Here is a 95,009-nt window from a genome sequence, read left to right as displayed (position 1 = left end):
ATAATTACATTGTATTTTTTCTTTTGATTTAATGCGTTAAATATATGTCCTTAAAGTAAAAACATTGATGTTAATGGATTTTTAGTAATTTACTCTTGATAAGATGTAACACCTTCAAATGAAGATATTAAAACCACTGCGAGACTTAGAGATTGTGGTCAACTATTAGGTATTGATTTATTAGACCATGTCATTATTGGCGACCATGAATATTTAAGCATGGTAGAAGCGGGTTACTTTGATTAAATAACAATGATTAAAATATAATATTACTAACGATGTTTGATTAAGTTGTCATCTTATACTTAACGAGCATATTATATTTGAGGCATCAAATTAGGAGATTAGAGGATGGAAAGTATACTTTTAGTAGCGCTGTTATTACCTGTGATTTATTTAATGCAAATGATTAAAATGAAAACTAATATGAGAATGAAACATATTTACTATACTGTATTGATTTCAACGATAGGTGTTACTATTTCCTCAGCAGTACTAAGTTTTTTAAAGGATTATAATCATTCGCTTTTTAATGTGGTTTTTAGTGCGATTATCCTTGGGGTTATTTGGGCGCTGTTATTGTGTGGGTGTTATTATTGTTATCAAGTACTTGCGAAAAAATAATCATTTGAATTCTTAAAAAGCGCTTAATGGACTTCAATGTCTATAAGCGCTAAAATTTTAATTTATAAAACTGAAAAATTGATTATAATTTTCCATTAACCAAAGAATGCCTTGGTATCCTAGATAAATACATAATATAATTATGCCAACATAGATTAAAAATCTTAAAATAGATAAACCTACTCTAAATAATAAGATAACTAAGAGTGCAAGCAGGATTATAGATAAAATACTCATTGTCTATTCACTCCTTTTAATATAGTTTAATATTAATGCATGAAACATACATCGGTCTATAGTTAAGATATAAATACACCTATAGTCTGATGATAAAATTTATTAAACATACTATAATTTTGATGAATAAAATAGGAGGATGGTTCATGCGTTTCATATTTAGTATTATAAAGAATATTATAGCTATTATTGCAATTATAGTAATTGTATTTTTCGCACTCAAATATGCGCCCTTTTTGAAAGACCAAGATTGGAACCCAATTCATAATGATGAATCATCCTTAAATAATAGCGCAAATAAAGGTCATCTAACAGGTGGACAAAGATATTCAGTAGAAGATAACGATATTTTGAATAATGTTCCACTTAGTCAAACAAAAAATATGTTTAATTGGATTGATAAGCGGGAGTTTATGTCAGTAACTGGTATCGAAAGAATGGGGTATAATGACACTTATTTAGCTGGTCAACGTGGAGATGAATTTATTATTTATAAATTTGGTTCTGAATCCATGAGAGTTTATAAAACTGAAATAGAGATGAATCAAGACCTTAATCAATTGGGCGAACATATAGAATTGAAGCCAGCTTCAAATTATGAGTAAGGGGTTTGAATTCTTTTAATAAATAAGTTAGCCTTATATAAGTAATATGAAAAGGTTGGTGTTTATAATGAGTGAAAAATCTAATGAAAAAAAAGCAGACGAACAAGCAAAAGCACAAAATTTATTTGCGCGTTGGCGTAAAGAAGAAACGCTTTATAAAGAAGATGAAAAAGAATCTAGTAAGTCTAATGACTCTAAAACATCATCAGATGAAGAGCAGAAATAGGATTCGTTTAATGCGAGTACAGTAAGTTAATTAAATATTTATGAAAGCTGTGGTTTATGCAGCTTCTAGGTAATTTTTTAGTTTGAAAAATAAATATGATTAATAACCAGGACGAGCTTCAAATCAATATGGATATGATTGATTTTAACTCGTTCTTTTTTATGAGATGGGATATTTATCAAATTGAGTAAAGGATTGGCCTAAAATGGAATTTTCTATGACTATTTCAAAAATGAAATGGTGCATTTAAATTAATACTAAATAATACACTATTCTCTATATTTATTGCTATAATACAAGTTATCACAATGTTTGAATATAAAATGTAGTAAACTTATCTTCATAATTAAAATTCACAAATGAATTTTGTTTCATATTCTTTATGTTCGTGCTTTATTTCGTTTATGTAGTAATATAAAATGATAGGAAGAAGATAAAATAGTTGGTTAATAGAGGTGTTTAGGTTGTCAAAGTTTTTTAGAAACAACAAATTGATTGTTATATTATGTGCAATCATTGTTTTTATCGCCTTGATTGGTGTGTCATTGCGATCCCAATCCCAATCACATGTTGAACAGTATGTTGGGGATACAGTAGCTTTTGGCCAAAAAGCTGTGAGTTATCCAGTCCAATTTATTACTGGATCTATCAATAATATTTTTACCAGTGGTGATTCAAAAAAACAATCAAGTGAGTTGAAACAGTTAGAGGCGGAAAATCAAAGGTTAAAGTCAGAGAATAAAAAGTACAAAAAAGAATTAGATATTGAAGACATATCTAAATTCGATCCAATTTCAAGCACAGTTCTGTCTAGAAACCCCGATCAGTGGATGAATACATTAGTGATTAATCAAGGTTCAAAAGATGGAATCAAAAATAATATGGCAGTAATGACTTCTGATGGTTTAGTTGGTCGAATCTCTAAAGTGAATCAATTTTCTTCACAAGTAGATTTAATATCAACAAACACAAGGGCAAATCGTTTATCTGTCAATATTCAACATGATGATATAAACGTGTTTGGCCTCATAGACCATTATGATGCAAAAAAGGAAGAACTAGTAATATCTGATATTAATAATAAAGACAGTGTTAAAAAAGGAGATAAGGTAGTTACAAGTGGATTAGCTGATCAGCTTCCAACTGGGTTATACATAGGTGAAGTAGCAAAAGTTGAAAATGATGAGTATGGTTTAGCTAAAGAAGTTAGAGTGAAAACTGGTACAGACTTAGCTGATTTAAGTCATGTTTATGTTGCTAAAAGAGACCCTAATACAGTACCTGATACTGAAAGTGGTGATAATTAATGCGAGCTTTTTACTACTTTCTAATAGGTGTCATTCTTTTTTATATTGATACCGCAATTGCACTTGTCATACCTATGCAAATTTCTGGGAAAGAGATTATTTTTGTACCTCATTTAACGATTATGTACATCTTAATCATTAGTGTCTATAGAGGTTTTGGTGTAGCTCTGATTTTATCTACAGTATTAGGATTAATTACCGATTTATATTATGGTAGCTTTTACGGATTATATTTATTTGGCTATATTTTATTAGTCGTAATCATGGATTTTTTCTTCAAGGTATTTTATCGAGATCATACGATGTTATTTACTATCGTCTTGTTAAGTACACTCGTGTTAGAAATTTATGTAGCAGTTATATATAGTGTTTTAGGATTAGTTCAATTTAATCTGTTTGAGTTTGTGATTTTTAGAATGATACCGACATATATTCTAAATTTAATTTTATTAATTGTTTTGTATCCGCTAATAACTAAATTTCTCAAGAAAATCCAATTGAAGATTGACAGTGAAAGATCATAATGCTAAAATGCAGTAGTTGAGTAGTTTCTAGCTACATACAACCGCTCGGATTCAGGTTTAAGTACAAAGATGTCACCTGAGTTTGGCGTGACTTAAATTATAGGAGGTGCAAAGTATGTTTGCTATTATTGAAACAGGTGGAAAACAAGTAAAAGTTGAAGAAGGACAAGAAATTTTCGTTGAAAAATTAGACGTAAATGAAGGTGATTCTTTCACTTTTGATAAAGTACTATTTGTAGGTGGAGATTCAGTTAAAGTTGGAGCACCAACAGTTGAAGGTGCAACAGTTACTGCTACTGTAAACAAACAAGGTCGCGGTAAAAAAATTACTGTTTTCACTTATAGACGTCGTAAAGACTCTAAACGTAAAAAAGGTCACCGTCAACCATACACTAAATTAACAATCGACAAAATCAACGCGTAATTATGATTAATGTAGATGTTACATTAAATGATTCGGGTCAAGTAACTGACGTTATCATGGATGGTCATGCTGATCATGGCGACTACGGTTACGATATTGTTTGTGCAGGAGCATCTGCAGTTATTTTCGGAAGTGTTAATGCTATAATGGGATTAACATCTGAGAAACCCGACATTGACTATAGTGATGACGGTGGATACTTCCATGTTAGAAGTGTTGATACGAATAACGAAAAAGCGCAATTAATTCTTCAAGCAATGTTAGTCTCTTTGCAGACCATTGAAGAAGAATACAAAGAAAATATTAGATTAAATTATAAGTGAGGTGCAACCAAATGTTAAAATTAAACTTACAGTTCTTCGCATCTAAAAAAGGGGTAAGTTCTACAAAAAACGGACGTGACTCTGAATCAAAACGTTTAGGTGCTAAACGTGCGGATGGTCAATTCGTTACTGGCGGTTCTATTTTATTCCGTCAACGTGGTACTAAAATTTATCCTGGTGAAAATGTTGGTCGTGGTGGCGACGATACATTATTCGCTAAAATCGACGGCGTTGTAAAATTTGAACGTAAAGGTCGAGACAAAAAACAAGTATCTGTATACGCAGCTGCTGAGTAATTTTTGTTCATGTTAACACCAGAAGTGATGACTTCTGGTGTTTATTTTTTGTCTTTATTTTCTAGTTATCTAGAAAATGCTATAATATACAAGATATGTAAATTAAGTTTTATAAAAAAGAGGTGAAATCATGTTTGTTGATCAAGTTAAAATATCACTCAAAGCTGGTGATGGCGGTAATGGCATAACTGCATATAGAAGAGAGAAATATGTACCATTTGGCGGTCCAGCAGGTGGTGACGGTGGTAACGGAGCTTCAATTGTGTTCGAAGTAGATGAAGGTCTAAGAACGTTATTAGATTTCAGATACCAAACACATTTCAAAGCTAAAAGAGGTGAAGGTGGTCAAAGTAGTAATATGCACGGTAAAAATGCTGAGCATTTAGTATTAAAAGTACCGCCAGGCACAATCATTAAAAGTGTAGAGACTGAAGAAGTCCTAGCTGATTTAGTAGAGAATGGACAGCGTGCTACAGTTGCACGAGGTGGTCGTGGAGGACGCGGGAATTCCCGCTTTGCTTCTCCGCGAAATCCTGCACCAGATTTTAGTGAAAACGGTGAACCAGGTGAAGAAATTGAGGTTACTTTGGAACTGAAACTACTTGCAGATGTTGGTTTAGTCGGTTTCCCTAGTGTTGGAAAATCTACATTATTATCAACAGTTTCTAAAGCAAAACCAAAGATTGGAGCTTATCACTTCACAACAATTAAACCTAATCTAGGCGTTGTTTCTACCAAAGATCATCGTAGTTTTGTGATGGCAGATTTGCCTGGACTTATACAAGGTGCTTCTGAAGGTATCGGATTGGGTCACCAATTTTTAAGACACGTTGAGAGAACCAAAGTAATCGTGCATATGATTGATATGAGTGGTTCGGAAGGTCGCGATCCTTACGAAGATTATCAGGTTATAAATGAAGAATTAAAAGCTTATGAACATAGATTAGAAGACCGACCACAAATTGTAGTTGCTAATAAAATGGATATCCCTGAAGCAGAGGATAATTTGACCATTTTTAAAGAACAATTAAATGACAAAAGTGTACGCATTATTCCCTTGTCTACAGTAATGCACGACAATATTGATGAATTATTATATGCTATTGCTGATACATTAGAAGAGGTCAAAGATGTAGATTTTAATAAAGAAGAAGAAGATTTAGGTGTTAATAGAGTAGTGTATAAACATACACCTAGTCAGGATGCATTTACGATTACTAGAGACGATGATGCTGCTTACGTAGTGAGTGGTAAAGCTATAGAAAGAATGTTCAAGATGACTGACTTTAATAGTGATCCAGCGGTTAGACGTTTTGCACGTCAAATGCGTTCAATGGGTATTGATGATGCATTACGTGAACGTGGTTGCGAAAATGGAGATATTGTAAGAATACTTGGTGGAGAATTTGAATTTGTTGAATAGGAGTGTTTGATATGGACAAAAATGATAATAAAAAGTTTTATTTAATTCGTGAAGATGTGTTACCTGAATCAGTGGTTAAAACTTTACAAATCAAAGAAGTTTTGAAAAATAACCCATCATTGTCCATATTTGAAGCAGTGAAACAATTTGATTTATCCCGAAGTGCGTTTTACAAATATCGTGATACGATATTTCCAGTTGACGAAAAATTAGAAGAAACAAGAGAGTTTACATTGATTTTGTATGTGAATGACATCATAGGTATGTTAGCTGAGGTTTTAAATACACTTTCTAAATTAGATTTGTCAGTGTTGACGATTCATCAAAGTATACCGATGGACGGTAGAGCTACCATTACATTATCATTAGATGGCAAAGGCACAGATTTAGAAATAGATGAAGTCATAAACGCATTAAAAAAGATTGAACATATTTCTAATGTGGAACTCATTAGTATGACTATATAAGGAAGTGTGACTGTGTACGCATATATTAAAGGAACTTTAACCGTTTTAAATCCCACGCATGTAGTTTTAGAGGCTTCAGGCGTAGGTTATGAGATTCAAACTCCAAACTCATATCGATTTCAAAAATATAAAGATCAAGAGATTTTGATTCATACTTCACTGATTGTAAGAGAAGATGCACAGCTGCTTTATGGCTTTATTAATCAAGAGGAAAAAGACATGTTTTTAAGTTTAATTAAAGTGACAGGCATCGGTCCAAAATCAGCTTTGGCAATTTTAGCTAGCAGTTCACCAAACGAAGTGAAAATTGCAATTGAAAATGAAAATGATGCTTATTTAACAAAATTTCCTGGCATAGGTAAAAAAACAGCGCGTCAAATTGTTTTAGACCTCAAAGGTAAAGTACAAGTAACAGAGGAAGATAGCAGTCAATTGTTTAATGTGGACCAAAATAGTCCGCAAAATTCTGCAATTGTAAAAGAAGCGTTGCTAGCTTTAGAAGCACTGGGTTATTCTAAGAGAGAGTTGAATAAAGTTGAAAAAACTTTAGCTAAGGAATCTTTTGAATCCATAGATGATGCAGTGAAGCGTGGATTACAGTTGCTTATAGCTTAATTTTGCTGAAATTTTATGAAGGGGGAAATATAAATGGATGATAGAATGGTAGATCAGTCTATGCATGAGGATGAATCATCATTTGAATTATCTTTAAGACCAGAAAGATTACGCCAATATATAGGACAATCAACGATTAAATCAAATTTAGAAGTTTTTATAAAAGCAGCTAAAATTAGGAAAGAACCGTTAGATCATGTACTTTTATTTGGCCCCCCTGGATTAGGTAAAACGACTTTATCCAATATCATCGCTAATGAAATGGAAGTTAATATTAGAACCATTTCTGGACCGTCTATTGAACGGCCGGGTGACTTGGCTGCTATTTTGTCTAGTTTACAACCTGGTGATGTATTATTTATTGATGAAATTCACAGATTGAGTAGTGTCGTAGAAGAAGTTTTATATCCAGCAATGGAAGATTTCTTTCTTGATATTGTGATTGGTAAGGGAGAAGAAGCGCGAAGTATACGTATTGACTTGCCTCCTTTTACATTAATAGGTGCTACAACCAGAGCCGGGAGTTTAACTGCGCCTTTACGTGATAGATTTGGCGTTCATCTGAGATTAGAATATTATAAAGAACATGAATTGAAAGAAATTATAATCCGTACCGCAGAAGTATTGGGTACGACTATAGATGATGAAAGTGCCATAGAACTGGCAAAAAGAAGCAGAGGTACACCGAGAGTGGCGAATAGGCTGTTAAAACGAGTTAGAGATTTTCAACAAGTTAAAGAAGATGAATTAATAAGTATTGAAACTACAAAGCAATCTTTAGCATTATTGCAAGTGGATGATGAAGGGTTAGATTATATCGATCATAAGATGATGAACTGCATCTTAGAACAATATAAAGGTGGCCCTGTAGGTTTAGATACAATCGCTGTTTCAATTGGTGAAGAACGTGTCACAATTGAAGATGTTTATGAGCCATTTTTAATACAAAAAGGATTTATTGAACGTACACCAAGAGGACGTAAAGCGACAGCGTATGCTTTTGAACATTTTAGTAAGAATGGAAAGAAGGAATAGTTTTGGATATTGAAGCATTTGATTATCATTTGCCAGAATCATTAATCGCTCAAACGCCTCTGAAAAATAGAGATGAGAGTAGATTGCTTGTGCTTGGTAGAAAAACTGGAAATATCGAACATAAACACTTTAAAAATATTATTGATTATATTGAATCAGGAGATACATTAGTACTTAATGACACCAGAGTGATGCCTGCACGTTTATTTGGTTTAAAAGAAGAGACAGGTGCAAAAGTAGAAATGTTGATGCTAACACAACTTGAAGATAATGACTGGGAAGTCTTATTGAAGCCGGCAAAAAGAATTAAAGTAGGCGACAAATTATCTTTTGGTGAAGGCAAAATAGTTGCCGAATGCCTTGAAACTTTAGATCAGGGCGGAAGAATCATGCGTTTAAATTATGAAGGTATACTACAAGAACGTTTGGATGAATTGGGTGAAATGCCACTGCCTCCATATATTAAAGAACGCTTAGATGATCCAGATCGTTATCAAACTGTTTATGCAAAAGCATCAGGATCAGCTGCAGCTCCTACAGCAGGACTTCATTTTACTGATGAACTACTTGAACAATTAAAAGCTAAAGGTGTTAATATTGCATTTATTACTTTACATGTCGGGTTAGGTACATTTAGACCTGTGAGTGTTGAAAATATAGATGATCATGAAATGCACAGTGAATATTATCAAATGAATCAAGAAACAGCAGATTTACTAAATGCTACAAAAGCAAATGGGCATCGTATCTTTTCAGTTGGCACAACTTCTACTAGAACATTGGAAACCATTATGCAAACACATAGCAATTTTGTAGCAGAAAGTGGATGGACTGATATTTTTATCTATCCTGGTTTTAATTTTAAAGCAATAGATGGTTTAATAACAAACTTTCACTTGCCGAAATCAACGCTAGTGATGTTAGTTTCGGCATTTAGTTCAAGAGATTATATTTTGAACGCTTATCAACAGGCTGTCAAATTAGAATATAGATTTTTTAGTTTCGGCGATGCAATGTTAATTTTTTAGGAATGAAACGAAAGGAGTTTTTGTATGCCTGCTGTAACATATGAACATATAAAAACATGTAAACAATCTGGAGCAAGATTAGGAATCGTGCATACACCACATGGATCGTTTGAAACACCAATGTTTATGCCTGTTGGTACTAAAGCCACAGTTAAAACGATGAGTCCTGAAGAATTGCATCAGATGGAAGCAAAAATAATATTAGGAAATACATATCATTTGTGGTTGCAACCAGGAAATGATATTATCAAAAAGAGTGGGGGATTACATCAGTTCATGAACTGGAATGGTCCAATACTGACAGATTCAGGTGGTTTTCAAGTGTTTAGTTTAAGTAATTTACGAAAAATCACTGAAGAAGGTGTTGAATTCCGTCATCATACTAATGGTTCTAAATTATTCTTGAGTCCTGAAAAATCAATGCAGATTCAAAATGATCTTGGCTCAGATATTATGATGGCATTTGATGAATGTCCACCTATGCCAGCTGAATATCAATATGTAAAAGATTCAATCGAAAGAACAAGTAGATGGGCTGCTAGATGTTTACAAGCACATCAAAGACCTGAAGATCAAGCTTTATTTGGCATTATCCAAGGCGGAGAATACAAAGATTTACGTCAACAAAGCGCTGAAGAATTAGTAGCGTTGGACTTTCCTGGTTATGCTATCGGAGGTTTATCTGTTGGAGAACCAAAACCAGTAATGTATGATATGGTTTCGCATACACAACAATTTATGCCTAAAGATAAGCCACGTTATTTAATGGGTGTGGGTTCACCAGATGCGTTAATAGAATGTAGCATTAGAGGTATGGATATGTTTGATTGTGTATTACCTACACGTATTGCACGTAATGGTACATGTATGACTTCACATGGCCGTGTTACTATAAAAAATGCTAAATATGCTGAAGATTTAGGTCCACTTGATGATAATTGTGACTGCTATACTTGTAAAAATTATAGTAGAGCATACATAAGACATTTAATAAAAGCAGAAGAAACTTTTGGTATCCGTCTTACTACTTATCATAATTTACATTTCTTGCTGAAATTAATGGAAAACATCCGACAAGCTATTCGCGATGATCGTTTACTTGATTTTAAAGAAGAATTCTTTGAACAGTATGGACTAAATGTAGAAAACCCAAAAAACTTTTAAAAGGGAGAAATAACTATATGCAATTTACTTCATTGATATTACCGATATTATTATTAGTATTAATGTGGTTCTTCTTAATTAGACCACAACAAAAAAAGGCTAAAGAGCATCGTGAAATGATTAGCCAAATTTCATCAGGTCAACATGTTACTACTATAGGTGGAATCAAAGGTACTGTACGTAGCGTTGACGAAACTACAGTTGTATTAACTTTAAATGGCAATGGTACAGAAATCACTTTAGAAAAACCAGCTATTAAACAAGTTGATCCTTCATAAATGAACTTATTATTACGAACTGATATATACTATCAGTTCGTTTTTTGTTTAACAAAACCTAAAGATATTGGACTTTAAAGACATAGTTGGTGTTATAATGAAAGATAGACAAAATCAAATTTTTAAATAGCTTAAATAATCATTACAATTGGTAACACTTACATTTAAAAAGAAGTTACAAATAAGTTAAGTTTGTTTTTACACTTTATGTAATGTGTTAAAATATGTAAGGTTATTGAGGAAATTTAATCGTTTAGTATATGAGAGCGAATGCGATTGAATTATGAATTTATAACATAAGCTTACAATGAGGTGTTCAAGTGAAGAAAAGTAGTAGAATAGTTGCATTTATATTGCTTGTAGTTCTATTGTTAGGTGGAATAGGACTTACATATAAAAATGTAGTTAAAAATGTCAGCCTCGGATTAGACTTACAAGGTGGCTTTGAAGTCTTATACCAAGTTGACCCTTTACAAAAAGGTGATAAAATTGATGATAAAGCTGTAAAAGCCACAGCAAAAACACTTGAAAACCGTGTGAACGTTTTAGGGGTTTCTGAACCTAAGATTCAAGTGGAAGATAAAAATAGAATCCGTGTACAATTAGCGGGTATAAAAAATCAATCTCAAGCTAGAGAAATTTTATCTTCACAAGCTAATTTAACGATTCGTGATGCTGATGATAATATCAAATTAACGGGTAAAGATATTCAACAAGGTTCAGCGAAACAAGAATTTAAACAGAATACGAATCAACCCGCAGTTACATTTAAATTAAAAGATAGTGATAAATTTAAAAAAGTAACTGAAGAAATTTCTAAAAAAGATGAAAATGTCATGGTTGTATGGCTAGATCACGAAAAAGGTGATACTTACCATAAAGAAATGAATAAAAAAGATCCGAAATATGTGTCTGCTGCTTCAGTTGACAAACCTATCAATTCAGATAGTGTAGAAATTTCTGGTGGATTTAAAGGCGAAAAAGGTATTGAAGAAGCAAAACAAATTGCAGATTTATTAAATTCTGGTTCATTACCTGTAGACCTTAATGAAATTTATTCTAATTCTGTAGGTGCACAATTTGGACAAGATGCTTTAGATAAAACAATATTTGCTGCAGCAATTGGCATAGCGGTTATTTATTTATTTATGTTAGGTTTCTATCGTTTGCCAGGGCTAGTAGCTGTTATTGCACTTACTGTTTATATTTATTTGACATTAGTTGCATTTAACTTCATTTCTGGTGTATTAACATTACCAGGCCTTGCAGCTTTAGTACTGGGTGTCGGTATGGCAGTCGATGCGAATATTATCATGTATGAACGGATTAAAGATGAACTAAAAATTGGACGAACGCTCAAACAAGCCTATAAAAAAGCGAATAAAAGTTCATTCTTAACCATAGTCGATGCGCAGCTTACAACAGTGATTGCTGCTGCTGTATTGTTCTTCTTTGGTGAAAGTTCTGTAAAAGGTTTCGCTACAATGTTGCTACTTGGTATTTTAATGATTTTTGTAACAGCAGTATTTTTATCAAGATGGTTACTTTCACTGCTTGTTTCTTCAGATTTCTTCAAGAAATCATCTTGGTTATTTGGTGTCAACAAGCATCATATTGCAGATATAAATGAAGGTAAGGAAGTTCATGATTTAAAAACACCATATGAGCGTTGGGATTTCATGAAGTTAGCCAAACCATTACTGTCACTAAGTGTATTAATTTTAATCGTCGGTGCAGTTATACTGTTTGTTTTCAAACTTAACTTAGGTATTGATTTTACAAGTGGTACAAGAGTTGATTTTGAATCGAAAGATAAAATATCTGAAGCGAAAGTGACAAAAACACTTGAGGATCAAAATTTTAAACCTACCCAAGTTTCCTTAGGTGAAAACGGCAAAAACGCAACAGTACAATTCAAAAATGACTTATCTAAAGATGAAGTGTCAAAAATTAAGGACACGATTGATAAATCATTCGGTAATGATCCAACTGTTAATACCGTTTCACCAGTTATAGGTCAAGAATTAGCAAAAAATGCAATGATGGCACTATTATATGCAGCTATCGGCATCATTATTTATATCACATTCAGATTCGAATGGCGTATGGGACTGTCCTCAGTGTTAGCACTATTACACGATGCATTTATGATTGTGGCTATATTCAGTCTGTTTAGATTGGAAGTCGACATTACATTTATTGCAGCTGTGCTAACTATTATTGGTTACTCAATTAATGATACGATTGTAACGTTTGACAGGGTACGTGAGAACTTGCATAAAGTTAAAGTGATTACGAAACCTAAACAAATCGATGATATTGTAAATAGATCAATTCGTCAGACAATGACGCGTTCTATCAATACAGTATTGACAGTTATCATAGTTGTAGTTGCACTATTAGCATTCGGTGCACCAAGTATTTTCAATTTCTCATTAGCATTGTTAATTGGTTTAATATCTGGCGTATTCTCATCAGTATTTATAGCTGTTCCTTTATGGGGAATAATGAAAAAACGTCAGCTTAAAAAGTCAGATGACAATAAACTTATTGTATATAAAGAGAAAAAATCAAATGATGAAAAAATATTAGTATAATTAATATCGAAACATGTACTAATATAAAATAGGGTGACGCAAAAGCTCACACTATAAATGAAAGGCAAATCCATGTTCCCATGGATTTGCCTTTTTTATCGTTAATATTTACGATTTTGATCGTGTATGCTTGCCTGGGGATATGGCTCGAGCCTGTAGTCTCTCGCTCATATCATTTCCCCGGGCGTCCGCACGATACAAAATCGTTCGAAATACTTCTCAAGATAAAAAATCATTTTAAAAATTTATTAATTCTAATAAATTAATGATGTTTTATTTTAAAAAAGTTAATAACATGAGTTAGTTTGAAATTATAAGTAATAAAGAATTGGTTCTTTTTATATGAGAATAACTTGCGATTTTGATCGTGTATGCTTGCCTGGGGATATGGCTCGAGCCTGTAGTCTCTCGCTCATATCATTTCCCCGGGCGTCTGCACGATACAAAATCGTTTAAAGTTTTAACTATAATTGAGATAAAGGTTACCACTTTTTATTTTTCAAATTCTTTTGTATAATTGCTTGTGGAAATGAGGGAGAATAGTATGATTAAATCAAAATATAATTGGGATGTTAAATTACCTGAAGTTGAAATAGCAGAAAATATTGCAACAGATTTAAAGCTAACTCCTATTGTAAAAAAAGTTTTGGAAAGTAAAGGTATAACAGATGAAACTGATATTCGAAATCTTTTAGAAGGGGTTCAAATTACACATGACCCTTGGAAGATGAGTGATATGGATAAAGCTATTGAGCGTATCAATGTAGCGATAGATCAAAACCAAAAGATTTTAGTATATGGAGACTATGATGCGGATGGTGTCACTTCAACGACTATATTAGTGTCTACATTGAAAGAACTTGGTGCTCATGTAGGTTGGTATATACCGAACCGCTTTTCTGAAGGTTACGGGCCAAATGAATTGGCTTTTAAAAATGCTTATGATGAAGGGATATCATTAATTATAACAGTGGATAATGGTATTCAAGGGCATGATGAAATACAAATGGTTCAAGACCTAGGTGTTGACGTTATTGTCACAGATCACCATGAAATTGGTAAAACCATGCCTAATGCATATGCGATTGTCCATCCAATGCATCCTGAGTTTGAATATCCATTTAAATATCTGTGTGGTGCAGGTGTTGCTTATAAGTTGGCTCAATGTTTATTGGATGAACCACCAGTTCATTTTCTTGGTTTGGTTGCTATTGGAACAATTGCTGATTTAGTATCCTTAACGGATGAGAATAGAACGCTGGTGCAAAATGGTTTAGCGTCATTAAATAAATATTGTCCGCCATCAATAAAAGCTATTTTAAACCAAGCTGGCTATAATGACGAAATAAATGAAGAAACTGTCGGATTTATTATAGGACCACGATTAAATGCTGTAGGACGTTTAGAGGATGCTGCACTCGCTGCAGAGTTATTAATGACTGAAACAGAAGATGAAGCGATGTTTTTAGCTGAACAAGTTGAATTTTTTAATCAAGAACGTAAAGATATTGTTTCTCAAATAACTGAAGAAGCACTTGTGATGGCAGAGGAACAAGTACAACAAGGTTCGAAATTCTTACTGTTAGCTCAAACAGATTGGCATGAAGGCGTACTTGGTATTGTAGCATCGAGAATTGTTGAAACTTACAGTCTTCCAACATTAATTTTAAATATTGATGAAGCCCAAAACCACGCAAAAGGTTCAGCTCGAAGCATTGATCAAGTATCAATGTTTGAAATTTTAAGTGATTATTCACAGTTAATCACGAAATTTGGTGGCCACCATATGGCAGCTGGGGTTACAATGCCTATAGAAAATATTCAACCGTTGCAGAATAGTTTAAATGAATGGATGGCACAATTAGCAGAAACAACTTCACTTGAACCACGTAAAAAAGTGGATGTAACTATTTCAGAAAGTGATATTACTATACAAAATATTAAAGATATTCAAAGATTGCGACCATTTGGTACTGATTTCACTAGCCCGTGCTTCGAATTACAAGACGTCCTTGTTCAACAAGTAAAGGGTATTGGTCAAGAAAAAAAGCACTTAAAACTCGTTATTGGAGAAAGTCAATTACAAGCGATCTTTTGGCAAAGCGGTCACTTAGTAAAAGAATTGGGTGTGCAACAACCTATCAACGTAATTGGAACATTACAAATTAATGAATGGAATGGATTCCAATCACCTCAATTTATGATTGAAGATTTAGCAAGTCATAATTTACAGATTTTAGATTATAGAAGCAAAAACAAAGTAAATGAATTAAATTCAGATGCTGAGAATGTTGCTTACCTGATTCATCAAAGAAGTGAAAAGTTAGGTGAAAATTATCACTATTATGGTGATGAAATTATTAATAAGTATGATAAATATGTCTTTAGAGATTTGCCAACATCCATTAATGATTTAAAAATAACATTAAAAACAGTTGATATATCTCAAATTTATCTCGTGTTAAATCATGAGAGATCGATATACTTTGAAGGTATGCCTAAAATGGAAACATTTAAACAATGTTTTAAAGCACTAGCAGCTAAAAAAGAAACAAATTTAGCTAATGAAGGTGTACAACTAAGTGAATTTTTAAACATTCAACCACATATACTTAAATTTATCTTGAAAGTTTTCATGGATTTAGAGTTTATTCAAGTTGAAAATGGTATAATTAAATTAAATAGTGTTTCAACAAAACGTGATATTGCTTCAAGTAAATATTATCAAAGTCGTATCGACAGAATTGAAGTTGAAAAGTTATTGCTTTATGAGGATTTTAATCGTTTGAAGCAATGGATAAAGGATGAATTGGTAGAATAATAGGAGGAAGTTTGTATGGATTTAAAACAATATGTATCTGAAGTATCAGACTGGCCACAGCCAGGTGTTAACTTCAAAGATATCACAACAATAATGGACAATGGCGAAGCTTATGGTTATGCCACGGATCAAATAGTTAAATATGCAAAACTGCGAGACGTTGATGTAGTTGTAGGGCCGGAAGCTAGAGGTTTCATCATTGGTTGTCCTGTTGCATATTCAATGGGTATTGGCTTTGCGCCAGTGAGAAAAGAAGGCAAACTTCCTAGAGAAGTTATTCGTTATGAGTATAATTTGGAGTATGGTACAAACGTATTAACCATGCACAAAGATGCAATTAAACCAGGTCAACGTGTGTTAATTACAGATGATTTATTAGCTACTGGCGGCACAATTGAAGCAGCTATTAAGTTAGTTGAACAATTAGGTGGTATTGTTGTAGGTATTGCATTTATTATAGAATTAAAATATTTAAAAGGTATTGAAAAAATTAAAGATTATGACGTAATGAGTTTAATTTCATACGATGAATAATCACATTTATAATTAAAGAAATTTTATAGAGACTGGGACATAAATCCCCATTCTTAAAATAAGAGGGCAAATCCATTGTTAAGGATTTGCCCTCTTTATATTTAAAATATTACGATTTTGACCGTGCATGCTTGCCTGGGGATATGGCTCGAGCCTGTAGTCTCTCGCTCATATCATTTCCCCAGGCGTCCGCACGTTGCAAAATCGTTTGGAATATTTGTTAAGATACAAAAGCAAAGGCTCATTTTAAACAATTCATTAATTCTAATAAATTAATGATGTTTTTATTTTAAAAAGTTAATAACATGAATTAGCCTGAAATCATAAGTAATAAAGAATTGGGCCTTTTGATATGAGAATAATATGTGATTTTGACCGTGTATGCTTGCTTAGGGATATGGCTCGAGCCTGTAGTCTCTCGCTCATATCATTTCCCCGGGCGTCCGCACGTTGCAAAATCAGTACAATTTGCATTTTTTATTAAAAAAAGGCTCTTTCGTATAATTTAATAAACACTTCTAAACCATATTAACGAGGTGCCTTATGCGTAAAGATTATAAGATGACTCTAATTATACGAATGTGATGATTGTTTAAAATGTCTACTTAAAAAATTGATGTAGAACTAGTTTTTGGATTCACGAAGGCTATTTTGGGTTTCACTCGAATGTCAGTTTGAGGGATAGACAAAGTCAAAAGAAAATTAGGATTTGTCCTAATGGTATTGAATGTAAGGAAAATAGAGGCTCAAAGAGCTACACTATTTGATAAAAATAAAGAAAACAACAATTTCTACATTATTTAAATAGAAATTATCGTTTTCTGTTTAGTCAGAGACATTTATGTCCCGTACTATTTTTTTATTTATAGAATAGTCTTATGATTCGTTAACTTAAATTATCTTTTGTTTGAATTAAAAAATTAAAATTCAGCTACATTTTGCCAATTGTCTTATGTACGCATTTATTTATTTAATAACATGTAGTATTATATAACTATTATACATAATTTGACCTAATAGCGTAAAAATACGTTACAATCGATATAAAATAATACTGGGTATCTAATCGTGATTAATATTTAGTATAGGGGTGTCTTAAGTGAACAATGAATATCCATACAGTGTGGACGAAGTATTATCCAAAGCAAAATCATATTTGTCAAAAGAAGATTATGAATATGTATTGAAAAGTTACCATCTAGCTTATGAGGCACATGAGGGTCAATTTCGTAAAAATGGATTGCCATATATTATGCATCCCATACAAGTAGCTGGGATTTTAACTGAAATGCATTTAGATGGTCCAACCATTGTTGCAGGCTTTTTACATGACGTGATCGAGGACACACCTTATACGTTTGATGATGTAAAAGGCATGTTTAATGAAGAAATTGCCATAATCGTAGAAGGCGTGACGAAACTAAAAAAAGTGAAATATCGTTCTAAAGAAGAGCAGCAAGCAGAAAACCATCGCAAGTTATTTATTGCTATCGCAAAAGATGTGCGTGTTATTCTAGTTAAATTAGCGGATCGATTACATAATATGAGAACACTGAAAGCAATGCCAAGAGAGAAACAAATAAGAATATCAAAAGAAACTTTAGAAATCTATGCACCATTGGCACATAGATTAGGGATTAATACGATTAAATGGGAATTAGAAGATACAGCACTTAGATATATTGATAGTGTACAATATTTCAGAATTGTTAATCTTATGAAGAAAAAACGTAGTGAGCGAGAAGAATATATACAAAATGCTATTAATCGCATAGATTCAGACATGGAAAAAATGAATATAATTGGTGATATTAATGGTAGGCCTAAACATATATATAGCATTTATAGAAAAATGGTTAAACAAAAGAAACAATTCGACCAAATATTTGATTTGTTAGCCATACGAATTATCGTTAATTCAATAAATGATTGCTATGCAGTACTAGGTCTTGTGCATACACTATGGAAACCCATGCCAGGTAGATTTAAAGATTATATCGCTATGCCAAAGCAAAATATGTATCAATCATTACATACAACGGTCGTCGGACCGAATGGCGATCCTTTAGAGATTCAGATAAGAACTTATGAAATGCATGAAATTGCAGAACACGGGGTCGCAGCGCATTGGGCATATAAAGAAGGCAAAAAAGTTACTGAAAAAACACAAAATTTCAATAAAAAATTAAATTGGATTAAAGAACTCGCTGAAACGGATAGCACTACCACCGATGCAGAAGAGTTTATGGAAACATTAAAATTTGATTTACAAAGTGATAAAGTCTATGCTTTTACGCCAGAAAGTGATGTGATTGAATTACCTTATGGTGCTGTTCCAATTGACTTTGCATATGCTGTACACAGCGAAGTAGGAAACAAAATGATTGGTGCTAAGGTTAACGGAAAAATTGAGCCGATAGATTACGTGCTCAATACTGGTGATATCGTTGAAATCAGAACAAGTAAGCACTCTTATGGTCCAAGTCGCGATTGGTTAAAAATTGTTAAATCTTCTAGTGCTAAAAGTAAAATACGTAGTTTCTTTAAAAAACAAGATCGCTCTTCTAATATTGAAAAAGGTAAGTTTATGGTCGAAGCAGAAATAAAAGACCAAGGGTTCCGTGTAGATGCAGTTTTAACGGATGATAATATTGAAGTTGTAAAAGATAAATATAATTTTTCTAATGAAGAAGATTTATTTGCCGCAGTAGGATTTGGTGGCGTTACTGCGTTACAAATTGTTAATAAATTAACAGAAAAGCAACGCATTCAAGACAAACAAAAAGCATTAAATTCAGTACAAGAAGTACAAAAATCTGTGCCAATTAAGGATGACATCACTACAGATAGTGGCGTATACGTTGAGGGAATTGAAAATGTACTCATTAAATTGTCAAAATGTTGTAATCCAATACCCGGTGATGATATTGTTGGATATATCACTAAAGGGCATGGTATTAAGGTGCATCGCACGGATTGTCCTAATATCAAAAATGAAAAAGACAGATTAATTAGTGTTGAATGGGTACGCTCTAAAGATGCGACACAACGTTATCAAGTTGACTTAGAAGTTACTGCTTATGACCGAAATGGTTTATTAAATGAAGTTTTACAAGCCGTTAATTCCACTAAAAGTAACTTAGTTAAAGTTTCTGGTCGTTCAGATATTGATAAAAATGCAATCATTAATATTGGTGTTATGGTGAAAAATGTAAATGAAGTCTATCAAGTTGTTGATAAGATTAAACAACTTGGCGATGTTTACACAGTAACAAGAGTTTGGAATTAGAGGTGAAATATACATGAGGATTATTGTTCAAAGAGTGAAAGAAGCATCCGTTTCTAATGGTTCAATAGATAATAAAATAAATAAAGGCTTTTGTTTGCTAGTTGGAGTAGGCAAATCATCTACTGAAGCTGATATTGATACATTAGTAAGAAAAATTGTGAATGCCCGATTGTTTGAAGATGAGAATGGCAAACTTAATTTGAATTTACAGCAAGTACGAGGAGAGATTCTTTCTATCTCACAATTCACATTATATGCAGATGTAAGAAAAGGTAATAGACCTGGTTTTACCAATTCAATGCCGCCTGAAAAAGCAAATGAACTTTATGAAAAATTTAATGAGGCATTACGGACTTATAACATAAATGTATTAACAGGAGAATTTGGCACAGATATGCTTGTTAATATTGCCAACGATGGCCCAGTGACAATTATTTATGAAAGTCAGGATGGCAAAATCGTATGAAAACAATCAATACTTGGCTAGATAAACATAATTTTAAAAATTTCCCAACACTTATTGTTACGTTAGCATTTGTCATATTTATTTTTATGCTCATCGCTTTTCTAAATCACAATGATGAAGATGCGAGTATGATATATATAACGGAAGATACTGATTTGAGAACAGGTCCTAATGCTGTATATCCTACTATTAAACCGGCTAATCAAGGTCAAAGTTATAACAAAATTGGTAAATCTGGCAAATGGATTGAAGTTGAATCAAGTAATCATAAAGATAAAGGTTGGGTGGCTGGTTGGCATACAAACCTAGATATTCAAGCAGATGCTAATGCAAACGATAAACCACTTAAAGATAAAACAATTGTACTTGATCCTGGTCACGGGGGAAGTGACCAGGGTGCCTCAAGTAATACAAAAAAGAAGAGTACTGAAAAAGTTTATACACTGAAAACAGCGAAAGAATTGAAAAGTCTTCTTGAAAAAGAAGGCGCGACTGTAAATATGACGAGAAGTTCAGATAGTTATGTTAGTTTGGATGATCGTAATATTAAAGGTGATGCTTTTATCAGCATACATAATGATTCGCTAAAATCTTCTAAAGCTAATGGAACTACAGTTTATTGGCTTCAAGATAATCAAAAAGCACTTGCAGAAACATTAAATCTTTACATACAAAAGAAAGCGCTACTGACAAATAAAGGCGCTCGACAAGAAAACTTCCAAGTATTGAGACAGACAAATGTCCCCGCTGTTTTATTAGAGTTAGGTTATATTAGTAACCCAACTGATGAAAATATGATAACGAATCAATTACATCGCCACATTGTTGAACAAGCAGTTGTCGATGGTTTACGTGCATATTTTTCAGAATAAAAAGGTTGCATATTAATCAATAACTCGTTATTATTAGATATGAATTCTATATTAAAACCGTTATTATTCTTGACTATGCTAAATGAAACGTCAACATTTTAAATGTGTAGAGACATAATTCGAGGCTGGAAAATTATGCTTAGTAGTTTAGTTATTAAAACGCAAGAAGAGGTGCTTTATGTAATTAAAGCCGTGTGACGAACGTTATCCGTATGAAGTGGGTTGTTATAGTTTATTGATAAACTATATCTAACCAAATAGGGTGGCAACACGGATATTCGTCCCTTGTATAACTGTATAGTTATGCAAGGGGCTTTTTATTGTATAAAAGGAGAGGTTTTATGATAAATATTCCTAGAGGAACACAAGACATTTTACCAAGCGAAACAAAAAAATGGCGATATATAGAAGCAAAATTAGATGAATTGATGGAAATATATAATTACGAAGAAATTCGTACGCCTATTTTTGAAAGCACTGAATTATTTGCACGTGGCGTTGGCGATTCTACGGATGTCGTTCAAAAAGAAATGTATACATTCAAAGATAAAGGCGATCGCAGTATCACTTTGAGACCTGAAGGTACTGCTGCAGTAGTACGTTCATATATAGAAAATAAAATGCAAGGATTACCTAACCAACCGATTAAATTGTACTACAATGGTCCAATGTTCCGTTATGAACGAAAACAGAAAGGACGTTATCGTCAATTTACACAATTTGGTGTAGAAGCCATAGGTGCAGAAAACCCTAGTATTGATGCTGAAATTTTAGCAATGGTCATGCATATTTATCAGTCATTTGGTCTTAAACATTTAAAATTGGTTATTAATAGTATTGGCGATATTGATTCGCGCAAAGAATACAATGAAGCCTTGGTTAAACATTTTGAACCAGTAATTGGTGATTTTTGTAAGGATTGCCAAGCACGTTTGCATACCAATCCAATGAGAATTTTGGATTGTAAAGTTGATAAAGATAAAGAAGCAGTAAAAACAGCACCGCGTATTACAGAATATTTAAATGATGATTCAAAAGCCTATTTTGAGGAAGTAAAGCAGCATTTAAATGATTTAGACATCAAATATGAGGAAGATCCTAACTTAGTAAGAGGTTTAGATTATTATACACACACGGCATTTGAACTGATGATTGATAATCCAAGTTATGAAGGTGCGATTACGACGTTATGTGGTGGTGGCCGTTATAATGGTCTACTTGAATTGCTAGATGGTCCAAGTCAAACAGGTATTGGTTTTGCACTTAGCATTGAAAGATTGCTAATGGCATTAGAAGAAGAAGGCATTGATTTAGATGTTGACCATGATTTCGACTTATTTATCGTTACTATGGGTAAAGAAGCAGACCGTTATGCAGTGAAATTATTGAATGATTTACGTAAAAATGGTGTTAAAGCGGATAAAGATTATATGGAACGTAAAGTTAAAGGACAAATGAAACAAGCCGATAGACTGAATGCCAAACATACGGTTGTTATTGGTGATCAAGAATTAGAAGAAAAAAATATTAATGTAAAAAATATGGAAACCGGAACATCAGAACGTATTGATTTAAATGAACTTGTTAACTATTTTAGAAATTAAGGAGAAGATATCATGAGTAAACGTACAACATATTGTGGTTTAGTGACTGAATCATTATTAGAACAAGAAGTTATATTAAAAGGTTGGGTGCATAATCGTAGAGATTTAGGTGGACTTATCTTTGTAGATTTACGTGACCGTGAAGGTTATGTGCAAATTGTATTTAATCCAGATTTTTCAGAAGAAGCTTTGCGAATAGCTGAAACAATTAGATCTGAGTACATTGTTGAAGTAAAAGGTATTGTAAAAAAACGCGACCCTCAAACAGTAAATCCAAAAATTGCTACAGGTCAAGTTGAAGTACAAGTTTCAGAGATTGAAATTATTAATAAAGCCGAAACACCACCATTTGCATTAAATGAAGATAATCAAAATGTGGATGAAAACATAAGACTAAAATATAGATATTTAGATTTAAGACGTCAAGAATTAGCACAAACTTTTAAGATGAGACATCAAACAACACGTTCAATTAGACAATATTTAGATGGTGAAGGTTTTTATGACATAGAAACACCTGTGCTAACTAAATCAACTCCAGAAGGTGCGCGCGATTATTTAGTACCATCTCGTGTTCATGAAGGTGAATTTTACGCATTGCCACAATCACCACAAATATTTAAACAATTGTTAATGATTAGTGGCTTTGATAAATATTATCAAATTGTTAAATGTTTCCGTGATGAAGATTTACGTGCAGACCGACAACCAGAATTTACGCAAGTTGATATCGAAATGAGTTTTGTTGATCAAGAAGATGTCATGGATATGGGCGAAGAAATGTTACAAAAAGTTGTAAAAGATGTGAAAGAAGTGGAAGTACCACGTCCATTCCCAAGAATGACTTATAATGAAGCAATGGCACGTTTTGGTTCTGATAAACCAGATACACGTTTTGGTATGGAATTAATTAACGTTTCAGAACTTGGCGAAATCATGGATTTTAAAGTCTTCAAAGATACAGTAAATAATGATGGACAAGTGAAAGCAATTGTAGCTGAAGGTGCATCTGATAATTACACTAGAAAAGATATTGATGCTTTAACTGAATTTGTTAATATATACGGTGCGAAAGGTTTGGCGTGGGTAAAAGTAGTTGAAGAAGGTTTAAATGGCCCTATAGCTAAATTCTTTGAAGCAGACCATGTTGAAAAATTAAAATCGCTGACTGGTGCAAAAGCTGGTGACTTAGTCTTATTTGTAGCTGATAAACCTAATGTTGTTGCTCAAAGTTTAGGTGCACTAAGATTAAAATTGGCTAAAGAATTAGATTTAATTGATGAAAGTAAATTAAACTTCTTATGGGTAACGGACTGGCCATTGCTTGAATATGATGAAGAGTTAAAACGTTATACTGCTGCCCATCATCCATTCACAGCACCAAAACAAGAAGATATTAAAAAATTAGATTCTGAGCCTGAAAATGCTCAAGCTAATGCATACGATATTGTGTTAAATGGTTATGAACTCGGTGGCGGTTCTATTAGAATTCATAACGAAGATTTACAATCAAAAATGTTTGAAGTATTAGGATTTACAGAAGAGCAAGCTCGGGAACAGTTTGGTTTCTTATTAGATGCATTTAAATATGGTGCACCGCCACATGGTGGAATTGCTTTAGGTCTAGACCGCTTAGTGATGTTATTAACTGGTCGTACAAATTTACGTGACACGATTGCATTCCCTAAAACTGCATCTGCAACTTGTTTATTAACAAATGCGCCTAGCGAAGTATCAGAAAATCAATTAGAAGAACTATCATTAAGAATTAGACATTAATTTTTACCAAGTCATTATTCTTGCTAAATTCCAATAATATGTTATTATACTTGCATAAGGTAGTCATCTGTCGTGTTCGTAAGTTTGCTTCATATTTGGGCCTAACACTCTTTGATCCGGGAGCCCAATAGGTTTTCTTGCAGCGCACACGCCTCTCAAGGAGGACTTGCAAAACAAGAAACAGGGCACCCACCTGTTAATAGCAGGCCGAATGATCAAGCATTTTATAACTACGGCACGCACGGACTCTATCGGTACGCAAGACTTCGGTCTTGCGTATTTTTTATATCGTTATAAATTAACAGAAAATAATATTTTACAAATAATCAGCAATCAAAAATGTTATGATAATAGTATTCGCTAAATAAGGAGTTTAAAAATGAAACATCAATTTTCGAGAAATGAATTGGCATACGGCCAAGAAGGTTTAGATTTATTAAAACAAAAAACCGTTGTTGTTTTAGGAGTAGGAGGCGTTGGCTCATTTGCAGCTGAAGCATTAGCTCGTACTAATATAGGCCATATAATATTAATAGATAAAGATGATGTTGATATAACGAACGTTAATCGTCAGCTACATGCACTAACATCTACAATTGGTCAAAGTAAAGTAACATTAATGGAAGAGCGTATTAAATTAATCAATCCTGAGTGTAAAGTCACATCACTTCATATGTTTTATACAGAAGAAACATATGAAGCCTTGTTTAATAACTATGATATAGATTATTTTTTAGATGCGAGCGATACACTTATTTACAAAGTTCATCTTATGAAAGAATGTCTTGAAAGAGGTATTTCTGTTATTTCAAGTATGGGTGCCGCAAATAAAACAGATCCTACACGTTTCCAAATTGCAGATATTTCTAAAACTTATATGGATCCAATGGCTAAATTGATACGTCGTAAATTGAAAAAGTTAGGTATATACAAAGGAATTCCTGTAGTATTCTCGGATGAAAGTCCAATCGTCATAAGAGAAGATGTCAAAGAAACAGTTGGCGATGCAAATGCGCCAACTAGAAAAGGCCAAATGCCACCATCCTCAAATGCCTTTGTACCCAGTGTTGTAGGACTCATATGTGCAAGCTATGTAGTGAATGATATTTTAAAAGATATACCGGTAACAAGAATCAAAGATAAATAAAGGAATTAAACAACCGCGTTTCACACAAACAGTCTTTTGTAATGTGTCAACGCGGTTATTTGATATGGTTGTAAATTAATTTTTATTTTGCTGCGCCTTATTGATGTTGTCAAAAATAGATTTAAGCTGTTGTTCAGTTTTTGATGTTGTTTTTGGCGTATAGTAAATTTTGTTTTTTAATTTGTCTGGCAAATATTGTTGTGGTATAAAACCATTGTCATAATTATGAGGATATTTATAGCCTATTGCTCTACCCAATTCTTTGGCGCCTGAGTAATGCCCATCTTTTAAATGATCGGGAATTTGTCCTACATGACCTTTTCGAATATCTGACAGTGCTGCATCGATTGCAGTGATTCCAGAATTAGATTTAGGTGACAGACATAATTCAATTACCGCTTGGCTCAAAGGAATTCTTGCTTCTGGAAAACCGAGTCTTTCAGCAGATTCAATCGCTGCTAAAGTACGTTGACCAGCACCTGGTGAAGCTAAACCTATGTCTTCATAACTAATAACTAATAATCTTCTGACAATAGTAGGTAAGTCTCCAGCTTCTATCAATCGTGCTAAATAATGCAATGCTGCATTAACATCACTTCCTCGAATTGATTTCTGAAATGCACTCATCACGTCATAGTGCATGTCACCATCCTTATCACTGACAAAAGCACCTTTTTGTAAGCAATCTTTAGCATCTTCCAATGTAATATGTCTTTGGTTATCAATCACTTCAGAACTGAGTACGGCTAATTCTAAAGCATTCAGCGCACTTCTGACATCTCCTTGGCTTTGCGTTGTGAAATAATTCATCGCTTCTTCATCAATAACTGGATTGTATGAAGCTAGACCTCGTGTTTCATCGGTTAGAGCTCTCTCTAAAGAAACTTTTATGTCGTTTTCATCTAATGGATATAACTCAAAGATTTGTGCTCTTGACCGAATTGCAGGATTAATCGCATGATATGGGTTTGAAGTTGTGGCACCAATTAATACAATTTTTCCATTTTCAAGATGAGGCAATAAAAAATCTTGCTTCGCTTTATCTAAACGATGAATCTCATCTAGTAATAGAATGACTTGTCCAGACATTTTTGCTTCTTCGACAATGAGTTGCATATCTTTTTTAGTATTAGTTACAGCATTTAGTTGGCGGAATTTAAACTGAGTACTGCCTGAAATAGCTTTAGCAATACTCGTTTTACCAATTCCAGGAGGACCATAAAAAATCATGGACGATAATCGTTTGGTATTGACCATTCTGCGTATAATACCTTTGTCACCAACTAAATGATCCTGTGAAATGATCTCATCAATATTATTTGGTCGCATTCTTGAAGCGAGTGGTTCGTTCGTCACAATCTTTCACACCTTTCTAATATTATCTTAACGTAAAAAATGATAGAATGTTAATATATAGTATTCGAATTAAGTGAGGTTATATAATGAAAATATCAACAAAAGGTAGATATGGCTTAACACTAATGATATCTTTAGCCAAAAAGCAAGGGCAAGGATGTGTTTCGTTAAAATCTATAGCTGAAGAAAATAATTTAAGTGATCTTTATCTAGAACAACTAGTAGGTCCATTAAGAAATGCTGGTTTAATTCGAAGTGTTCGTGGTGCAAAAGGTGGTTATCAATTGAGAGTCTCAGCTGAAGAAATTACGGCTGGTGACATTATTCGTTTGTTAGAGGGACCAATTACATTCGTAGAAAGTATTGATTCTGAACCTCCTGCACAGAAACAGCTTTGGATTAGAATGAGAGACGCAGTAAGAGAAGTATTAGATAATACAACATTGAAATACTTAGCAGATTATAATGAAACTAATAATTTAGATGGATATATGTTCTATATTTAAGATGTGAATAAGGTTGTAAATTAAAACAGTTCTTTGACTTTAACTGAAAATATGTAAAAAATTTGTTTTAGATGTTTATGACTTGAGTAATGTGGTATTTAATTAATATATTGCTAAGGAGGTATTATTTATGGCAGATGAAAATAAATTTGAACAAGCAAAAGGTAACGTTAAAGAAACAGTTGGTAACGTAGCCGACAATAAAGAATTAGAAAAAGAAGGCAAAGAAGATAAAACTTCTGGTAAAGCCAAAGAAGTAGTAGAAAATGCAAAAGATAAAGCAAATGAAGTTATCGATAAATTTAAAAAATAATAATCGTTAACTAATACTAAAAAGGTGGTTTTATTATGGCTGATTTCTTAAATAAAGCAAAAGAAACTGCAAAAAACGTTTCTGACAAATTAAAAGATACTGATAACGAAAAAGCAAAACAAGCATCTGAACAAATCGATAATTTCACTGGTGGCAGTGACGATAAAAAAGACGATAAAAAAGATGATAAAAAATAAAATCGTCTTAAAAGTTTAAGCTTTTTCGCTTAAATATAAAAAGCCTAGTTTCTAACATAGAAACTAGGCTTTTTAATATTTAAGTTAATGTTGTAATCATGTTTTTAAGTTTACGATATGATTCAAGTTGTGCTTCTTGATCATAAATGTAGCTAATAGCCATCAGTTCATCTATTTCACCGTATTCATCTATAAATGATTGTAATTTTTGTTTGACGGTTTCTTCGGAGCCAATAAGTGAACTTTGCATCCGCTGTTTTGCTATTTCATACTCAGTAGGCGTGAGTAGTCCTTTTAAATCGTCAGTAGGTGGTTGTACAGGTTGCATTCTTCCTCGAGTAATACTTACCATAACCTGAGCCTGTGTCGTTGCCAGATATTCTGCTTGAGCATCTGTATCAGCAACGATTGCATTTAAACAAACAATCACATATGGTTTGCTCAATACATCTGAAGGTTCAAATAGTTCTTTATAAATTTCAATTGCTTCTTTCATTTGTTGTGGTGCAAAGTGCCCTGCAAAGACATAGGGTAATCCTTTGCGTGCAGCTAAGTGTGCTGAATCAGTTGAAGAACCCAATATATAAAGAGGAACGTTTTTACCAACTGCAGGATATGCACGGACATAAGTTTGTTGATTACCCGGTCCGAAATATGTCGCAAGTTGTTCTACTTCTTCAGGAAATTCATAAACGCCATTGTGCTGATCTCTACGTAAGGCACTCGCTGTCATCATATCAGTACCTGGCGCACGACCTAAACCTAAATCAACGCGATTGGGAAATACAGTTTCCATTGTCCCAAATTGTTCTGCAACAATGAGTGGAGCGTGGTTAGGTAACATGATACCACCAGAACCTACTTTTATTTTAGCAGTATGTTCTAATGTATGTTGTATTAATAACGCAGTGGCCGAACTGACAAGGTTAGGTGCGTTATGATGTTCTGCAATCCAATATCTCTCATAATCCAGTTCTTCTAAATTTTGTGCTAATTTAACCATATCGCTTATTGCATCTTGATCGGTTTGACCTTCTCTAATAGGAACGAGATTAAGCGCAGATAATTTTAAATCGTTCATTACACGATATCCTCCTTAAATATATTAATATATTGCAGTATAACAGTCTAAATAAAACTTGCGTAAGAAATTGCTCACTGTTATACTGTATGAAATTAAAAAGTTAGGTGGCCTTATTAAGACAATGGATAAATCTCATAAGAACAATCAAAATAGTTTATTTAATCAAAAAAGTAATGCATGGGATACGATTATGTCTTAATAAAAAATCATCAGTAATATACCTAACATAAATAATGTTCGGATTGTTAAGGCATGTCATATCTCTTAAGAAAGAGGGAATTGGTATGTCTTTTTATTATGTTCAAAAACCATTTGAACAATTTGGTAAAAATTTAATTAACTCTGTAGAAATTCAAATTGATAAAGGCGAACATGTTGCAATGATTGGTAACAATGGCGTAGGGAAAACAACATTGTTAGAAGCAATAAAGATGAAATATCAAGATGAAGCTTATTTAATGCATCAAAATATGTCTGTTTATGAATACTTAACAGGATTAGACTATGTAATGGCTATAAATCCTGAGTTGCTGAAGCTAAAACAGAAGCTTAAAAGTAATTATAAGTATATTGCTGATTATATTGCTTTAAATGGCTATGAATTTGAACAGAATATTATTACTCAAGGAAACCAATTGAATTTAACTGAAAGAGATTTGGAAAAGCAAATTCAATATTTAAGTGGCGGCCAACAAACGAGGCTAGCGTTATTAAAAGCATTTATGTCAAACAAACCATTGATTTTACTTGATGAACCTACAAATCATTTAGATTTAGAAATGTTAGAACAACTGATTAAAAAAATACAAAAATCAAAATATACAATTGTCTTTGTATCACACCAGCGTGATTTTATCGATCAGACTGCGACGCATGTCATTGAAGTAACGTCTGAAAAAACGACTAAATATAATGGTAATTATTCCAAGTACCGTGCAATTAAAGATTTAACGTTACAAACACAACAAAATATGTACGAAAAGCAACAAAAAGAAATAGCAGAACTTAATCGCACGATACAACGAATACAAACATGGCATCATTCAGCACAACAAAAAGCAAGTGTCCGCAGCCCTCTTGAGCAAAAGAAACTCAGTAAGTTAGCTCAAAGAGCAAAGACGAAAGAAAAGCAAATGACTCAAAAATTAAATGAGAAGACGATAAATCAGCCAGATAACGAACAAAAACAATATCATTTTAATCATCAAGATCGTTTGCGTAAACGCTTTTTAATTCATTTTGAAGACTTCAATGTTGCTATAAATGAACGTCATATATTTGAACATGCTCATTTTGAAATGAAACAAAAAGAAAATATTTTAATTACAGGACGAAATGGGAGTGGTAAATCACTTTTAATTGCAATGATCAGACAAAAGATATTTCCAAATCATGGAAGTATAAAAATCACCCCTTCATTAAAAATTGGATATTTTGATCAGACAAACAAAAATTTAAATGAAGCAGCATCTCCACTGTCGATGCTATTAACTACAAATAAAATATTACGAAGCGAAGCACAAACTATTTTAGCTTCATTTGGTTTTAATGCAGAAAAAATTAATGCGCCAATTGGACAATTATCTATGGGCGAGAAAAGTAGATTTCAATTTGTATTACTATATTTCTCTGGTGCCAATTTATTAATTTTAGATGAGCCAACTAATTACTTTGATATTTCAACACAGGACTTAATTTTAAATATGATAAAAAGTTTTAATGGTCAAGTATTAGTTGTGACACATGATGCGTATTTTCAATCTAGATTTAAAGCAACACACTGGGAAATCAAAGATAATAAATTATGCAACTTAACGTTAAATAATACGACAAAATCAAATGTAGACGAAACATTAGCATTGTTAGATGAATATGAAATGATAGATGAAAATGGACATTTTGAAACAGACAACTAGAAAAATTAAATAGATGGTGCTATCATTGGAACATTGATAAATTTGTAAGGAGTGTCAAACATGGAAGTATATGCAGATTACGCTGCTACAACGCCAGTTAAACAGCAAGTAATAGATAAAATGATGGAAGTCTATACAACGCATTACGGTAATCCGTCCTCTATACATAGTATAGGTAGAGATGCACGTAAATATTTAGATGAGTCTCGTCGTTTCGTAGCAAAGCAACTCAATGCTAAGCCGAGTGAAGTAATCTTTACAAGTGGAGCAACAGAATCTAATAACACAGCGATTAAAGGTATTGCGTATGCAAATCAAGATAAAGGCAAGCATATTATTACAACTAAAATAGAACATCATTCAGTACTCCATGTTTTTGAACAATTAGAAAGAGAAGGTTTTGATGTAACATACCTTGATGTAGATGTGGAAGGCTTGATATCGTTAGAACAATTAAAAAGTGCATTAACTGATGAGACGATACTCGTTTCAATCATGTTTGTTAATAATGAAATTGGTACAGTACAACCAATGTATGATATTGATGAAATTGTAAGTCATTCAAATGCCGTATTTCATGTAGATGCGGTACAAGCAATTGGCCACTTAGACATCGATTTTCATGAATTTGACATCGATGCAATGAGTATTACAGCACATAAATTTGGCGGACCAAAGGGTATCGGAGTTTTACTAATAAAAACAGGTACAACCATTAAGTTTCCACAATTAGGTGGAGAACAAGAAGTGAAAAGAAGAGCAGGTACAGAAAATGTTCCCCAAATTGTGGGGTTGTCTGAAGCTTTAAAACTAGCGAATCAGTATAGAGATGAAAACAATGTTCATTTGATGAATTTGAAAAATCAATTTCTTGTTTCATTACAAGAACGATCGGTTCCTTTTGAATTAAACGGCTCAATGACAGATACTACAGGTCACATCGTTAATTTGTATTTTCCATTTATTGATGTAGAAACCATGTTAACATTGTTAGATTTAGCTAATATATATGTAGCTTCTGGTTCAGCATGTACTGCAGGTTCTACATCGCCTTCACATGTTTTATTGGCAATGTATGGTGATGATACAAGAGCAAATCATTCTGTACGTTTTAGCTTTAATGAACAAACGACCGAACAAGAAATAAAATATTTAGTTACTGAAATTCACAAAATTTATCATAAATTCAAGGAGGAAGTTTAGTTGTCAAATAAAGATACACGTGTTGTTGTTGGCATGTCAGGTGGCGTAGATAGTTCAGTTACAGCACATTTATTAAAAGAACAAGGTTATGATGTCATTGGTATTTTCATGAAAAATTGGGATGACACGGATGAAAACGGTGTGTGTACAGCTACGGAAGATTATAACGATGTCATAGCTGTATGTAATCAAATTGGTATACCATATTATGCGGTTAATTTTGAAAAAGAATATTGGGATAAAGTGTTTACTTATTTCTTAGATGAATATAAAAAAGGACGTACACCAAATCCCGATGTGATGTGTAATAAGGAAATTAAATTTAAAGCATTTTTAGAACATGCGCTTAAGTTAGGTGCAGATTATGTAGCTACAGGTCATTATGCACGTATACGTCGCCATGAAGATGGACATGTTGAAATGTTGCGCGGTGTTGATAATAATAAGGATCAAACATATTTCCTAAATCAATTATCACAATCTCAATTATCAAAAGTAATGTTCCCGATAGGTGATATTGATAAAAAAGAAGTTCGTAGAATTGCTGAAGCACAAGATTTAGCAACGGCTAAGAAAAAAGATTCTACTGGTATTTGTTTTATTGGTGAACGTAATTTCAAAACATTTTTATCTCAATATTTACCAGCACAGTCCGGTGAAATGCAAACATTAGCTGGTAAAAAGATAGGCACACACGCAGGATTAATGTACTATACTATAGGACAACGTCATGGTCTAGGCATCGGTGGAGATGGTGATCCTTGGTTTGTTGTTGGCAAAAACTTAAATGAAAATGTCTTATATGTAGAACAAGGTTTTCATCATGAAGCCCTTTATAGTGATTATTTGATTGCTTCAGATATTTCATTTGTTAATCCTGTTGATTTAGAAAATGGCTTTGAATGTACAGCAAAATTTAGATATCGTCAAAAAGATACAAAAGTTTTTGTTCAAAGAGAAAATGATGATGCGATTCGCGTAACATTTGATGAACCTGTTCGCGCAATTACTCCAGGTCAATCAGTTGTTTTATATGATGGTGATGTATGTCTAGGTGGCGCTACTATAGATGATGTATACAAAACATCAGGTCAATTAAGTTATGTTGTTTAAACAAATAAATTAATTGTCTTGGTAAATAGTAAAATAACAATGATTTATGGTTAATTGAATATAAAGTTTTATAGATGAACATGTTTTGAGGAGTAAGCGTACAATATCAAATTTAAATTTTTGATTTGTCACTTACTCCTTTTTACTGTTTTTTTATTCTTAAATGTTATAATAAGATGTTGAGAGAGAGGGATAGCATGAATCAAGAACAAATTTATACGTTGATAAAACAAGGTAATTTTGAGCAAGCATTAGCGGCACTATTTGAAAATATAGAAGCGAATCCGAATGAAGTTGAAAACTATATCAATGCAGGTATTTTAATAGCTGAAGCGGGTGAAATAGATAAAGCAGAAAAATTTTTCCAAAAAGCACTAACCATTGATCCGGAAAATGGTGCTGTTTATTACAATTTAGCTAATGTCTATTACAATGAAGGGCGTTATAAAGAAGCGGTTAAATTATATCAACAAGCTTTGCAATATAAAGTAGACGAAATAGATACAAATTACATGATTGGTATGTCTTTTAACCAGTTAGAAGCTTTTACAGAAGCACTTCCTTTTTTAATGACTGCCGCTGAAAAAGATAATCGCAATGATGTAGAAGTACAATTTCAATATGGATTAGTATTGTGCCACTTAGAAATGTATGAACAAGCCATTTCACAATTAAAGTATGTACTCACATTAGATGAAGCCCATACGGATGCTTTATATAACTTAGGTTTAGCAACCTATATGTTAACTGAAGATACTGTAAGTGCCATCGGATATTTTGAACGTGCAGTTTCTATCAACCCAGAACATTTGATGAGTCAACATGCCATCAAAACGTTTAAATCAATCGCAGAGGAGGAGTAATTAAATGGATAACCCTACATTATTTAATAATTCAATGATTAAAGGTACTGTAGATGCTATCTTGTTTCAAAACAAAGACAATTTTTATACTGTTTTAAAAGTAGATACGATAGAATCTAATGAAGAATTTGATTCTATGCCTACAGTTGTAGGGTTTTTTCCAGAAATTGCTGAAGGCGATGTTTATACTTTTAAAGGACAAGTCGTTTCACATCCTAAATATGGTAAACAGTTAAAAGCTGAAACGTTTGAAAAAGAGTTGCCTCAAACAAAAGAAGCTATAATTAGCTATTTATCTAGTGATTTATTTAAAGGCATAGGTAAAAAAACAGCCCAAAATATTGTAAACACACTTGGAGAAAATGCAATTTCAGATATTTTAAATGACTCATCTATTTTAGAAAAGGTACCTAGTTTGCCAAAGAAAAAGCAAAAACAAATCGCTGAACAAATTGCGAGTAATCAAGAAACAGAGCAAATCATTATTCGATTACATGATTTAGGGTTTGGGCCTAAACTGGCAATGGCAATCTATCAAGTTTATTTAGGCGATACACTCAATATTGTAGAAAACAAACCCTATCAATTGGTATACGACGTGAAAGGTATCGGATTTAACAAAGCAGATACTTTAGCACGGAATGTGGGTATTCAATATAACGATGATGAGCGTTTGAAAGCTGGCTTATTATATGTATTAGAAGAAGAATGCATTAAGCAAGGACACACATATTTGCCGACACAAACTGTATTAGAAATGACACAAGCAATGTTGTCTCAATCACCTAACGAAGTGATTGAACATCAACAGTTAGAAAATATGATTCAAGTCCTTGTTGAAGATACCAAATTAGTAAAACAAGAAAGTGAAATAGCAATTCCTAGTTTATATTATTCGGAGCTTAAAAGTGTTCAAAACTTATATCGTAATTACACATATACGAATAAATTAAAAGAAATAGAACAATCTGAATTACAATTAGAAATTGGTGAAATAGAACAACGTAATCAGGTTACATATGCAAATTCTCAAAGAGATGCGTTACAAACTGCAATCAATACTAAAATTATGTTGTTAACTGGCGGTCCAGGAACAGGAAAGACGACTGTGATTAAAGATATTGTTGAATTATATGCAGAAATACATGGTTTATCTTTAGATTATGATGATTATCAAAATGATGACTATCCCGTTGTATTAGCAGCCCCGACAGGAAGAGCTTCAAAACGGTTGGCTGAATCTACAGGCTTGGAAGCTATGACGATACATCGGTTAATAGGTTGGAATCAAGACACACAACCAGAGGATATTCTAGACAATGAGATTTCAGCGAAATTAATTATTATAGATGAAATGTCAATGGTCGACACTTGGTTATTTCATCAATTCCTTAGTGCTGTTCCTATAGATGCTCAAGTCATATTAGTAGGTGATGAAGACCAATTGCCTTCTGTAGGACCAGGTCAAGTTTTTAAAGATCTCATTGATTCTAAAGTAATTCCCAGAGTGAATCTAACTGAAGTTTACCGACAACAAGATGGATCTAGTATCATAGAATTAGCACACAGAATGAAATTGGGTGAACCTATTGATATTACACAAAGATTTCACGATCGTAATTTTATCAACTGTTCAACAGATCAAATACCTTCAGTAGTTGAAAAGGTGGTTTCAAGCGCTGTAAATAAAGGGTATGATATGAGTGATATACAAGTATTAGCTCCGATGTATAAAGGTTCAGCGGGTATAAAAAAATTAAATGCTGTATTGCAAACAATTTTAAACCCTAAAGAGAAAGAAACGCGTGAAGTTGAATTCGGTGATATTGTCTTTAGAAAAGGTGATAAAGTACTACAACTTGTAAATCGACCAAGTGATAATATATTTAATGGTGATATTGGAGTGGTTGTAGGTATATTTTGGGCAAAAGAAAATGCCTTAAATAAAGATGTGATTGTAGTTGATTTTGACGGAAATGAAATTACTTTTGTAAGGCAAGATTTATTGGAATTAACACATGCATATTGTACGTCTATTCACAAATCACAAGGTTCCGAATTTCCAATCGTTATTATGCCTATGGTTAAGCAATATTTTAGAATGCTGCAAAAACCGATATTATATACCGGACTAACAAGAGCTAAGCAATCATTGGTATTTCTGGGTGATCCACAAGCTTTCGAGATCGGTTTAAATACACATGGTCAAGTGAGAATGACACAGCTTTGTACGTTCTTAAAAACGTATTTTAATAATGATGATGGTAATGATGAAGATGTGGTTGATGATACATTTGATTCAACGACTGTTTTAACAGAAGAAAATATATATAAAATTAATCCTATGATTAATATGGGAGATATTTCGCCATATGATTTTGTTGAACATTGACAACGTAGGTTAAAGTAAATACAATATAATTGATTGTGCATAAAGATGAGTAAACTATGGTAGTCGACAAGAGATGTACTGGTTGGTGAAAAGTACAGATAGCATAGTTGAAAGCTACTTTATGTTAAATAATAAATATACTTATTTAAAGTGATAAGCGAAATTAGTAATCATTATTAATGCTTATAACTAGGGTGGTACCGCGAAACGTTCGTCCCTTTTGATAGGATGGACGTTTTTTATTTTCTTTTTTATCAAATAACTGATATAACTTGAGTTGAGATGGAGGAATTTTAAGTATGAAAAACTTAAAAGCAAGTGAAATTAGACAGAATTTTATTGATTACTTTGTTGAACAAGGACATATGGTTGAACCTTCTGCACCATTAGTACCTATAGATGATGATTCTTTACTATGGATTAACTCTGGTGTTGCGACATTAAAAAAATATTTTGATGGCCGAGAAACACCTAAAAAGCCTCGTATTGTTAATTCTCAAAAAGCTATAAGAACCAATGACATTGAGAATGTTGGCTTTACAGCGAGACATCATACCTTTTTTGAAATGTTAGGTAATTTTTCAATTGGTGATTATTTTAAAAAAGAGGCTATTGAATTTGCTTGGACATTTTTAACGAATGAAAAATGGATGGCTATGGATCCAAAACGATTGTATGTAACGATACATCCTGAGGACAGAGAAGCCTATAAAATATGGAATGAAGACATAGGTTTAGAAGAGAGTAGAATTATTCGTATAGAAGGAAATTTCTGGGATATCGGAGAAGGACCTTCAGGCCCAAATACTGAGATATTCTATGATCGCGGTGATCAATTTGGACAAGATGATCCTGCAGAAGAAATGTATCCAGGCGGTGAGAATGAAAGATTTTTAGAGGTTTGGAATTTAGTCTTTAGTGAATTTAATCATAATAAAGATCATACGTACACACCATTACCAAATAAAAATATTGATACTGGTATGGGGCTTGAAAGAATGGCATCTATAGCGCAAAATGTTCGTACAAATTACGAAACTGATTTGTTTATGCCAATCATTAATGAAGTAGAAAAAGTTTCAGGCAAAAAGTATCTTGAAAAAGATACTTATGATGTAGCATTTAAAGTAATTTCTGATCATATACGCACAATTTCATTTGCAATCGCTGATGGCGCATTACCAGCAAATGAAGGACGAGGTTATGTGTTGCGTAGACTTTTACGTCGTGCTGTAAGGTTTAGTCAATCTTTAGATATTAATGAACCATTTATGTATAAATTGGTTGATATCGTTGCAGATATAATGGAACCTTATTATCCGAACGTTAAAGAAAAATCTGATTTCATCAAACGCGTGATTAAATCAGAAGAAGAACGTTTCCACGAAACACTAGAAGAAGGTTTAGCGATATTAAATAATTTAATTGCAAAAGCGAAATCAACGACAAATGAAATCAGTGGTGAAGATGCATTCAAATTATATGACACATATGGTTTTCCAGTTGAACTTACTGAAGAAATTGCAACACAAGAAAACCTTTCTGTTGATATGAATACTTTTGAAGATGAAATGCAAAAACAACGTGATAGAGCTAGACAAGCCCGTCAAAATTCTCAATCTATGCAAGTACAAAGTGACATATTGAAAAAAATAACAACAGAGAGTCAATTTGTAGGTTATGATGTCATGGATCAAAAAACGTTTATTACCGATATCATTCATAATGGAGATTTCGTAAACGAAGCTGAAGCTGGAGAAATTATTTACTTTATTTTAAAAGAAACACCATTTTATGCAGTGAGTGGTGGACAAGTAGCAGATGAAGGTACAATAAGTAATGAACAGTTCGAGATTAAAGTTACTGAAGTAACCAAAGCACCAAATGGACAAAATTTACACAAAGGTGAAATTCAATTTGGAACTGTTAAAAAGAATGGTGAAGTGCTAGCTAGTGTAAACCATGTTGAACGAAGAGACATTAAAAAGAATCACAGCGCCACACATTTATTACATGCAGCATTAAAAGAAGTACTTGGAGATCATGTTAATCAAGCAGGTTCACTCGTTGAGGCGGAGAGACTAAGATTTGATTTCACGCACTTCGGGCCTTTAACTCAAGATGAAATAGATCACGTTGAGCGAAGAGTAAACGAGGAAATTTGGAATAGTATAGATGTGAATATACAAGAAATGCCTATTGCTGAAGCTAAAAAATTAGGGGCGATGGCATTATTTGGTGAAAAATATGGCGATGTCGTTCGAGTTGTCAATATGGCACCTTTCTCCATTGAATTATGTGGAGGTATCCATGTTAATAATACTTCTGAAATAGGCTTGTTTAAAATAGTGAGTGAATCAGGTACAGGTGCTGGTGTGAGACGTATAGAAGCATTTACTGGAAAATCGGCATTTTTATATTTAGAAACAATACAAGAACAATTTAATGCGGTAAAAGCACAAGTTAAAGTTAAATCAGATGATCAAGTTTTAGACAAGGTTATCCAAATGCAAGCGGATGAAAAAGAATTATCTAAGCAACTTGAACAAAGAAATAAAGAAATTACCACATTGCAAATGGGTGATATTACAAATCAGGTAGAAGAAATTAATGGATTTAAAGTACTTGCAACTGAAGTTGAAGTCGCAAATGCAAAAGCGATTCGTGAGACAATGGATGACTTTAAATCTAAGTTGCAAGATGCTATTATAATTTTAATCAGTAACATAGATGGCAAAGTGTCCTTAGTAGCTACAGTACCAAAAGAATTAACAGACAGTGTAAAAGCAGGTGACATTATTAAAAACATGGCACCAATTGTAGGTGGTAAAGGTGGCGGCCGCCCAGACATGGCTCAAGGTGGGGGCACTCAACCTGAAAACATAACAGAATCATTACGTTTCATTAAAGATTACATTAAATCTCTATAAGTTCTACGTTTTGTAATGTAGAATTAACAATAAGTACTTTTTAGTCGATACGAAGGAGTGTTACAAAATGGAAAACTTTGATAAAACAATGAAATTTAATTATGATGAAATTCCAAAAGAAGATGTCAAAACAGTACTTCAAAATGTCTATAACACACTGAATGAACGTGGCTATAATCCTGTAAATCAAATTGTCGGTTATTTATTATCAGGTGATCCTGCGTATATTCCACGTAATAATGAAGCTAGAAACCAAATTCGTCGTATTGATCGCGACGATATCATGGAAGAATTAGTTTCAAATTATTTACAAGAGAACTCAAAGTAATTAATGCTAAAACATAAAATTTTAGGTTTAGATGTAGGAAGTAAAACTGTTGGCATTGCTATAAGTGATCTCATGGGTTGGACAGCCCAGGGATTAGATACACTCCATATAAACGAAGATAAGAATGAACTAGGTATAGACAGACTAGTAACGATCATAGAGAAAGAAAAAGTTGGTACGGTTGTCATAGGTTTGCCAAAGAATATGAATAATTCTATTGGATTTCGTGGCGAAGCTTCGTTACAATACAAGGAGCAACTTCAGGAAGCATTGCCATCTGTAGAGATAATCATGTGGGATGAGCGTTTAAGTACCATGGCTGCAGAACGTTCTTTACTTGAAGCAGATGTTTCTAGACAAAAACGAAAAAAAGTAATAGATAAAATGGCTGCAGTATTTATATTACAAGGCTATTTAGATTCTATACAATAAAAAGGAGCGTTTTATAATGACTGAACACAACCATGAATCTGAATTAGAAATTAACAACCAAGAGGAATTATTAACTTTATATGATGAAGATGGAAACGAAGTGCTTTATCGAAAAGTATTAGAATTTTTCCATCCTGAATTCAAAAAAGAATATGTGATTCTTGCTGAAGAAGGTGCAGAATCAGATGATGACGATTTAATCGAATTAGTACCAATGATTAATGAACCCGACGAAGATGGTGAAGGCGGAAAATTCTTACCAGTTGAAACTGATGAAGAATGGGATATGATTGAAGAAGTCGTTAACACTGAAATGGACGACCATGATCATAACCATGAATAATATTTGGACTACGCTAAAAATATGCATTAATATTTAAAGTGTGAATCTGAATTACAAATCGATTCACTATTGTTTACATTTTGTCTTAAGTGACACTGTTTTTTTACCAATAATTTTACAAAAGCTAATGTGTAAAAAATCTGGTCATCAAGTATAAATAGCATGTTATTAAGCTGAATTTAAAAATTTCAGCTCATACTGTCGACAAGTTTCTGACTTGTTGACAGTTTTTTTGTATTCATTATGTCGAGTACTAACTCATCTTGAAGTCTGAGACTAGTGTTATTTTACTCCAAGAGCCATCTGTATTAGTTTCTTATACACATTTAATATGTGAAATTGATGTAATATTCATTATAGCTATATAAACAAGTTAGTTATCACAATTTACACTTATAATATAAATGGCTTTGTGGTAAAATATATAAAGTTAAAATTAAATTTATGAGATAATTTCAAGGAAATATATAGAAGTTCGTAATATAAGAACATATAGCTGTTGTTATTAATTGAAATACAATCAGTCATTATCATTGGCTGATTTATTTTATTTGTCAAAAACACTTTGAAATATTTACATTGAAGGAAGTTTTGAAATGGATAATAATCAATCATATTTATTAGAATTGCACAAAGAGAATGATATTGCTATTGAACAACTTAGACCATATGCTGTGGAACATCATGTTCCAATTGTGGATAGGCTAACTTTAGATATGATTAAACAACTGATCAGAATACATAAACCCAAGCGTATTTTGGAAATAGGCACAGCAATTGGTTATAGTAGTATGCAATTTGCTTCTGTTTCTGAGGAAATAAAAGTGGTTACCATTGAGCGTGATGTCGATATGCAATTAAAAGCTAAAGAAAATTTTGCGAAATTTGGATATGAAACTCAAATAGAGTTAATTGAAAAAGATGCCTTAGAAGCTTTTGAAAACATCCAACATGAATCATTTGATATGATATTCATTGATGCTGCGAAAGCACAATCAAAAAAGTTTTTTACTTTGTATGCCCCTTTATTAAATGAAGGTGGGATAATAGTTACAGATAATGTTTTGTATCATGGTTTTGTTTCTGATATTGCTGTAGTGAGAAGTAGAAATGTTAGACAAATGGTAAAAAAAGTACAAGAATATAATGAATGGCTGATAGCTCAACCTCATTTCACAACTAATTTCCTTAATATGGATGATGGTCTAGCTATTTCGATTAAAGGAGAATCAAAATGACAGAATTATTAGTAACGCCAAAATCTGTTAAACATATTGAGACATTAATTGAAAAAGGTGCAGATGCATTTGTAATTGGCGAGCAAAAATTCGGCTTAAGATTAGCAGGAGAATTCAAAAGAGAAGCATTGATAGAAGCAGTAGAATTAATACATAATCATGGTAAAAAAGTCTATGTAGCAGTAAATGGTATATTTCACAATTATCATTTAAATGCACTAAAATCATATATAGATTTTTTACACGAAGTAAAAGTTGACCGCATTATATTTGGTGATCCAGCGGTAGTTATGTATGTAAATGAACAAGAAAACCCAATTCCATTAAATTGGGATGCAGAAGCGTTAGTCACAAATTATTTCCAGTGCAACTATTGGGGAAAAAAAGGGGCACAACGCGCGCAACTAGCTAGAGAATTAAGTTTAGATGAAATATTAAATATAAAGCAACATTCAGATGTAGAGATTGAAGTACAAGTACATGGTATGACTTGCATGTTTCAATCAAAACGCATGTTATTAGGCAACTATTTTACTTTCCAAGAAAGACAAATGAAAATTCATCGAAACAAAGTAGCTAATGAGTTGTTATTATATGATGAAGAACGTGATAATAAATATCCTGTTTTTGAGGATTACAATGGAACACATATTATGTCGCCCAATGATATATGTTTGATTGAAGAGTTAGATCAACTTTTAGCAGCCAATATTGATGCATTCAAGATTGACGGTGTATTACAAACCGAAGAATATATCAATGTTTGTACAGAACAATATAGAGAAGCAATTGATTTATTCAATGAAGATCCAGAAGCTTATGATGATGAAAAATTTATGCTTGTAGATCCAATCGAAGCTATTCAGCCTGAGCATCGTCCTTTTGATGAAGGATTCTTGTATAAGCAAACAGTATATTAAGGGAGGTTTAAATAATGAAATTATTAGAAAAAGTTGAAGATAATACTAATAATAAGATTAAAAAACCTGAACTACTTGCCCCAGCAGGTAATTTAGAAAAACTCAAAATCGCAGTACATTATGGTGCAGATGCTGTATTTCTAGGTGGACAAGCGTATGGTTTAAGGTCCAATGCGGATAATTTTACGATGGAAGAAATCAAAGAGGGTGTGACATTCGCACAACAATATGGGGCGAAAATTTACGTTACGACTAATATTATTGCACATGATGAAAATATTGCGGGTTTGGATGAATATTTAAAAAATTTAGAGTCAGCCGGTGCCACTGGTATTATTGTTGCGGATCCACTTATCATTGAAACATGTAAGCGCGTAGCACCAAATTTAGAAATTCATTTATCAACACAACAATCACTTTCAAATTATAAAGCTGTAGAATTTTGGAAAAATGAAGGGTTAGATCGTGTAGTATTAGCACGTGAAACAGGTGCTATGGAAATGAAGGAAATGAAAGATAAAGTAGATATTGAAATTGAATCATTTATTCATGGCGCAATGTGTATTGCGTATTCTGGTAGATGTACATTAAGTAATCACATGACAGCTCGAGATTCTAATAGAGGTGGTTGTTGTCAAAGTTGTAGATGGGATTATGACCTATTGGAAATTGATAAAGATGGTGATTTAGATTTATATTATGATGAAAATGCAGCGACACCTTTCGCAATGAGTCCAAAAGATTTGAAACTTATTGAGTCAATCCCTAAAATGATGGATATTGGTGTGGATTCACTTAAAGTAGAAGGACGCATGAAATCAATACATTATATTGCAACTGTTGTATCTGTATATCGCAAAGTTATCGATGCTTATGCAGAGGATCCTGATAATTTTAAAATTAAGCCAGAATGGTTAACTGAACTGGAAAAATGTGCCAATAGAGACACTGCTTCTGCATTTATTGAAGGCACACCTGGTTACGAAGAGCAAATGTTTGGGCAACAAAATAAAAAGAACTCAGCTTATGATTTTTGTGGATTAGTTCTTGATTATGACAAAAAAACCAATCTCGCTACTATTCAACAGCGTAATAAATTTGAGCCTGGAGAAGAAATAGAGTTTTTTGGTCCTGAAATTGATACATTTAGACAAGTTGTTGACACTATTTATGATGAAGAAGGTAACAAACTTGATGCTGCACGACACCCATTGCAAATTGTGCAAATTAAAGTTGATCATCCAATTTATACCAACAACATGATGAGAAAGGAAATTGGATAATGAAACGTACGACTATTATTGGAATCGCTGGTGGTTCTGGTTCAGGTAAAACATCAGTCACAAACGAAATCATGAAAAATTTAGAAGGCCATAGTGTTGCATTATTAGCACAAGACTATTATTATAAGGACCAATCGCATTTAAGTTTCGAAGAACGTTTAGAGACCAATTATGATCATCCTTTTGCTTTTGATAATGACTTATTAATAGAAAATTTAAACGATTTGAGAAATGGTAAACAGATTGAAGTACCAACATATGATTATACAAATCATACTAGAAGTGATGAAACGATTGCATTTAAACCAAAAGATGTTATTATCGTAGAAGGCATATTTGCGCTTGAAAATAAAACGTTAAGAGATTTAATGGATGTCAAAATTTATGTTGATACTGATGCAGATTTACGAATCTTACGTCGCTTACTTCGCGATACAGAAGAAAGAGGTCGTACAATGGATTCTGTTATAAATCAATATCTAAATGTAGTTCGTCCAATGCATAATCAATTTATAGAACCTACAAAAAGATATGCAGATATTATCATACCTGAAGGTGGAAGTAATAAAGTTGCGATCGATATAATGACGACAAAAATTCAGACTTTAGTAAGTAAACAATAGTATTTTAGTAAAGGAAGATGACAATATGGAAAACCAAAAACAATACCCTATGACGCAAGAAGGTTTCGAAAAGCTAGAAAATGAACTTGAAGAGTTGAAGACGGTTAAGAGACCAGAAGTCGTTGAAAAAATAAAAGTAGCCCGTTCATTCGGAGATTTATCCGAGAACTCTGAGTATGATGCTGCTAAAGATGAACAGGGTTTCATCGAACAAGATATCCAAAGAATTGAGCATATGCTACGTAATGCACTTATAATTGAGGATACAGGTGACAACAATCAAGTACAAATTGGTAAAACTGTAACTTTTGTAGAATTACCAGGTGAAGATGAAGAAGAATACCAAATTGTTGGTTCTGCTGAATCTGATGCATTTAATGGTAAAATCTCAAATGAATCACCAATGGCTAAAAGTTTAATTGGTAAAAAATTAAACGAAGAGGTTCGTGTTCCACTACCAAATGGTGCTGAAATCAATGTGAAAATTGTAAATATCAAGTAATATTTAAATCCCCTTAACAATCAATGTTAGGGGGATTTTACACTTTATAAATAAAAATATATACTTATCTTCAACTATTTGATAAATTTATATCATTGATACAATTATTGAAATATTAAGATAATTTAGGGTTAATTTGTATTTAACAATCGTAGTTAATTATCAAGAATTATAACTATTTTTAATTAAACATAGTCTGTCAGTTAATGATACAATTATAATATTGCACACATATTAATGTTTGAAAAATAGTTTAATGTATATAATACAAAGGGGGAAAAGTGTTGGAATATAAATTAATCAATGAAGAGACAATTATGATTTACTTTGAACAACAAATTGATCCTTCGACATTCAAGGAAGTACAAAAAATTGAAAAGTACATTAAAGATCAGCAACATGAAGCTATTATTGAAATAATACCTTCTTATCGTGCAATTATGCTACATATAGATATTACTAAACAAAGTTTAGCGGAAGTTGTTAATGAACTGAATCTAGAACAATTAAACAAACTGAATTTTGATGAAAATTTAAATGAAGTAAAAACCATTAGTTTACCAGTACTTTATGGTGGTAATTATGGTCCAGATATTCAAGCAGTAGCTAGACATAATCAATTATCAATAGATGAAGTAATTAAGTTACATACAGAGAATACATATTTAATTTATATGCTTGGGTTTATGCCAGGTTTCCCATTTTTAGGTGGATTAAATTCAAAGCTAGCTACACCTAGAAGAGAAGAACCAAGAACAAGTATTCCTGCAGGTTCAGTTGGTATTGCGAATAATCAAACAGGATTATATCCAAAACAATCTCCAGGAGGTTGGCAAATCATCGGTCGTACACCAATTACGGTATTTGATATTTTAAGAACGCCTATGTGTTTATACGAATCAGGAGATTATATAAAATTCTATTCTATAGATGAATCAACGTTCGATCAGATTGTTGAAGCACAACAAGGTGAATTTGATATTGAGAAATGGGTGAAAATTCAATATGAGTATTAAAATTATTAATCCCGGTTTATTTAGTACGATTCAAGATTTAGGAAGAATCGGCTATCAAGACCAAGGATTTTCTACTGCAGGTGTATTGGATCAATATGCTTATAGAACTGGACTAGCGCTAATTGGTAATGATGGGCCAGCGATTGAATGTACAATTATTGGCCCAACGATTGAATTCTTAGAAGATAATACCTTTGTATTAATAGGTGATGACTTTAACGCTACTGTTAACGATGCATCTATTGATGAATCTACTGTAATAGCAGTAAAAAAAGGCGATATTTTGAAAGTTGGACAAGTCATTAAAGGGGCCAGAGGATACTTATTATTTGGTAAACCTTTAAAAATTCAAAAAGTTGCAAATAGCTATGCTACTCATACACGAAGCCAAATTGGTGGTTTTAAAGGGCGTCCATTAAAATCTGGTGATGTAATAGAGTGTAAAAATAATCATTCATATACACATAATCTTGGTTTGAGCTTACTTACTGGTGTCGCAGAGGTTAAAGATAACACTATTCAAATCATCGAAGGGCCTCAAATTGAAAACTTTAGCCAAGAATCGCAACAAAAGTTAGTATCCAATGAATTTAAAATATCAGAAAAGTCAGACCGCATGGGCTATCGATTACAAGGTGAAACGATTTCACCAACCACATCGGCAGACATAATATCAGAACCTGTTGCCTTAGGCAGTATACAAGTTCCAAATGATGGTAATCCTATTATTTTATTAAATGATAAACAAACAGTAGGTGGCTATACAAAAATAGCAACTGTTTGTGCATTTGATTTACATAAATTAGCTCAAATGCAACCCAATGATACGATTCGTTTTGAATGGACTACAATCGATGAAGCAGTTAAAAAATTAGAACAACAAGAAGAAGCATTTAAAAATACAATCAAAAGTATTTATGATCAACCTATTTTTGATGTTACGCAATTGAGAGATACATCTAAACGCATTAATCATTTATTGAAAGGGGAATTATAATGAATTTTGAAAAAGTAGAGCAATTAATTAAAATCGTAAAAGATAACGGGGTTAAAAAATTTAATTATAAGGATTATGAAAATGAAATAACGATTGATTTTACAGATAATACATCTGCAGCACCTGCGCAACAACAATTAGCTTCAAATGATGAATCAAGTTTAAATGAGCAAGGTATATCAAATGAAGAACAATCAACTCAAGCTGTCAAATCACCTATGGTCGGTACATTTTATTTACAAGATGAAAAAGAATTAACAAGTCCACTCATTCGTGAAGGCGATGAAATTAAAAAAGGAGATACCATTGGTTACATAGAAGCGATGAAAGTAATGAATGAAGTAAAAAGTGATGTGAATGGTGTTGTAGACGCAATACATGTCAATCATGGTTCAAATGTTGAATATGATCAAACGATTATAACTGTGAAATAAGTTTAAAGGGGGTATTTGAATTGTATCGTTGTTTAATTGCAAATAGAGGAGAAATTGCTGTAAGAATTATTCGCGCATGTAGAGAAATGGATATTGAAACTGTGGCTATCTATGCTTTAGGGGATGAGTCAAGTCTACATGTAAGCTTAGCTGATCAAGCGATTTGTATTGGAGAAGCCAATGCATTGGATAGCTATTTAAATCAAGACAGAATTATTAGTGCTGCAAAAATAAGTGGTGCAAATGCAATTCATCCAGGGTATGGTTTTTTATCAGAAAGCACTTCATTTGCTAAAAATGTTGAAGAAAATGGTATTTATTTTATAGGACCAACTGATCAAACCATGGAAATGATGGGTGATAAAATAACAGCAAGACAAACAGTTGATCAAGCAAATGTACCAATCATACCAGGTTCTACTTCTGCGGTAGAAACAATCGAAGAAGTTAAAGAAATAGCGCATGATATTGGTTATCCACTTGTATTAAAAGCTGCCAGTGGTGGTGGCGGTAAGGGTATAAGAATTGTCAAAGCAGAAGAAGCTTTGGAAAAGTCATTTAAAGAAGCAAAAAGTGAAGGACAAAAATATTTTAATGATGATCGTGTATATGTGGAAGCATTTATACCTGTAGCTAAGCACGTGGAAGTACAAGTGCTAGGAGATGGTAAAGATAATTACATACACTTAGGTGAGCGTGATTGTTCAGTTCAGAGAAAAAATCAAAAACTAATTGAAGAATCTCCTTGTGCTGCATTATCCGAAAATATGAGGGCATCTATGTGTAATGATGCTGTAAAAGTGGCTAGAGCATCTAATTATAGAAGTGCAGGTACTATCGAATATTTAGTGACAGAAGATGCTTATTACTTTATTGAAATGAATGCGCGTATTCAAGTTGAACATACAGTAACTGAAATGAGAGCGAATCGTGATTTACTACACGCTCAGCTGTATTTAATGAAGCATGGTTCATTACCATTCAACCAAGAAGAGGTACTATTTGATGGACATGTCATTGAAGCGAGAATCAACGCAGAAAATCCTCAGAAAGGATTTCAACCTTCTCCAGGTAAAGTAAAAGCATTACATTTGCCACAAGGATTTAATGTACGTATAGATAGTTTGCTTTATCATGGCTATACGGTATCTCCAAATTATGATTCTCTTGTAGCAAAAGTTATCGTAAAAGCACCTAATAGAGCTTCAGCAATAAACAAATTAAAAGTAACATTGGATGAGATGGTAATTGATGGTTTTACTACCACAGCTGATTTCTTATATGCAGTTTTATCATATCCCAAATATGCCAATGGTAATGCAAAAGATGTTGATATTAAATTCTTGGATAGACATCAAATAATTAAGGAGGAAGCATAATGAAAGTTGACTTGAACTGTGATTTAGGTGAAGCTTTTGGAAATTATTCATTCGGTGGAGACGATCAAATTATTCCGTTAATTACGTCAGCAAACATTGCATGTGGTTTTCATGCTGGCGATCAACATGTCATGAATCATACGGTAGAATTAGCTAAAGCAAATGGTATTGGAATAGGTGCACATCCTGGTCTTCCAGATTTACAAGGATTTGGCCGTAGAAATATGGACTTGTCACCGAAAGAAATTTATGATATCGTCATTTACCAACTCGGTGCATTAAGTGGATTTTGTAATGTTCACCAAGTTAAAATAAATCACGTAAAACCACATGGCGCACTGTATCAAATGGGCGCACGTAATAAAGCAATCGCACATGCGATTGCTCAAGCTGTATATGATTTTGATGAATCATTAATTTATGTTGGATTATCAAATACACTACTTGTTACAGAAGCACAAGCTGTTGGTTTAACTACGGCTTCAGAAGTGTTTGCAGATAGACGTTATGAAGATGATGGTCAATTAGTGAGTAGAAAAGAAAGTGATGCTTTAATAACTGACACAGAAGAAGCCATTGAACAAGTTGTCAAAATGGTTAAATCACAAAAAGTAATTACGAAAAATAACAAGGAAATTGATATTCAAGCAGATACTATTTGTGTTCATGGAGATGGTGAACATGCACTAGAATTTGTTACAAAAATAAGAGAAAGATTATCGAAAGAAGGCGTTTCTATATCTAAGCTGGGAGGCTAACACATGGGAGAAAAATTAAAAACAGAATCGAAGGATTTTGAATTTACAAAAAATCATAAAAGGTTATTATTAGGTTCTGTATTCTTAATGGCTACATCTGCAATTGGACCTGCATTTTTAACTCAAACAGCTGTATTCACAGCGCAGTTCACTTCAAGTTTTGCTTTTGCGATTTTATTATCAATATTGATTGATATAGGAGCGCAAATTAATATTTGGAGAGTGTTGGTCGTCACAGGTAAACGTGGTCAAGAAGTAGCTAATGAAATATTTAAAGGATTGGGTACTTTTATATCGATATTAATTGCAATAGGTGGACTCGCCTTTAATATCGGTAATATTGCAGGTGCTGGATTAGGATTAAATGCGATTTTTGGCTTAGATGTAAAGATTGGTGCAGCTATTACAGCAGTATTAGCAATACTTATTTTTGTAAGTAAAAGTGGTCAAAAAATTATGGATGTTGTCACAATGTTTTTAGGTGTTTTAATGATTGTAGTTGTTGCATTCGTAATGTTTAAAGCTAACCCACCATATGTTGACGCAGCTAAACATCTTGTAATGCCGGAACAACCTCTAGCACTTGTTTTACCTATCATCACATTAGTAGGTGGAACAGTTGGTGGTTATATTACATTTGCTGGTGCACATAGAATATTAGATTCTGGTATTCGTGGTAAACATTATTTACCATTTGTAAACAAAGCGGCTATTTCGGGAATATTAACAACAGGTGTGCTTAGAGCGTTATTATTCTTAGCGGTACTTGGTGTAGTCGTTACGGGCGTAACTTTAAATGATACAAATCCACCAGCTTCAGTATTTGAGCATGTATTAGGTCCAATTGGCCGAAATATATTTGGTGTTGTATTATTTGCTGCAGCAATGTCTTCAGTTATTGGATCAGCATATACAAGTGCGACTTTCTTAAAAACATTGCATAAATCTATCTATAACAAAACAAATATTATTGTAATTTCATTTATAGTCATTTCAACTTTTGTTTTTCTATTCTTAGGAAAACCAGTAACATTATTAATCGTTGCAGGTGCTTTAAATGGACTTATCTTACCTATTATATTAACGACAATACTTATTGCTAGTAAACGAAAATCAATCGTAGGGGACTATCATCATCCGACATGGATGCTTTGGTTTGGTATTATAGCTGTTTTAGTCACAGTTGTTACAGGTATATATTCACTGCAAGGATTGACACAACTAATAGGTAGTTAACAATACAATTATAATTACAAAGTAACCATTCTCTAGTTCATATGTTTATAATAAGGACTTAGAGAATGGTTTGTTTTATATTTATACTTATATTAAATAAACATTGTCATTTCGTTTTAAAATAAAAGCAATGTATTTACAAGTTAAATCAAATTGATAATGCGAAAATTTACATAAATTTCTTACGAAAAATAATGAAATGATAATTTGATATAAATATGATTCAATCGTCGAGCTATCAGTTTAAATATGGTAGAATAACTAAGGTTAGGATTTTAAATTGAGGTGAATAACAATGATCGGTATTATTGGAGCTATGGAAGAAGAAGTAGCAATCTTAAAAAATAAACTTGTGAATTTAGAAAAGATTAATATTGCACATGTATATTTTTACAAAGGTTATATAAATGATAAAGCAGTCGTATTAACTCAAAGTGGCATTGGTAAGGTAAATGTTGCCATTTCAACAACATTATTAATTGAAAAGTTCAAACCTGATTTAATAATTAATACAGGTTCTGCAGGTGCATTGGATAAATCATTAAATGTTGGAGATATCGTAGTAAGCGATATGGTTGCTTATCATGATGCTGATGCTAGAGCATTTGGTTATCAATTAGGACAAATTCCACAAATGCCTGCACAATTCGTAGCAGATAAATCATTGATTGACAAAGCGACACAAGTAATTACAAATCAACAATTAATTGCTAAGGTAGGCTTGATTGTAAGTGGTGACAGTTTTATTGGTACAAAAGACCAACGAATGAAAATTAAAACAAATTTCCCTCAAGCGATGGCTGCAGAAATGGAAGCAACTGCAATTGCACAGACTTGTTATCAATTCAACTTACCATTTATTATCACACGTGCAATATCAGATTTAGCAGATGGAGACGCTGGAATCACATTTGATGAATTTTTAACAAAGGCAGCAAAATCTTCTAGTACTATGGTAGAAAATTTAATTAAAAAAATATAAAAAAGGTGAATAGAAATAATGGGTATAATAAAGAAATACTTTATGCCAAATGAATATGTGCAATCAATTTTTCAAATTGATATAGATAAGCTTGCAGAATCTGGCGTAAAAGGTATCATTACTGATTTAGATAATACACTAGTGGGATGGGATGTTGCTGATCCTACAGAAGCAGTTAAAACTTGGTTTGAAGAGGCAAAACAAAAAGGTATTACGATTACAATTGTTTCTAATAATAATGAAAAAAGAGTAGGTAGCTTTTCTAAATCTTTAAAAGTAGATTATATTTTTAAAGCAAGAAAGCCAAGAGGGCGTGCATTTGATCGTGCAATGCATTCTATGAGTTTAGACCCATCAGAGATAGTAGTAATTGGTGATCAAATGTTAACGGATGTATTTGGTGGTAACAGACGTGGTTTATTTACTATTATGGTAGTACCTGTCAAACAAACGGATGGCTTGATTACTAAATTTAATCGTCTTATTGAACGCAGATTATTACAACATTTTAGAAAAAAAGGATATATAAAATGGGAGGAAAATTGATTGAGTGAAGCGGATGTATTGAAATGTATAGGGTGTGGTGCACCTTTACAGTCTGAAGATTCTGACGCACCGGGTTATGTTCCAGAACATAACTTATTTCGTGAAGATGTTGTGTGTAAAAGATGTTTTAGACTGAAAAATTATAACGAAGTTCAAGATGTAGGTTTAGATAGCGATGACTTTTTAAATTTACTCAATGGCTTGGCAGATAAAAAAGGAATAATAGTAAATGTTGTGGATGTATTTGATTTTGAGGGTTCATTTATCAATGCAATTAAACGTATCGTCGGCAACAAAAAAATTATTCTTGTAGCGAATAAAATAGACCTTTTGCCAAAACAAATAAATAAGCGTCGTGTAAAAGAATGGTTGAAGAAAACAGCTAAAAAATATGGACTTGATGCTGAAGATGTCGTGCTTATTTCTGCAGACAAAAATGAAGGTATTGAAAATCTATTAACTTCTATTAACAGTATCAGAAATGATGAAGATGTATATATTGTAGGAACTACAAATGTAGGTAAATCAACTTTAATTAACAAATTAATAGAACGCAGTGTAGGAGAAAAAGATGTTGTTACAACTTCAAGATTTCCTGGCACAACATTGGACATGATTGATATTCCACTTGATGAAACGACGTTTATGTATGATACACCAGGAATTATTCAAGCCCATCAAATGACACATTTAGTATCTGAACATGAACTAAAAACAATTATGCCTAGAAAAGAAATTAAGCAACGTGTTTATCAGCTTAACGAAGGACAAACATTATTTTTCGGTGGACTTGCACGTATAGATTATATAAGTGGCGGGAAAAGACCGTTAATCTGTTACTTTTCTAATGATTTAAATATTCATAGAACAAAAACAGAAAAGGCTAATGAATTATGGCGAAATCAATTAGGATCTGTATTAACACCACCTCAAAATCCTGAAAATTTTGATTTGAGAAATGTTAAAGCCGTAAGGTTAGAAACTGGTAAAGAAAAACGTGATGTAATGATTTCTGGATTAGGTTTTATCACGATAGACGCAGGTGCAAAAGTTATTGTACGCGTGCCAAAAAATGTTGATGTTATTTTAAGAAATTCAATTATGTAAGGTGTGTAAAATATGAAATATGCAGTAATAGGCCACCCAATTGATCATTCTTTATCTCCAGTGATGCATAATGCTAATTTTAAATCTCTAAATTATAATGCAGCATATGAAGCGATTAATATTCCTGAAGATAAATTCCATCTAATAAGAGAAATTATTTCAGATAAAGCACTTTCTGGTTTTAATGTAACAATTCCACATAAGGAACGTATTATACCTTTTTTAGATGAAATTGATGAACAATCAGAAACTGTAGGTGCCGTGAATACGGTTAAGATAGAAGATGGTAAATGGATTGGTTATAATACAGATGGTATAGGTTATGTTAAAGGCTTGCAACGCGTGTATCCAGATCTAAAACATGCCTATATTTTAATTTTAGGTGCAGGCGGTGCTAGTAAAGGCATTGCGAATGAATTAACTAAGTATGTACAACCCAAACTTACTATTGCAAACAGATCTTTAGATAGATTTAAACAATGGAATTTGGATGTAAATAAAATTCGATTATCTGATGCTGAATTAGCATTATCAGAATTCGATATTATCATCAATACGACACCGGCAGGAATGGACACAAATCAAGAAATACCAATTAGTTTGAAGCATTTAGAGTCTGATACGTTAGTGAGTGACATTGTTTACGTACCCTTTAAAACACCGATCTTAGAACAAGCTGAAGTCCAGGGTAACCCAATCTATAATGGCTTGGACATGTTTGTTTATCAAGGTGCAGAAAGTTTTAAAATTTGGACAGATAGAGAACCAGACGTGCAAGTTATGAAACGCACAGTTTTAAATTATTTATAAAAGGAGCATTTTATGTTAACAGGTAAACAAAAGAGATTTTTGAGAAGTAAAGCACATAATGTTGACCCAACTTTTCAAATCGGAAAAGCTGGTGTTGGTGAAAATATGATAGAACAATTAAATGATATTTTAGAAAATAGAGAATTAATAAAAATACATGTACTACAAAACAACTTTGAAGACAAAAATGATTTAGCGCAAACTTTAAGCGATGCAACTCATAGTGAAATTGTTCAAGTAATCGGGTCTATGATTGTCTTGTATAAAGAATCACAAGATAATAAACAAATTCAATTGCCATAATGTCTAAAACGATAGTCTTATATGGTGGGCAGTTTAACCCGATTCATACAGCTCACATGGTTGTTGCTAGTGAAGTGAATCATGTTATTAAACCAGATTTGTTTTACTTTATTCCAAGTTACATGTCACCACTCAAAGCGCATGATGATTACTTAGATGCGAAATATAGAATTGATATGATTCATTGTGCAATTAACGAACTTGGATTTGGATCTGTTTATTTAGACGAAATCGAACGCAAAGGACAAAGTTACACGTATTTTACAATTAAACATGTTTTAGAAAAACATCCAAATGCTAAACTATATTTTGTTATAGGCACTGACCAATATAATCAGTTAGAAAAGTGGTATGAGATTGAAAATTTGAAATCAATGGTAACCTTTGTAATTGTGAATCGTGGTAAAGCAAGGCAAGAAGTTTCAAATAATATGATAGCAATTAATATTCCACGCATAGATATAAGTTCAACACTCATCAGGGAAAGAGTAAAACAACATAATAATATTCAAACGCTGGTGCCTCAAAGTGTAGAGAAATATATCAGAGAGGAAGGATTATATGAAATTTGATGAAGCTGTCTCCCTAGTAAAAGACAAATTACCTGAGAAAAGATATAATCATTCACTAAGAGTAGCAGAAACTGCTGTTAAATTAGCTGAACAGTATGATGGGGATAAAGACAAAGCAGAACTCGCAGGTATTTTACATGATTATAGCAAGTACGATGATTTGGGCTCTATGTATCAGATTGTTAGACAAAATGATTTGGATAGTAACTTGTTGAGTTACGGATCAGAAATCTTACACGGTCCAGTCTGTGCAGTTATTATGGAGCAACAATTTGGTGTAAACGATGAAGAAGTGTTACTTGCTATTAAAAATCATACAACTGGTCGTGCTCAAATGACCAAAACAGAAAAATTAGTTTTTATCGCAGATTATATTGAACCTGGTCGTCAAACCCCAGGCGTTGAAGAAATTAGAGATTTAGCATACAATCAAGGTAGCTTAGATAAAACCATTTATGAAATATCTAAGCGAACTGTTTTATATTTAATCACGAAAGATATTACCGTTTATGATGCCACGATTGCTTGCTTGAATTATTACAATTATAGTGACGAAAGAGTAAAGGATGATTAAATGAAATCAGATCAATTATTAAATTTAGCTGTCAATGCAACTGAGAATAAAAAAGCAGAAGATATTATTTCTTTAAATATGCAAGGTATTAGCGATATGACTGACTATTTTATCGTATGCCACGGCAATAATGAAAGACAAGTTCAATCCATTGCACGTGCAGTTAAAGATGCTGCAAATGAAGCGGAAATCGAAGTGAAACGAATGGAAGGCTTTAATGAAGCAAGATGGATTTTAATTGACTTGGCCAACGTAGTAGTACACGTATTCCATAAAGATGAACGTGATTATTACAACTTGGAGAAATTATATCGTGATGCACCATTAGAATCTTATGGACAGGCAGTTTATTAATAATGGCTCAATATGAAGAAATGAGCTATTACTATGATCAACTAACTTTAGATCAGCCATACGAATCATGGCTTGATATTGTAAATTATTATGCTAAAAACAAATCAACTATCTTAGATATTGGTTGTGGTACAGGCAGTTTCACCTCAAAATTAAACGACTTTGATAATATAACGGGTATGGACTTAAGTGTTGATATGCTTTCGATAGCAATGCAAAAATCCAGTGAAGTGAATTGGATAGAAGGTGATATGACAGAATTCGACCTTAACCAACAATATGATGCAATAACCATTTTTTGTGATTCTTTAAATTATTTGACAGAATATGAAGATGTATTATCCACTTTTCACCAAGTATATCATCATCTAGAGCCGAATGAGGGCGTATTTATGTTTGATGTCCATACTGAACACAAGATGAATACATTATTCAATAATCAAAGTTATATTGATGAAACAGAAAATGTATTTTTAGCTTGGGAAGCTATTCGTGGCGAAGAACCATTAAGCGTATGGCATGATATGACATTTTTCATAAAACAAGATGATAACTTATATAAAAGATTTGATGAGTCACATTACCAAAAGACTTATTCAAAAGAGGTTTACACTAAAATGTTAGAATCATGTGGTTTTAAACATATAACGACATTTGTTGATTTTGAATTTGAAAACCAAAATGATAATCAAGTAGGAGAGCGTTTGTTCTTCATTGTAAAAAAATAAAAAAGTAAAATCACTCCTTTATCCGTGTTAACTATAAAGGAGTGATTTTTTGTTACAATTATGGGAATTGTTTAAAGAAAGATTTAGTCAAGTTAATTCTTCAATAAAGGTTTGTGTTATGCTATTTATAATAATGACTGTAGCACTAACTTTTTCACTTTTGATGAACCGTGATAACGAACAAATGAAAAAAAGTAATAATGTAGCACCAACAGAATTATCCGAACATAATCAACTCATACCAAATGAAAAAAATGAACGTTCATCGAATAAAACTGAAACACAAAGCAATGACCATACCAAAGATTCTTTTGTTTATGTTGATATCAAAGGTGCGGTAAAATATCCAAATGTTTATAAAATGAGAAATAACGATCGAGTTAAACAGTTGTTGGATAAAGCTATCGTTTAAGAACATGCTGATTTAACGAACATTAATTTATCAGAACGATTAATAGATCAGAAAATGATATATATTCCTGAAAAAGGGGAACAAATTCATTTACAAGCTCAGAAACAATTGAATAAAAGTGAAACCTCAACAAATTTTTCAGAAAAAAAGATGCTGATGGAGCAACAGTAAATTTAAATACTGCAACAGAAAATGAGCTCACCAGTATACCTGGAATAGGAAAGGTCAAAGCTAAAGCTATCATTGAATATCGTGAGCAAAACGGTAATTTTAAATCTATTGATCAGCTGAAAGAAATTAATGGATTCGGTACTAAAACAATAGAAAAATTAAGTTCACATTTAACAATCTAAAATTTTGTTGTATTTTTTCGAAAATCGATTTAATCTATAAATATCATATTAAAAACTTACATAAATTGGAGGTTTAGTATCATGGATCGTATTAAATGGGAAGAATACTTTATGGCGCAAAGCCATTTATTAGCGCTGCGTTCTACATGTCAAAGATTGTCTGTAGGAGCAACGATTGTAAAAGATAATAGAATTATAGCCGGAGGGTATAATGGTTCTGTTTCTGGAGAAGTACATTGCATTGATGAAGATTGTCTGTTGGAAGATGGTCATTGCATTCGTACGATACACGCAGAAATGAACGCTTTGCTACAATGCGCAAAACAAGGGGTGTCAACAGAAGGAGCAACGATTTATGTTACGCACTTTCCATGTTTGAATTGCACAAAGTCAATTATTCAAGCTGGTATTAAAACGATTTACTATGCTGAAGACTATCATAATCATCATTATGCTTTAGATTTGTTAAAACAATCAGGTATTGTGTATAAAAAAATTCCATTTAATCAAGAACACGTAGCACAATATTTAATCAAAAAATAAAATTGATTTATTATGCTTTAGCTTATTTGGCTGGTAACTTGCTACTATTCAATAAATTTTTATCTTTTATTTTAATCCTTGGGCTAGTCATTATAATGAAAAGAAAAAGCTTTAGTTTAATTCATTTTATAATGATAGTTACCATATCTTTAAGTAGTTTTATGATGTTTCAAAATGACTTGAGATTAGAAAAAGATTACCATGCTTCAATGTTAAATAAAGTATTTCAAGGAAAAGCGAAGTTAATCACAAAACCCAATTTGGAGCATCGTATACTTAAAGGTAAAATTAAAATAGATAATAAGCTTTATACTTACGTTTATAATATACATGCATCAAAAAATATAGAAATAACAAATGTTTCTGAAATTTTGTTCCAAAAAACTTGTAAGGTAAACGGACAGTTTAGAACATTAAAAAACGATTCAAGACCTAAACTTATTTTTATTATTCAAAATATTCATCTTTCAAGTTGTTACGAAGACACAAGCACATTTTCTGATACTTTAAATAAACATAAAGCGTTTATTTATGAAAAAATGCAACAATGGAAAATAGCTTTTCCTGAAAAAACAATTGCATTAATTACAGGCGATACATCGCTTATGAAAAAAGATGAATTAGATACAATTAAAAAGATTGGCATTGCGCATCTACTAGCTATTAGTGGCACACATATAGCTATTATTATTGCAATCATATGTTATATCCTTAACAGGATAAAATGTCCATTGTTTTTAACCAAACTAATATTAATAATATTATTACCTATTTATTGCATGTATACAAATATGTCTCCTAGTGCTGTTAGAGCAATATTTATGAGTTTGTTAATAATCATATTTCCAAAATACATTATAAAAAATTCAATGAACATTTTAGGTTTTTTATTTATATTTTTAACATTTTTAAATCCCTCGTTAATTTATCATGTCGGATTCCAACTTTCCTTTTTAATTACTTTTTCAATCCTTTTTGCTAGTCCATTGCTAAAGAATTTAAGTATTTTTCAATCTTTGTGCTTCATCACGTGGATTGCACAATTAAGCTCATTTATCTTAAGTTGTATCCATTTTCATCAAATTCAATGGATTGGTCTAATTTCAAACATCTTTTTTGTTCCATTCTATTCTTTCATATTATTTCCCTTCGTTATTTTTCTTATTTTTATCATACATTTGCCAATCAAACCATTATTTATTATCAACTTATATAATCAATTAATTGTTTTGCATGATAAAGTGGTCGGATTTTTTGATAAACTCAACCTTTATCAATGGTACATTCCCAACTTAAATAATCTTCAAATAACTATAATATGTCTCATTTCGTTTCTATGTTTAGTTTTATTCGTTCATAAATGCTATAAATTTATGATAATTAGTTTAATTGCCTTATATATTGTCTCTACAATTCTACATCAAGTACGTGCTTACCAACTTACAATGTTGGATGTAGGACAAGGTGACGCCCTGTTATTTGAAACTAAATTACACGAATCATTATTAATCGATACGGGCGGTAATTTTAATTCGACACAGCACTTTGCGAATCACAGTATTTCAAAATATCATATCTTACCAACATTAAAACGACATAATATAAAAAAGATAGATTACGTTGTGGTTACACATCCACACCTTGATCATATCGGTGAACTAGATTATTTAACAAAAAGCTTAAAAATTAAAAATATCATTATCAATGCAAATAGTTTTAAAATTAAAGAACTAAATCATTTAAAAAATAATTGTTTAAAAAAGGATATCAAGTTAATAGATTTCAAAAATAAACCACAATTTTTTATGAATAAAGCGAAAGTTAATCTGTTAGATGCTACAATTTCCAATTCTGATAATTTAAATGAACAATCAATCATTATATTCATACAGTACAAAAGTTATAAAATTTTATTAATGGGAGATGCAACAAATAACAATGAAGGGAATCTAATACGTAAATATCATTTATACGATATTGATATATTAAAAGTTGGACATCATGGCAGCCGTACAAGTACAAGTAATATTTTATTGAAAAAAATCAGGCCTAAAATAGCGCTCATTTCAGTAGGTGAAAAAAATAAATATAGACTTCCCAATCCTCAAATTATCAATAGACTAAAATCTTTTGACATTAAAATATTTCAAACAAATATCAACGGAGAAGTGAACATTTTATTTAAAAACCAAATAGAAATACACTCACAATTCAATTAAAATTTTTAATTAGTGAGAAGCTATGACGCGTGTTATAATTATAAAATGTGTAATAGAAATGAAAGGGTGCTAAGAATGAGCAGCAATATAATAACGATATATGGTGAAGTACCTGAACTAATTGAAAAAAAAGCTTCTGAAGTCATTGAACAATATTTAGATGCCCCAAAAGATGAATTCAATTTCGTTAAATATAACTTATATGAAAATGATTTAGCTCCAATTATTGAAGAAACGCTGACAATGCCATTTTTCTCTAATAAAAAGGCTGTTCTAGTACAAAATGCATATGTGTTTACTGGTGAGAAGCCACCTAAAGAATTAAATCATAATATTGATCAACTGATAGAATTTATAGAAAAATACGATGGTGACACTTTAATATTATTTGAAGTAAATCATTCTAAACTAGATGAAAGAAAAAAAGTTGTTAAATCTTTGAAAAAGCATGCACAAATTAAAAAAATAGAACAAATGTCAGAAGAAGAAATAAAGCGTTGGATAAAAAGTCAACTGCATGAAAATTATAAAGATATTAAACAAGATGCACTAGACTTAGTTATTGAATTAACTGGAGTTAATTTTAATATTGTTAAACAAGAAATAGAAAAACTCATTTTATTTTTAGGTGATAGAACGACAATTAACAAAAATGATGTTCATCAAATTGTTAATAGGAGTTTGGAACAAAATGTTTTTTTGCTCACTGAATATATCCAAAAAAATAAAAAAACAAAAGCTATACAATTGGTTAAAGACTTAATAGCGATGAAAGAGGAACCTATAAAATTATTAGCTCTAATCACGAGTAATTATCGACTTTTCTATCAAAGTAAAATATTAGGACAAAAGGGTTATAGTGGTCAACAAATTGCCAAAACAATCAATGTTCATCCTTATAGAGTAAAGTTGGCTTTAAATCAGGCAAGGCATTACGAATTAGAAAGTTTATTAAATATCATTGATAATTGCGCAGAAACAGATTATAAATTAAAGTCATCTTATATGGATAAACACCTTATACTTGAACTGTTTATTTTATCCTTATAAATTAGGCGTTTTTTAGTTTTAACTAACCGTCATACTGAATATAATGTTGTCGATGAATTAAAACATAAGTGTGCATCTATAATGTTTAATCTTATAAAACTATATAAATAGAGAGCAAAAAGCCCAGAAGAGATTTCATTTATTGCAAATCATTTCTGGGCTAAACTTATGAAGTATGAAGTACGATATATAAAAAAATAAAAAGTTCAAGCGTAGGCTTGAACTTTTTATTATTTAGCAGCTGTCATTAAAGATGATTTAATTCTAGCAGCTTTGTTAGAATGTATTAAGTTGCGTTGAGCAGCTTTATCTACTTTTTTCAATGCAAAGCTTACTAACTCAGCTTTATCGTCAGCATTAGTGTCAATTGCTGTATGAGCTCTTTTCACAGCTGTACGCATTGCATTTTTTTGTGAAATATTACGTTCTTCAGTTACGTGAGTAGTATTAACACGTTTAATTGCAGATTTAATGTTTGGCATGTCTGTCACCTCCTAAAAGTGTGATCTTCGCTATCAAAATTTAATTTGATTACAACAAGAAATATTTTATCAAAACAACCAGGTTTCTGCAATCATTTATTTATATTAAGACGCGTAAAGGCGCGATAAATGGTACAATAATAATTACAATGACAAAAGATATACATAAAAATAGTTACATAGACGGTAAAATATATATATAACTTTAAAATTTACTATTAATTTTATCAAGTTTGCAATTAGTAAATAAAAACGTTATTATATCAAAGAATGTCATACATATTTACGGGCTAGAATTATGAAAGTGAGACTGATAATACATGGATAAAGAAAATCGTTTAAGCAAGCGTGAAAATATAAGAAATTTTTCAATTATTGCACATATTGACCATGGGAAATCTACATTAGCAGATAGAATTTTGGAAAATACTAAATCTGTTGAATCACGTGAAATGCAATCACAGTTATTAGATTCTATGGATTTAGAGAGAGAACGCGGTATAACAATAAAATTAAATGCTGTGCGTTTAAAATATGATGCAAAAGATGGTGAGACTTATACGTTTCACTTGATTGATACACCTGGACACGTAGATTTTACATATGAAGTTTCTAGATCATTAGCTGCCTGTGAAGGGGCTATATTAGTTGTAGATGCTGCTCAGGGCATAGAGGCTCAAACACTAGCCAATGTTTATTTGGCATTAGATAACGATTTAGAGTTATTACCAGTTGTAAATAAAATTGATTTACCAGCAGCAGAACCTGAACGTGTAAAACAAGAAGTAGAAGATGTAATAGGACTAGATAAAGATGATGTCGTATTAGCCAGTGCAAAATCAAATATTGGTATTGAAGATATATTAGAAAAAATTGTAGAAGTGGTGCCACCACCACAAGGAGATCCAGAAGCGCCGTTAAAAGCATTGATTTTTGATTCAGAATATGATCCATACAGAGGCGTTATTTCTTCAATTCGAATTGTTGAAGGAACTTTGAAAACGGGTGATGAAATTAAAATGATGGCTACAGGAAAATCTTTTGAAGTTACCGAAGTGGGTATCAATACACCTAAACAATTACCAGTTAGCGAGCTAACGGTAGGGGATGTAGGTTATGTCATTGCCAGTATTAAAAATGTAGATGATTCACGTGTCGGAGATACGATTACACATCTTCATCGTCCAGCAGCAGAGCCGTTAAAAGGTTATAAAAAAATGAACCCGATGGTTTTCTGTGGTTTATTCCCTATAGATAATAAAGACTACAATGATTTACGAGAGGCATTAGAAAAGTTGCAATTAAATGATGCTTCATTAGAATTTGAACCTGAGTCATCTCAAGCATTAGGTTTTGGATATAGAACAGGTTTCTTAGGTATGTTGCATATGGAAATTATCCAAGAACGTATTGAACGTGAATTTGGAATAGAACTAATTGCTACAGCACCATCTGTGATTTATGAATGTATTCTTAAAAATGGTGATGAAATCTCTGTTGATAATCCAGCATATATGCCTGAAAGAGATCAAATTGATACGATATATGAACCTTTTGTAAGAGCGACAATGATGGTACCAAATGATTATGTCGGTGCAGTTATGGAATTATGTCAACGTAAACGTGGCCAATTTATTAATATGGAGTATTTAGATGATATTCGTGTCAATATTATTTATGAATTACCACTATCTGAAGTTGTATTTGATTTCTTTGATCAGCTTAAATCAAATACAAAGGGCTATGCTTCTTTTGATTATGAATTCATTGATAATAAAGAAAGTGACCTAGTCAAAATGGATATATTATTAAATGGAGAGAAAGTAGATGCACTTAGTTTTATAGTTCATAAAGAGTTCGCATATGAAAGAGGAAAAGCATTAGTTGAAAAGCTAAAAACGCTTATACCTAGACAACAATTCGAAGTACCTGTACAAGCAGCAGTTGGACAAAAAATAGTCGCCCGTACAAATATAAAATCAATGGGGAAAAATGTCTTGTCTAAGTGTTATGGTGGGGACATTAGTCGTAAGAGAAAACTATTAGAAAAGCAAAAAGCTGGTAAGGCAAAAATGAAAGCAGTTGGTAATGTTGAAATACCACAGGATGCTTTCCTTGCAGTGCTTAAGATGGACGAAGATTAATATTATTTATTATTAAATATTGGGGCGTTAAATCCATTCGATTTATGCCCCAGTTTTTTGTTATGTTAATCTATTTTATTTAACGAAAGAAGGTCATCTCAAAATGGAAGTGAAAAGTGCTTATATCCATATTCCTTTCTGTGTCAAAATTTGTACTTATTGCGATTTCAATAAATATTTTATACAAAATCAACCTGTGGATCAGTATTTAGAATGCTTAATAAACGAAATGAAACAAAGTGAAGTTAGATCTTTAGAAACAGTTTTTGTCGGTGGTGGCACACCTACTGCTTTATCATATGAGCAACTTGAGAAATTATTGACTGCAATTACCGAAATCTTTGAAATTAAAGGAGAATTTAGTTTTGAAGCGAATCCGGATGAATTAACTTTAGAAAAAGTACAATTGTTAAGGGATTACGGTGTAAATAGATTGTCAATGGGTGTTCAAACCTTCAAAGCTGAATTGTTAGAGATATTAGGACGTTCTCATAAGACTGAGGATATATACAGAGCCGTATCGAATGCAAGACAGGTTGGGATACCTTCTATAAGTTTAGATTTAATGTATCATTTACCACAACAAAGCTTAGAAGATTTCAAAGATAGTTTAGAGAAAGCGTTATCGATGGATATTGATCATATATCAAGTTATGGCTTGATTTTAGAGCCTAAAACTCAGTTCTATAATATGTATCGTAAAGGACAGTTGAAAATCCCAAATGAAGATGTCGGAGAAGAAATGTACGAATATTTATTAAAGAGAATGCATGAGTCTGAGTTACATCAATATGAAATTTCAAATTTTGGTAAAAAAGGACATGAATCAGAGCACAATAAGGTTTACTGGAAAAACGAGGGCTATTATGGATTTGGTGCAGGGGCAAGTGGTTATGTAAATGGTGAACGTTACAATAATGTAAATCCCGTGAATCATTATATAAAAAAGATACAAAATAATGAAAGGCCTATTCTTGACTCAGTATATCCAACAGAAAGTGAACAAATGGAAGAAGAGATGTTTCTAGGTTTAAGAATGAACCAAGGTGTAAGTAGAAAACGGTTTAATCAAAAGTTTAATCAAACGATTGATGACGTTTATGACGAAACGATCAAAGATTTAAAACAGAGAGAATTAATTTATGATACTGGTGACTATATTTCTTTAACAGAGAGAGGTAAAGTAATTGGAAACCTAGTATTTGAAGCGTTTTTACTGAATGTTTAATTTTTTTAAAAAACTGAGGCTTTAACATTGACTTACTTTGACCAATTTGATAAATTATAATTAGCACTTGAAACAAAAGAGTGCTAATGAGGTGAAAACATGATTAGTGATAGACAATTGAGCATTTTAAATGCAATTGTTGAAGATTATGTTGATTTAGGTCAACCAATTGGTTCCAAAACACTGATTGAACGACATAATTTAAATGTTAGTCCTGCCACTATTAGAAATGAAATGAAACAACTAGAGGACCTTCACTTAATAGAAAAAACACATACTTCATCAGGACGTTCTCCATCAGAGTCAGGCATCAGATATTATGTGAATCAATTATTGCAACAAACATCTCATCAACAACACAAAAAAATACAACGTTTAGGAGATTTATTGGTTGAAAATCATTATGATATTTCCTCAGCTTTGAGTGAATTTGCAAATGAACTTTCAATCGCTTCTCAGTATACAACGTTGGTAATGCGTCCAAATCACAAAAAAGATATTATTAATAACATTCACTTGATTCGAGCAAATGCATATTTAGTAATCATGGTTGTTGTTTTTACATCTGGCCATGTTGAACACTTGCATTTAGTATCCAAAGCACGTTTATCGAGTGATGAATTGACAAATATAGCTAATTTTGTGACTGCAAAATATAATGCGTTAAATCAACAACGCTTGGAAAATGAACTAAATGCCTTTGCAAAGTCAGATTTTGAAAAAGATTTTATAAAGGATATGTTAGATACAATAGATGTTCATTTTGATAATCAAAGTAATGGCATTTACATGGGTGGAAAGGTTAAACTAATTGATGCACTTAACGAATCAAACGTTTCTTCTATTCAACCCATATTGCAGTATATTGAATCAAACAAAATTACTCAGCTACTTGATGAAATGTCAAATTCATCAATTAATGTTAAGATTGGACAGGAAATCGAATCAAGCTTGAGCGATATTTCTATTGTCACTACAGAGTATCACATTGACGATAGACTTAAAGGTCAAATTGCGGTTATCGGACCAACGGCAATGAATTATCAGAATGTAATACAATTACTAAATACGATTTGGTAATTAAGAATTGTATTGGAGGGCAGAAAATGACAGAAAAAAATGAATCAGTATTCGATGAAAACGAAAAAACTGAAGATTTCAATCAAGAAACACCAAAAAGTCAAACAACTTCAGTTGAAGATGCTGATGAAATAGCTAAGGAATCGCAAGATAATCTGCAAGAGGAAAATTCTGAAGATACTGAAGCAGATATCGATCCTAAAGATGAAGAAATTCAACAATTAAAAAATAATGTTCAAGAAGAAGAAGAAAAATATTTGAGATTATATGCTGAATTTGAAAATTATAAGCGTAGAATCCAAAAAGAAAATCAAACGATGAAAGCATATAAAGCTCAAGATGTTTTAAATGACATTTTACCGACTATAGATAATATAGAACGAGCTTTACAAATTGAAGGTGAAGACGAGCAATTTAAATCATTACAAAAAGGTGTAGAAATGGTTTATGAAAGCTTGTTAAACGCATTGAAAAATAACGGTTTAGAAAAAATTGAAGCTGAAGGTCAACAGTTTGATCCAAATGTACATCAAGCTGTAGTACAAGACGATAATCCTGATTATGAATCAGGTCAAGTTACTCAAGAACTACAAACTGGTTATAAATTGAAGGAACGTGTTTTAAGACCTTCAATGGTTAAAGTAAATCAATAAGTTTATTGATGAAAATACCGAATTTTTAAAACAAACAGGAGGAATTTATTTATGAGTAAAGTAATAGGTATTGACTTAGGTACAACAAATTCATGTGTAGCAATTTTAGAAGGTGACGAACCAAAAGTTGTTCAAAACCCTGAAGGTGCTAGAACAACACCATCTGTTGTAGCATTTAAAAATGGTGAAACTCAAGTAGGTGAAGTTGCTAAACGTCAAGCAATTACAAACCCTAATACAATTCAATCTATCAAACGTCATATGGGTACTGAGCACAAAGTAGATGTAGAAGGTAAATCATACACACCACAAGAAATATCTGCGATGGTATTACAAAACCTTAAGAGTACTGCAGAAGATTATTTAGGTGAAAAAGTAGAAAAAGCAGTTATCACTGTTCCTGCATACTTTAATGACAGTGAACGTCAAGCTACAAAAGATGCTGGTAAAATTGCTGGCTTAGAAGTTGAACGTATTATTAACGAACCAACAGCAGCAGCATTAGCTTATGGTTTAGATAAAACTGAACAAGACCAAAAAGTCTTAGTATTTGACTTAGGTGGCGGTACATTCGACGTATCTATCCTTGAATTAGGTGACGGTGTATTCGAAGTACTTTCAACTGCAGGTGATAATAAACTAGGTGGGGATGACTTTGACCAAGTTATTATCGATTACTTAGTTGCAGAATTTAAAAAAGAAAATGGTGTAGACTTATCACAAGATAAAATGGCATTACAACGTCTAAAAGACGCTGCTGAAAAAGCTAAAAAAGACTTATCAGGTGTTTCTCAAACACAAATCTCATTACCATTTATTTCTGCAGGTGAAAATGGTCCACTACACTTAGAATTAAGTTTAACACGTTCAAAATTTGAAGAATTAGCTGATTCATTAATCAGAAGAACGATGGAACCAACTCGCCAAGCTATGAAAGATGCTGGTATCAGTAGTTCTGATATCGATGAAGTAATTTTAGTTGGTGGTTCAACAAGAATTCCTGCAGTTCAAGACGCTGTGAAAAAAGAAGTAGGTAAAGATCCTCACAAAGGTGTTAACCCAGACGAAGTAGTAGCAATGGGTGCTGCTATCCAAGGTGGCGTTATCACTGGTGATGTTAAAGATGTAGTATTATTAGACGTAACACCTCTTTCATTAGGTATTGAAATAATGGGTGGACGTATGAATACATTGATTGAAAGAAATACTACTATCCCTACATCTAAATCACAAGTTTATTCAACGGCAGCAGATAATCAACCAGCAGTTGATATTCATGTATTACAAGGTGAACGTCCAATGGCATCTGACAACAAAACACTTGGCAGATTCCAATTAACAGATATTCCACCAGCTCCACGTGGTGTGCCACAAATCGAAGTAACTTTTGATATCGATAAAAATGGTATCGTTAATGTTACTGCAAAAGATTTAGGTACAAATAAAGAACAAAATATCACTATTCAATCAAGTTCTTCACTTTCTGATGATGAAATCGATCGTATGGTGAAAGATGCTGAAGAAAATGCTGAAGCAGATAAACAACGTCGTGAAGAAAGTGATTTAAGAAACGAAGCAGATAGCTTAGTATTCCAAGTTGAAAAAACAATTACTGATTTAGGTGAAAACATCAGTGAAGATGATAAAAATAATGCAGAAGAGAAAAAAGAAGCTTTAAAATCTGCGCTTGAAGGCGAAGATATTGATGACATTAAAGCTAAAAAAGAAGAACTAGAAAAAGTAGTTCAAGACTTATCTGCTAAAGTTTACGAGCAAGCTGCTCAAGCACAACAACAAGCACAAAGTGAACAAGCAAGTGGTTCAGATGATAGCAATGTTGAAGATGCTGATTTTACAGAAGTAAATGATGATGATAACAAAGACGACAAAAAATAAGTTTAGTTATTAATTGCTATTGAAAGCAGAATATGACACAATTGCTTAGCCAAATTAAGTCAAAGTCAATTGAACATTGGCTTTGACTTTTTCCTTTTTAATAAGTAAATTAATCAAACGTAAAAGGAGAGATAAAAGTGGCCAAAAGAGATTATTATGATATCTTAGGTGTCAGTAAAGACGCTTCTAAAGATGAAATAAAAAAGGCTTACCGTAAATTATCAAAAAAATATCATCCTGACATCAACAAAGAAGAAGGTGCAGACGAAAAGTTCAAGGAAATTTCAGAAGCATATGAAACGTTAAGTGATGAAAACAAGCGCGCAAACTATGATCAATTTGGTCATGATGGTCCACAAGGTGGATTTGGCGGCCAAGGATTTGGTGGTCAAGACTTTAGCGGTTTCGGCGGCGGTTTCGAAGATATATTCAGTTCATTCTTCGGTGGTGGACGTCAAAGAGATCCAAATGCACCTAGAAAAGGTGATGACCTACAATATACAATGACTGTTACTTTTGAAGAAGCTGTATTCGGTACAAGCAAAGAGATTTCAATACGCAAAGATGTAACTTGTCATACTTGTGATGGTGAAGGTGCAAAACCAGGGACTAAGAAAAAAACGTGTCATTACTGTAATGGTTCAGGACATGTTGCTGTAGAACAGAATACGATATTAGGTAGAGTTAGAACTGAAAAAGTTTGTCCAGTATGTAGTGGTTCTGGTCAAGAATTTGAAGAACCTTGTCCGACATGTCATGGTAAAGGAACTGAAAACAAAACAGTTAAAATTAATGTGACAGTACCTGAAGGTGTAGATAATGAACAACAAATTAGATTAGCAGGTGAAGGTGCGCCAGGAGAAAATGGTGGACCACAAGGTGATTTATACGTTGTATTTAGAGTTAAACCTTCTGAAACATTCGAAAGGGACGGCGACGATATTTACTTTTCACAAGATATCAGTATTGCTCAAGCAACACTTGGTGATGAAATTAAAGTCCCAACTTTAAAAGGTCATGTTATGTTAACAATTCCTGGCGGAACACAATCAGGAAAACAATTCCGTCTTAAAGAAAAAGGTGTAAAAAATGTTCATGGCTATGGCTATGGTGATTTATTTATCAACGTGAAAGTTGTCACACCTACTAAGATAAATGAGCGTCAAAAAGAATTGTTAAGAGAATTTGCTGAAATTGATGGTGAATCATTAACTGAGCAACCGTCAAATTTTAAGGATAAAGCAAAAAGATTCTTTAAAGGAGAATAAAATATGAACTGGACTGAAATATCAATCACTGCGAATCATGATGCTATACCCATAATTTCTAATATTTTAGAAGAACGTGGATCAAACGGAGTTGTTATCGAAGATTCATTAGATCTTCGAAATGATTTTGCTGACAAATTTGGCGAAATTTATGAACTTAATCCTGATGATTACCCAGTTAATGGTGTAAGAGTTAAAGCATATTTTAATGAAATAAAATATACTCAGGATTTTGAAAATGATCTGATTCAAAAAATTAAAAGTATTGAATCATTGGATGCAAAAATATTTGAATATCAACAACAAACGATTCAAGAACATGATTGGGAAAATGAATGGAAAAATTATTTTCATCCGTTTAGAGCGTCTGCTAAATTTACAATTGTTCCAAGTTGGGAAACATATCAAAAAGAAGACGAAAATGAAATGTGTATTGAGTTGGATCCAGGTATGGCTTTTGGTACAGGTGATCATCCAACGACGAGTATGTGCTTGAAAGCTATTGAAACTTTCGTGAAACCAGATGATTCAGTGATTGATGTTGGTACAGGTTCAGGCATACTTAGCATTGCATCATATTTATTAGGCGTAGAACGCATAAAAGCGATTGATGTAGATGAAATGGCCATTAAAGTTGCGAAAGAAAACTTTGAAAAAAATAATTGTGTTAAAGCTATTGAAGCTGCGCCAGGCAATTTACTTAAAGAAGAAACTGAAAAGTTTGATGTCGTTATTGCAAATATTTTAGCTCATATTATTGAAGAAATGATTGAAGATGCTTATAATACGTTAAATAAAGATGGTTATTTTATAACTTCTGGTATTATAACAGAGAAACACGAAACAATTTTATTACAGATGAAGCGTGTAGGGTTTAAAATCATTTCTATTAATCATGAAAACGGTTGGGTATGTATCGTTGGACAGAAAGTGAGCGATTAAGCAATGCAGAGATATTTTATTGACCAAAACGCTGATGTAAATCAGCGTTTTTTTATTACAGATCAAAATGATATACATCATATTACAAAAGTAATGCGATATCAAAATGGTGACCAAATTATTATTACTTTTTCAGATCAAAATGTTTATAAATGTAAAATCGAAAATATGACTATGGCGCAAATTGAAATTACTTTAATAGAAAAAATAGAAATCGATTCTGAATTACCACAACATATAACAATCTGTAGTGGATTAATTAAAGCGGATAAGTATGAATGGATGATACAAAAATCCACAGAGTTAGGTGCAAGTCAATTTATCGCTGTTGGTATGCAAAGATCTGTTGTAAAACTAAATGAAAACAAAGTTATCAAAAAGTTGGAACGTTGGCAAAAAATTATAAAAGAAGCTGCTGAACAAAGTTATAGGTTAATTATTCCGGAAATAGAGTATAAGTCGAATTTAAAGGAAATTTATGATATTATAAATGAATATGATTATGTATTGATTGCTTATGAAGAATCTGCTAAGTGTGGGGAAAAAAGTACTTTTAAGGCAGTTGTTCAAAAATTTGAACCTGGTGATCGTGTGTTAATCATTTTTGGACCTGAAGGTGGCTTGTCTGAATCAGAAATTAAGTTATTTGGTAGTTCAGCATATCAAGTTGGTCTGGGTCCTAGGATATTAAGAGCTGAAACTGCACCGCTATATACTTTAAGTGCTGTAAGCTTTCAAAAAGATTTATTGGGGTGATATTTATGTCAACAGTTGCATTTCATACATTAGGATGTAAAGTGAATCATTATGAAACAGAGGCAATTTGGCAGTTATTTAAAGAAGCAGATTATGACCGTGTTGATTTTGAAACAAATGCTGATGTATTTGTTATTAATACGTGTACAGTAACAAATACAGGTGATAAAAAAAGCAGACAAGTCATTAGACGTGCTATAAGACAAAATCCAGAAGCAGTGGTATGTGTAACTGGTTGTTATGCACAGACATCTCCTGCTGAAATTATGGAAATACCTGGCGTAGATATTGTGGTTGGCACTCAAGATCGGACGAAGTTAATCGGTTATATCAATGAGTTTAAAAAAGAAAGACAACCAATTAATGGTGTGGGAAACATCATGAAAAATCGTACATATGAAGAATTAGAAGTTCCATACTTTACAGATAGAACAAGAGCTTCGTTGAAGATACAAGAAGGATGCAATAATTTTTGTACTTTCTGTATTATTCCTTGGGCTCGTGGCTTAATGCGATCTAGAGACCCTGAAAAAGTGATAGAACAAGCAACAACACTTGTAAATTCAGGATATAAAGAAATTGTTTTAACTGGTATTCATACAGGGGGATATGGTCAGGATTTAAAAAATTATAATTTAGCACAATTATTACGCGACTTAGAAACTGTAGATGGTTTAGAACGTATTAGAATTTCATCGATTGAAGCAAGTCAATTAACAGATGAAGTTATTAGTGTAATTGAGCAATCAAACAAAGTTGTACGTCATCTTCATGTTCCATTACAATCTGGGTCTGATTCAGTATTGAAGAGAATGAGAAGAAAATATACTATGGCTCATTTTTCAGAGCGATTGACTCGTTTACATGAAGCACTTCCTGGATTAGCAGTTACAAGTGATGTCATTGTTGGTTTCCCTGGTGAAACTGAAGAAGAATTCCAAGAAACATATGATTTTATTGTTGAACACAAATTTTCAGAATTACATGTATTTCCTTATTCTTCAAGAATTGGCACGCCAGCCGCTAGAATGGACGACCAAATTGATGAAAATATTAAAAATGAACGTGTACATCGCTTAATTCATTTAAGTGATCAGCTTGCTAAGACGTATGCATCAAAGTTTGATCAAGAAGTACTTGAAGTTATTCCAGAAGAAGTTGGCAGTGAGCCGGGAACATTAATAGGTTTTGCGGATAATTATATGAAAGTTCAATTCGCTGGTGATGAATCTCTAATCGGCGAACTCGTAAAGGTAAAAATCACTCAACCTGATTATCCAATTAATCAAGGCGAATTACTAAGAGTAGTACATCATGCTACCAATACAACTGAACATTCTGTTACTGTATAAAATTTAATTGGCAATGATTCAATGCAAACATCTTCACATGGTGTAAAATGAATCATGAAATTAAAATTTTACTAATTGACCACATTAATCAGATATATTATACTAATTAATACATGGTAATTACCGTGTAATGATTATAAAGTTTCGTTGATATTTGGAGGGAGGGAAATACACATGTCTAAAACAGTAGTCAAAAAGAACGAATCACTTGAAGATGCGTTACGTCGTTTCAAACGTACAGTTTCTAAAAGCGGTACAATTCAAGAAGTACGTAAACGTGAATTTTACGAAAAACCTAGCGTTAAACGTAAAAAGAAATCAGAAGCTGCACGTAAACGTAAATTCAAATAATTAATTGTTTCGTTGACTCCCTCAACACCAACATTAATTATAAACCATAATAGCCTTAGTTGTTTATACAGCTAAGGCTATTTTTATTTATTAACCTAGATAAATGAACTACACTGAATATTCCCATTTATGATTGTCATAAGTATTAGAAAATATAATACTTAGTTTAAAAATCACCATGTTCATGTTAATCAAGTATAACCGTTGCACTTCTCATGCAGCTGATTGAGATTGATTATTTTTCTGGGAATATCATTTAATAACAAATGAATAATATTATGATTTTTATTGTGTAAACGGTATAATCATATATTTATTTCATGTATAATTAAATTGAGAGTGAGGTGATAAAGTGATTCCTTCGATGAGCAGTATACATACTATTTTTTCAACCAAACTTGTTGAAAACGGAAACTGGATAGACAATGTTTCTGACTTTATTGTTAGTCCAATAGGTGCTTTGATATTAACTTGTATTATCTTCTTAGGTTTTTTGTACCAGTTATATTCAAATAGAATAAATATTGTCGGAATTATATCAACATTAGCATTATTCATTTTCTTTTTAGGATTTTTTGTAAAAGGGGATGTCAACTTTTATTCTGTTGTTTTATTTGCTATTGGTGTGATATTCGTTATCATTGAATTATTTGTAGTGGGTGCAATTATTGGCATTATAGGTATGGCGTTAATCGTTTTTAGTATTGTTACTTTAGGTGATAATCTAGTGTACATGATTGCTAATGTTGTCGTAGCCTTAATATTATCAATCATAGAGTGGGTGATACTTGTGAAATTTTTCAAACGTAAAATACCGTTTTTAGATAAAGTTGTATTGAAGGATTCTACAAATGCAGAAGCAGGTTATACATCACATGAAGATCGCTCTCATTTAGTTGGAGAAGTTGCAACTACATCTACAGATTTGAGACCAGCAGGAATTATTATTTATAACAATGAACGTATCGATGCAGTTTCAGATGGTTCTTTTATATTACGGAATAAAAAAGTTACTATTCTAGAAGTTGAAGGTACTCGAGTTGTTGTGAGAGAAATAGAAACATAAAGGAGAATGAGTATGATTGGAATTTTAATTATAGCAGTTATAGTCGTAATTGCATTATTGTTATTATTTTCATTTGTACCTGTTGGATTGTGGATTTCAGCAATCGCAGCGGGTGTAAAAGTAGGCATTGGTACCTTAGTAGGTATGAGATTACGTAGAGTTTCTCCACGTAAAGTAATATCACCTTTAATTAAAGCTCATAAAGCAGGATTAAACTTGACAACGAACCAACTTGAATCACATTATTTAGCAGGTGGTAATGTTGACCGCGTTGTTGATGCAAATATTGCTGCACAAAGAGCAGATATTAATTTACCTTTTGAACGTGGTGCAGCTATAGACTTAGCAGGACGTGACGTGTTAGAAGCAGTTCAAATGTCTGTAAATCCAAAAGTAATTGAGACACCATTTATCGCCGGTGTTGCAATGAATGGTATTGAAGTTAAAGCAAAAGCAAGAATCACAGTACGCGCGAATATTGCAAGATTAGTCGGTGGTGCTGGAGAAGAAACGATTATTGCACGTGTTGGTGAAGGTATTGTTTCTACAATTGGTTCTAGTGAACATCACACACAAGTGCTTGAAAATCCTGATAATATTTCTAAAACAGTTTTAAGTAAAGGTTTAGATTCAGGTACAGCTTTTGAAATTTTATCAATCGATATTGCAGACGTAGACATTAGCAAAAACATCGGTGCAGATTTACAAACTGAACAAGCGCTTGCTGATAAAAATATCGCACAAGCAAAAGCCGAAGAACGTCGTGCAATGGCAGTAGCGCAAGAACAAGAAATGAAAGCAAAAGTGCAAGAAATGCGTTCTAAAGTTGTTGAAGCGGAAGCCGAAGTTCCACTAGCTATGGCTGAAGCATTACGTTCAGGAAATCTTGGAGTGAAAGATTATTATAATCTGAAAAATGTTGAAGCAGACACTGGTATGAGAAATTCTATTAACCAACGTACAAAAAAAGAAGATGATGAATCACCGGAATAATAAATAGGGGTGATTAAATGAATATAGGTATTATTATCTTTGTAGTATCTGTCATTTTTACGATAATTGGTGCTATTAACGATGATAGTCATAAAAAGCGAAAAAAACAACAACCGCCAGCTAATAAACAGCCAAATCAGTCTGAAACACCACCACAAAAACGTGGTTTCCTTGAAGAAGTTGGAAAAACATTTTCTGAGTTAGAAAAACAATTTAATGATGGTCCTTTTTCTCAGGAAGAAAATACACCAAAGCAGAATAAACCTGCTGAAACACGAGCTGAAAAGATGGAAACTGAGACCCCTCAACAAGAAACATCAACGTTTCCTAAACATAATGAAACCGAAGCTGAAAAAGCGAAACGTGAGCAAAAGCAACAAGATGATACACTTCAAAAAGAACTTGAAGCTGAGTTAATGGGCAAAATGGAAGACGTACGTAATGAAATCGATCGTGAAACTGAGAAAAAAATACAAAGAACTGAGAAAAAAGCACGAGATATCATTTCTGATAAATATTTATCAGAGAGAACTAAGCGTTATCGTTTAAAACAGTTAATGAATGCGCATTCTGTTCAAAGCTCTGGCACAAATGCTCAATATAGATTTGCTGATGATGAAGTTGTTAATGGTATTATTTGGTCTGAAGTTTTAGAAAGACCAAAAAAATTATAAATTTATTTAAACTCAACTTATAAAGTTAGAATTTTGACTTTGTAAGTTGAGTTATTTTTAATTTCAAAATATATAATGATCGTTAATTTTTATACTATACTTTCTTTATGCTCTGGTTTACATAAAAATAACAATTTATGTTAATTTTTAATTCACTTTGAAATAATATGAGAATATTTCATGATATAATAACATTGAAGTTGCAGTATGATTTATTCAAATCGTTAATTTTATAATAATGCTTATTTCATATTATGCATCATGATTATTTTTGTAACTTAAAATCTAATAGGATAAAATAATAGAAACGAATATATTTGTAAAGGAGCAACTATATGCCTGGAATTATTCAAATAGATGACATCAATGAAGCACAAGCACTCATTGGTAATAATGATGAAAATCTTAAATCAATTGAAGAAGGATTTGATGTCATAATACATGCTCGAGGTCAAGAAATAGCCGTAAAAGGTGAAAAAGTTGAGCATGTAGAACAAGCAGAATCAGTACTGATTAATTTATTAAAAGTAATACAGCAAGGCGTAACTATATCGCTTAAGGATGTAGAAGCCGCTGTTAAAATGGCAAAAAATGGTACGATTCATTACTTATTAGATTTATATGATGACGAAATTACCAAAGACGCGTTTGGTAAAACAATACGGGCTAAAACTATGGGACAAAGACTTTATGTCAATGCTATGTATCATAATGACTTGGTATTTGGCGTTGGACCAGCAGGTACAGGGAAAACATTTTTAGCCGTCGTTTATGCCGCTAAGCAACTGCGAAAAGGTAATGTCAAACGTATCGTGTTGACAAGACCTGCAGTAGAAGCTGGAGAGTCATTAGGATTTTTACCCGGTGATTTGAAGGAGAAAGTAGATCCTTATTTGCGCCCATTATATGATGGTTTAAATACTGTCTTAGGAAGAGAACAAACTGCTAGATTTATCGAGCGTGGCGTTATAGAAATAGCACCATTAGCATATATGAGAGGGAGAACGCTTGATGATGCATTTGTTATTTTGGATGAAGCACAAAATACGACGCATGCGCAGATGAAAATGTTCTTAACAAGGTTAGGTTTTGGTTCGAAAATGGTTGTAACTGGTGATAAGACACAAATTGACTTACCTAAAGGTGTTAAAAGTGGCCTTAAAGAAGCAATAGCAAAGTTACACAATGTTAAAGGTCTAAGTATCCATCATTTAGACCAAAACGATGTTGTTCGTCATCCACTTGTAAGTAAAATAATTGATCGTTATGAGGGAGAAGAGTAAATGTTTACAATAGATTTTAATGATCATACTGAATTAGTTGATAACAATTGGTTAAAGCAAATAGACGATCTTCTTACTTTTGCAAAAGAACAAGAAGGAATAGAAAACGATGCTGAATTATCTGTGACATTTGTAGACAAAGCAGAAATTCAACAAATTAATAAAATGTATCGAGATAAAGATAAGGTAACAGATGTAATATCCTTTGCTTTAGAAGAAGATGAGCCTGAAATTAGTGGTTTAGACATGCCTAGAGTACTTGGAGATATTATTATATGTACTGAAGTTGCTCAATCACAGGCAGATGCATATGGGCATTCATTTGAAAGAGAACTTGGCTTCCTCGCCCTTCATGGTTTTTTACATTTATTAGGCTATGATCACATGAATGAAGCGGATGAAAAAGAAATGTTTGGTCGCCAAGATGAAATTTTAAATGCCTATGGGTTGCCAAGAGATTAGAGGTAGTTATGAAACGTTTTAAATATGCTTTTCAAGGTTTACTGGTCCTCTTTACTAAAGATAAAAAGTTTTTAATCCATATTATTTTTGCAGTTATTGCAATTTCACTTAGTATTTATTTAAAAATAAATACAGTTGAATGGGTTTTAATCCTCATTGCTATAGGATTTGTGTTAACATTTGAAGCCATAAATACAGCACTTGAATATGTAGTGGATTTGGTTACAGATGAATATCATGATTATGCAAAGAAAGCTAAAGATACAGCAGCTGCTAGTGTTATGCTTGCTTCATTATTTGCATTGGCAATTGGACTTATCGTTTTTTTACCATATTTTATAAAATAAACAATACGATTTTTAATCTATCTATATACTAAGCAGCAGCTAGTTTGAAATAACAATACAAAATTAAAAATTGAATAGGAGTGTTAAATTATGGCATACCAACCTGATTATTTTAAGGAAGTAAGAAAAGCGCAAAGTAATGCTTATGCACCATACAGTAAATTTAAGGTAGGTGCATATTTAATTACAAAAGATGGTAAAGCATATCACGGTGCAAATGTAGAAAATGCCGCTTATCCATTAGGTATTTGTGCAGAAAGATCAAGTCTTGTTGCAGCTATTGCTGATGGATACCGTCCTGGCGATTTCGAATCGATTACTGTAACTGTTGATGCAGAATCACCTTCTTCGCCTTGTGGTTCTTGTAGACAGGTGTTAAAAGAACTTTGTGATGATGAAATGCCTGTATATATGACCAATCATAAGGGTGACATGATTCAATCTACAGTTAGTGATTTATTACCTCTAGGATTTTCTGGAAAGGATTTAAACTAATGACAGCACATAAATCAGGATTTGTAACAATTATTGGTAGACCTAATGTTGGTAAATCTACCTTTGTTAATCGCGTCATTGGACATAAAATTGCTATTATGTCCGACAAAGCACAAACGACAAGAAATAAAATTCAAGGTGTTATGACTCAAGAAGATGCACAAATTATATTTTTAGATACGCCAGGTATACACAAACCCAAACATAAATTAGGCGATTATATGATGCGTGTGGCGACTAACACTTTATCGGAAATTGATGCCATTATGTTTATGGTCAATGTTAATGAAGATATTGGTCGCGGTGATGAATACATTATGGAAATGTTGAAATCAGTTAAAACACCAGTATTTTTAGTGTTAAATAAGATTGATTTAGTACATCCAGATGAACTTATGCCGAGAATAGAAAAATATAAAAAATATATGGATTTCACTGAAATTGTTCCTATATCTGCATTAGAAGGATTAAATGTTGAGCATTTTATCAATGTTATTAAATCTTATTTACCAGAAGGTCCCAAATACTATCCGGATGACCAAATTTCTGATCACCCAGAACAGTTTGTAGTGAGTGAACTTATCCGCGAGAAAATATTACATCTTACAAATGAGGAAATTCCACATGCGATTGGAGTCAATGTTGATCGCATGATTAAAGAAGATGAAGATCGAGTAAGAATTGAGGCTACTATTTTTGTGGAACGCGATTCACAAAAAGGGATAGTTATTGGTAAAGGTGGCAAAAAGCTCAAAGAAGTTGGGAAAAGGGCACGCCAAGATATTGAAGGATTATTAGGTTCTAAAGTGTATTTAGAACTATGGGTAAAAGTTCAAAAAGATTGGCGAAACAAAGTTAACTTTATTCGTCAAATGGGATATTTAGAAGATCAAGATTAATTTGAGAGTCGGTGAGCTAAAATGTTAATCAAACAAAAAGGAATTATTATTAAAACAGTTGATTATGGCGAATCCGATAAAATCATCACAATTTTAAATGAATACGGTGCAAAAATTCCGCTTATGGTTCGCCGCGCCAAAAAGAGTAAGAGTGGCTTGCAAGCTAATACGCAACTATTTGTGTATGGCTTGTTTATTTATTCCAAATGGAAAGGCATGGGAACTTTAAGTTCAGTAGATGTCATCGATCAAAATTACCATTTGCGATTAGATATTTATGAGAGTAGTTACGCTAGTTTATGTACTGAAACAATAGATCGATCCATTGATAATGATGAACTGTCACAGTTTAGTTATGAATTATTACACTTTGTATTAGCTAAAATTAAAAGTGGTGTATCCGCTCAATTGATGTCAGTCATCGTACTGATTAAATCAATGTCAAAGTTTGGCTTCAGCGCAATATTTAATCATTGCGTTGTCACTGGTGATGACGACCAATCTAAGCTCATTGGCTATAGTTTTAAATTTGATGGTGCAATTTCAAACCATGCAAGTCAACAAGATCCAAATGCCTTACTACTGTCTAATAAAACACTTTATTTATTAGATGTGTTACAAAACTTACCGATAAGTAAAATGAGCGCTTTAAGTATTCATCAAGATATCGTTGATGAGATGTCACAATTGATGATAATGTTGTATAGTGAATATGCTGGCATGTATTTCAAAAGCCAAAAACTTATTAATCAATTACAAAGATTAGATAATTCAAATTAATGCTTTAAATAGGGTCAAGTTCAATGAATCATTAAATTTTATAAACAATAATAAAAACGTCAATTTCTATACAATTTATAGAAATTGACGTTTTTCATTTAGTTCGACCACTTTTAAGGCCGATAGATTTATTGAAATTAAAATTTAACTTTTTCAGTTAAGAAACTTTCTAATTCAGCAATTGGCATACGTACTTGTTCCATCGTATCTCTGTCACGTACCGTTACTTGTTGGTCTTCTAGTGAATCGAAATCAAATGTTATACAGTATGGTGTGCCGATTTCGTCTTGACGACGGTAACGTTTACCTATTGATTGTGATTCATCAAAATCAATTGCAAAGTTTGCACTTAACTGTTCAAATATTTTAATTGCATCACCCGATAATTTTTTACTCAATGGTAAAACAGCAGCTTTATAAGGTGCTAATGCAGGATGGAAGTGTAATACAGTTCTTGAATCTTTACTACCTTCAACACCTTCTTCTGCATATGCATCACAAAGGAATGCTAAAGTAACTCGATCTGCACCAAGTGAAGGTTCGATACAATATGGTAGGTATTTTTCGCCAGTTTCTTGGTCGTGATATTGGAAATCTTCACCAGAATGTTCACTATGTTGTTTTAAATCATAATCTGTTCTACTTGCAATACCCCATAATTCTCCCCAACCAAATGGGAAACGATATTCTATATCAGTTGTTGCATTTGAGTAGTGTGATAACTCATCTGCATCATGGTCACGTAAACGCGTTGCAGATTCACTTAAATTTAAATCTTTTAACCATTGGCTTGCAAAAGTTTTCCAATAATTTTGCCACTCAATTTCTTCACCAGGCTTACAGAAGAATTCTAATTCCATCTGCTCAAATTCACGTGTTCTAAAGATGAAGTTACCAGGTGTAATTTCATTACGGAATGATTTACCGATTTGACCAATTCCGAATGGTAATTTTTTACGCATTGTACGCTGAACATTTTTGTAATTGACGAAAATACCTTGTGCAGTTTCAGGACGTAAGAAAATTTCATTTGTTGAATCTTCTGTAACACCTTGGAATGTTTTGAACATCAAATTAAATTGACGAATATCTGTCCAATTAGCAGTGCCACTTACTGGACAAACAATACCTTCTTCATCAATAATACGTTTCATTTCATCGAAGCTAAGACCATCGGCAACGAAATTTTCATCGCCTTTTTCATTTGCCATATAATCTTCTATTATTTTATCTGCACGATAACGAATTTTACTGTCTTTATTGTCTATCATTGGGTCATTGAAGTTACCTAGATGCCCAGACGCTTCCCAAGTTTTTGGGTTCATTAAAATTGCTGCATCGATACCAACGTTATATGGTGATTGCGTGATAAATTTTTGCCACCAGGCCTTTTTAATGTTGTTTTTCAATTCTACACCTAACGGACCATAGTCCCATGTATTTGATAAACCACCATAAATGTCACTACCAGGGAATACAAAACCTCTATGTTTTGCTAACTGAACGATTGTTTCCATATCTTTTGCCAAAAAAAACACTCCTTTTAACATAAAAAACGCCCCAAGACAAAGAAAAAGCCAAAAAAACTTAATCATTGTCTTGGGACGAGTTAATTAATTTTAATCACATATAATTTATGTGTTTTTAATAATTTTTTAATAACCCGCGGTTCCACCCAATTTAGTGTGTACACTCGCTTTTGAAACTTCATTTGAAATTGTAGCCAATTGTTTTGTTAAGCTTTCACCACCCTTAACTCGCTTTAAATACAATTTTAATGTATTGGTTGATTATTAGCAAGTAAATATATGTATTTGTAGCAATTTATAATTCAATGTATAATTAAATGTAATGAGTAAAGGGGTGAAGTCTTATAGAACTGAGTAAAAGACAACAACAAATTGTTGATATTGTCAAAAATAATGGACCTATTACTGGTGAACATATAGCCGAACATCTTAGTCTTACTAGAGCGACCTTGAGACCAGATTTAGCAATACTTACAATGTCTGGTATTTTAGAAGCTCGTCCACGTGTAGGCTACTACTATTCTGGAAAGCCAAAAAATAAATTAATTGCTGATCAATTAAAACAATATATTGTTAAAGATTACGCATCACACCCTGTAGTAGTAAAAAATGAAATGTCTGTTTATGATGCGATATGTACAATATTTCTAGAGGATGTCAGTACGTTGTTTGTTATAAATAATGAAGGAGATTTTATAGGCGTTTGTTCTCGAAAGGATTTATTACGTGCGTCAATGATAGGTAAGGATATACATACGATGCCTGTTAATATTATAATGACACGTATGCCTAATTTAAGCTTTGTACTTGAAGACGAGCGTGTAGTATTTGCTGCAAATCTTATGATTGAAAAAGAAATAGATTCTTTACCAATTGTGATTAAAAAAGAAAATGGAAAATATGAAGTTAAGGGCCGTATATCTAAAACAACAATTACAAAAATATTTGTCTCTTTACTAAATGAATAGGTGGTATGTATTAAATGGAAAACATTAAAATTATTGTTGCTTCTGACTCAGTAGGTGAAACTGCTGAACTTGTAGCAAGAGCTTGCATTTCACAATTTAACCCAAATCAATGTGAAAGTGAAATTAGTAGGTATCCGTATATTGAAGCTTTAGAAAATGTAGATGAAGTAATCTCAGTTGCAAAAGACACTGAAGCGATAGTTGTTTATACATTAGTGAAACCAGAAATAAGAAAGTATATGGAAGCGAAAATAAAAGAATTTCAAATTAAATCTGTAGACATAATGGGGCCATTGATGAATATATTATTAGATAAAATTGATGAACAACCTTATTTTGAACCAGGACTTGTGCATCAATTAGATGAAGCATATTTTAAAAAGATTGACGCTATAGAATTTGCAGTAAAATATGATGATGGTAAAGATCCAAAAGGTTTAGATAAAGCTGACATCGTTCTATTAGGCATATCTAGAACTTCAAAAACACCTCTGTCACAATATCTTGCACATAAAAGTTATAAAGTGATGAATATCCCAATTGTGCCAGAAGTAACACCACCAGATAATTTATTTAATGTTGACACTTCAAAATGCATTGCATTAAAGATAAGTGAAGACAAATTAAACCGCATCAGAAAAGAAAGATTAAAACAATTAGGTTTAGGAGATAGTGCAAGATATGCTACAGAGCAACGTATTGTAGAAGAATTAAATTACTTCAATGAATTAGTTGAAAAGATTGGCTGCCCTGTGATAGACGTTACTGATAAAGCAATTGAAGAAACTGCAAATGATATTATTAGTATCATTGAGCAAAATAGTTTCTTAAAATAAGAAATTCTATTATAATATTATAACTACTGTCTAATAGGTGATAATTTTGCGAATTGAACAAGCAACAATTAATGAAATTAAAGAGAAAACGGATATTCTCGATTTAGTAAGTGAATATGTTAAATTAGAAAAAAGAGGACGCAATTACATTGGGTTGTGTCCTTTTCATGATGAAAAAACACCATCGTTTACTGTTTCTGAAGACAAACAAATTTGCCATTGCTTTGGTTGTAAAAAAGGAGGGAACGTCTTTCAATTTACTCAAGAAATTAAAGACGTTTCTTTTACTGAAGCAGTGAAATTATTAGGTGAACGTGTAAATATTGAAGTTGAAACGCCTCAAACAGCGTCAGAGCAACATCCTAATCATCAAATTGCCTCTGAAGATTTGCAAATGATTGAAATGCATGAATTAATGCAAGATTATTATCATTACGCCTTAAAAAAAACTGTTGAAGGTGAAGCGGCGTTAAATTATTTAAAAGAGCGTGGTTTTACTGATGAACTGATAGATAGTCGGAAAATAGGCTATTCGCCAAAAAATGCAAATTTCTGTCATGACTTTTTACAGAAGAAAGGTTATGATATTCAACTTGCATATGAAGCGGGTTTATTGTCTAGAAACGAAGAAAATTTTAGCTACTATGATCGTTTCAGAGATAGAATTATGTTCCCATTAACAAATGCACAAGGACGAACTGTTGGTTATTCAGGAAGAACATATACAAATCAAGAGCCAAAATATCTTAACAGTCCTGAAACACCGATATTTCAAAAAAGAAGATTATTATACAACGTAGATCAAGCCAGAAAAGCGATTCGTAAAAATGATGAAATTATTCTACTCGAAGGTTTTATGGATGTGATAAAAGCCGATTATGCAGGATTACATCAAGTTGTAGCAAGTATGGGAACACAAATTTCACAAGAACATATCGCATTTATGAAAAAACTCACTTCAAATGTGACGCTGATGTTTGACGGGGATTTTGCTGGTAGTGAGGCCACATTAAAATCTGGTCAAATATTGTTACAACAAGGATTTAATGTATTTGTAGTACAACTTCCGAAGAACATGGATCCAGATGAGTATATTGGAAAACACGGTGCAGATGCGTTTAATTATTTTGTTGAACATGAAAAAAAAGCATTCATTCTTTATAAAGTGCATATGCATCAAGAAGAAATTGAAAATAATGATTTAGCATATGAAAGGTATTTAAAAGAAATAACGAATGATATTTCATTAATGAAGTCCTCAATTTTACGTAAAAAAATATTGCAAGACGTGTCAGAATTGTTTAAAGTAAGCATGGACAGTTTAAATATTGAAGTAGGACAACGTGATGATTATTATCAACCACAGTCATATCAATTTCCTAGTGTGCCACAATTCACTAATTTAAATAAACAAGAAAAGGCAGAGCGTGCTTTATTAAAACATTTTATGAATGATAAGGATATTTTCTTGAATTATCATAAATTACTTCAAACAGAAGACTTTACAAATCAGTATTTTAAGCGTATATTTAATGTTTTACATGAGTTTTATTCTGAGAATGATACGTTTAATATTAGTGATGTTTTACAATATATCGATTCAAATGAAATTAAAGAAGCATTTATATCATTGGATAACTATATGATAAATGAAGAACCCTATGAACATGAAATCGATGATTATTTAAACACACTTTTAACAAATAGAAATGAAGAAACGATTGAATCGCTTAATCATAAGTTACGGGAGGCTTCTAGATTAGGTGATTTAGAGTTGCAGAAATATTACCTAGAAAAAATTGTAGACTTCAATAAAAATAGAATGAATTAAATAAAAAATGAATATATCTGTATATTATTGGGTTTAACAACTTGCATAAATCGTATGAATTATGGGTAGATAATATTAAGATTATCTATCAAATGATATCACGGTTTCAAGTTGATATTATATTCGGGAGGCCTTTTCATGTCTGGAAATAAAGTTACACTTAAAAAGCAAACAATTGACCCATCTCTAACTTTAGAAGATGTAAAAAAACACTTAATTGAAAAAGGTAAAAAAGAAGGGCATCTTAGCCACGAAGAGATTGCAGAGAAATTGCAAAACTTCGAAATGGATTCTGATCAAATGGATGAACTATTTGATCAATTAACAGATAACGATATCAGTTTGGTAAATGAAAAAGATAGTTCTGACAAAGATGCTAAATTAAATCCTAATGATTTAAGTGCTCCTCCAGGTGTTAAAATTAATGACCCTGTACGTATGTATCTTAAAGAAATCGGACGTGTCGATTTATTAAATGCGCAAGAAGAAATTGAATTAGCTAAAAGAATTGAAAAAGGTGACGAAGTCGCTAAATCGAGATTAGCTGAAGCAAACTTGCGTTTAGTAGTCAGTATAGCCAAAAGATATGTTGGCCGTGGCATGCTTTTCTTAGATTTAATTCAAGAAGGTAATATGGGCTTAATTAAAGCAGTTGAAAAGTTCGATTTTAATAAAGGGTTTAAATTTTCAACATATGCAACTTGGTGGATACGTCAAGCAATTACACGTGCAATTGCAGACCAAGCTCGTACAATACGTATTCCAGTGCATATGGTTGAAACAATCAATAAATTAATCCGTGTACAAAGACAATTATTACAAGATTTAGGTCGTGATCCAGCTCCAGAAGAAATTGGTGAAGAAATGGATTTACCACCTGAAAAAGTAAGAGAAATATTAAAGATAGCTCAGGAGCCAGTTTCATTAGAAACACCAATTGGTGAAGAAGACGATAGTCACTTAGGTGATTTTATTGAAGACCAAGAAGCTCAAAGTCCATCTGATCATGCGGCTTATGAATTATTAAAAGAACAACTGGAAGATGTCTTAGATACATTGACTGATAGAGAAGAAAATGTACTACGCTTGCGTTTTGGACTTGACGACGGAAGAACACGTACGCTAGAAGAAGTTGGTAAAGTCTTCGGTGTTACGAGAGAACGTATTCGTCAAATTGAAGCTAAAGCATTGAGAAAATTAAGACATCCGAGTAGAAGTAAACGTCTTAAAGACTTTATGGACTAATTTTTCAGCTCTTTTGTACCTTGTTGTACAAAAGAGCTTTTTACATTTACATAGAGGAGCGCTTTTATGGTTATATTAAATCAAAGATTAAAAAAAGTGAGTACATTTATAATAGGAGATTGCTTAGCAGATATTGGTTCAGATCATGCATATCTTCCGATTTATGCGATTGAAAATAATTTAGTCAAAAATGCAATTGCTGGAGAAGTAATCAAAGGTCCATTCGAAGCTTCGAAAAATAATGTTGTAGAACATGGTTTAGTAAATCGTGTTGATGTGAGACTTGGTGATGGATTATCGGTAATACAGTCAGATGATCAAATTAATTCCATTACAATTTGTGGTATGGGCGGGCCACTAATAGCTAAAATCCTTGAAAAAGGTCAAGAAAAATTAACCGCACATCCGAGGCTTATTTTACAAAGTAATATACAATCTAGCGCAATTAGAAATTTGTTAGAATCCATGCATTATAATATTATTGAAGAAGTGATTTTAGAAGAAAAAGGTCATATCTATGAAATAATCGTAGCAGATTTTTGCGAACAACAGCCACAAACACTTACTGAATTGGAATTAAAGTTTGGACCGATTTTATTAAAAAACAAACATGAATTATTTTTCAAAAAGTGGGAAAGAGAACGGCAAGCATTGCAAAAAATCAAAAATCATTTGGACTCTAAAAAACATAGTGAGCGATTAAATGAAATTAACAACGAAATCAATTTAATTAATGAGGTGTTGTAAATGAAAGTGAAAACGTTACTTCAAATAATAAATCAACATGTACCATTTAATACTGCAGAATCATGGGATAATGTTGGCTTGTTAATCGGAGATGAATCTGCTGAAGTTTCAGGTGTTTTAACCGCTTTAGATTGTACCAATGAGGTCATTGATGAAGCAATAAGTCAAAATTTTAACACTATTATTTGTCATCATCCACTCATATTTAAAGGTGTTAAAAATATCATTCATCAAGATGGTTATGGCGCTATTTTACGAAAATTAATTAAAAATGATATGAATTTAATTGCATTGCATACAAATCTAGATGTTTATCCAAAAGGTGTTAATGCGATGTTAGCAGAAAAACTTCAATTGAATAATCAACATATCTTGAACCCAGAAACTTTAAAATACTATAAAGTGCAAGTGTTTATTCCAGAAGTAAATCTTAAATCATTTAAAGATGCTTTGAGTGATGCAGGTTTAGCTGAAGAGGGGAATTATAAATATTGTTTCTTTGAAAGCTCAGGAAATGGGCAATTCAAACCCACTGGTAACGCTCAACCACATATTGGTACATTAGATGAAATCGAAGAAGTTAATGAATTCAAATTAGAATTTATGATTGATGAGAACCAAAGAAATTTAGCAGAAAAACTAATTAAAATTAACCATCCATATGAAACACCAGTTTTTGATTTTATAGAAATGGAAAAAGAAGCAAATTATGGTTTAGGTATGATTGGAGATTTAGAATCTGAGATGGATGCACCTACTTTTGTGAAGCATGTCAAAACACAATTGGAAATGCCAAGTGTTAGATTTATTGGAAATTTAGAGCAAACGATTAAAAAGGTTGCGATTATAGGTGGTTCGGGAATAGGATTTGAGTATCAAGCGGATCAACAAGGCGCAGACATTTTTATAACTGGCGATATCAAACATCATGATGCCTTAGATGCAAAAATTGCGGGTATTAACTTATTAGATATTAATCATTATAGTGAATATGTAATGAAAGATGGTTTGTGTGACTTATTAAATAATTGGATTAAATCAGATGATATTACTTTTGAAATTAAGGCATCTAAACTCAACACGGATCCATTTAATTATTTATAATTGTTATTGATATAACTAGAAGAAATAAAATTTCATTGTTCCTTCCAACTAAAAATAATTGCAATTTGGAAAAGATAACGATTTAAAATTTTATTTCAGTCAACGACTACCACTTACTTTAGGCTGAGGCATCACTTTATGTCCCAGCCTCTCTTACTTTCAAACTATATTTATCATCAATGGTTAAAGAAAAAATAATTAGTTCAAAATCGTTTGTGAATGCTTTATAATAGAAAAGATGAAGATTTAAGGAGGCCAAATCATGGCAAATCACCCATTTGATAAGTTTAATTTAGACCCTAGTTTAATTGACGCGGTACGAAATTTGAACTTTAATCAACCTACAGAAGTACAAAATAGAGTAATTCCAAAAATATTAAAACAAGTAAACTTAATTGGACAATCACAAACAGGTACTGGTAAATCCCACGCCTTTTTATTACCATTGATACATTTAATAAATGTCGATGTTAAAGAACCACAAGCAATTATTGTTGCACCAACAAGAGAATTAGCACAACAGTTATTTGATGTTGCTAGCCATTTAGCTGATTATAAAGGTGGCTTATCTGTTAAACTTTTCATTGGTGGCACTGATATTGAAAAAGATAGACAACGCGCGAAGAACCAACCACAACTTATTATAGGTACACCAACACGGATAAATGACCTAGCTAAACATGGGGATTTACATGTGCACTTAGCTTATTATTTAGTTGTGGATGAGGCTGATTTAATGATTGATTTAGGATTAATAGAAGAGGTAGACCATATTGCTACACGCTTAGATGAACAATCTCGTATAGCCGTGTTTAGTGCTACGATCCCTAAATCATTACATCCATTTTTAAATAAATATTTAGAAAATCCTGAATACGTTGAAATTGAAAATGTTCAAAAGAATAACAAAAATATTGAATTCTTTTTAATTCCAACAAAAGGAGAAGCAAAGATAGAAAAAACGATAAAACTTATTGATATTTTAAATCCATACCTATGTATTATATTTTGTAATAGTCGTGATAATGCAAACGAACTTGCAGACCAATTAAATGCTGCAGGGTTAAAATTAGGTATGATTCATGGTGGTTTAACGCCTAGAGAACGTAAACAACAAATGAAACGTATTCGTAATTTAGAATTTCAATTTGTTATTGCAAGTGATTTAGCTTCACGTGGGATAGATATTGAAGGCGTCAGTCATGTCATTAACTTTGATGTACCAAATGATATTGATTTCTTCACGCATCGTGTTGGACGTACTGGTAGAGGTCAATATAAAGGTGTTGCAATTACCCTATACAGCCCTGAGGAAGAAGAAAACATCGCGTTAATAGAACAACGAGGTTATCAATTTGAGAATGTTGATATAAAAAACGATGAATTGACACCAATAAAGGCACACAATACTCGACAATCACGTAAGAATAAAGATGATCATTTAACAAACGAATTAAAAAACAAAGTGAAGAGAAACAAGAAAAAAGTAAAACCTGGCTATAAGAAAAAATTCCAACGTGATCTAGAACATTTAAAACGTCAAGAGCGTAAAAAATTCAGTAAGAAACAAAATCGTCAAGCCAGAAAAAATAAATAAAGGATTGGTGACTACTATGTTATTAGGATCTCATGTATCTATGAATGGCAAGAAAATGTTAGCAGGTTCAGCTGTAGAAGCACATAAATTCGGTGAATCTACTTTCATGATTTATACAGGTGCACCACAAAACACAAGAAGAAAGCCTATAGAAGAATTAAATATTGATCAAGGTCAAGAATTGATGCAAACTTATGGGCTTTCAAATATTGTCGTGCATGCACCTTATATTATAAATATTGCGAATACTGTCAAACCTCATGTGTTTAATTTAGGTGTTGAATTTCTGCAAAGTGAAATCGAAAGAACTCAAGCAATAGGAGCTAAAGATATAGTATTGCATCCAGGTTCACATGTAGGAGAAGGTGCAGATGCTGGTATTAATAAGATCATAGAGGGACTAAATGAAGTACTTACAAATGATAATAATGTACGCATCGCACTTGAAACAATGGCTGGTAAAGGTTCAGAAATTGGAAGGGATTTTGAAGAAATCGCTCGAATTATAGATGGCGTTAAGCATAATGAACGTTTATCCGTGTGTTTCGATACTTGTCATACGCATGATGCAGGCTATAATGTAAAAGAAGATTTCGATGGTGTATTAAATGAATTTGATAAGATTATAGGTATCGATAGAATAAAGGTTGTTCATGTAAATGATAGTAAAAATGATATTGGTGCACATAAAGATAGACACGAAAATATAGGCTTTGGTTATATCGGTTTTGATGCTTTAAATTATATCGTTCATCATGATACGTTCAAAGATATTCCCAAAATACTTGAAACACCATATGTAGGAGAAGATAAAAAGAATAAAAAACCACCGTATAAATTTGAAATTGAAATGCTTAAACAACAGCAATTTGATTCTGAGTTAAAGGATAAAATTTTAATGCAATAACACTTACAAAGACTGAATTAGAACCAAAAAAAGCACTGAATAAAATAATGTTTTGAAGGATGGAATAGTTAACTCAATTTATAATTGGGCTCTATTTCATCCTTTTTGTTAATTCGTAAACATTACTATTTACATAATTGTTAACAAGTTGTATAGTATAGAACGAGGTGAAAAGATGACTACTCCAGTGTTCGAATTAAAAAATATTGATTATTATTTTGAAAACAAAAAAGTATTAGAAAACATAAATATTAAAATTAATAAAGGTCAATTTTTGGCTATAGTTGGACCAAATGGTGCTGGCAAATCAACTTTGCTAAAAATCATTTTAGGACTATTACCTTTGCAAAAAGGAAAAATATTTGTAGATGGCAAAGCATATAATGGAAAGCAATCTTTATATAAAATTAGTTATGTTTCACAAAAAGCTCAAGCATTTAAAGCGGGCTTTCCTGCAAGTGTAAAAGAAGTTGTTATGAGTGGGCTTACAAAACGTAAAAAGTTATTTCAATGGTTTAATAAAATTGATGAACATAAAGTGGTGGCCGTATTAAATCGTTTGAATATAGGTCATTTAATTAACAAAAATATTGCAGAATTATCGGGTGGGCAACAACAACGTGTTTTAATAGCGCGAGCTTTGATTAGTAATCCCTCAGTACTTATACTAGATGAACCGACGAACGGTATAGATGCAAAACACGTTAGTGAATTTTATGAAACATTAGAGACTTTAAAAAATGAAGGAGTAACAATCATTTTAGTTACCCATGATATAGGTGTTGTAGCAGATACCGCTACGGAAGTAGCATGTTTAAACAAGCATTTACATTTTCATGGCACAACAGAGGATTTTAAGTCGTTAGATGAAGTGGAAATATCTAAAATATACGGTCATCCTATTCAGTTTGTAGACCATCAACATAATAGGGAGTGTTGTTCATCATGATTGAGGCATTATTAAATTTTGATTTTATGAGATACTCTCTGATAAGTGGTATTTTGATTGGCTTTATTGCCCCATTAATCGGTGCATTTATAGTTGTTCGAAGGCTATCTTTAATTGCAGATGCATTAAGTCACGTTACACTTGGTGGTATTTCTTTTGGTATGTTTTTCGTGACGATTGCACCTGCACTTACATTTATTAATCCGATGTGGTTCGGCATATTATTCGCAGTCATTGGTGCATTATTAATCGAAAAGCTTAGGACGTCGTATAGTAATTACCAAGAAATCGCTATTCCAATTATAATGAGTGCAGGCATAGCATTAAGTGCTATTTTTATTTCATTAGCAGATGGTTTTAATCAAGAAATTGTTGGTTTATTATTTGGTTCTATTAGTGCTGTAACTATCAGCGATTTATCAACCATTATCGCAATCGTTATCATCGTATTAGCATTTATATTATTATTTTACAAAGAGTTATTCATACTATCATTCGATGAAGAATATAGTAAAGTTATAGGTATTCCGAAATGGATACAGTTTTTATTTATCATTATAGTCGCGATGGTCATATCAGCATCTATGAGAGTAGTAGGTATATTATTAGTAAGTGCATTAATTACATTGCCGATAGCTATTGCAATGCGCATGACGAAAGGTTTCAAACAACTTATTATGTTGAGTGTATTAATTGGAGAATTTTCAGTTATAGCAGGGCTAGTATTAGCATTTTATATGAATATTTCACCTGGTGGCGTGATCGTCGTATTACTTGTTCTTTTATTAGCAATAATGATGTCATATCAAAAGTTCAAATTAAAAACTGTGAAAGGGGCTATTAATAATGAAAATAGACGAAGCAATTAATATTCTAAAAGCAGAAGGACACAAATATACAAATAAAAGAAGAGATATGGTAAATGTTTTTATAGAAGAAGATAAGTATATTAACGCAAAACATATACAGCAAAAATTAGATAAAGATTATCCAGGTATTTCATTTGACACGATATATCGAAACTTACATTTATTTAAAGATTTAGGTATCATTGAGGGCACAGAACTCGATGGTGAAATGAAATTTAGAATTGCATGTACAGATCACCATCACCATCATTTTATTTGTGAATCCTGTGGTGATACAAAAATAATTGATTTTTGTCCAATTGAACAGATAAAAGCATTTTTACCCAAAGTTGCAATCCACACCCACAAATTAGAAGTTTATGGAGTATGTGAAGCTTGTCAACATGCTTAAAATTTCCAGCGTCGCTCTAAATGTAAAATAGCACCAATCGATGCTTATTACAAAAAAGTTTCCTTCTAAACATAGGTCATTAGTCTGAATTATATTGAATTTTTAAAATACTTTGTCTATTATGTTTAAAATCCACGAATTTGAGATATAATAATAAAGGAACTAAAGATAACAAATATAATTTTATGACTTTTGAATAAGTTTGTAAGCATATTCATTGTTGTAATCATTTTTAGTTGTTATGCTTTATTTACAGATTAATTAGGAGGATGATTATTTATGGCTTTTGAATTACCAAACTTACCTTATGGTTCTGACGCATTAGAACCAAATATTGATCAACAAACAATGGAAATCCATCACGACAAACATCATAACACTTATGTTACTAAATTAAATGCAGCAATTGAAGGTACTGATTTAGAGTCTAAATCAATTGAAGAAATTATTGCAAATTTAGACAGTGTACCAGAAGATATTCAAACAGCTGTTAGAAATAATGGTGGCGGACACTTAAACCATTCATTATTCTGGGAATTATTAACTCCAAACTCTGAAGAAAAAGGAACTGTAGTTGATAAAATTAAAGAACAATGGGGTTCTTTAGATGCATTTAAAGAAGAATTTGCAGATAAAGCTGCAGCTCGTTTTGGTTCAGGATGGGCTTGGCTAGTTGTTAATAATGGTAATTTAGAAATTGTTACAACTCCAAACCAAGATAACCCACTTACAGAAGGTAAAACTCCAATCCTAGGCTTAGACGTTTGGGAACATGCTTATTATCTTAAATACCAAAATAAACGTCCAGAATATATTAGTGCTTTCTGGAACGTTGTAAATTGGGAAAAAGTTGATGAATTATATAACGCTGCTAAATAATTAAGCTTCTATTTTTGACGGCCTTACACAGGTCGTCATTTTTTTATTTAAAATAATAGAAATCTGTGTCAATTTCATATATCATTTAAAGTGATCACTTTTGAATAGAGGTATGTTGTTTTGCTAAAAAGATTAAAGGAAAAATCAAACGATGAGAAAATAAGAAATACGATGAACAAAAGAATAAGCTTTGTGTTTGGACTAATTGTATTTATTTTTGCGATTATTGTTTTACGATTAGGTTATTTGCAAATTGCGCAGGGCTCTCATTATAAGCAATTAATTAAAAACAGTGAAAATTTAACTGTTAATGAAGCTGTTCCAAGAGGGAGAATTCTCGATAGAAATGGTAAAGTCCTAGTAGATAATGCATCTAAAAAAGCCATTACCTTTTCTCGTGGAAGAA

Annotated in this window: 97 protein-coding genes, 1 other RNA gene, 3 pseudogenes and 1 other annotated feature (1 of these 102 running past the window's edge); of the genes and pseudogenes, 96 read left to right on the top strand and 5 right to left on the bottom strand. The window is 32.3% G+C overall.

Annotated features, from left to right (window positions below; translation table 11 throughout):
• Positions 1-102: 102 nt before the first annotated feature.
• Positions 103-246, top strand: a pseudogene (locus KA867_RS06720) (JAB domain-containing protein); the annotation flags it as partial.
• Between the two features lie 105 nt (positions 247-351).
• Positions 352-624, top strand: a complete 273-nt coding sequence (locus tag KA867_RS06715) for a hypothetical protein (protein WP_210137464.1) — start codon at positions 352-354, stop codon at positions 622-624.
• A gap of 57 nt (positions 625-681) precedes the next feature.
• Here the strand turns inward: KA867_RS06715 and KA867_RS06710 are convergent, their stop codons facing one another.
• Positions 682-861, bottom strand: coding sequence for a hypothetical protein (locus KA867_RS06710; protein ID WP_210137463.1), 180 nt, complete (start codon positions 859-861; stop codon positions 682-684).
• 146 nt (positions 862-1,007) lie between these two features.
• Between KA867_RS06710 and KA867_RS06705 the strand changes: the two genes are divergently transcribed.
• From KA867_RS06705 to KA867_RS06585, 25 genes and pseudogenes are all read left to right on the top strand, one after another.
• Positions 1,008-1,466: a DUF4930 family protein gene (locus KA867_RS06705; RefSeq protein WP_107384775.1), complete on the top strand. Its 459-nt coding sequence runs from the start codon at positions 1,008-1,010 to the stop codon at positions 1,464-1,466.
• 67 nt (positions 1,467-1,533) lie between these two features.
• Entirely contained in the window at positions 1,534-1,692 is a 159-nt protein-coding gene (locus KA867_RS06700; RefSeq protein ID WP_019468502.1) for a hypothetical protein, read from the top strand.
• Positions 1,693-2,156: 464 nt separating this feature from the next.
• Positions 2,157-2,999 (top strand): rod shape-determining protein MreC, encoded by an 843-nt coding sequence (gene mreC / locus KA867_RS06695; protein ID WP_210137462.1) that lies wholly within the window; start codon positions 2,157-2,159, stop codon positions 2,997-2,999.
• Entirely contained in the window at positions 2,999-3,523 is a 525-nt protein-coding gene (mreD, locus tag KA867_RS06690; RefSeq protein WP_210137461.1) for a rod shape-determining protein MreD, read from the top strand. Before mreC ends, mreD begins: the two co-directional genes overlap by 1 nt.
• A gap of 29 nt (positions 3,524-3,552) precedes the next feature.
• Positions 3,553-3,626 (top strand) — a sequence feature (ribosomal protein L21 leader region).
• A 12-nt stretch (positions 3,627-3,638) separates the two neighbouring features.
• Positions 3,639-3,947, top strand: a complete 309-nt coding sequence (gene rplU / locus KA867_RS06685) for a 50S ribosomal protein L21 (RefSeq protein WP_019468505.1) — start codon at positions 3,639-3,641, stop codon at positions 3,945-3,947.
• Between the two features lie 2 nt (positions 3,948-3,949).
• Positions 3,950-4,270: a ribosomal-processing cysteine protease Prp gene (locus KA867_RS06680; protein WP_107384778.1), complete on the top strand. Its 321-nt coding sequence runs from the start codon at positions 3,950-3,952 to the stop codon at positions 4,268-4,270.
• 11 nt (positions 4,271-4,281) lie between these two features.
• Positions 4,282-4,566 carry a 50S ribosomal protein L27 gene (rpmA, locus tag KA867_RS06675; protein ID WP_019468507.1) on the top strand — a complete coding sequence of 95 codons (285 nt, stop codon included), beginning with the start codon at positions 4,282-4,284 and terminating at the stop codon, positions 4,564-4,566.
• Between the two features lie 130 nt (positions 4,567-4,696).
• Positions 4,697-5,989: a GTPase ObgE gene (gene obgE / locus KA867_RS06670; protein ID WP_210137460.1), complete on the top strand. Its 1,293-nt coding sequence runs from the start codon at positions 4,697-4,699 to the stop codon at positions 5,987-5,989.
• An 11-nt stretch (positions 5,990-6,000) separates the two neighbouring features.
• On the top strand, positions 6,001-6,456 hold the full coding sequence (locus tag KA867_RS06665; RefSeq protein WP_210137459.1) for an ACT domain-containing protein: 456 nt from the start codon (positions 6,001-6,003) through the stop codon (positions 6,454-6,456).
• Between the two features lie 12 nt (positions 6,457-6,468).
• On the top strand, positions 6,469-7,071 hold the full coding sequence (gene ruvA, locus KA867_RS06660; RefSeq protein ID WP_210137458.1) for a Holliday junction branch migration protein RuvA: 603 nt from the start codon (positions 6,469-6,471) through the stop codon (positions 7,069-7,071).
• Between the two features lie 33 nt (positions 7,072-7,104).
• A complete protein-coding gene (gene ruvB / locus KA867_RS06655) occupies positions 7,105-8,106 on the top strand; it encodes a Holliday junction branch migration DNA helicase RuvB (RefSeq protein ID WP_210137457.1) in 1,002 nt (333 codons plus the stop codon).
• 2 nt (positions 8,107-8,108) lie between these two features.
• Positions 8,109-9,134 carry a tRNA preQ1(34) S-adenosylmethionine ribosyltransferase-isomerase QueA gene (gene queA, locus KA867_RS06650; RefSeq protein ID WP_210137456.1) on the top strand — a complete coding sequence of 342 codons (1,026 nt, stop codon included), beginning with the start codon at positions 8,109-8,111 and terminating at the stop codon, positions 9,132-9,134.
• Positions 9,135-9,158: 24 nt separating this feature from the next.
• Entirely contained in the window at positions 9,159-10,298 is a 1,140-nt protein-coding gene (gene tgt / locus KA867_RS06645) for a tRNA guanosine(34) transglycosylase Tgt (protein ID WP_210137455.1), read from the top strand.
• A 17-nt stretch (positions 10,299-10,315) separates the two neighbouring features.
• A complete protein-coding gene (yajC, locus tag KA867_RS06640; protein ID WP_019468514.1) occupies positions 10,316-10,576 on the top strand; it encodes a preprotein translocase subunit YajC in 261 nt (86 codons plus the stop codon).
• A 320-nt stretch (positions 10,577-10,896) separates the two neighbouring features.
• Positions 10,897-13,173 (top strand): protein translocase subunit SecDF, encoded by a 2,277-nt coding sequence (gene secDF / locus KA867_RS06635; protein WP_210137454.1) that lies wholly within the window; start codon positions 10,897-10,899, stop codon positions 13,171-13,173.
• A 544-nt stretch (positions 13,174-13,717) separates the two neighbouring features.
• Positions 13,718-15,994 carry a single-stranded-DNA-specific exonuclease RecJ gene (recJ, locus tag KA867_RS06630; protein ID WP_210137453.1) on the top strand — a complete coding sequence of 759 codons (2,277 nt, stop codon included), beginning with the start codon at positions 13,718-13,720 and terminating at the stop codon, positions 15,992-15,994.
• 15 nt (positions 15,995-16,009) lie between these two features.
• Entirely contained in the window at positions 16,010-16,528 is a 519-nt protein-coding gene (locus KA867_RS06625; protein WP_107384787.1) for an adenine phosphoribosyltransferase, read from the top strand.
• Positions 16,529-17,137: 609 nt separating this feature from the next.
• Positions 17,138-17,410: pseudogene (locus KA867_RS06620) on the top strand (IS5/IS1182 family transposase); the annotation flags it as partial.
• 217 nt (positions 17,411-17,627) lie between these two features.
• A complete protein-coding gene (locus KA867_RS06615; protein WP_019469430.1) occupies positions 17,628-19,817 on the top strand; it encodes a RelA/SpoT family protein in 2,190 nt (729 codons plus the stop codon).
• Between the two features lie 13 nt (positions 19,818-19,830).
• On the top strand, positions 19,831-20,283 hold the full coding sequence (dtd, locus tag KA867_RS06610) for a D-aminoacyl-tRNA deacylase (RefSeq protein ID WP_107385039.1): 453 nt from the start codon (positions 19,831-19,833) through the stop codon (positions 20,281-20,283).
• On the top strand, positions 20,280-21,155 hold the full coding sequence (locus tag KA867_RS06605; RefSeq protein ID WP_210137452.1) for an N-acetylmuramoyl-L-alanine amidase family protein: 876 nt from the start codon (positions 20,280-20,282) through the stop codon (positions 21,153-21,155). Before dtd ends, KA867_RS06605 begins: the two co-directional genes overlap by 4 nt.
• A gap of 341 nt (positions 21,156-21,496) precedes the next feature.
• Entirely contained in the window at positions 21,497-22,759 is a 1,263-nt protein-coding gene (gene hisS, locus KA867_RS06600; protein ID WP_210137451.1) for a histidine--tRNA ligase, read from the top strand.
• A 12-nt stretch (positions 22,760-22,771) separates the two neighbouring features.
• Complete coding sequence (gene aspS, locus KA867_RS06595; RefSeq protein ID WP_210137450.1) at positions 22,772-24,538, top strand: aspartate--tRNA ligase; 1,767 nt, start codon at positions 22,772-22,774, stop codon at positions 24,536-24,538.
• A gap of 61 nt (positions 24,539-24,599) precedes the next feature.
• Positions 24,600-24,790: non-coding RNA, 6S RNA (gene ssrS / locus KA867_RS06590), on the top strand.
• A 127-nt stretch (positions 24,791-24,917) separates the two neighbouring features.
• Positions 24,918-25,685 carry a tRNA threonylcarbamoyladenosine dehydratase gene (locus tag KA867_RS06585; RefSeq protein ID WP_107505058.1) on the top strand — a complete coding sequence of 256 codons (768 nt, stop codon included), beginning with the start codon at positions 24,918-24,920 and terminating at the stop codon, positions 25,683-25,685.
• 75 nt (positions 25,686-25,760) lie between these two features.
• Here the strand turns inward: KA867_RS06585 and KA867_RS06580 are convergent, their stop codons facing one another.
• Entirely contained in the window at positions 25,761-27,041 is a 1,281-nt protein-coding gene (locus KA867_RS06580; protein WP_210137449.1) for a replication-associated recombination protein A, read from the bottom strand.
• Between the two features lie 86 nt (positions 27,042-27,127).
• Here KA867_RS06580 and cymR point away from each other — a divergent pair, with 86 nt between their 5' ends.
• The 3 genes from cymR to KA867_RS06565 all read left to right on the top strand — a co-directional run bounded on the left by cymR (position 27,128) and on the right by KA867_RS06565 (position 28,057).
• A complete protein-coding gene (gene cymR / locus KA867_RS06575) occupies positions 27,128-27,547 on the top strand; it encodes a cysteine metabolism transcriptional regulator CymR (RefSeq protein WP_019469423.1) in 420 nt (139 codons plus the stop codon).
• A 130-nt stretch (positions 27,548-27,677) separates the two neighbouring features.
• Positions 27,678-27,860 carry a CsbD family protein gene (locus tag KA867_RS06570; RefSeq protein WP_210137448.1) on the top strand — a complete coding sequence of 61 codons (183 nt, stop codon included), beginning with the start codon at positions 27,678-27,680 and terminating at the stop codon, positions 27,858-27,860.
• A 35-nt stretch (positions 27,861-27,895) separates the two neighbouring features.
• Positions 27,896-28,057 (top strand): hypothetical protein, encoded by a 162-nt coding sequence (locus tag KA867_RS06565; RefSeq protein WP_019469421.1) that lies wholly within the window; start codon positions 27,896-27,898, stop codon positions 28,055-28,057.
• 79 nt (positions 28,058-28,136) lie between these two features.
• Here the strand turns inward: KA867_RS06565 and KA867_RS06560 are convergent, their stop codons facing one another.
• Complete coding sequence (locus KA867_RS06560; protein ID WP_210137447.1) at positions 28,137-29,138, bottom strand: LLM class flavin-dependent oxidoreductase; 1,002 nt, start codon at positions 29,136-29,138, stop codon at positions 28,137-28,139.
• Between the two features lie 287 nt (positions 29,139-29,425).
• Here KA867_RS06560 and sal point away from each other — a divergent pair, with 287 nt between their 5' ends.
• From sal to holA, 34 genes and pseudogenes are all read left to right on the top strand, one after another.
• Complete coding sequence (sal, locus tag KA867_RS06555) at positions 29,426-31,057, top strand: Sal family ABC-F type ribosomal protection protein (RefSeq protein ID WP_210137446.1); 1,632 nt, start codon at positions 29,426-29,428, stop codon at positions 31,055-31,057.
• 60 nt (positions 31,058-31,117) lie between these two features.
• Positions 31,118-32,260, top strand: coding sequence for a cysteine desulfurase family protein (locus KA867_RS06550; protein WP_210137445.1), 1,143 nt, complete (start codon positions 31,118-31,120; stop codon positions 32,258-32,260).
• Entirely contained in the window at positions 32,261-33,373 is a 1,113-nt protein-coding gene (mnmA, locus tag KA867_RS06545; protein WP_210137444.1) for a tRNA 2-thiouridine(34) synthase MnmA, read from the top strand. It abuts the gene before it with no gap.
• Positions 33,374-33,570: 197 nt separating this feature from the next.
• Complete coding sequence (locus tag KA867_RS06540; RefSeq protein ID WP_210137443.1) at positions 33,571-34,236, top strand: tetratricopeptide repeat protein; 666 nt, start codon at positions 33,571-33,573, stop codon at positions 34,234-34,236.
• Between the two features lie 4 nt (positions 34,237-34,240).
• A complete protein-coding gene (gene recD2, locus KA867_RS06535; protein WP_210137442.1) occupies positions 34,241-36,628 on the top strand; it encodes an SF1B family DNA helicase RecD2 in 2,388 nt (795 codons plus the stop codon).
• Positions 36,629-36,927: 299 nt separating this feature from the next.
• A complete protein-coding gene (gene alaS, locus KA867_RS06530; RefSeq protein WP_210137441.1) occupies positions 36,928-39,558 on the top strand; it encodes an alanine--tRNA ligase in 2,631 nt (876 codons plus the stop codon).
• A 67-nt stretch (positions 39,559-39,625) separates the two neighbouring features.
• Positions 39,626-39,886 carry an IreB family regulatory phosphoprotein gene (locus KA867_RS06525; protein WP_019469413.1) on the top strand — a complete coding sequence of 87 codons (261 nt, stop codon included), beginning with the start codon at positions 39,626-39,628 and terminating at the stop codon, positions 39,884-39,886.
• Positions 39,887-39,889: 3 nt separating this feature from the next.
• Positions 39,890-40,318: a Holliday junction resolvase RuvX gene (gene ruvX / locus KA867_RS06520; protein ID WP_019469412.1), complete on the top strand. Its 429-nt coding sequence runs from the start codon at positions 39,890-39,892 to the stop codon at positions 40,316-40,318.
• 16 nt (positions 40,319-40,334) lie between these two features.
• Positions 40,335-40,661, top strand: coding sequence for a DUF1292 domain-containing protein (locus KA867_RS06515; protein ID WP_046208110.1), 327 nt, complete (start codon positions 40,335-40,337; stop codon positions 40,659-40,661).
• Between the two features lie 596 nt (positions 40,662-41,257).
• On the top strand, positions 41,258-41,899 hold the full coding sequence (locus KA867_RS06510; RefSeq protein WP_210137440.1) for an O-methyltransferase: 642 nt from the start codon (positions 41,258-41,260) through the stop codon (positions 41,897-41,899).
• Positions 41,896-42,819: a peptidase U32 family protein gene (locus KA867_RS06505; RefSeq protein ID WP_210137439.1), complete on the top strand. Its 924-nt coding sequence runs from the start codon at positions 41,896-41,898 to the stop codon at positions 42,817-42,819. The genes KA867_RS06510 and KA867_RS06505 overlap by 4 nt, the downstream gene beginning before the upstream one ends.
• Positions 42,820-42,833: 14 nt before the next feature.
• Positions 42,834-44,102 (top strand): peptidase U32 family protein, encoded by a 1,269-nt coding sequence (locus KA867_RS06500; RefSeq protein ID WP_210137438.1) that lies wholly within the window; start codon positions 42,834-42,836, stop codon positions 44,100-44,102.
• Entirely contained in the window at positions 44,102-44,725 is a 624-nt protein-coding gene (udk, locus tag KA867_RS06495; RefSeq protein WP_019469407.1) for a uridine kinase, read from the top strand. The genes KA867_RS06500 and udk overlap by 1 nt, the downstream gene beginning before the upstream one ends.
• Before the next feature lie 25 nt (positions 44,726-44,750).
• The gene (greA, locus tag KA867_RS06490; RefSeq protein WP_019469406.1) at positions 44,751-45,227 is read left to right on the top strand and encodes a transcription elongation factor GreA; all 477 of its coding nucleotides are present in this window, start codon (positions 44,751-44,753) and stop codon (positions 45,225-45,227) included.
• 284 nt (positions 45,228-45,511) lie between these two features.
• Entirely contained in the window at positions 45,512-46,243 is a 732-nt protein-coding gene (gene pxpB / locus KA867_RS06485; protein WP_210137437.1) for a 5-oxoprolinase subunit PxpB, read from the top strand.
• Positions 46,233-47,240, top strand: coding sequence for a 5-oxoprolinase subunit C family protein (locus tag KA867_RS06480; RefSeq protein ID WP_210137436.1), 1,008 nt, complete (start codon positions 46,233-46,235; stop codon positions 47,238-47,240). The genes pxpB and KA867_RS06480 overlap by 11 nt, the downstream gene beginning before the upstream one ends.
• On the top strand, positions 47,240-47,674 hold the full coding sequence (locus tag KA867_RS06475) for an acetyl-CoA carboxylase biotin carboxyl carrier protein (protein ID WP_210137435.1): 435 nt from the start codon (positions 47,240-47,242) through the stop codon (positions 47,672-47,674). The genes KA867_RS06480 and KA867_RS06475 overlap by 1 nt, the downstream gene beginning before the upstream one ends.
• A 20-nt stretch (positions 47,675-47,694) precedes the next feature.
• Entirely contained in the window at positions 47,695-49,053 is a 1,359-nt protein-coding gene (locus tag KA867_RS06470) for an acetyl-CoA carboxylase biotin carboxylase subunit (RefSeq protein ID WP_210137434.1), read from the top strand.
• Positions 49,053-49,811 (top strand): 5-oxoprolinase subunit PxpA, encoded by a 759-nt coding sequence (gene pxpA, locus KA867_RS06465; protein ID WP_210137433.1) that lies wholly within the window; start codon positions 49,053-49,055, stop codon positions 49,809-49,811. Before KA867_RS06470 ends, pxpA begins: the two co-directional genes overlap by 1 nt.
• Positions 49,812-49,814: 3 nt before the next feature.
• Complete coding sequence (locus KA867_RS06460) at positions 49,815-51,047, top strand: NRAMP family divalent metal transporter (RefSeq protein WP_210137432.1); 1,233 nt, start codon at positions 49,815-49,817, stop codon at positions 51,045-51,047.
• A 295-nt stretch (positions 51,048-51,342) separates the two neighbouring features.
• Positions 51,343-52,029 carry a 5'-methylthioadenosine/S-adenosylhomocysteine nucleosidase gene (gene mtnN / locus KA867_RS06455; RefSeq protein ID WP_210137431.1) on the top strand — a complete coding sequence of 229 codons (687 nt, stop codon included), beginning with the start codon at positions 51,343-51,345 and terminating at the stop codon, positions 52,027-52,029.
• Positions 52,030-52,047: 18 nt separating this feature from the next.
• Positions 52,048-52,575, top strand: coding sequence for a YqeG family HAD IIIA-type phosphatase (locus KA867_RS06450; RefSeq protein ID WP_107384648.1), 528 nt, complete (start codon positions 52,048-52,050; stop codon positions 52,573-52,575).
• A complete protein-coding gene (gene yqeH, locus KA867_RS06445; RefSeq protein WP_210137430.1) occupies positions 52,576-53,682 on the top strand; it encodes a ribosome biogenesis GTPase YqeH in 1,107 nt (368 codons plus the stop codon). It begins immediately after the preceding gene.
• 12 nt (positions 53,683-53,694) lie between these two features.
• Positions 53,695-54,492, top strand: a complete 798-nt coding sequence (gene aroE, locus KA867_RS06440) for a shikimate dehydrogenase (RefSeq protein WP_210137429.1) — start codon at positions 53,695-53,697, stop codon at positions 54,490-54,492.
• A gap of 12 nt (positions 54,493-54,504) precedes the next feature.
• Complete coding sequence (gene yhbY, locus KA867_RS06435; protein WP_019469395.1) at positions 54,505-54,795, top strand: ribosome assembly RNA-binding protein YhbY; 291 nt, start codon at positions 54,505-54,507, stop codon at positions 54,793-54,795.
• Positions 54,795-55,367, top strand: coding sequence for a nicotinate (nicotinamide) nucleotide adenylyltransferase (gene nadD, locus KA867_RS06430; protein WP_210137428.1), 573 nt, complete (start codon positions 54,795-54,797; stop codon positions 55,365-55,367). The genes yhbY and nadD overlap by 1 nt, the downstream gene beginning before the upstream one ends.
• Positions 55,357-55,941, top strand: a complete 585-nt coding sequence (gene yqeK, locus KA867_RS06425; RefSeq protein ID WP_107384644.1) for a bis(5'-nucleosyl)-tetraphosphatase (symmetrical) YqeK — start codon at positions 55,357-55,359, stop codon at positions 55,939-55,941. Before nadD ends, yqeK begins: the two co-directional genes overlap by 11 nt.
• The gene (gene rsfS / locus KA867_RS06420) at positions 55,942-56,295 is read left to right on the top strand and encodes a ribosome silencing factor (RefSeq protein ID WP_046208128.1); all 354 of its coding nucleotides are present in this window, start codon (positions 55,942-55,944) and stop codon (positions 56,293-56,295) included. It begins immediately after the preceding gene.
• 2 nt (positions 56,296-56,297) lie between these two features.
• Positions 56,298-57,023 (top strand): class I SAM-dependent DNA methyltransferase, encoded by a 726-nt coding sequence (locus KA867_RS06415; RefSeq protein WP_210137427.1) that lies wholly within the window; start codon positions 56,298-56,300, stop codon positions 57,021-57,023.
• A 310-nt stretch (positions 57,024-57,333) separates the two neighbouring features.
• Positions 57,334-57,514, top strand: a pseudogene (locus KA867_RS13590) (helix-hairpin-helix domain-containing protein); the annotation flags it as partial.
• Positions 57,515-57,641: 127 nt separating this feature from the next.
• Entirely contained in the window at positions 57,642-57,788 is a 147-nt protein-coding gene (locus tag KA867_RS13585; protein ID WP_457315160.1) for a ComEA family DNA-binding protein, read from the top strand.
• A gap of 81 nt (positions 57,789-57,869) precedes the next feature.
• Positions 57,870-58,331, top strand: coding sequence for a ComE operon protein 2 (locus KA867_RS06400; protein ID WP_210137425.1), 462 nt, complete (start codon positions 57,870-57,872; stop codon positions 58,329-58,331).
• Between the two features lie 95 nt (positions 58,332-58,426).
• Positions 58,427-60,550 (top strand): DNA internalization-related competence protein ComEC/Rec2, encoded by a 2,124-nt coding sequence (locus KA867_RS06395; RefSeq protein WP_348634801.1) that lies wholly within the window; start codon positions 58,427-58,429, stop codon positions 60,548-60,550.
• A 75-nt stretch (positions 60,551-60,625) separates the two neighbouring features.
• Positions 60,626-61,600, top strand: coding sequence for a DNA polymerase III subunit delta (gene holA / locus KA867_RS06390; protein WP_210137424.1), 975 nt, complete (start codon positions 60,626-60,628; stop codon positions 61,598-61,600).
• Positions 61,601-61,830: 230 nt separating this feature from the next.
• On the opposite strand, the gene rpsT is transcribed toward holA, so the two are convergent.
• Complete coding sequence (gene rpsT / locus KA867_RS06385) at positions 61,831-62,082, bottom strand: 30S ribosomal protein S20 (protein WP_019469386.1); 252 nt, start codon at positions 62,080-62,082, stop codon at positions 61,831-61,833.
• A gap of 320 nt (positions 62,083-62,402) precedes the next feature.
• On the opposite strand from rpsT, the gene lepA reads away from it, so the two are divergent.
• The 19 genes from lepA (at position 62,403) to recO (ending at position 80,751) form a co-directional block, all read left to right on the top strand.
• Positions 62,403-64,226: a translation elongation factor 4 gene (gene lepA / locus KA867_RS06380; RefSeq protein ID WP_210137423.1), complete on the top strand. Its 1,824-nt coding sequence runs from the start codon at positions 62,403-62,405 to the stop codon at positions 64,224-64,226.
• Between the two features lie 103 nt (positions 64,227-64,329).
• Positions 64,330-65,454, top strand: a complete 1,125-nt coding sequence (hemW, locus tag KA867_RS06375) for a radical SAM family heme chaperone HemW (RefSeq protein ID WP_210137422.1) — start codon at positions 64,330-64,332, stop codon at positions 65,452-65,454.
• A gap of 99 nt (positions 65,455-65,553) precedes the next feature.
• Positions 65,554-66,534, top strand: a complete 981-nt coding sequence (gene hrcA, locus KA867_RS06370; protein ID WP_210137421.1) for a heat-inducible transcriptional repressor HrcA — start codon at positions 65,554-65,556, stop codon at positions 66,532-66,534.
• Positions 66,535-66,560: 26 nt separating this feature from the next.
• Positions 66,561-67,187: a nucleotide exchange factor GrpE gene (gene grpE, locus KA867_RS06365; protein WP_210137420.1), complete on the top strand. Its 627-nt coding sequence runs from the start codon at positions 66,561-66,563 to the stop codon at positions 67,185-67,187.
• A 51-nt stretch (positions 67,188-67,238) separates the two neighbouring features.
• Entirely contained in the window at positions 67,239-69,083 is a 1,845-nt protein-coding gene (gene dnaK / locus KA867_RS06360; protein ID WP_210137419.1) for a molecular chaperone DnaK, read from the top strand.
• A 137-nt stretch (positions 69,084-69,220) separates the two neighbouring features.
• The gene (dnaJ, locus tag KA867_RS06355; RefSeq protein ID WP_210137418.1) at positions 69,221-70,351 is read left to right on the top strand and encodes a molecular chaperone DnaJ; all 1,131 of its coding nucleotides are present in this window, start codon (positions 69,221-69,223) and stop codon (positions 70,349-70,351) included.
• A 3-nt stretch (positions 70,352-70,354) separates the two neighbouring features.
• Positions 70,355-71,293: a 50S ribosomal protein L11 methyltransferase gene (gene prmA / locus KA867_RS06350; protein ID WP_210137417.1), complete on the top strand. Its 939-nt coding sequence runs from the start codon at positions 70,355-70,357 to the stop codon at positions 71,291-71,293.
• Positions 71,294-71,296: 3 nt separating this feature from the next.
• The gene (locus tag KA867_RS06345; RefSeq protein WP_210137416.1) at positions 71,297-72,049 is read left to right on the top strand and encodes a 16S rRNA (uracil(1498)-N(3))-methyltransferase; all 753 of its coding nucleotides are present in this window, start codon (positions 71,297-71,299) and stop codon (positions 72,047-72,049) included.
• Positions 72,050-72,054: 5 nt separating this feature from the next.
• A complete protein-coding gene (mtaB, locus tag KA867_RS06340) occupies positions 72,055-73,401 on the top strand; it encodes a tRNA (N(6)-L-threonylcarbamoyladenosine(37)-C(2))-methylthiotransferase MtaB (RefSeq protein ID WP_210137415.1) in 1,347 nt (448 codons plus the stop codon).
• Between the two features lie 174 nt (positions 73,402-73,575).
• The gene (gene rpsU / locus KA867_RS06335) at positions 73,576-73,752 is read left to right on the top strand and encodes a 30S ribosomal protein S21 (protein ID WP_002483157.1); all 177 of its coding nucleotides are present in this window, start codon (positions 73,576-73,578) and stop codon (positions 73,750-73,752) included.
• Positions 73,753-74,116: 364 nt separating this feature from the next.
• A complete protein-coding gene (locus KA867_RS06330) occupies positions 74,117-74,818 on the top strand; it encodes an NfeD family protein (RefSeq protein ID WP_210137414.1) in 702 nt (233 codons plus the stop codon).
• Positions 74,819-74,824: 6 nt separating this feature from the next.
• Entirely contained in the window at positions 74,825-75,811 is a 987-nt protein-coding gene (gene floA / locus KA867_RS06325) for a flotillin-like protein FloA (protein ID WP_026034799.1), read from the top strand.
• A 17-nt stretch (positions 75,812-75,828) separates the two neighbouring features.
• Positions 75,829-76,485 (top strand): hypothetical protein, encoded by a 657-nt coding sequence (locus KA867_RS06320; RefSeq protein ID WP_210137413.1) that lies wholly within the window; start codon positions 75,829-75,831, stop codon positions 76,483-76,485.
• 335 nt (positions 76,486-76,820) lie between these two features.
• On the top strand, positions 76,821-77,768 hold the full coding sequence (locus KA867_RS06315) for a PhoH family protein (protein WP_210137412.1): 948 nt from the start codon (positions 76,821-76,823) through the stop codon (positions 77,766-77,768).
• The gene (gene ybeY, locus KA867_RS06310; protein WP_210137411.1) at positions 77,769-78,230 is read left to right on the top strand and encodes an rRNA maturation RNase YbeY; all 462 of its coding nucleotides are present in this window, start codon (positions 77,769-77,771) and stop codon (positions 78,228-78,230) included. It begins immediately after the preceding gene.
• A gap of 8 nt (positions 78,231-78,238) precedes the next feature.
• Positions 78,239-78,577: a diacylglycerol kinase family protein gene (locus KA867_RS06305; RefSeq protein ID WP_210137410.1), complete on the top strand. Its 339-nt coding sequence runs from the start codon at positions 78,239-78,241 to the stop codon at positions 78,575-78,577.
• A 90-nt stretch (positions 78,578-78,667) separates the two neighbouring features.
• Positions 78,668-79,072, top strand: coding sequence for a cytidine deaminase (cdd, locus tag KA867_RS06300; protein ID WP_210137409.1), 405 nt, complete (start codon positions 78,668-78,670; stop codon positions 79,070-79,072).
• Positions 79,072-79,971, top strand: coding sequence for a GTPase Era (gene era, locus KA867_RS06295; protein ID WP_210137408.1), 900 nt, complete (start codon positions 79,072-79,074; stop codon positions 79,969-79,971). The genes cdd and era overlap by 1 nt, the downstream gene beginning before the upstream one ends.
• Positions 79,972-79,992: 21 nt before the next feature.
• A complete protein-coding gene (gene recO / locus KA867_RS06290; RefSeq protein ID WP_210137407.1) occupies positions 79,993-80,751 on the top strand; it encodes a DNA repair protein RecO in 759 nt (252 codons plus the stop codon).
• 137 nt (positions 80,752-80,888) lie between these two features.
• Here recO and KA867_RS06285 read toward each other — a convergent pair whose 3' ends face one another.
• Positions 80,889-82,280, bottom strand: a complete 1,392-nt coding sequence (locus KA867_RS06285) for a glycine--tRNA ligase (protein WP_040030033.1) — start codon at positions 82,278-82,280, stop codon at positions 80,889-80,891.
• 344 nt (positions 82,281-82,624) lie between these two features.
• Between KA867_RS06285 and ccpN the strand changes: the two genes are divergently transcribed.
• The 13 genes from ccpN to KA867_RS06220 all read left to right on the top strand — a co-directional run.
• Complete coding sequence (gene ccpN / locus KA867_RS06280; RefSeq protein WP_210137470.1) at positions 82,625-83,248, top strand: transcriptional regulator CcpN; 624 nt, start codon at positions 82,625-82,627, stop codon at positions 83,246-83,248.
• Between the two features lie 14 nt (positions 83,249-83,262).
• Positions 83,263-84,084 (top strand): pyruvate, water dikinase regulatory protein, encoded by an 822-nt coding sequence (locus KA867_RS06275; RefSeq protein WP_019469366.1) that lies wholly within the window; start codon positions 83,263-83,265, stop codon positions 84,082-84,084.
• A gap of 46 nt (positions 84,085-84,130) precedes the next feature.
• Positions 84,131-85,915, top strand: a complete 1,785-nt coding sequence (dnaG, locus tag KA867_RS06270) for a DNA primase (RefSeq protein ID WP_210137406.1) — start codon at positions 84,131-84,133, stop codon at positions 85,913-85,915.
• A 138-nt stretch (positions 85,916-86,053) separates the two neighbouring features.
• The gene (rpoD, locus tag KA867_RS06265) at positions 86,054-87,160 is read left to right on the top strand and encodes an RNA polymerase sigma factor RpoD (RefSeq protein ID WP_210137405.1); all 1,107 of its coding nucleotides are present in this window, start codon (positions 86,054-86,056) and stop codon (positions 87,158-87,160) included.
• Between the two features lie 66 nt (positions 87,161-87,226).
• Positions 87,227-87,907: a tRNA (adenine(22)-N(1))-methyltransferase gene (locus KA867_RS06260; RefSeq protein WP_210137404.1), complete on the top strand. Its 681-nt coding sequence runs from the start codon at positions 87,227-87,229 to the stop codon at positions 87,905-87,907.
• Positions 87,908-89,011, top strand: coding sequence for a Nif3-like dinuclear metal center hexameric protein (locus KA867_RS06255; protein ID WP_210137403.1), 1,104 nt, complete (start codon positions 87,908-87,910; stop codon positions 89,009-89,011). It abuts the gene before it with no gap.
• A gap of 262 nt (positions 89,012-89,273) precedes the next feature.
• Positions 89,274-90,608, top strand: coding sequence for a DEAD/DEAH box helicase (locus KA867_RS06250; protein WP_210137402.1), 1,335 nt, complete (start codon positions 89,274-89,276; stop codon positions 90,606-90,608).
• A 16-nt stretch (positions 90,609-90,624) separates the two neighbouring features.
• Positions 90,625-91,515, top strand: a complete 891-nt coding sequence (locus KA867_RS06245) for a deoxyribonuclease IV (RefSeq protein ID WP_210137401.1) — start codon at positions 90,625-90,627, stop codon at positions 91,513-91,515.
• Positions 91,516-91,690: 175 nt separating this feature from the next.
• The gene (locus tag KA867_RS06240) at positions 91,691-92,464 is read left to right on the top strand and encodes a metal ABC transporter ATP-binding protein (protein WP_210137400.1); all 774 of its coding nucleotides are present in this window, start codon (positions 91,691-91,693) and stop codon (positions 92,462-92,464) included.
• Positions 92,461-93,333 (top strand): metal ABC transporter permease, encoded by an 873-nt coding sequence (locus tag KA867_RS06235; RefSeq protein ID WP_210137399.1) that lies wholly within the window; start codon positions 92,461-92,463, stop codon positions 93,331-93,333. The genes KA867_RS06240 and KA867_RS06235 overlap by 4 nt, the downstream gene beginning before the upstream one ends.
• Positions 93,311-93,724 (top strand): Fur family transcriptional regulator, encoded by a 414-nt coding sequence (locus KA867_RS06230; protein ID WP_210137398.1) that lies wholly within the window; start codon positions 93,311-93,313, stop codon positions 93,722-93,724. Before KA867_RS06235 ends, KA867_RS06230 begins: the two co-directional genes overlap by 23 nt.
• 279 nt (positions 93,725-94,003) lie before the next feature.
• On the top strand, positions 94,004-94,603 hold the full coding sequence (locus KA867_RS06225) for a superoxide dismutase (RefSeq protein WP_210137397.1): 600 nt from the start codon (positions 94,004-94,006) through the stop codon (positions 94,601-94,603).
• A 120-nt stretch (positions 94,604-94,723) separates the two neighbouring features.
• Positions 94,724-95,009 carry the start of a peptidoglycan D,D-transpeptidase FtsI family protein gene (locus KA867_RS06220; RefSeq protein WP_210137396.1) on the top strand. 1,766 nt of this gene lie beyond the right edge of the window, so the window shows 286 of its 2,052 coding nt (coding positions 1-286); its start codon is at positions 94,724-94,726; the stop codon falls past the right edge of the window.

The sequence above is a fragment of the Staphylococcus sp. GDH8C109P genome (assembly GCF_017893405.1).
In the GTDB taxonomy this organism is placed as follows: domain Bacteria; phylum Bacillota; class Bacilli; order Staphylococcales; family Staphylococcaceae; genus Staphylococcus; species Staphylococcus cohnii.
The sequence above is the reverse complement of the archived record's forward strand: the minus strand, read 5'-3'. Positions and strand labels throughout refer to the sequence as shown.

Bases quoted from the DNA above. Each gene is read 5' to 3' on its own strand.
- grpE (WP_210137420.1), top strand. From the start codon at position 66,561: ATGACAGAAAAAAATGAATCAGTATTCGATGAAAACGAAAAAACTGAA.
- KA867_RS06235 (WP_210137399.1), top strand. From the start codon at position 92,461: ATGATTGAGGCATTATTAAATTTTGATTTTATGAGATACTCTCTGATA.
- KA867_RS06665 (WP_210137459.1), top strand. From the start codon at position 6,001: ATGGACAAAAATGATAATAAAAAGTTTTATTTAATTCGTGAAGATGTG.
- ruvB (WP_210137457.1), top strand. From the start codon at position 7,105: ATGGATGATAGAATGGTAGATCAGTCTATGCATGAGGATGAATCATCA.
- holA (WP_210137424.1), top strand. From the start codon at position 60,626: ATGAGCAGCAATATAATAACGATATATGGTGAAGTACCTGAACTAATT.
- rpmA (WP_019468507.1), top strand. From the start codon at position 4,282: ATGTTAAAATTAAACTTACAGTTCTTCGCATCTAAAAAAGGGGTAAGT.
- KA867_RS06505 (WP_210137439.1), top strand. From the start codon at position 41,896: ATGACAGAATTATTAGTAACGCCAAAATCTGTTAAACATATTGAGACA.
- greA (WP_019469406.1), top strand. From the start codon at position 44,751: ATGGAAAACCAAAAACAATACCCTATGACGCAAGAAGGTTTCGAAAAG.
- KA867_RS06460 (WP_210137432.1), top strand. From the start codon at position 49,815: ATGGGAGAAAAATTAAAAACAGAATCGAAGGATTTTGAATTTACAAAA.
- floA (WP_026034799.1), top strand. From the start codon at position 74,825: ATGAGTATGATTGGAATTTTAATTATAGCAGTTATAGTCGTAATTGCA.
- KA867_RS06565 (WP_019469421.1), top strand. From the start codon at position 27,896: ATGGCTGATTTCTTAAATAAAGCAAAAGAAACTGCAAAAAACGTTTCT.
- rsfS (WP_046208128.1), top strand. From the start codon at position 55,942: ATGAAATCAGATCAATTATTAAATTTAGCTGTCAATGCAACTGAGAAT.
- KA867_RS06330 (WP_210137414.1), top strand. From the start codon at position 74,117: ATGAGCAGTATACATACTATTTTTTCAACCAAACTTGTTGAAAACGGA.
- KA867_RS06550 (WP_210137445.1), top strand. From the start codon at position 31,118: ATGGAAGTATATGCAGATTACGCTGCTACAACGCCAGTTAAACAGCAA.
- recO (WP_210137407.1), top strand. From the start codon at position 79,993: ATGTTAATCAAACAAAAAGGAATTATTATTAAAACAGTTGATTATGGC.
- KA867_RS06710 (WP_210137463.1), bottom strand. From the start codon at position 861: ATGAGTATTTTATCTATAATCCTGCTTGCACTCTTAGTTATCTTATTA.
- cdd (WP_210137409.1), top strand. From the start codon at position 78,668: ATGGCATACCAACCTGATTATTTTAAGGAAGTAAGAAAAGCGCAAAGT.
- nadD (WP_210137428.1), top strand. From the start codon at position 54,795: ATGTCTAAAACGATAGTCTTATATGGTGGGCAGTTTAACCCGATTCAT.
- aspS (WP_210137450.1), top strand. From the start codon at position 22,772: ATGAGTAAACGTACAACATATTGTGGTTTAGTGACTGAATCATTATTA.
- mtnN (WP_210137431.1), top strand. From the start codon at position 51,343: ATGATCGGTATTATTGGAGCTATGGAAGAAGAAGTAGCAATCTTAAAA.
- alaS (WP_210137441.1), top strand. From the start codon at position 36,928: ATGAAAAACTTAAAAGCAAGTGAAATTAGACAGAATTTTATTGATTAC.
- sal (WP_210137446.1), top strand. From the start codon at position 29,426: ATGTCTTTTTATTATGTTCAAAAACCATTTGAACAATTTGGTAAAAAT.
- hrcA (WP_210137421.1), top strand. From the start codon at position 65,554: ATGATTAGTGATAGACAATTGAGCATTTTAAATGCAATTGTTGAAGAT.
- udk (WP_019469407.1), top strand. From the start codon at position 44,102: ATGAAACGTACGACTATTATTGGAATCGCTGGTGGTTCTGGTTCAGGT.
- KA867_RS06305 (WP_210137410.1), top strand. From the start codon at position 78,239: ATGAAACGTTTTAAATATGCTTTTCAAGGTTTACTGGTCCTCTTTACT.
- KA867_RS06480 (WP_210137436.1), top strand. From the start codon at position 46,233: ATGAGTATTAAAATTATTAATCCCGGTTTATTTAGTACGATTCAAGAT.
- KA867_RS06260 (WP_210137404.1), top strand. From the start codon at position 87,227: ATGGTTATATTAAATCAAAGATTAAAAAAAGTGAGTACATTTATAATA.
- aroE (WP_210137429.1), top strand. From the start codon at position 53,695: ATGAAATATGCAGTAATAGGCCACCCAATTGATCATTCTTTATCTCCA.
- KA867_RS06605 (WP_210137452.1), top strand. From the start codon at position 20,280: ATGAAAACAATCAATACTTGGCTAGATAAACATAATTTTAAAAATTTC.
- KA867_RS06500 (WP_210137438.1), top strand. From the start codon at position 42,834: ATGAAATTATTAGAAAAAGTTGAAGATAATACTAATAATAAGATTAAA.
- obgE (WP_210137460.1), top strand. From the start codon at position 4,697: ATGTTTGTTGATCAAGTTAAAATATCACTCAAAGCTGGTGATGGCGGT.
- mtaB (WP_210137415.1), top strand. From the start codon at position 72,055: ATGTCAACAGTTGCATTTCATACATTAGGATGTAAAGTGAATCATTAT.
- ybeY (WP_210137411.1), top strand. From the start codon at position 77,769: ATGTTTACAATAGATTTTAATGATCATACTGAATTAGTTGATAACAAT.
- KA867_RS06570 (WP_210137448.1), top strand. From the start codon at position 27,678: ATGGCAGATGAAAATAAATTTGAACAAGCAAAAGGTAACGTTAAAGAA.
- tgt (WP_210137455.1), top strand. From the start codon at position 9,159: ATGCCTGCTGTAACATATGAACATATAAAAACATGTAAACAATCTGGA.
- KA867_RS06625 (WP_107384787.1), top strand. From the start codon at position 16,010: ATGGATTTAAAACAATATGTATCTGAAGTATCAGACTGGCCACAGCCA.
- rplU (WP_019468505.1), top strand. From the start codon at position 3,639: ATGTTTGCTATTATTGAAACAGGTGGAAAACAAGTAAAAGTTGAAGAA.
- mreD (WP_210137461.1), top strand. From the start codon at position 2,999: ATGCGAGCTTTTTACTACTTTCTAATAGGTGTCATTCTTTTTTATATT.
- rpoD (WP_210137405.1), top strand. From the start codon at position 86,054: ATGTCTGGAAATAAAGTTACACTTAAAAAGCAAACAATTGACCCATCT.
- KA867_RS06275 (WP_019469366.1), top strand. From the start codon at position 83,263: ATGGAAAACATTAAAATTATTGTTGCTTCTGACTCAGTAGGTGAAACT.
- yajC (WP_019468514.1), top strand. From the start codon at position 10,316: ATGCAATTTACTTCATTGATATTACCGATATTATTATTAGTATTAATG.
- KA867_RS06585 (WP_107505058.1), top strand. From the start codon at position 24,918: ATGAAACATCAATTTTCGAGAAATGAATTGGCATACGGCCAAGAAGGT.
- KA867_RS06475 (WP_210137435.1), top strand. From the start codon at position 47,240: ATGAATTTTGAAAAAGTAGAGCAATTAATTAAAATCGTAAAAGATAAC.
- hemW (WP_210137422.1), top strand. From the start codon at position 64,330: ATGGAAGTGAAAAGTGCTTATATCCATATTCCTTTCTGTGTCAAAATT.
- KA867_RS06400 (WP_210137425.1), top strand. From the start codon at position 57,870: ATGGATCGTATTAAATGGGAAGAATACTTTATGGCGCAAAGCCATTTA.
- prmA (WP_210137417.1), top strand. From the start codon at position 70,355: ATGAACTGGACTGAAATATCAATCACTGCGAATCATGATGCTATACCC.
- KA867_RS06510 (WP_210137440.1), top strand. From the start codon at position 41,258: ATGGATAATAATCAATCATATTTATTAGAATTGCACAAAGAGAATGAT.
- cymR (WP_019469423.1), top strand. From the start codon at position 27,128: ATGAAAATATCAACAAAAGGTAGATATGGCTTAACACTAATGATATCT.
- KA867_RS06525 (WP_019469413.1), top strand. From the start codon at position 39,626: ATGGAAAACTTTGATAAAACAATGAAATTTAATTATGATGAAATTCCA.
- KA867_RS06230 (WP_210137398.1), top strand. From the start codon at position 93,311: ATGAAAATAGACGAAGCAATTAATATTCTAAAAGCAGAAGGACACAAA.
- KA867_RS06450 (WP_107384648.1), top strand. From the start codon at position 52,048: ATGGGTATAATAAAGAAATACTTTATGCCAAATGAATATGTGCAATCA.
- recD2 (WP_210137442.1), top strand. From the start codon at position 34,241: ATGGATAACCCTACATTATTTAATAATTCAATGATTAAAGGTACTGTA.
- rpsT (WP_019469386.1), bottom strand. From the start codon at position 62,082: ATGCCAAACATTAAATCTGCAATTAAACGTGTTAATACTACTCACGTA.
- KA867_RS06715 (WP_210137464.1), top strand. From the start codon at position 352: ATGGAAAGTATACTTTTAGTAGCGCTGTTATTACCTGTGATTTATTTA.
- ruvX (WP_019469412.1), top strand. From the start codon at position 39,890: ATGCTAAAACATAAAATTTTAGGTTTAGATGTAGGAAGTAAAACTGTT.
- KA867_RS06225 (WP_210137397.1), top strand. From the start codon at position 94,004: ATGGCTTTTGAATTACCAAACTTACCTTATGGTTCTGACGCATTAGAA.
- pxpA (WP_210137433.1), top strand. From the start codon at position 49,053: ATGAAAGTTGACTTGAACTGTGATTTAGGTGAAGCTTTTGGAAATTAT.
- KA867_RS06700 (WP_019468502.1), top strand. From the start codon at position 1,534: ATGAGTGAAAAATCTAATGAAAAAAAAGCAGACGAACAAGCAAAAGCA.
- KA867_RS06245 (WP_210137401.1), top strand. From the start codon at position 90,625: ATGTTATTAGGATCTCATGTATCTATGAATGGCAAGAAAATGTTAGCA.
- yhbY (WP_019469395.1), top strand. From the start codon at position 54,505: ATGTTAACAGGTAAACAAAAGAGATTTTTGAGAAGTAAAGCACATAAT.
- KA867_RS06680 (WP_107384778.1), top strand. From the start codon at position 3,950: ATGATTAATGTAGATGTTACATTAAATGATTCGGGTCAAGTAACTGAC.
- KA867_RS06705 (WP_107384775.1), top strand. From the start codon at position 1,008: ATGCGTTTCATATTTAGTATTATAAAGAATATTATAGCTATTATTGCA.
- KA867_RS06345 (WP_210137416.1), top strand. From the start codon at position 71,297: ATGCAGAGATATTTTATTGACCAAAACGCTGATGTAAATCAGCGTTTT.
- lepA (WP_210137423.1), top strand. From the start codon at position 62,403: ATGGATAAAGAAAATCGTTTAAGCAAGCGTGAAAATATAAGAAATTTT.
- dtd (WP_107385039.1), top strand. From the start codon at position 19,831: ATGAGGATTATTGTTCAAAGAGTGAAAGAAGCATCCGTTTCTAATGGT.
- KA867_RS06255 (WP_210137403.1), top strand. From the start codon at position 87,908: ATGAAAGTGAAAACGTTACTTCAAATAATAAATCAACATGTACCATTT.
- KA867_RS06395 (WP_348634801.1), top strand. From the start codon at position 58,427: ATGAAAAGAAAAAGCTTTAGTTTAATTCATTTTATAATGATAGTTACC.
- KA867_RS06250 (WP_210137402.1), top strand. From the start codon at position 89,274: ATGGCAAATCACCCATTTGATAAGTTTAATTTAGACCCTAGTTTAATT.
- KA867_RS06560 (WP_210137447.1), bottom strand. From the start codon at position 29,138: ATGAACGATTTAAAATTATCTGCGCTTAATCTCGTTCCTATTAGAGAA.
- KA867_RS06515 (WP_046208110.1), top strand. From the start codon at position 40,335: ATGACTGAACACAACCATGAATCTGAATTAGAAATTAACAACCAAGAG.
- hisS (WP_210137451.1), top strand. From the start codon at position 21,497: ATGATAAATATTCCTAGAGGAACACAAGACATTTTACCAAGCGAAACA.
- rpsU (WP_002483157.1), top strand. From the start codon at position 73,576: ATGTCTAAAACAGTAGTCAAAAAGAACGAATCACTTGAAGATGCGTTA.
- KA867_RS06315 (WP_210137412.1), top strand. From the start codon at position 76,821: ATGCCTGGAATTATTCAAATAGATGACATCAATGAAGCACAAGCACTC.
- yqeK (WP_107384644.1), top strand. From the start codon at position 55,357: ATGAAATTTGATGAAGCTGTCTCCCTAGTAAAAGACAAATTACCTGAG.
- recJ (WP_210137453.1), top strand. From the start codon at position 13,718: ATGATTAAATCAAAATATAATTGGGATGTTAAATTACCTGAAGTTGAA.
- KA867_RS06320 (WP_210137413.1), top strand. From the start codon at position 75,829: ATGAATATAGGTATTATTATCTTTGTAGTATCTGTCATTTTTACGATA.
- dnaK (WP_210137419.1), top strand. From the start codon at position 67,239: ATGAGTAAAGTAATAGGTATTGACTTAGGTACAACAAATTCATGTGTA.
- KA867_RS06240 (WP_210137400.1), top strand. From the start codon at position 91,691: ATGACTACTCCAGTGTTCGAATTAAAAAATATTGATTATTATTTTGAA.
- KA867_RS06540 (WP_210137443.1), top strand. From the start codon at position 33,571: ATGAATCAAGAACAAATTTATACGTTGATAAAACAAGGTAATTTTGAG.
- KA867_RS06415 (WP_210137427.1), top strand. From the start codon at position 56,298: ATGGCTCAATATGAAGAAATGAGCTATTACTATGATCAACTAACTTTA.
- era (WP_210137408.1), top strand. From the start codon at position 79,072: ATGACAGCACATAAATCAGGATTTGTAACAATTATTGGTAGACCTAAT.